Origin of the sequence: Mycobacteroides franklinii (assembly GCF_001853795.1) — a bacterium.
GTDB lineage: Bacteria > Actinomycetota > Actinomycetes > Mycobacteriales > Mycobacteriaceae > Mycobacterium > Mycobacterium franklinii.
The window spans coordinates 1-114,040 of sequence record NZ_MLIK01000019.1 but is presented as its reverse complement, the minus strand read 5'-3'; the positions used below and the strand labels follow the sequence as shown (position 1 = coordinate 114,040).

Below are 114,040 nucleotides of genomic sequence, written 5' to 3'. Positions count from 1 at the left end.
GACGAGCTCGCCGATCTGCAGTTTGAGTTGCCGTCCGTCGGTCCCGAGCTCGATGACATCGAGCTCGATGTCCTGGCTGATCCGGCGCACCAGCTCCAGGCGCTGCGCCACCGTCATGACATCGCGCAGCGTCACGAAGTCCTCGATCTCGGCGGTTGACAGCGACGAGGTCACCTCGTCCAGCCGTGTTGTGTAACGCTCCAGCGTGGAAACCGCCTGGTTGACCCGTGACATGACGGTCGCCGAGTCCATCACCACATGCCGGATCCCGGCGGTGTACACACTCACGATATTCATCGAATGGCTCACCGACACAACGGGATAGTCGGTCTGGATGGCGGTTCGCTCCGCGGAGCGGTGCCGGGTGCCGGATTCGTCGGTCGGAATGGACGGGTCGGGCACCAGCTGCACATTGGCGCGCACGATGCGCGATCCGTCCGTGGACAGCACCACCGCGCCGTCCATCTTCGACAGCTCGCGAAGCCGGGTAGGGGCGAATGCGACATCGAGTGAGAAGCCGCCGTCGCAGATGCTCTCGACCTTGTCGTCGTAGCCGAGGACAATCAGCGCACCGGTGCGACCACGAAGAATGCGCTCCAGGCCGTCACGTAGGGGTGTGCCCGGCGCCAATCGGGCCAGGGTTTCCCGCATTCTTGCGTTGGCTTCCACGTTGTCCATCGCGCACCTCCCTCTCCCGGTTCGATTCGCCGCAGTTAGATTACGTGGTCATGTCGACGTGGACGTTGCCCGAGGGGCTTGAGCCGGTTAGCCGCGGCCCGGAAGCTCCCGCTCCGGGCATGGAGCTGAACCCGGGTTGGCCTCGCAGGTTTAGTTATCCGGGAACCGATGAGGACTTGTGGGGGACACGGTTCTTTGCCGGTGATGGAGCCCGCGTGACCGGTCAGTTCGAGGTGCTGCCCGAACTGGAGGGCGGTCCCGGAGTCATTCACGGCGGTGTGATGGCCGCCATCTTCGACGAGCTACAAGGTGTTCTGGGCATCGTTACGCAATTAGTTGCTGTCACAGCACATTTGGAGGTCGACTACCGCAAGCCCATTCCGGTCGGGGCGACGGTGGATTTGGCCTGCGCCGTGGAGGGGCGAGTCGGCCGCAAGCTGTACACCACGGCGAGCGCGCGGATCGGTGACCAGCTGGTGGCGAGTTCGCAGGGCATCTTTGTGATCATCGATCCTGACGCCCACTACGGCGAGGGTGCCGCGCGGACGTTGGGCATCAGTCCGTAAAACGTTGCGCCAGCCGTAAGTTGGGGCGGGGCTCGGGCTCGGCTCGGCGTGCTTCCGAGAGCACCTCGAGGGCCCGGCCTACCGTCGGGCAGCGCAGTAGATGCATGCCGGCGGGGTGCAGATCGTCGCCTTCGGGTGGAATCACCGCATGCGTGTAGCCGAGGCGGGCAGCCTCGGAGATGCGCTTGCCCACGGCGGCGGTGCGCCGGATATCGCCCGCCAGTCCCACCTCGCCGATGAACACCATGTTGGCGGGCAGGGCGATGTCGGTGTATGCCGAGGCGACCGCCATCAGGACGGCCAAATCCGCCGCGGGGTCGGTCATGCGCATGCCGCCCACCGTTGCCATGTAAATATCGTTGTTGCCCAAGGGAAGTCGCCCGTGCCGCTCCAGCACGGCGGTGACCATCGCCGAGCGTGCGTGATCGAGACCGCTGACCGCCCGCCGCGGCGACGGGTTGGTCGACGTGGTGACGAGGGATTGCACCTCGCCGAGCAGGGGGCGCTTTCCGTCGAGGGTTACGGTCACCGCCGTCCCTGCCGCCGCCTTCTCGCGATGCTCGAGGAACAGCCCGGATGGATCGGATACGCACTCGATTCCCTTGTCACGTAACTCAAAACATCCGACTTCGTCCGCGGAGCCAAAGCGGTTCTTGATGCCACGCACCATGCGCAATGCCGAATGCTTATCGCCCTCGAAGTGCAGCACCACGTCGACGAGGTGTTCCAGTGACCGTGGTCCGGCGATCGCGCCGTCCTTGGTGACATGGCCAACCAACACCATCGCCACCCCCGACGACTTGGCTGCCATGGTCAACGCCGTCGTCACGGCACGCACTTGCGTGACCCCGCCGGTGACACCGTCGGTGTCGGTCGTGGACATGGTCTGCACCGAATCGATAATCGCCAGTGTGGGTTTGACGGCCTCGATGTGCCCGAGCACGCTGTGCAGGTCCGACTCCGCGGCCAGATACACCTCGTCGTGAACGCAGCCGGTGCGTTCGGCCCGTAGCCGGACCTGAGCGGCGGACTCCTCGCCGCTGATGTAGAGGGCCCGTCCGCCGGATGCGGCCCATTGGTGGACCACCTTCAACAGCAGGGTCGACTTGCCGACTCCCGGCTCGCCGGCGAGCAAGTTGACCGAACCCGGGATGACGCCGCCGCCGAGCACCCTGTCGAGTTCGGAGACGCCGGTGGGCTGGTGCCGGGTGGCGTCGGTGGCGATGCTGGTGATGGGTACCGCAGCCGAAGCTGGAGCGACCGCTCGTACCGCGCCCAGTCCGCCGATGGAGGACAGCACCGCGGTTTCGCTCACGCTGCCCCAGGTGCCGCAATCAGGGCAGCGGCCCACCCATTTGGCGGTGGTGTGCTGGCATTCCGAACAGCGGAATTGCGCGCGGGGTTTGGCCACACCGCGACGTTAGCCGTCGGGTCCGACAAAAACGCGCTGTCCTGCGGGCCGGGCGCGTGTTTCTCCCGCGTGCGCTTCCTGCTGCCATGGTGTGTTCACATACAAATGTGCACTTATTCTAAGGAAATCGTATGACTCGATCGCGGCGAACCATTGTCTGGCGAATGCACTGATTACACCCATCGATACATGCTATGAAATGCGGTAATAGCTCAGTGTTGCGAGCGCCACGGTCGCATAGGTTGTGCCTTAAGACGCCCTGCCGTACTGTATTCAGTGTACAAACGTTAACCGAAACGGAGGCAAGTATGTCTCGCAGTCTTCAGGCTTTGACTTCCTCTCGGCTTGCACGTCGGGTGCTGACTTCCTCGTTCGTCAAGGCGGCCACAACTCCACACGGTGTGGACCGCTACTTCGAAATGATTGACCCGTTATGGTCCACGGCTGAGACCCGCGCGGAGGTGACCGACGTCGTCCGGAAGACCAAGGACAGCGTCACTCTGACTCTGCGTCCCAATGCCAACTGGAAGGGCTTCCGGGCGGGACAGTTCGTCAAGCTCTCGGTGGAGATCGACGGCATCCGTCGCACCCGTTGCTACTCGCCGGCGAATTCGCAGTTCCGCCGTGACGGCCGGATCGAACTCACCGTCAAAGTAGACCCGAACGGACTTGTTTCGCCGTGGTTGCTGGCCAACGCCGAGCCAGGTTTGGTCGTACAGATCTCGGCCGCGCAAGGCGAGTTCTGCCTTCCGCTTCCGCATCCGCGAAGCATCCTGTTCATTAGCGGTGGTTCGGGAATCACGCCGGTGATGTCGATGCTGCGCACGCTCACGGACAAGGCGTACATCGGAAAAATCACCTTCCTGCACTACGCGTTCACCAAGGACGACGTGATCTACCAGGCTGAAATCGAGGAGATCAAGGCCAAGTACGAAGGCGTGAAGATCGTTCGGGCATATACCGAAGCGGCCGACGGAGATCTCCAGGGCTACTTCAGCAAGGAGCACCTGGTCGCCGCTGACCGCCACTACGCGGAAGCCGAGACCTATCTGTGTGGCCCGATGCCGCTGATGAACGCGGTCCGAGAGATCTTCGATGCCGAAGGTCTCTCGGACAAGCTCCACCTCGAGCAGTTCGCCGCTCCGATACGCACCGTCAGCACCGACGATGCCGAAGGTGATCTCACCTTCTCCGAGTCGGACCTGACCGTCGCGAACAACGGCCAAACGCTCCTCGAGCAGGCTGAGGCCGCGGGCCTGACGCCGGAGTACGGCTGCCGCATCGGCATTTGCTTCACGTGTGTTCGCAAGAAGGACAGTGGAACGACCCAGAACGTTCTGAACGGCGACCTCTGTAGCGACAGCGACACCAACGTCAAGCTCTGCATCAACAAGCCCGTCGGCGACGTCGCCATTGCCCTCTGATCCATTCCGAGCCAGCCTCTATCAAGCCCTGAAGGAGACCCGAAAATGACTACTTTCGCACCCGCGGTCAAGCAGAAGAACCAGAAGAAGCCGACCATTTACGCACCCCCGGCCAGGCCGAATGACCTGAACAAGCTGCCTTCCGAGCAGATCGAAGAGTTCGGTAAGGAAATGGACGCCCTGCGTGCACGCATCGTCGCCGACCTCGGGGAAAAGGACGCCAACTACATCCGCGACATCGTGAGCAAGCAGAAGAAGCTCGAAGTCGCCGGCCGCGCGCTGCTGTGGGCTGGCTGGTTCCCGCCGGCCTGGCTCGCTGGCGTTGCCGCTCTGTCGTTGTCGAAGATCATCGACAACATGGAGATCGGGCACAACGTCATGCATGGCCAGTACGACTGGATGCAGGACCCGGCTCTCACGTCGAAGAACTTCGACTGGGACAACACGATTCACGCCGACAGCTGGCTGTACACGCACAACTACGTGCACCACACCTTCACCAACATCGTCGGCAAAGACCATGACGCCGAGGGTTACGGCGTCATGCGGATGACCGAGGAGCAGCCGTGGCACCCGATCTGGCTGCTCAACCCCGTCTTCTGTGCCACCCTGCAGATCTTCTTCCAGTGGGGAACCGCGCTCCAGGAGCTCGAGTCGGAGAAGTTCTTCAAGGGTGAGAAGTCGTGGTCCGACATGAAGGACGGACTTGCCAGGTTCCGTGCGAAGGCCGGCAAGCAGGCGCTCAAGGACTACGTCATCTTCCCTCTGCTCTCGGGTCCGGGCGCACCGTTTACCTTCCTCGGAAACATGGCGGCCAACCTGGTCCGCAACCTCTGGGCGTCGTCGGTGATCTGGTGCGGTCACTTCCCCGAGGAGGTTCAGACGTTCTCGATCGAAGAGACCGAGGACGAGAGCCACGCCGCTTGGTACTACCGCCAGATCCTCGGCTCGGCCAACTTCACCGGTTGGAAGGGCATCGACATCCTGTCGGGCAACCTGAGCTATCAGATCGAGCACCACCTGTTCCCCGACCTCCCCGCGTATCGCTATGCGGAGATTGCGGTGGAGGTTCGCGCGATATGCGAAAAGTACGGCATCGCCTATCACGAGGCGTCGATGGCGAAGCAGCTGGGAAGCGTCTACAAAAAAGTGTTCAGGCTTTCGTTCCCGGACAACTTCTTTGAGAAGTCGCCGATCGCCACGGTTGTAGACATCATCGCGTTCCCGGTGCGGATGGTGCGGCGCCGGTTCCAGGCTGCTGTTTGAGCTCTAGCTGAACCTGACGGGCGCGCTAATCAGGGGGCAGCGGAACGATGCGGTCCTGACAGTTCACGGTCTTCTCGCCGTCGTTGGACAGGACGGTCTGTCCGTCCACCAAAATCCGGCAGTAGATGTGGCCCGAACCCCAGATGGCCGTCACCTGCTTGACGGTGTCCTTGTACGGCCAGGCAACCGTCACCGACCAGGGCAACTTGACGTCATTGAGGGCCTGGGGCGTTCCGGAGTAGTCGCCATAGCTGATGGTGCCGGCGTCAGGGGTCTTGCCGGCCGCCCACACCAGATAGGTCACCTTGGGCGGCGCGGCCTGTGCGGTCCCGGGAAGGAGCAGGCCAAGGACTGCGGTCGCTGCAGTTGCCGCCGCCAACGTTCGCTTCACGGTGTCCTCCCGGTTCAGGCTTTGGGCCGGAAGCTATCACGGTGCCGGTGGGCAAATGGGCCGAATCGTCACACCGCGGGGTGTCACGGATTGCGGCTGCACGGGTCGCCATCCACTTGGTCCCGCGTGCCGACCTTGGTACCGGAATTGCCGCGCAGGCAGTGCTGGCGTGGCAGGCCGTCGGTGGCGTAGCTGCAGGTGGCCAGCTCCACACGGTCGTTCTCGTCGACCACCTGTCCGTCGATGAGGATCTGGCAGAAGATGCGCGGGCCGTCTCCGGTGTTGTAGCCGGTGACGTTGATGAGCGGGTGCTTGCTGTCATCGGTCCAGGTGATGTCCTTGCCCCACGGCAGCTGTGGGTTGATCGCGCCCTGGCGGGCGCCGTTGGCGTCGTTGTAGCCGAGGGTTGCCGCGACCAGGGGGCCGTACTCCGCCCAGACTCGGTACGTCACGGTGCGAGGTGTCGCGTGGGCGATCGGCGCGCTGAGTGCCGTGCCGATCATGGCCACAGCCGCCGCGCAGGTGAAGAGCCGTTTCATGGGCGCAAGCTAGCACGAAAAAAGCGAGGGCCCGGGACGGCAGATCGCCGTTCCGGGCCCTCGCGACGCGACTGTGTTAGTGCTCGCCGCCCTCGTGGCCGCCACCGCTGATGGTGTGCTGGCGGGGCGCGCTGGGACCGGCGTCGATGGGTACCGCGACGGTGACCTCGCCGGCCTTCTCGAACGTGAAGGTGAACCGGTAGGTCAGGCCATCGGCCAGATCCTTCGTCAGCGCAAGCTGTGCCTTGCCGTGCGTGATCGTCGAGTCAGAAGAGGCCTGCGGCTTGGCTTCTGGCGCCTTGGTCTCGGGGACCGCGGTCTCCGTGCTGCCTGCTTCCGGAGCGGTGGCCTCGGGCGCCTTGGCCTCGGCCGGCGGCTGCTGCCCCTCGGCGGAGCCGACGAACAGGCGTCCGGTCGCGGGGATGTCGCTGTCTCCGCTCAGCGTCACCTTGCCGACGTCGTCCGGCGAGGTGATCGAGGTGAGCCTGTCGCTGACATCCGCGGATTCATTCGCGATGACCAGAACCAGCTCCGCCTTCTGCCCGGCGCGCTGCTTGACCGGGTCCGAGTTCCCGACGAGGTGAATGTTGCGCAGCGCCAGCTTGCCGAGGTTGGCGCTGCCGCCATTGATCGCCGACGACTGGTTCGCGGTCTGCGAGATCTGTCCGGCACCGCAGCCTGCTAGGGCAGCGGCGAGAACAGTGGCGCCGAGAAGTGTCGTCACGCGAGCGGTGCTGCGCTGGGACCGAGTGCGAAACACAGGCATCTCCCTGATTCGAAAGCGGCTCCGGACGGGTCCGAATCCACCTGCGGCGGATATGTCCTATAGACAGTAGTAGGTCCCTCGCCTGGACTAAAACTGTGGGGCACTCGGGGTAGTCCGGCCGCGCGAAGAGCGTTCAGATCCGGCCGCGCCCGGTGTCCCAGTCTGTGGTCGGAGAACCGATGTGATCTGGATTACCGCTCGTGGGGGCTGGTTTATGGGCGCGCGAGCAGGGGCCGGGAGGGTTGCCGGATGCACGAAAAAGTCACCCTGTCAACCCCGGGGGTTCATCTGCAATGCCCCTGACCTGCACCGTTGGTGGGCACGCCGAGATACGCCGTGTTAGAATTGGGTATCGAAAGGGGCACGAAACAAGATGATATTTAAGGTCGGAGACACCGTTGTGTATCCACACCACGGTGCAGCGCTGATTGAAGCGATCGAGACCCGAACCATCAAAGGCGAGCAGAAAGAGTATCTCGTCCTGAAGGTAGCCCAGGGCGATTTGACTGTTCGCGTGCCTGCTGAGAATGCCGAATATGTCGGTGTCCGTGACGTGGTGGGCCGCGAAGGTCTGGACACGGTCTTTCAGGTGCTGCGTGCACCGCACACCGAAGAGCCCACCAACTGGTCCCGTCGATTCAAGGCGAACCAGGAGAAGCTGGCTTCCGGTGACGTGAAGAAGGTCGCCGAGGTCGTGCGTGACCTGTGGCGTCGTGAGCAGGAGCGTGGCCTGTCCGCAGGCGAGAAGCGGATGCTGGCCAAGGCTCGTCAGATCCTGGTTGGTGAGCTGGCGCTTGCCGAGAACACCAATGCCGCCAGGGCCGACATCATTCTCGACGAGGTGCTCGCAGCTGCCTCGTAGGACGGCGGCGATAGTCCCGGCCGCCGGTCTCGGTGTGCGGCTGGGTGCAGATATTCCGAAAGCCTTCGTCACCGTCGGCGGCCGGACAATGCTCGAACATTGCGTCGACGGTCTGCTGTCCTCGGGGGCCGTCGACGAGGTGATAGTTGTAGTCGGCGCCGATCAGCGTGATAAGGCCGCAGCTCTCGTCGGCCCGACGGTAAAGATTGTGCAAGGCGGTGCCGAGCGCACCGATTCGGTACGAGCCGGTCTGGCTGCCGTGGATGCGGCCGACTGGATTCTGGTTCATGATGCAGCGCGTCCGTTGACCCCTCCGGACATGATCGCCCGCATCGTTGCAGAACTGCGTGAAGGCCGCGGCGCGGTCATCCCGGCGATCGCGGTTACCGACACCATCAAATCCATCGATACGCACGGCGACGTGAGCGGCACCCCGGACCGGGCCAGCCTGCGGGCTGTGCAGACTCCCCAGGGATTCGCGGCCGACGTGCTCAGGCGCGCCTATGCGGCCGCCGGAGACATCGCGACCGACGATGCCGCGCTAGTGGAGAAAATCGGCGAGCGCGTTCATGTGGTGGAGGGTGATCGGCTGGCCTTCAAGATCACCACGGCGCTGGACGTGACATTGGCCGAGGCGATTCTGAATAGGGAGGGGCATCCGCGATGAGCGCATTGCCGCGGGTCGGCATCGGCACCGATGTGCACCCGATTGAGGAAGGCAAGCCCTGCTGGTTGCTGGGGCTGCTGTTTCCTGACGACAACGGATGTGAAGGGCACTCGGATGGGGATGTCGCCGCGCATGCCCTCTGTGATGCCCTGCTTTCGGCGGCCGGCCTGGGCGATGTGGGGGCGGTGTTCGGCACGGGCCGTCCCGAGTGGACGGGCGTCAGTGGCGCGAAGATGCTGACCCACGTGCGGGAGCTACTGCACAACAATGGTTTCCAGATCGGCAATGCCGCGGTGCAGGTCATCGGGAATCGGCCGAAGGTCGGTCCGCGCCGGGCCGAGGCCCAGCAGCTGCTGTCGGGCCTTGTTGGGGCGCCGGTGTCGGTGTCGGCGACCACGACCGACGGCTTGGGCCTGACCGGCCGCGGCGAAGGGTTGGCCGCGGTGGCAACGGCGCTCGTCACAGCGCTGTAAGCTCGCTGGTCGTGACCGGTCACGCTCCGCTTCGGCTGTACGACACCCGTGTGGGTGCCGTGCGTGACTTCGTGCCGCTACAGCCGGGGTCCGTCTCCATCTATCTGTGCGGGGCTACGGTGCAGGGTCTGCCCCATATCGGGCATGTGCGCAGTGGTGTGGCCTTCGATGTGCTGCGCCGCTGGCTCAGCGCCCGCGCCTATGACGTCTTGTTCGTCCGGAACGTCACCGATATCGACGACAAGATCCTCAACAAGGCGGCCGACGCCGGCCGGCCGTGGTGGGAGTGGGCATCGACGTATGAGCGTGCCTTCGATGAGGCCTACGACGCTCTCGGAGTGCTACCGCCGTCGGTTTCCCCCCGCGCGACCGGGCACATCACCCAGATGGTCGAGCTAATCGATCGGCTGATCGATTCCGGGCATGCCTACGCCAGCGGCGGCGACGTCTACTTCGATGTGCTGAGCTACCCCGAGTACGGGCAACTGTCCGGGCACAAGATCGACGATGTCCACCAGGGCGAGGGTGTGGCCACCGGAAAGCGCGATCCGCGCGACTTCACGCTGTGGAAGGGTGCCAAGCCCGGTGAGCCGTCGTGGCCCACTCCGTGGGGACCGGGCCGCCCGGGGTGGCATCTGGAATGCTCCGCCATGGCTCGCACCTATCTCGGGTCCAGTTTCGATATCCACTGCGGTGGAATGGATTTGGTTTTCCCGCACCATGAGAACGAAATTGCGCAGAGCTGTGCCGCCGGTGACGGGTTCGCCCGCTACTGGATGCACAACGGCTGGGTCACCATGGGCGGCGAGAAGATGAGCAAGTCGCTGGGCAACGTGCTTTCCATTCCCGCTGTGCTGCAACGTGTCCGGGCTGTCGAGCTGCGCTACTACCTGGGCAGCGCGCACTACCGTTCGATGCTCGAATACTCCGAGACGGCACTGGCCGATGCGGTGAAGGCCTACTGCGGTATCGAAGACTTCCTGCACCGGGTGCGGGTCCGGGTGGGCGAGGTGCCAGTGGGTACCTGGACGCCAGGATTCGCCGCGGCGTTGGACGACGACCTGTCGGTGCCGATCGCGCTTGCCGAGGTGCATTCCACCCGCGCCGACGGAAACCGGGCGTTGGATGCCGGCGACCACGAGGGTGCGTTATCCGCGGCGGCCAGTATTCGCGCCATGATGGCCATTCTCGGGTGCGACCCACTCAATGAGCGTTGGGAGACGCGCGATGAGACGTCCGCCGCGCTGAACGCTGTGGACGTGTTGGTGACAGCGGAGCTGCAGCGACGCGAAACGGCACGGACAGAAAAGAATTGGGCACTGGCCGATGAGATCAGAGACCGGCTCAAGCGGGCGGGTTTGGAGATCACCGACACCGCCGATGGCCCACAATGGACCCTTATCAGTAGCGACGAAGAGCAGTAGCAATGGCAGGTAATTCTCAGCGCCGAGGCGCTATACGTAAGCCCGGTACCAAGAAGGGTCCCACCGTCGGTTCCGGCGGCGTGCGCCGGCGTGGCCTGGAGGGCAAGGGGGCCACGCCTCCGGCGGAGCAGCGGACCAAGCACCCCGCAGCCAAACGTGCTGCCGTCCAACGGAAAGTCGCGGACGCCAAGCAGCGCCGGATCAAGCAGGGCGACGAGTCCGAGATGGTGTTGGGCCGCAACCCGGTGCTGGAATGCCTGCGCACCGGTGTGCCGGCGACCGCACTGTATGTCGCCGTCGGCGCCGATAACGACGAACGGCTGACCGAGTCGGTGGCTCTTGCCGCCGATGCCGGGATCGCGATCCTGGAGGTGCCGCGCCCCGATCTGGATCGCATGAGCACCAACGGATTGCATCAGGGCCTCGCGTTGCAGGTCCCACCGTACAAGTACGCGCATCCCGATGACCTGCTGGCCCGCGCCCGCGCGGAAGCGCAGCCCGCGCTTCTGGTGGCGCTGGACAACATCTCGGATCCGCGCAATCTGGGTGCGATCGTGCGTTCCGTGGCCGCCTTCGGCGGGCATGGCGTCGTCATTCCGCAGCGTCGTAGTGCATCGGTGACCGCCGTGGCCTGGCGTACCAGTGCGGGTGCGGCAGCACGTCTTCCAGTGGCCCGCGCCACGAATCTGACGCGCACGCTGAAGGATTGGCAGGACAAGGGGATAACCATCGTCGGGCTTGACGCCGGCGGCGACACCGAGCTCGACGATCTCGATGGTGTCGGCGATATCGCGGTTGTCGTCGGGTCGGAGGGCAAGGGACTCTCGCAGCTGGTCCGCAAGACCTGCGATGCGGTGGTCTCGATCCCGATGGCCGGCCCCGTTGAATCGTTGAATGCCTCGGTGGCAGCGGGTGTGGTGCTCGCGGAGATCGCCCGCCAGCGCCGCTGAGCGGCTTGTGCCGAGATGACATTCACGCAGGTGTCTCTCACGTGTCACCCGCATAGACGTCATCTCGGGCACAATGTGCAGCCATGAAGCGCATAGCTACCGTTCTTGCGGTCGCCCTGGCCTTGGCATCGTGCGGCAACAAGGAGACGACATCCTTCGACCTGCAGGCACACCGGGGCGGGCGCGGGGAGACCACCGAAGAATCGTTGCGTGCCTTCACCAAAGCCATTGAGCTCGGGGTGAGCACTCTCGAACTCGATATCGTCATCTCCAAAGACCGCAAGCCCATGGTCTGGCACGACCCGGTGATCGATGCCGCGAAATGCGCCGACACGGGCCCGGTGACGCCCGGCGATCCGCAATTCCCCTATGTCGGAAAACTGGTCAAGGACCTGACCTCCGAGCAGCTACACACCCTGGACTGCGGCAAGCTGCTCAAGGACTTTCCTCAGGCGGAGGTGGTCAAGAATGACAAGATCGCCTTGCTATCAGATGTTTTCGCGCTGGCCGACTCGTATCATGCCGACGTGCGGTACAACGTCGAGACCAAGGTGGAGGCCGCCGAACCTCAGAAGTCCGCGGCACCGCAGGTGTTCGTGGACGTCATCCTCGACACCGTTCGTGCGGCGGGCAAGCTCGACAAGGTCGAGATTCAGAGCTTCGACTGGAGCACGCTGCCGATGACCAAGCGGGCCGAACCGGGTCTCCCGCTGGTCGCGCTGTGGGATGAAACCACCTGGTACCCAGGGTCTCCGTGGTTGGGCGGGGTGGACCCGGCCGTGGTGAAGGATCCGATTGACGGAGCCAAGCAGATAGGTGCCACCATCTTGTCGCCCGGATACACCGTGCCCTATGGCGGCAAAGTCGGTGATCCTGGTTTCACGTTGGTCGCCGACAAGAAGTTCGTCGACAAGGCGCACGGTTTGGGGCTCAAGGTCATCCCCTGGACCATCAACGACGCCGAGACCATGAAGGCGCAGATTGACGCCGGTGCGGACGGGATAATCAGCGATTACCCAACTATGCTGCGGAAAGTCATGGCAGAGAGGGGTTTACCGTTGCCACCGGCGTATCACCGCTAGACGAACGGTGCCAGCTCGATGTCGTTGGCGGTCAATGCCGAGCGAACAGCCTGGGCAATCGTGACCGCACCCGGTGAATCACCGTGCACGCATATCGACTCGGCGGTGCGGCTGAGGGCGGGAATGCGCGCCGCCACCTCAGCGGGATCGTGCAACACCGCGCCGGGTTCGCTGCGCGGCACCAGGGTGCCGTCGTCGCGGTAGGCACGGTCGGCGAACGCTTCGGTGACCACCCGTAGCCCCAATTCGCGTGCACGGTCGCCGAATACACCGTGCGGCAGGGTCAGTACGGGGAAATCGGCATTCAGATCTCGCACCGCACGCGCCACCGCATCTGCCTGTGCTTCGTGATGGATGATCGTGTTATAGAGCGCACCATGCGGTTTCACATAGGTCACCGACGATCCGACGGTGCGGGCCAGCGCGTCGAGCGCGCCGATCTGGTACACCACGTCGGCGTACAGGTCGTCGGGGGAGATGTCGATGAACCGTCGGCCGAATCCGGCGAGATCGCGATAACCCACCTGCGCACCGATGCGGATACCGCGGGTAGCGGCGGCCTGGCAGGTGCGGCGTAACGTCGCGGGATCGCCCGCATGGAAACCGCAGGCAAGGTTGGCGCTGGTGACCACATCCAGCATGGCCTCGTCATCGCCCAGGCGCCAGGCACCGAAACCCTCACCCAGGTCGGCATTCAGGTCGACGCGTGTCACCGGAGCCGTCGTTCTTCCCGCGAGGCCGCTCACCAGGTGAGCGTAACGCCCCTATGCGTGTCGGTACCGCCCGATGACGCGGCACAGCAGATAGATCGCGACGGCGATCATGGTGACGAAGACGGAGATGGGCACTCCGGGCGCCAACGACAGCACGATGCCGCCGATGGCGGCGATCTCCGCGAAGACGATCGACAGTCCGATGGCCCGTGCGGGTGAGGAGGTGATGCGAGCGGCAGCGGCGGCGGGTGTGATGAGCAGTGACATCACCAGCAGGGCGCCGACGATCTGCACACCCTGGGCCGCGGTGAGACCGACGAGGGCGGCGAACACAATTCCCAACGTACGCACCGGGACCCCACGAGCCTCGGCCACATCCGGATCGACGGTGGCGAACAGCATGGGTCGATAGGTGACGGCCAGTACCGCTCCGACGATGATGCTCACCACGACCAGCATGAGCAGTCCGCTGTATCCGACGCCGACGATCTGTCCGGTGAGGAGGGCGAAGTTGGTGCCGGTGCGCCCCGGATAGAGGTGGATGAACAGCACTGCCAGTCCCAGCCCGAAGGCCATGACCACCCCGATCGATGAATCACGATCCTTGGTTCGCTGCCCGAGGACACCGAAAAGTATTGCCGCGACCACGCTCCCGAGTAGCGCTCCGGTCCCCACATTGGCGCCGGCCAGCAGCGCGGCAGCGGCGCCCGTGAGCGACAGCTCGCTGGAGCCGTGGACGGCGAAGGACATCTGTCGCATCACCACGAACGGACCGACGAGGCCGGCCAGCAGTCCGAGCAGTGCCGCCGCGAGGATCGCCTGCTGCACGAAGTCGCGCGCCAGGAGATCAGCGGTGAGGGAGAGATCGAAGAAGTTATTCATGGGCGTGCTCAGCACACTCCTCGGTGATCTGCCGGTCTTCGCCCACTACCACGTATTGTCCACGCACCTTCACTACGTCAATCTGGGCGCGGTACAGCTCCGACAAGGTCTCGGTCGTCATCACCTCGTCGACGGTGCCGATCTGGAAGCGCCCATCCACCAGGTACAGGATTCGGTCCACATACGGCAGGATCGGGTTGATCTCATGTGTCACGAATAGCACGGCCGTGTGCGCACTGCGCCGGCGTTTGTCGATCAGGGCGCAAATCTGTTGCGCGCTTGCCGGATCCAAGTTCAGCAGCGGCTCGTCGCAGAGTAGGAGCGCGGGATCGCCCGCCAGTGCCTGTGCGATGCGCACCCGCTGGAGCTCGCCGCCCGACAAGGACGAGACGGCTTTGGTTGCCAAATGGCTCGCGTCCACCTGATCCAGCGCGAGGTCGATCGCGGCACGATGGCGCGCTCGACGGGCGGGGTTGAAGGCGGTCAAACCCCAACGATGGCCGTCGATCCCGAGCCCCACCAGATCCTCCGCGCGCAGGATCAGCGCGTTGTCCGCGAGTCGGTGCTGAGGTACGTATCCGAGGTCATCGGTGACGTTCATGGTTCCCTGGGTCAGTGGCACCTGCCCCAGCAGCAGGCGCAGCAGGGAGGTCTTTCCGGAACCGTTGGGCCCCAGTACCGCGATGAACTCGCCGGGTTCGACAGTCAGATCCAGATCCTGCCAAAGGGTGCGTCCACCGCGATCCAGTGATGCGTTGCGCAGTGTGGCGGCACTCATGCGGCCATTATCCGACAGTGGTCCGCGCTCATCCCAGCGCCGCGGCGAGTTGCTCGGTGGTGCGTCGCTGCCAGGTGATGTAGTCGGTGCCGTCGGGCAGGGTTTCGGTCACCGTCACGACCGGAACCCCGTGGGATTCGGCGGATTGCTTGAGCTGATTGGTCACCGATCCGGCTGTTTGGGGGTTGAACAGCAGCGCCGCAACCTGTTTGGTGCTGATCAGGTCCAGCGCGGTGGCAACGTCCTTGGGAGAGGGATCCGAGCCCTGCTCGGCCGCCTCGGCGAAGTCATGTGGTGTGCGGTCCACCAGTCCGCAATGGGAGACCAGGTGGCTGGCCACCGGCTCGGTCGCCAGGATTGCCTTGCCCCGGTCTTTGTCGGCGACATTGTCTTGCAGACTTGCGATGGAATCCAGCTGTTGCCCAAACGTTTTGGCGTTTGCGTGATATGAGTCGGCATTGTTCGGGTCGGCCTGGGCGAGATCGTCCGCGACGTGGTTGGCCACTTGCTGGGCGGTTCGCAGGCTGTAGAACACATGCTCATTCTTGTCGGTGGAGTCCGCGGGGAGAAGCTGGTAGGCGTTGACCCGGGCCTGGCCATCCTTGAGCAGTTTGTCGATGAACGGGTCGTATCCGTCGCCGTTGTACACCACCAAGGTGGCGTCCTGGACCTGCGCTGCTGCCGCCGGGGTCACCTCGAACGAGTGGGGGTCGGTGTTGGCGCCGCTGACCAATGCGCTCACTTTGGCGTGGTCACCGGCGACAGCCTGGGCGACCGAGGCCCAGGCGTCGGTCGAGGCCACCACCTTGGGCTCACCGGTCGGCTCGTGAGATTGGCCGCAGCCGACGAGGACGAGCGTTCCGGCGGTGGCGACCGCCACTGACAATCCAGCCACACGAGCGAACATCGCAGACCTCCAGCCTTCCAGTAATGAAAACGGTTTTCATTATGGCGGATGGAGTGCTTGCTGTGCAAAGCCTGGCAGCGTGGCTGAGGTCGGTGGCGACGCGCAGCACTGCGAGCAGCACGGATCGTGCGGTGAATCGCCCCGTGAACGGGTGAGTCAGGACAGCAGCGCGGCGCACCGCAGCAGGCCGATATGGCTGTACGCCTGCGGGTGATTACCCAGTGAGCGTTCGGCCACCGGGTCGTACTCCTCGGACAGCAGACCGGTGGGGCCGGTGGCCTTGACCAGCTGGTCGAACAGCAGCTCGGCCTGTGACCTCGCGCCGATGAGCAGATACGCCTCGACCAGCCAGGCCGCGCACAGATGGAACCCGCCCTCGCCCCCGGGCAGGCCGTCATCGCGGTGGTATCGGTAAACGGTTGCACCACTGCGTAGTTCGGCCTCGGTGGCGATCACCGTCGCGGTGAATCGGGGATCGGTGGGGGCGATCAGTCCGGACAGGCCGATGTACAGGGAGGCGGCATCCAGATCGGTGCCGTCATAGGCGGCTGTGTAGGAGTTGACGGAGTCGTTCCACCCCTTCTCCACTACCTCGGCCGCGATCTCCTCGCGCAACGCGGCCCACGATGCCGGGGCCGCACGCTGGAATTCCTCGGCCAATTTCACCGCGCGGTCCACCGTCACCCAGCACATCACCTTGGAGTAGACGTGATGACGCGGATTGCCGCGGATCTCCCAGATGCCGTGGTCGGGTTCATACCACCGGCGTTCGACGGCAAGAACCATGTCGGACACCAGATTCCAGTCGGCATCGGTCAGCGGATCGGCATGCCCGAGGCGCTTGCGTGCGTGGGTCAGATCATGGATCAGCTCCACGACCGGGCCGAAGACATCCAGCTGTACTTGCGAATTGGCGGCGTTGCCGACGCGGACCGGCCGCGAGCCCGCATACCCGGGCAGCGAGTCGATCACTGCCTCGGGTGGCAGCACGGTGCCGGCCAGCGTGTACAGCGGGTGCAGGCGATCGGGTCCGGGCAGATGCTCCAGCACCCGGTGCAGCCAGCCCAGTAGTCCCTCTGCCTCACTCAGCGATCCGAGTGCCACCAGCGCCGAAGCGGTCATCGACGCATCGCGCAGCCAGCAGTACCGGTAGTCCCAGTTGCGAATGCCGCCAATGTCTTCCGGGAGCGATGTGGTGGCCGCGGCCATGATCGCGCCCGACTCGGCATGCACCAGGCCGCGCAATGTCAGCGCCGAGCGCTTCATCAGGCCGGGTTTACGTTCGGGCAGCGTCAGGGTCTGGGCCCAGTCACGCCAGTACGATTCGGCACGTTCCCGCAGCTCGGGTTCCGGGATTGAGTTCTCGTCGAGATCCTCGGTACCGCAGCGCAGTTCGAGAACCACTGGGCCATTGGCCGGGCTGATGGTGGCGGTGGCGGTCTGATCGTCGGCCCCGATTGTCCAGGTGACGCCGGGTGCGCGCAGCACGATCGGATCGTTGGTGCCCAACACGCGCAGACCGTCCCCCTCGGCGACCAGTTGCACGGGAGCCTGGCCGAACTCGGGGCGTGGAGCGAAGGTCACCACCGCATCGGCTTCTCCGGTGACCACCCGAATCAGGTCGGTGCGTCCCGGAATCTCGTCGTGAGCGAGGTAGTCGGTTACTTGCAGGCTGGCCCAACGTGTTTCGACAGTCATCGTGCTGTCGAGATATTTCTGGCCCAGCGGTAGCGCGGAACGCGCGGGGCCGATCGTGAAGTGCCCGGCCTCATCCCCGCCGAGGAGATGGGCGAAGACCGCCGCGGAGTCGGGTTCGGGGTGACACATCCAGGTGACGCCACCGGTCGGCGTCACCAGCGCAATGGTGCGCGAATTGGCGAGCATGGTGAGACGTTCGATGGGTGTGGCGTGTCCACCGAGTAGCCAGGTGCGGCGCTCCTCGAGCAGGAAAGCCAGTGCGGTGCCTACCGATTCGGTGTCCGGGATGCGATATCCGGCGAGTGTTTCGCCGTCGCCCACCTTGACCCCCAGGTCGGGCCCGTGTAATCGCTTGAAGACCTTTTCGTCGGTGACATCGTCGCCGAAGAACACCGCGGCCGTGGCGCCCTCCTGGTGGCGCAGGATGTCAAGGGCCTGGCCCTTGTCGGTGGGTATGACGGCGAACTCGAGGACCTTCTTGCCCTCGGTGACCTGCGCGCCCCAGCCGTTCGCCACCGCGAGTGCCTGACTCAGCGCGGCATCGGCGTCCTCCTCCGAGGCATTACGCACGTGCAGCGCGACGCTCGCCGGTTTCAGTTCGATGGCCACGCCGGCGTACTCGGCGGCGATGGCCGACAGCTTGTTGGTGATGGTCTTCAACAGCGCCTTGGCGTCTCCGTCGATGGCGTGCACAAATCCGGCGTCGAACTCCGAGCCGTGACTTCCGACCAGATGTACCTCGGAGGGCAGCCGCGACAGGGTCGCCAGATCACGCAACGCGCGTCCGGAGATCAGTGCGGAGGTTGTCGACGGCAGTCCTGCCAAAGCCCGCAGTGCGGTGGTCGATTCGGGATGCGGTCGTGCATCGTCGGGATTGTTGACCAGCGGGGCGATCGTTCCGTCATAGTCGGAAGCCACCAGCAGTCGGGGCGTACGGGCAACCTCGGAAAGAGCCCGACGCAGTTCCACAGGCAGATCTTGGGCACTCACCACGGGTCCCGAGTCTACGTCCGCTACCTGCTCGAGGCAGGTCAGGCCAAGCGTCGCAGGTTAGGTAATACCGAGCAGCAATCGGACCGTGCGATCGAGCCGGTGGCTCACATCGGTTGCCGAGGCTCGCCGCGTCAACCAGGCAATCATGTTGGAGGTCCAGACGTCCGAGATGACGCGGGCAATGTGGAACTGGGCATCGGACGGGTCGTCATCGCCGGCCATCGCTCGCGCGAAGATGCCGTCCATCAACCGGCCCACGTGATCAACCTCACCGGCGGCAGAAGCGTCGGCGAAGACCAGCGCGCGTGTCATCGCCTCGGTGAGCAGTGGATTGCGTTGCATATTGCGGTTCAGTCGGGTGATCGCAGTGTGCAGTCGTTCGTACGCGGTGCCGCCGCTGACGGTGTTGCGATCCGATTTGGCGTCGATCTGCTCGAACTCGCGTTCCAGGGCCGACACCAGCAGGTGCACCTTGGATGGGAAGTACCGATAGAGGGTGCCGACGGCGACATCGGCGCGTTCGGCGACGGTGCGCATCTGCACCGCCTCGTAGCCGCCCTTGGAGGCGATGGCCAAGGTGGCGTCCAGGATGCGCTTGCGGCGCTCACGCTGCGCGGTAGACCCGAGATCGTCGTCAGACAGAGCTGAGACTGCGGCGCTCTGGTTTGTCGCGTCGGTGTCGCCGCTGTCCGACGGCGCGGTTTCCGTTCCGCTGGATGTCCGGGGCGTTGCCATTGCGTCTGTACTCCCTGCCTTCAATCTCGCGTGTGCACGCGGTGGTTTCAGCGCACGACTATACGGATGCCTGTCGTGCGAATCAGGTCTCCCCGGCTCGTCGGTAGCGCTCTGTACAGCCTGAATGCGTTCCTACTACACTGAACCCAATCACGATATTAGAACACGTTCTAGTCTGATTTGTGCCGAAAAACGAGCCAAGGAGAATCTGTGTCCGACGTCCAGGAAGCCGCGCGGGATGCGGTCCGTCAGTGGGCCAAGAGCGCGGCTGTCATCGAGTCGGTCCGGAAGCTGGAATCCGAACCTGACGGGTGGGGTCCCGCCTACGTCGGGCTCGCTGAACTGGGCATTTTCGGTGTTGCGGTGCCGGAGGCCGCCGGCGGGTCGGGGGCCGGATTCGACGACATGATCGCCATGGTCGATGAGGCCGCGGCCGCGTTGGTGCCGGGACCCGTTGCCACCAGTGCGCTGGCGGCCGTGGTCCTCGCGACCGACGGGCACGAGGAATTGGTCGGTGCGTTGGCGGCCGGGGAACGCACGGCGGGCCTGGCCCTCACAGGAAACCTGGTCGTCTCCGACGGGCGGGCGTTGGGCGTGTTGCCGACTGTGCTGGGCGGTACCGCCGACGGCGTGCTGTTGGCCCCGGGGTCCGACGGTTGGGTACTCGTCGACTGCGCCGGTACCGGCATCGCGGTGGCAGCCAAGAAGGCGACCGACTTCTCGCGGCCATGGGCCGCGGCCACCGTGGAGGATGCCGCGGTGCACCCGGTGGGCCTGCCGGCCGCCGTGGTCTCTGATCTGTCGGCCGTGACACTTTCGGCCGAGGCGGTGGGCGTGGCGCGGTGGGCGTTGCAGACGGCTGTCGAGTACGCCAAGGTGCGCGAGCAGTTCGGCAAGCAGATCGGCAGCTTCCAGGCCATCAAGCACATGTGCGCGGAGATGTTGTGCCGTGTCGAGCAGGCCGATGTGGCCGTCTGGGATGCCGCCGAGTGCGCGCGGGACGTCCTCGCGAACAGATCGGCCAACAATGCTGATGCCCAGCAGCTTTCGCTTGCCGCAGCGGTTGCGGCGGCGGTGGCCGTCGACGCGGCGGTGGCCAACACGAAGGACTGCATCCAGATACTCGGTGGTATCGGATTCACCTGGGAGCACGACGCGCATCTGTACCTACGCCGGGCGTACGCCCTGCAGTCCTTCCTGGGCAAGCCCGCGGCATGGCGGCGTAAGGCCGCCGCGCTGACCATCGGCGGTACCCGCCGGTCGCTGACCATCGACCTCGGCGAGGTGGAGACTCAGCGTGCGCAGGTCGCCGCGGCTGCCGCGGAAATCGCCTCGGCGCCAAAGGCCGAGCAGCAGATTCGGCTGGCCGAGACGGGCTATTTGGCCCCGCACTGGCCCGCGCCGTACGGACTGGGTGCGGGCGCCGCGCAGCAGCTGCTCATCGATCAGGAGCTACACGCGGCCGGCGTCACGCGTCCTGATCTGGTCATCGGCTGGTGGGCGGCTCCGACCATTCTTGAGCACGGAACATCCGAGCAGATATCGCAATTCGTCACACCCACCCTGCGTGGCGAGATCGAGTGGTGCCAGCTGTTCTCCGAGCCCGGTGCCGGTAGCGACCTTGCATCGTTGCGTACCAAGGCAACTCGGGTCGAGGGCGGCTGGAAGCTCGACGGGCAGAAGGTATGGAACTCCAAGGCGCAGATCGCGGATTGGGCGATCTGCCTGGCCCGTACCAACCCCGACGTTCCCAAGCACAAGGGCATCACGTATTTCCTGTTGGATATGAAGACCCCCGGGATCACCGTGCGGCCGCTGCGTGAGATCACCGGTGAGGAGATGTTCAACGAGGTCTTCCTCGACGGGGTCATCGTTCCGGACGAGAACGTGGTCGGGTCGGTCGACGACGGATGGCGCCTGGCCCGCACCACGCTGGCCAACGAGCGGGTGGCGATGGCGGGTGGCGGCACCCTCGATGAGGCCATGGAATCGCTGCTGGCGCTTGTTGGGGATGCCGAATTGGATGCGGCACAGCTGGATACGCTCGGGGTGTTCGTCTGCTCGGCGCAGACCGGCGCGCTGCTGGATCTGCGCACCGCGCTGCGCGCCATCGGCGGTCAGGACCCGGGTGCGGCCTCGAGTGTGCGCAAGCTCGTCGGCGTGCGGCATCGCCAGGGGCTTTCTGAGCACATCCTCGACTACGTGGACTCTCACGGTGCGGTGGAGTCGCACGAGATGTGGTTGTTCATGCGGGATCGATGCTTGTCCATCGCCGGGGGCACCACGCAGATCTTGCTCAGCGTGGCGGGCGAGCGGCTACTCGGCTTGCCGCGCTAGCGTCCATCCATCTGACTGTTCGGGTGCGCATGCGGTGTTGGGTGCTGCGCGGCAATGCTCCCGGACCATAGACGCCACGTCCGCGTCGACGGACGCGGTCGAGCTTGACGTCGGTGCGTAGTGCGTCCGAGACGGTCTTTGACGGGCGGCCATCCACGTCAAAACCGATGTCCGCCAACATGGTGACCATCTCGGACACGGCGGTGAGTCCGTGCCGGTGGATGTGCAAGACAAGCAGATAACGCAGTTCGGTGCGCAGCGCGCGAGTCCGGGCGGCCATGCATGCACCATGCCAAAGGGCACCGACATTGACTCGGACGGCGCTTGGGCCACATACAGCTAGTGCCCACGTCTATGCGACAACTTCCGCGCGGCCCGCCGCGGGCCACGAGTTGTCGCATAGAGGCGGGCAGTACGCATATGCGTACCGAAATGCCTAGCTGAATCGGGCCTGCGCGCAGGCATCGGGTGAAATCACGCTACGGCCACCGATACTGGCCTCGACGTGGCTGCACACGATGTAGTCGGCGTCGAGCTTGGGCTGCCCGGTCGCCCAGTCGGTGGGTTGGGTGGTTCCGGTGATACGGAAGCGGTCGGTGTCACCGCCCCCGAAGTAGACGGTGGTGAGCAGCCAGGTGCTACCGCCGTTGTGCTCCACCGTGTTCGGGTTGTCAGCCCACTGCACCCATAGATAGTTCATGCGGTCGGAGGTGCGTAGCTCGGTGGTCTGTTTGGCCCACAAGTCACCGCCGAATCCCTCAATCCCATTGGGGGTCCGCAGATTGAAACTGGCGGTGTAGTAGCACTGCCGCTCGGCCCTGCGGCAGTCGGCGGTGGTGTGAACCTCCAGCTGGCGGCCATCGTCGACGGGAGTGCTGACGTCGACCGTTTTGACCTCGGCGTTGGCGGGCACCGGGGTGATCAGGGTTGTGGCGGTCATCAGCAGTGCGGCGGCACATATGACGCGAGCCATGCGGTCTCTCACTCGTCGAAGGTTACGTTGACATCGTCGGTCTCCGGAACCGCCTGGCACGCCAGGATGTACCCGTCGTCGATGTCATTCTGGGACAACGCGTCGTTGACCAGCATGCGGACCTTGCCGTTCTTGAGAATGCAGGCGCACGTCATGCAGTGGCCCTCGCGGCAGGAGAATGGCGCGTCCAGGCCCTTGGCGAGCAGCACGTCCAGCAGCACGGTGCTGCGCGGCCAACTGACCTCGTGAGTCTCCCCGTCGAGTTCCACGGTGGCCGTGGCCGGTGGTTCGTCGTCGTCGGAGGGCTCGGCGAGGACGACCTCGGCGAAGGGGTCGCTTTCGAGAGAGCGGAAAACCTCGACGTGCACACGATCGTCGGCCATGCCATTGCCCTTGAGCGCGGCCTGAGCGGCATCCATGAACGGCCCGGGACCGCAGATGAAGGCCTCATGACCGGCGAACGGCGCAGCCAGGGTGGCCAGGGACTGTAGTGACGGCAATCCCTGCACCGATTCGAGCCAATGGATGACAGTCAGCCGATCGGGGTGCTTGGCCGCGAGCTCGCGCAGCGCCGCCCCGAAGATCACCGACTGTTCATCGCGGTTGGCGTAGATCAGCACTACCTTGCCGCTGCCCTGGGAGAGTGCGGACTTGCAGATCGCCATCATCGGGGTGATACCGCTGCCGCCGGCCAGCAGCAGGAAATCGCGATCGAGCTCTCGCGGGACGAAAACCCCGGACGGCGCCAGGACATGCATGTGCATACCGGCGTGGGCGTTATCGCAGATCCAGTTGGACCCGTAACCGTCGGCGGTGCGCTTGATCGTGACGGTCAACCGATCATCGATATGCGGGGAACTGGACAGCGAGTAGCAGCGCGCCACGGAACCGGTGCGATCGGACGGAATGCGCAATGTGAGGTACTGGCCGGGTGCGTACGCGAACTTGTCGGCTGCATCCTCGGGAATCTCGAAGACCAGGGACCGGGAGTCGGCGGTCTCATCGATCACCTCGGCGATTCGAACCTCGAGGACGTGCTTCCCCAGCGGAACGTCCGTCACGTGATTCCTCCGTCAGTCGTCGTCGGCGAGCGGCCGAACTAGAACAGGTTACAGAATTGACCTTTGGCCCTACAACACCGTCGTCGCTTCGTTCCAGATGAGCCCGCCTTCCCGGGGTGGGCGAGGCGATGTCGACACAGATCGAAACGTGTTCTAGTCTCAGCAGTGAACACGTGCTGTCACCACGGGTGTGCAGCGAGTGTCGCGAACTACTAGCCCTAGTTTGTGCCGACTGATGCTAACTACAGCAGTGGAGGAAATGCAGTGACGACGACCGAACAGCGGGACGAAGTTCAGGCGGTTCTCGCAGGAATTGACGACCTGCTGCCGACCCTGCGCAAGCGCGCGCAGGAAACCGAGGACCTGCGGCGTCTGCCCGACGCCACGGTCGCCGAACTGCAGGAGATCGGCTTCTTCAGGCTGCTGCAGCCCTCGCAGTGGGGTGGATACGAAACCGCCCCCACCACCTTCTACGAGGCGGTGCGTCGTCTGGGTAGCGCCTGCGGCTCGACCGGTTGGGTCGCTTCGATCATCGGCGTACACAACTGGCACCTGGCCCTGTTCGACCAGAGGGCGCAGGAAGAGGTCTGGGGTGAGGACACCAACGTGCGGGTGTCCTCCTCGTACGCTCCGATGGGAGCTGGTGTGGTGACCGAGGCCGGTGACGGCTATCTCGTCAACGGTTCGTGGAACTGGTCTTCGGGTTGTGACCACGCCACCTGGGCGTTCCTGGGTGGACCCGTGATCAAGGACGGCCGTCCGGTCGACTTCGGCAGCTTCCTGATCCCGCGCACCGAGTACCGCATCGATGACGTGTGGAATGTGGTCGGCCTGCGCGGTACCGGTAGCAACACGGTCGTGGTCAAGGACGTGTTCGTGCCGAAGCACCGGTTCCTGTCGTACAAGAAGATGAACGACCAGACCGCCGGTGGATACGAGACCAACACCGCTGCGGTCTACAAGATGCCTTGGGGCACAATGCACCCCACCACCATCACCGCTCCCATCATGGGCATGGCATATGGCGCGTACGACGCACACGTCGAGGCCCAGGGCAAGCGCGTGCGCGCGGCCTACGCCGGCGAGAAGGCCAAGGATGACCCGTTCACCAAGGTGCGCGTGGCCGAGGCCGCTAGTGACATCGACGCCGGGTGGCGTCAGCTGATCGGGAATGTGGGCGACGAGTTCGCTCTCATCTCGGCGGGCCAGGAGGTTCCCTTCGAGCTGCGTGCTGCCGCGCGCCGCGACCAGGTGCGTGCCACCGGCCGGGCGATCGCGTCGATCGACCTGTTGTTCGAGAACTCCGGCGCCACCGCGCTGTCCAACGATGCTCCGGTACAACGTTTCTGGCGTGACGCGCACGCCGGTCGCGTGCACGCGGCCAATGACGCGGAGCGGGCTTACCAGATCTGGGGCAACCACGCGTTCGAGCTGCCCGCCACCGACACGATGGTTTAGGAGGGCGCTACCCCATGAGCGTTATCAAGGCACTCGGATACATGCGGATCCAGGCCACCGACATGGCGGCCTGGCGCGAGTTCGGGACCAAGGTGCTCGGCATGATGGAAGGCGCGGGAGATGATCCTTCCGCGCTGTATCTGCGGATGGATGATGTCGCAGCGCGTCTGGTGATTGTGCCGGGGGATAGCGACCGATTGCTGGCTTCCGGTTGGGAGGTCGCCGACGCACCGGCGCTGCAGGCCGTGCGGGAACGCCTGGCGAAGGCCGGGGTCGAATTCACCGAGGGCACCAAGGAAGAGATTTCGGACCGCAAGGTCGAGGGTTTCATCCGGTTCAACGATCCCTCGGAGAACGTGCTGGAGGTTTTTCACGGTGCCCAATACCTGGGTCGCCGGTTCGTCAGCCCGTACGGCCACAAGTTCGTCACCGCCGAACAAGGGCTCGGGCATGTGGTGCTCACGTGTACCGATGACGCCGCGGCACAGGCGTTCTATCAGGATGTCCTCGGTTTCCAGCTGCGAGACTCGATGAAGCTGCCACCCCAGCTGGTGGGGCGTCCCGCCGACGGTGATCCGGTCTGGTTGCGGTTCTACGGGTGCAACCCGCGTCACCACGCGTTGGCGTTCATGCCGATGCCGAATCCAACGGGAATCGTGCACCTGATGGTCGAGGTGGAGAACTCCGATGACGTCGGCCTCTGCCTGGACCGTGCGAACCGGAGGAAGGTCAAAATGTCGGCCAGCCTGGGTCGGCACATCAATGACAAGATGTTGTCCTTCTACATGAAGACCCCTGGAGGGTTCGACATGGAATTCGGTTGCGAAGGACTGGAAGTCGATGACGAGAGCTGGATCGCCCGGGAGAGCGTGGGAATCAGCCTGTGGGGTCACGACTTCAGCGTCGGGTTCAAGTAGAGGTTTGCGCGCAGATGTCTGAACCGGCTATCGACCCGCGGGCGTTCCGGAATGTGCTGGGGCAGTTCTGCACCGGCGTCACCATCATCACCACCACGCACGAGGACGCGCCGGTCGGGTTCGCCTGCCAGTCGTTCGCCGCGCTGTCGCTGGAACCGCCACTGGTGCTGTTCTGCCCAACCAAGCAGTCCCGGTCCTGGGCGGCCATCGAGGAGTCGGGCAAGTTCTGTGTGAACGTGCTTGCCGAGGATCAGCGCGAAGTCTCGGCCCGGTTCGGTTCGCGGGAGCCCGATAAGTTCGCCGGAATCGATTGGCGTCCATCGGGTCTCGGATCGCCGATCATCAACGGATCGCTCGCGCACATCGACTGCGAGGTCGCGAACGTCCACGACGGCGGGGACCACTGGGTCGTGTTCGGATCGGTCAATGAACTCTCCGAGATCCCGGAGAAACCAACAGCCACCCGACCGCTGCTGTTCTACCGCGGGCAGTACACCGGTATCGAACCGGACAAGACCACGCCCGCCGATTGGCGCAACGACCTGGAGGCATTCCTGACCGCGACCACCGAGGACACCTGGTTGTAACCGGGCCTACCCCCGTTTCCCCTGCGGGCCTAGCCAATCCGGCGTAACGTCACAGATCCAGGTGCTACCTCGGTGAGGGCGGGTCATGGCGTTGTACGCGTATCGGTGCATGAGCTGTGGCGATACCGCGCGCAACTTTCCGATGGCGACCGCCCCGGATACCGTGCCGTGCCCCGGCTGCCCTGAACCGGCACGCCGGGTATTTGGTATCGCCGGGATGAGCCGTGGCTCCTCGGCGCGTATGCGCCTGCTCGACGCCACCCATCGCAGTGCCAGCGAGCCATCCGTGGTCTCCGCGCTACCCAATGTGCGACGTTCGGCGCCCGTGACATCAAATCCGTTGCATCGCAATTTACCCCGCCCCTGATCGGAAGGAATGCCATGCCCGAGGTGTTGTTCCCGCTGGATTCGAACAAGAAGTTCACCGAGCAACACATCGTCGGGCACAACAGGTGGCACCCTGACATTCCGCCGGCCGCCGTGGTGAAACCGGGCACCTCTTTCCGGGTGCACTGCCGCGAATGGTTCGATGGCGCGATCCACAATGACGACTCCGCCGATGATATCCGCGATGCTCCGCTGACCACGGTGCACGCGTTGTCGGGACCCTTCTCGGTGGAAGGGGCGCAACCCGGAGACCTGCTGATCGTGGACATTCTCGATGTGGGCCCCATTCCGCAGGAAGATTCCGGTCCGCTGGCAGGTCAGGGATGGGGCTACACGGGCATCTTCCCGACCGTGAACGGCGGCGGGTTCCTCACCGAGCAGTTCCCGGACGCGTACAAGGCCATCTGGGACTTCTCGGGGCAGACCGCGACGTCCCGGCATGTCCCCGGGGTCAGTTTCACCGGGATCGTGCACCCCGGCTTGATGGGCACGGCGCCATCCGCGGAATTGCTGGCACGGTGGAATACGCGTGAGGGCGCGCTGATCGCCACTGACCCCAACCGCGTTCCCGCACTGGCACTTCCGCCGGAGCCCAGGGACGCGGTACTGGGTGCCCTCAGTGGGGAATCCTTCGAGAGCGCAGCGGCCGAGGCGGCCCGGACCGCGCCGCCACGCGAGAACGGCGGCAATCAAGACATCAAGAACCTGACCAAGGGCAGCAGGGTCTTTTACCCCGTGTTTGTGCCGGGTGGAAAGCTGTCGGTCGGCGACCTGCACTTCTCCCAGGGGGACGGCGAGATCACCTTCTGCGGGGCCATCGAGATGGGTGGCTTCATCGATCTGCATGTCGATGTGCTCAAGGGCGGCATGGATACCTATGGGGTTGCCGAGAACGCGATCTTCATGCCGGGTAACACCGACCCGCAATACTCACAGTGGTTGGCGTTCTCGGGGACGTCCGTCACCCTCGATGACGAACAGCGTTACCTGGATTCGCATTTGGCGTACCAGCGGGCCTGTCTGCACGCCATCGATTACCTCACCAAGTTTGGCTACAGCCCGGAGCAGGCGTATCTGCTGTTGGGTGCTGCGCCCATCGAGGGCAGGCTGTCTGGGGTCGTCGATATTCCGAATTCCTGTGCCACTGTTTACATTCCGACGGCGATATTCGACTTCCCGGTGACGCCCTCGGCCAGCGGCCCCGTGCGGATCGATGCCGGCCCGGGCGCGCCTCGCTCTGTTGCCCGCTGAGTCGGTGCTATCGGGGTTCCTGCTGTGTGGCGCAGTGGATGCCGCCGCCGCCCGCGGCGATACCGTCGATATCGAGCTGAACCACCCTGCGGTTCGGGAAGACTCGTTCCAGGGTCGACTTGGCCGCCTCGTCGGCGCCGGGGTCTCCGAATTCGGGCGCGATGACGCCACCGTTGCAGATATAGAAGTTGATGTAACCGGCCGCGAAATCCTCTGAGTCGAAGTCATCGCGCCCCTGCCCGGGTGCTTCGAGCACTTCCACGTGCAGAGGGCGTCCGGCCGCGTCCGTCGCCTTTTCGAGGATGTCGAGGCGACGGCGTGTCACGTCGTAGTCAAACGAATCGGGGTCGTTGTCGAGTCCGGCTACGACGACCCCTGGCCCGGCGAACCGTGCGTAGAAATCGGTATGCCCGTCGGTGATGTCCATCCCCGCGATGCCGGGCAGCCAGATGATCTTCTGCAGGCCCAGTAGGCGCCGCAACTCGGCTTCCACATCGCTCTTGGATCGACCCCGATTGCGGTTGCTGTTGAGAACACAGCTTTCGGTGATGATTGCGGTGCCCTGGCCATCGACCTCGATACCGCCGCCCTCCAGGACAAGATTGGTGTGCAGCACGGGAACTCCCGCACGCTGGGCCACCTCGACCGCGACCTTGGCATCCGACTCGTGTTCTTGTTTGTCGCCCCAGCCGTTGAAGTTGAAATCAACAGCGGCTCTGCCGCTTTCGTTGCGGACGAAGACGGGTCCGCTGTCGCGTACCCATAGGTCGTCCAGTGGGGCAGGAACCAACTCCACGTTGGGGCCGGCTAATTGGCGTGCCAGCTCGGTCTCATCGGGTCGCACCAACATCGACACTGGTTCGAATTGCGCGATGGCCTGGGCGATGGCGCCGAGATTCTGTTGCACCTTGCGGTTCAGCCGTCGTCCCCAGATCTCTGGGCTGGCGCCGAAGGCCATCCAGGTTCGCAGATGTGGCTCGCCTTCATCAGGCATGTGCCAGGGTCTGCCGTCGTGCACCACGTCAGTATCGTCGCCCTCAACTGATACGTCGGTGCACGCGGCTAGCAAGATTGCGCCTGCGGTTGCCGCACCGAGCTGAAGCAGCCTTCTTCGACGCATGGACCGATTGTGCCGGGGTTGGGGTCCACGCGCAGCGATCAATCCGTCCGGGTAGGGCTCAGCAATCTAGCCAGCGGGCGTTGCCGGCGATCTTGGCGTCACGTGAAGTCCATGGACGTGCAGTGACTCAGCCGACCCTTCTTGGCTAACCCACCACGCTGAACACGAGCAACACGAGTGACCCCAGGTTTGCGATGACCAGCGCTAGGCCCCATCGGGTTGGTTGTGCGGCTTCGGCTTTCGCTGCACGTAGAGCCACGCAAAGTCCCATGATTCCCGTCATGAACACCCCGACGAGCCCAAGGAGAAAGAAACCGAATCCCTGGTTGAATTGTTGGCAGGCTGGAATGCCCGGGTGGCCAGAGCACTGGCTCACACCGGCTTCGGCCAGGATCGCCTCGAACATACGGCGAACCTAGCAAACCAATGTGAAGAACTTGTGAAAGTCGCTGTGCCCGTCTGTGAACGTGATTAGCGTCCGTACCAGCGCCGGGCGTGTTCGGCGTGCGTCGGCAGATAGGCGCCGGGTCCGAAGTGCGTGTCGTAGAAGCCCAGGTCGATGTTCTGGGCCTGCAGGTACATCAGGACATGGACGGTGGGGACGGTACCGGGAATCTTGCCAAACGTGTCATAGATGTATGAGGCCTGCACGGTGACGATTTCCTGGATCGCCTCGGCGGGTAACGCGGCCGAGCGCACCTTGCGTGAATCGGCCCAGGCGCCGGGGGTGTCAGGGTGGAAAGGGCCACCCGGGCCGTACTTGCGCTCGATGTACTTATCCACACCGGCCGCGATCGTCGGCACGTGCGGCGGGCTGAGAGTCTCGAAGAATCCGGGCAGACCGGTGGCATTCGGGAAAGGCCACCGCTGGTCATTGTCCGAACGGAACCCGATACCCGGAGCTCGCGGATCACCCGATCCGCCGAGCACCGACAGTCGGTCGAGCCCGTCGAACATCCAGCCACCCAGGCCGAGTGCTTGTAATAGCAGCACCCCGTTGTGTGTGGCGGTGGCGAGTTCGGCACTTGCCTCGGTGAGCGTGTATTGCTCGACGAAGGACAGCGGAATCGGATCGCCGTAATGGCGCAGGCTGCCGAATTTTTCGGTGCCCGGGATGCTCTGGTTGTTGATGTCGTCGTAGACGAGGTAGCCATTGGCGGCGAAGAACGACAGGTTCGCGATCAGATGTTCGGCCAGATCGGCCACCGGAAAGGCCAGCAGGCTGCCTGGGTGGTTGCCAATCCAGATGTTGTGGCCCTCCATGTACGGCTCTTCGCGCGGCAGCTCCAGACGTTTGTCCGAGATTCGCACGTACGAGTCGGCGGTGTGGCCTATCCACTCTTCGATGGTCGTGAACCCTTGTGGAGCTTCATCGCGGGTGGGCAGCAGATAGATCCCGGTGTCGTCGGTGAAAAACAGCTGGCTGGTATGGAAGCCGGCGGCGGAGGGAAAGGTGCGGCCAGTGGCGCTGCCGGAGTAGTTCGGGAACGCGGGGGCATATCCGGGGTGGTGAGTGATGCCGTAGTGCCACCCGGTGACGCCGCCGACTACCGAAAGGATCAGTGCCCGTTCGACTTCCGATATCGGCGTGACGGGTTGGCCGCTGGTGTATGCCAGCGGGCCGTCGGGTATGCGACCGCCGGCGGGGAAACGTCGCGAGCGGCGACCGGTGATCGCGGCCAGCAGCGGAAACTGGGTGACCTGCGCCAGAGCTTCGCGTTCTCGGTCGGATATCTGTAGCGGCATGAGTCAACCCGACCACCGCACGGATTTCGGGTCAACCTTTTGGCTTCTCCCTTTCAAAATATGACACGAAGGGGGGCTTGCGGCAAGGCCCCCAAGGTGGCGCACAATCCTGCGACCACGAATTTCGACTGAGGGGAACTGGTATGACGATGCCGGACTTTTTCGAGGCGCACGAGTCGGGCGCCTACTTCCACGGCACCAAGGCCGACCTGGAAGTGGGTGATCTATTGACGCCCGGGCATCTCTCGAACTACGAGGAGGGCCGCGTCATGAACCACGTTTACGTGACGAAGACATTGGTGGGCGCGGGGCTGGCCGCCATCATGGCCAAAGGTGAGGGCAGGGGTCATGTCTACATCGTGGAACCGGAGGGCACCCTGGAAGACGACCCGAATGTGACGGACAAAAAGTTCCCGGGAAATCCGACCCACTCGTACCGCTCCCGGGAACCCGTGCGCATCGTTGGCGAGGTCATGGACTGGGTAGGACCCCCGCCGGAATTCATGGAGACGTTCCGTGCGGGGTTGGCGGATCTGCGGCGCGAGGGAACCGCTGTCATCTATGACTAGACGCGACGAGGACGGCGCTACGACGTACGGCGGACCTTGAGCGCCTCGGTGATCATCGGGATCTGCAGGGGCAGCCGGGCGATGGCGCCGAGCTTCAGGGGCAACGGCTTGTTCCACCACAGCCGCACCATGTTGACGTTGGCGGGAAACACCGCGATGAACAACAGAGCAGCAATTGTGCCGCCGAGCCTGCGTGTCTTCGGGGCCAGCAGCAGCGCACCGGTTCCGAGTTCGGCAACACCCGAGGCATAGGTATAGAACCGCGCGTCGCCGGGTAGTTCGGCCGGAACGATGGCGTCGAAGGGTTTGGGCGCGACGAAATGCACGACACCGACACCGAGGAGTACGGCGGCGAGCCGGTAGGCGGGAAGTCGTGACGGATCGGTGGTGGTGAGGCTATTGCTCATGGGTCCGATCGTATGGCCTGTGGGCAAATGTCGGTACAAATACTTGAGCCAGTATTAATTACGTTCTACTGCAGTAGATTTCAGTATCTTCTCGACTCTTGTCGAGAAGATAATAGTCACGTGCATGCCTAGGCGGATACGGTCGGGCCGAGATTGCCCCCTAATTATGCGGGGGGTCAGAGAGGAAACAATGGCGTTCGAGTATGTGCTGGCGTTGCATCCGATGAGCAACGAGATGCTCAAGGTGCAGATCAGCGATGGTTCGTCGACCGTCTTGGTGAGCGACCTGGATTCCGGCCCCGACGGTATCTGCGTGGACCCGACGCGCACGTACGTGTACTGGACGAACATGGGCAAGCCCCGTCTGCCCGATAGGCGTCCGCCGACATCCGATGCCGATCTGGATTTCTACCGGCAGAACGGATCGCTCGAGCGTGCCGGGCTGGATGGCAGCGGGCGCACCGAGATCCTGCCGGAGGGCTCGTTTGTCACCGGAAAGCAGCTGGCCGGAGCGTGGGGCAGGGAGCGGCTCTATTGGTCGGACCGGGAGGGTGCGGCCGTCAGGAGCGCCCGGGTGGATGGCACTGACATGCGTGACGAGGTAGTTGTTGCGACCACTGCCGTTGGCCGGCGGGATCTGCTCAACCAGTGCGTAGGTGTGGCGGTGGACGAGGTGAACGGCTACCTGTACTGGACCCAGAAGGGACCGCCCAAGGGAGGGATGGGGAGAATCTTCCGCACGCCGCTCGACGGAGTACCGGGCAGCCGTGTCATTGAGGTCTTGTGGTCGAACTTGCCGGAACCGATCGACCTGGAGATCGATGTGGTCGATGGCTTGCTCTACTGGACCGATCGCGGTGCGCCGCCATTGGGAAATACGTTGAACAGAGCGGAAATTCCTGCAGCGGGTAAACCCGGTGGTGATATCACCGTGGTGTCACAGGGGTACCGCGAAGCGATAGGGCTCGCCGTAGACAAGGGCGCCGGTGTCGCATACGTCGGAGACCTATCCGGTGCAATCCGTGCCGTGAAACTGGACGGCACAGGGGAGCATGTCATCTTCACGGCGCCGGGATTTCTCACTGGAATCGCCGGGGTGTAGAACTCGGCCGTTGATGTCTACAGTCCGGCGGCACTCTCCAGACTTGGCAGCAGCTGACGCGGTGTGCCCAGCAGTAGTGCGCTGCCATGTGCGCGCTTGAAATAGAGGTGCGCGTCGTGTTCCCAGGTGATCGCGATACCGCCGTGCAGTTGGATGGAATCGCCGGATACTGTCGAAAGTGCCTCACTGGCTTTGATTCTCGCTACGGTCGCGGCCTCGGGAGTCGGATCCTGGATAGCGTGGTAGACGGCGGCGCGCGCGGATTCGACCAACACATACAGGTCGGCCATCCGGTGCTTGAGAGCCTGGAAGCCGCCGATGGCGCGTCCGAACTGCACTCGAGTCTTGGTGTACTCGACGGTGAGCTCGAGTGCTCGCGCGGCGGCGCCCACCTGCTCGGCGGCCAGCAGTAACCCGGCTTTGTCGAGCAGGCCCGGGGCCGCCCCGATGGGCGTGCTTTCGGTCACCGCGAGGGCGGCGAGTCGACGGGTGGGGTCCATGGTGGACAACGGGGTGGCGGAGACGGTCGCCGCCTGACGCACCTCGTCACCCTCCAGAGTGAGCACCACATCGGCGATATCTCCGTTGACGACATATCCGGGGTCGAAGGCCACCGTGCCGATCGATTCCCCGGCGGCCAGCGATTCCAGCAGCTCACCGGTGCATCCGGTGTCCAGAAGAGCGAGTTCTGCCCACAGCGTGCCCATCAGCGGGCTGGGAACAAGCCCTCGGCCGAGCTCCTCGACCACGACGGCCGCGTCCGCGAGTTCGCCTCCGGCACCGCCCAATTCTTCCGGAACCAAGAGCGCCGCGGCCCCGACCTGCTCGCACAGGACCGTCCACAGGTTTTCGTCGTACCCGTGTTCGGACTCCATCGCGGCGCGGACCGCGCTCGAGTCAGCCCGCTTGGTGACCAAGGAGCGGACGGTGTCACGCAGCATCTGCCGTTCGGCGTTGGCGGAAGGGCTCACAGTGCCTCCAATACCCGGTCCCGATGCCATTCCGGCGTACCCCATGCCGACGTCAGGGCTCGTACCTTGAGGATCCACAGGGAAAGGTCGTATTCGGCGGTGAACCCGATGGCGCCGTGGGTCTGCAGGGAGGAGCGCGCGGCCTGATAGGCGGCCTTGCCCGCGGCGACCTTGGCGGCGCTCACATCGCGTGCCGCAGTGTGGGATTCGTCCGCGAGAGAGAGTGCGGCGCCGTACACCAGCGGGCGCGCCAGCTCCAGCGCGATGTGCACATCGGCCAGCTTGTGCTTGACGGCCTGGTAGGAGCCGATCGGCCGGCCGAACTGGGAGCGCTGCTTGGCGTACTCCACGGCACGGTCCAACAGCGCCTGTCCGGCGCCGATCAGCTGTGCCGAAACGGCAAGTACGCCAAAGTCGATAGCGCGGCTGGTGTCCAGGGAGGCGCCGCCGCCGGTCGGTGTCACATCGAACACCCGCCGGGTGGCGTCGATCGACTCGTGCTGTGCGCCGGCCTGCGCCTCACGGAACCCGATATCGTCGGCGATGAGTACGAGTCCGGCGATGTCCGCGTCGAGAGCCCGCGGGGTATTGGGAGGCGCGGCGACCGTGGCGATGAGTTCACCGGAGGCGAGCTGGGCGCTGCGTTCGTCCTCCGTGAGCAGCGCCGGGGCCACCGCGAGAGATTCGACGACGGGTCCAGGCACGGCCCACTTGCCCAAACCCTCCAGTGCGACAACCAGATCCACCGGGTGAGCGCCGATGCCGTCATATTTCTCGGAGACCGCAAGGGCCGTCACGCCCAGCTCGGCGAGCGTCGACCACACGGCCAGGCCGGATTCGTGACTGCCGGCGGCCCAGGCGCGAGCCGCCGCGGGAACGTCCGCCACCGACAGGGCGGCGTCGATACTGGCGGCGAAGTCTCGCTGCTGAGTGTCCAGATCAAACTTCACTTGGCACCTCCCGTGCGAGCGCTTACGCTGCTTTCTCTGGGTAGGCCCAGGATGCGCTCGGCAATGATATTGCGCTGAATCTCGTTGGTGCCCGCGTATATCGGGCCACCGAGTGAGAACAGATAACCGGAGGTCCAGTCGGCGTCTGGGGGTCCGGTCAGCTCACCGTCGGCACCACGCAGGTCGATCGCCGTCTCGTGCAGAGCGACGTCCAGCTCGGACCAGAACACCTTGGTGATCGAGGATTCAGCACCGAGCTCACCGCCGCCGGACAACCGGGTCACGGTACCGAAGGTGTGAAGTCGGTAGGCCTGCGCTGCTATCCAGGCGTCGGCGACGCGCTCGGATGCGAACCCGTTCTCCGGTACCGATTTCCACAGCTCCACCAGGCGGTCGGCGGTGGCAAGGAAACGGCCGGGGCTGCGCAGCGACATGCCACGCTCATTGCTCGAGGTGCTCATGGCGACGCGCCAACCGTCATGCACCGCGCCGATGACGTCCTCGTCGGGCACGAACACATCGTCCAGGAAGATCTCGGCGAAGCCGGGGTCGCCGTCGAGCTGTGGGATGGGGCGGACCGTGACCCCCTCAGCCTTGAGGTCGAACATGAAGTACGTCAGCCCCTGATGGCGCTGCGCCTCCGGGTCGGAGCGGAACAGCCCGAATGCCCTGTCCGCAAACGGCGCTCGCGAACTCCAGATCTTCTGCCCGGACAGGCGCCAGCCCCCGTCCACCTTGCGGGCGGGGGAGCGCAGCGACGCCAGGTCGCTACCGGACTCCGGCTCCGACCATGCCTGCGCCCAGATCTCCTCGCCGTTGGCCATCTTCGGCAGAATGCGATCCAGCTGGTCCTTGCTGCCGTGCGCGAACAGTGTCGGCCCCAGCAGGAACATGCCGTTCTGGCTGATGCGTGCCGGGGCGCCTGCCTTGAAGTACTCCTCTTCGAAGATCACCCACTGCAGCAGGGTGACATCGCGGCCGCCATATTCCTTGGGCCAGGACACCGCGGAGAATCCCGCGTCGTACAGGGTGCGCTCCCATTGGCGGTGTGCCACCGCGCCTTCCGGTGAGTCATAGGAGGGCAGCGGCGGATTCGGGACATTGGCCGCCAGGAATTCGCGCACCTCGCCCCGGAAGGCCTCGGTCTCATCGTCAAGAAGTAGGTCCACTAGCTGCTCTCCTTCTGTGCCCTCTGCTCTGCGCGCAACTGCTCATCGCGATGCATGGCCCGCAGAGTGGGTTTGACCACCTTGCCGCCCAAATTGCGGGGAAGTCCGTCGAGGAACTCGACAAACCGCGGCTTCTTGAAATTCGCCACATGCTTTGCGCTGTAATCGATTACCGCCTGCGCATCGAGGCTGGCGCCATCGCGCAGCACGAGATACGCCTTGCCGACCTCGCCGAGGCGCTCGTCGGGCACCCCGATCACGGCGGCGTCGGCCACCCCGTCGAGGCGCATCAGCACCTGCTCGATCTCGGCCGGGTACACGTTGAACCCGCCGCAGATGTACATGTCCTTGAGCCGGTCGGTGATGGTCAGATTGCCGCGTTCATCGAGCTTGCCGATGTCACCGGTGTGTAGCCACCCGTCGGTATCGATGGTCTCGGCGGTGGCCTTCGGATCGTCGAGGTAGCCCTTCATCACGTTGGCGCTGCGCAGCAGCACTTCGCCTTCGTCGCCGGGCTTTTCGGCACCGTCGATGCGCAGCTCGTAGCCGATCATCGGGCGCCCACAGGTGGTCGCGACGGTGACGGCGTCGTCATCGGAGCGACAGATCGTGGCGAAGCCCTGGGTTTCGGTGAGGCCGTAGGCGGTGAGCACCAGGTCGAAGTCCAGCTCGGATTGCATGCGTTCGATCAGCACCACCGGCACCACGGCCGCGCCTGTCACCGAATACCGCAGTGAGGTCAGGTCGTAGTTCTTGCGCGCGGGGTGGTCGAGCAGCATCTGGAAGATGGTGGGTGCGCCGGGTAGCACGGTGATCTTGTGCTCCTGCACCGCGGCCATCGCCCTTTCGGGGTCGAAGGTCAGCTGTGGCATGAGCGCGGCGCCGGTCTGCAGGCAGGCCAGAATGCCGGCCTTGTATCCGAAGTTGTGGAAGAACGGGTTAACGCAGAGGTACCTGTCGTTCTCGGTGAACTCGCCGTAGGTGGCCCAGGCCAGGGAGGCGGCCAGCGGCTGGCGGTGCATGCACAGCACACCCTTGCTGCGTCCGGTGGTGCCGGAGGTGAAGAGGATGTCGCTGATGTCTTCCGAACCCACGATGGCCTTGCGCGCGTCGATGTCTTCGTCGCTGACGTCGTCTCCGTGCGCGACGAACGCGTCCCAGGTGGAGTCGTCGCCGGCCTCGACCGCCACCCTCACGATGTGCCGCAGATCGGGCAGGGACGACGTATCGAGCTGTGTGATGCGGTCCGAGCCGAGGAAGACCCCGACCGACACCAGGACCCGAGCCTCGCTGCGCTGCAGGATGTCTGTCGCTTCGTCAACGGTGTAGCGGGTGTTCATCGGGACGACGGCGGCCCCGGCGTACTGCGCGCCAAGGCAGGCGATGGGCCAATGCCACGAGTTGGGAGACCAGATGGCCACCCGATCTCCGTGCGTGATGTCGAGTGCGATCAACGCCGCGGCGAAGCGCCGGGCGTGGGTGCGAAGTTCGGAAAAAGACAGCCAAGAACCGTCGGCATAGAGGGCATCGCGCTCGCCGAAACGGGCGGCTGCCTGGTCCAATGCGGCCGGGATGGTGAGTTCGGGTGTCTGCATCGACTGTCCGTCCACTCTCCTCTAACAAAGCAAGTGCTTGGTAGGTTAGCCTACTGGAGTGGTTGAGTCGCAAGTATCACCGGCGCCGGCCGGACAACCTATGTCGGAGATGTCCGACGACCAGGTGCGCGCCGAGATCCGGGAATGGCTGGCCGAGAACCTTGTCGGTGAGTTCGCCGAGCTGAAGGGCCTCGGTGGCCCCGGCAGTGAGCATGAAGCCTTCGACGAGCGTCTCGCCTGGAACCGTCATCTGGCCGCCGCGGGCTGGACCTGCCTGGGCTGGCCCGTCGAGCACGGCGGGCGTGGGGCCACGGTGAGCCAGCGGGTCATCTTCTACGAGGAGTACGCGCGGGCGGAGGCGCCCCACAAGGTCAATCACCTGGGCGAGGAACTGCTGGGGCCGACGCTCATCGCCTATGGCACTCCACAGCAGCAGCAGCGCTTTCTCCCCACGATCCGCGACGTCACGGAACTGTGGTGCCAGGGCTATTCGGAACCCGGGGCCGGGTCCGATCTCGCCAATGTGTCAACCACCGCGGTGCTTGACGGTGACGAATGGGTGATCAACGGGCAGAAGGTGTGGACCTCCCTGGCCCTGCAGTCCCAGTGGTGCTTTGTTGTCGCACGTACCGAACCCGGATCGTCGCGTCACAAGGGTCTTTCGTATCTGCTTGTGCCCCTTGATCAGCCGGGTGTCGAGATTCGGCCGATCATCCAGCTGACCGGTACCTCGGAGTTCAACGAGGTGTTCTTCGACAACGCGCGTACCTCCGCCGATCTGGTGGTCGGCGAGCCCGGCGACGGCTGGCGGGTCGCCATGGGCACCCTCACCTTCGAACGTGGTGTGTCGACCCTCGGCAACCAGATCACCTATGCCCGTGAGCTTTCCCGACTATCCGAGCTGGCCAAATCCAACGGGTCGGCGGACGATCCGGCCATCCGGGAGCGCCTCGCGCAGGCCTATGTGGGCCTGCGCACCATGCGTGCGTACGCGCTGGCCACCATGGACGAGGAGCGGCCCGGTCAGGACAACGTGTCAAAGCTGTTGTGGGCCAACTGGCATCGTGACCTGGGCGAGCTGGCGATGGAGATCATCGGAAAGTCGACCCTGCTGACCGATGACGGCGAGATGGACGAGTGGCAGCGACTGTTCTTGTTCTCGCGCGCCGACACCATCTACGGCGGCTCCAACGAGATTCAACGAAACATCATCTCCGAGCGGGTGCTCGGTCTACCCAGAGAGGCTCGCTAAATGAACCTGGCAGTGGCGCCGAAAGAGATTGACGGACACGGTCTGCTGAAGGGTAAGGCGGTCGTCGTCACTGCGGCCGCCGGGACCGGGATCGGCTCGTCGACCGCACGTCGTGCACTGGCCGAGGGCGCCGACGTCGTCATCTCGGATTATCACGAGCGTCGTCTCACCGAGACGCGGGACGAGCTCGCCGCGCTCGGGCTGGGCAAGGTTGCCGCGGTGGTGTGCGATGTCACGTCCACCGAGGCCGTGGATGCGCTGATCACTGAATCCGTTGCCGCCCTGGGCCGTATCGACGTGCTGGTGAACAATGCCGGTCTCGGCGGCGAGACCCCGGTCGCGGATATGACCGACGATCAGTGGGACCGGGTGCTCGATGTGACCCTGACCTCCACGTTCCGCGCGACCCGCGCCGCCCTGCGCTACTTCCGCGAAGCCGGCCACGGCGGCGTCATCGTCAACAACGCGAGTGTGTTGGGCTGGCGGGCGCAATATGGGCAGTCGCACTACGCCGCCGCCAAGGCCGGTGTCATGGCGCTGACCCGGTGCAGTGCCATCGAGGCCGTTGAGCACGGGGTGCGTATCAACGCCGTTGCCCCGAGCATCGCCCGGCACAAGTTCCTCGACAAGGTGACCTCATCGGACCTGTTGGACAAGTTGTCCTCCGACGAGGCCTTCGGGCGCGCCGCCGAGCCCTGGGAGGTCGCGGCGACCATCGCCTTCTTGGCCAGTGACTATTCGAGCTATCTGACCGGCGAGGTCATCTCGGTGTCCAGCCAGCGGGCGTGACATCGGATGTGCGGTCGACCAAACAAGCGCTTGGTTGATACAGTGGGGAGGTGGACAAGGTGACCGAGGTGCGAGCGTCGGACGCTCTTCGCGCAAACAGCGCATCGCAGCCGTCCCGCCGCGACGAGCTGCTGAGCCTTGCCGCCGAAATGTTCGCCGAGCGTGGTCTGCGCGCGACCACCGTGCGCGATATCGCCGACGCCGCCGGGATCCTGTCGGGCAGCCTCTATCACCACTTCGATTCCAAAGAGGCGATCGTCGACGAGCTGCTGCGGGACTTTCTCGAGGGACTGTTCGCACGCTATCGCGAGATTGCGGCCGCCAACCTGAATCCGGTGGACACGCTCAAGGGCCTGTTCCTGGCATCGTTCGATGCGATTGAAACCAAACATGCGCAGGTCGCCATCTACCAGGCGGAGGCGCCCCGGCTGCTGACGCAAGAGCGGTTCTCCTACCTCAACGAGCTCAACACCGAGCAGCGCCAACTGTGGCTGGAAGTGCTGCGCGATGGCATAGATCAGGGCTACTTCCGCCCCGATCTCGACGTCGCGGTGGTCTACCGGTTCATCCGCGACGCCACCTGGGTGTCGGTGCGCTGGTTCCGCCCCGGTGGCTCACGCACCGCGCAGGAAGTCGCCGAACAGTACCTCTCGATCGTCCTCGGCGGGATCACCGTCGGGCATCCGTCTGAGAACATCTGAAAAATAAGGAGATTCACCATGTCTGAGGCGTACATCATCGACGCTGTGCGTACCGCTGTCGGCAAGCGCAACGGCTCGCTGTCCAAGGTGCATCCGCTGGATCTGGGTGCGGCCACCTTCAAGGGACTCTTCGACCGCGTCGACGTCGATCCCGACGCCATCGACGACGTGTACATGGGTGTGTTGGACGCCATCGGCGGACAGGCCGGCAATGCCGGACGGTTGGCGTGGCTGGCCGGCGGGTACCCCGAAGAGGTGCCGGGTTGCACCGTCGACCGTCAGTGTGGATCGAGCCAGCAGGCTATTTCCTTTGCCGCGCAGGCTGTTATGTCCGGAACCGCGGACCTGGTGGTGGCCGGTGGTTTCCAGAACATGAGCCAGATTCCGATCTCGGCGGCGATGCTCGTCGGCAAGGAATATGGGTTCACCTCGCCCACCGCAGAATCCGAGGGCTGGCTGCACCGCTATGGCGATCAGGAAATCTCTCAGTTCAGAGGCGCGGAAATGATCGCCGAGAAGTGGGACATCAGCCGTGAGGAGATGGAGCTTTTCGCGCTCTCCAGCCACGAGAAGGCATTCGCCGCAATCCGCAACGGGCACTTCGACAACGAGATCATCCCTGTGGGCGACTTCCGCGTCGACGAGGGCCCCCGCGAATCCACCCTGGAGAAGTTGGCAAGCCTGAAGCCTCTGGTCGAGGGCGGGCGCCTCACCGCGGCGCTCGCCAGCCAGATCTCCGATGGCGGTAGCGCCACGTTGGTGGCCTCCGAGGGCGCGGTGAAGGCGCACGGCCTCAAGCCGCGTGCACGCGTCCACCACATCAGCGCCCGGGGCGACGACCCGGTGTTCATGCTGACGGGACCGATCCCGGCCACCCGGTACGCGCTGGAGAAGACCGGTCTGACCATGGACGATATCGATGTCGTGGAGATCAACGAGGCCTTCGCCCCCGTCGTGCTGGCCTGGGCCAAGGAGCTGGACGTCGACCTGAAGAAGGTCAACCCGAATGGCGGGGCCATGGCTTTGGGGCACCCGTTGGGTGCCACCGGCGCCAAGCTGTTCGCCACCATGCTCAACGAGCTGGAGCGCACCGGCGGCCGCTACGGCCTGCAGACGATGTGCGAGGGCGGCGGCACCGCCAACGTCACCATCATCGAACGCCTCTGAGCTGATCGCGAATGTTGACCCTTCCGCTGCCTTTTCACGGAGGGGCCAACATTCGCGGGCGTAGCCTGAGGGGTATGCGCGCAGGAATCCTGATCGGCACGGCAGCGGCGGCGTTGGGCGTTATGGCAAGCGGTGCCCCGGCATATGCCGAACCGTGCCCTCCGGAGATTTGTTATGTCCCGGGAATCCCCGGGGTACCCAGCGGCGTGCTCAATATGCTGCCGCAGTCGATGGGTGATCTGCCGCCACAGCTTTCGCAATACCCGGGCGGCTGGGGAGACCAGTCCTGGGGCGGTTGGAACCAGCGGGACAGCATCGATATCTACAACACTCCGGCACCCGACGCGCCGGTCCCGGCACCGGGCGGCGTTGTGCCGCAGCCGGATCCGCCGGCTCCGTTACCGGGAGACTAGCTCTGCGCCCAGGTCCCGTAGGGCACATCGGGATCGGTGCCGAGCGGAGTGTCCGGATTGGCCCCACCGATATCGTTCGCGTGGTCCGGCACGTAGGGGTTGGTTCCGTACGGTACGTCGGGATCCGCTCCGCCGACGCCCTGGTCTTGGCGCAGCACATGGCGACGGCCGCGGTCGGTGGGTAGCTCCATAGAGCCCTGTGCAGGGGTGTGAATACCGTGATTCGGGCTGGACGGCTGGTCCGGATCCGCCGCGGCGAGGGGAGAGAAGATGACCGCGGCCGCGGCAGCACAACAACAGGCAGCGGTCGGCAAAGTGAACATTCGGTGAATCACATTTCCAGGATTCTCTCGGAGTCTGTGAATCACCTGGAGTTTTACTTCAGGCTGAGTGGGAATGTGGTGCGTTTCCCGCTCCGTGGCTACATGATCGCGGCGTTGGCCCTCTTGAGGTGCTGGACCGCTTCCGTCACGATCGCGTCTACCAACTCCTGACAGCTCGGCAGGTCATCCAGAATGCCCGCCACCTGCCCGGAGGCGAGCACGCCGGCATTCGTGTTGCCCTCAACCAGGCCTGCCTTCAGCAGCATCGGGGTGTTGGCGGCCATGAGCACCTGCGACCAGGTGAGCTCCTTGCCGTGCCGCATCGCCAGACCGTCTTTGACCATCGACACCCACGACATGCCCGTCATCTTCTTGAACTTGGCGGCGTTGCGTACCGCGGCGGTGAAGCCGCGTACCCGCGAACCGCTCTCCAGCTTCTCGACGAGCTCGGTGCGCAGCACCCGGTGCGGCATACCGTCGACGCGGGTGGACACCACGGTGCTGCCGAGGTCGGAGGCCAGGTAGCGCTGCTTGACGGCATCCGGAACAGTGCTGTCAGAGGTCAGCAGGAATCGGGTGCCCATCGCGACACCGGCGGCCCCGTAGGACAACGCGGCAGCCAGGCCGCGTCCGTCGAAAAAGCCACCGGCGGCGATGACCGGCATCCCGGTGTCTTTCACGGCGTCGAGCACCGAGGGCAGCAGCAGGGTGGTGGCGACCGGACCGGTGTGGCCACCGCCCTCACCGCCCTGCACGATCACCGCGTCGGCGCCCCAGGCCGCGACCTTCTTGGCATGTTTGGCCGCTCCGATGGACGGAACCACCACCACACCATTGTCTTTCAGTTTGGCAATCAGATCCTGCTTGGGTGCCAGCGCGAACGAGGCCACCTTGACCTTCTCGCGGATCAGCAGATCGATGCGCTCGGTGGCATCGCCGGCGTCGGCGCGGATGTTCACACCGAAAGGTTTGTCGGTCAGCGACTTCGTCTTCGCGACGGCGGCGATCAACTCGTCGAGCGTCATGGTCGCCGAGGCCAGGATGCCCAGGCCGCCGGCGTTGGAGGTCGCGGCGACCAGCCGTGGGCCGGCCACCCACCCCATCCCGGTCTGCACGACGGGATGGTCGATACCGACAAGTTCGGTCAGTGCTGTCCTGAGGACCGGTGCGCTCATTGCTTGACTTCCTTGTCCCGGAACGACTTCGGATCGATCACCTCACGAATGATCCGAAGCTCTTCGTCGGTCGGCGTTCGGGTCTCACCGGCGTCGGCCAGCCCATGTACCTCGAAGCCGGTGTTGGTCGCGACGTCCTCGGCCGAGACGCCGGGGTGCAGTGATAGGGCCTGCATCTCGTGGTTGGGGCCGTTGAAGTCGAACACGCCGAGGTTCGAGATCACCCGGAACACGTTGAGGTACTTGAACGCCGGGTTCGTCGGGTCGACCTTGTCGTAGCCGACACCCGAGATGACGTCGACCGAATTGCCGAACACTCGCGCCGAATGGTTGCCCACCCAGTACGAGGTGGCGTGGTTGATGGTGTTGCCGGGAGCACCGCGCACACCGAACATCTGCCGGGTGGGGTGCTGCAGCGGCCCGAACGCCGAGAGGTTCTGATTGCCGTAGCGGTCAATCTGATTGGCGCCCATGACGACATGTCGGCGACCCGAGGCCACCACGTCGAACACCTTGCGGAACGGCATCCAGCCCTCGATCGGCGAGATTCCACCGATGGTCGGTGTTTCTGCCATCAGCACGGCCTCGCCGTCCGAGAGCACCAGGTCGGGGGAGAAGGTGAGGCGCGCCAGCCGGGCACCCACGGTGGACATCGTCGACATCGCAGAGGCCATGATCTCGCCTGCGTCCCTGAACAACTCGGCGCATGCGACAGCGCATACCTCCGCGCGGGTTGCCTCGCTCATGCCTGCGCCTCCTTGAAACGCTTGACGGCTGCCTGGTAATCCTCTTCGGAACCAGACAGATAGGTGTCGACAAACTTCTGCCAGGATTCGGGGTCACCGGCGGCCTCGGCGTAATGCCGCTGGAATTTCTCGTCGCGGCCGTAGTCGGCGGCGCCGATGGTGAAGTGCGCTCCACCCGGGGCCTCGACCACCTTGTCGACCATCATGCGGTTGAGCAGAAGCGACTGCAGAGGAACAGATTTCACCAACTCTTCGGTGGATACCACCTTCTCCACCGACAGGTAGCGACGCTCGGCGGCCATGCAGTACAGGTCGTCGAAGTACGGGTCGACGCCGGTGTACGCGGCATTGCCGGTGGCGTCACCCAGGTTCAGATGCACGAAAGCGGCATCCAGGTTCAGCGCGGGCATCGCGACCAGGGTTTCCGCCTGGCCCGATGAGTCGGCGTACGGAGAGGTGACGGTCTTGAGCTCGTCGCCCCAGAAGTTCATGACGTCGGATCCCAGCCCGGCGCGGATGGGCAGGAACGGCAGCCGGGCGGCGGCGGCCTCCAAGCCGCACTTGACCATGCCCTCGTCCATCTCGCGGGATTCGATGGCGCCGGTCGTGCGCGCCTTGGCGAACCACGGGTCATAGAAGGGCGGCGAGTCCAGGGAGACGAAGCCGTAGTAGGCCCTCTTGACCTTGCCCGCGGAACACAGCAGACCCAAGTCCGGCCCGCCATAGGTGACGACCGTCAGATCCTTGACGTCCGAACGCAGAATCGCGCGCACGAAGGCCATCGGCTTGCGGCGTGAGCCCCAGCCGCCGAGACCGATGGTCATTCCGCTGCGTAGTTCGGCGACGACCTCGTCGAGGGTGCTTGTCTTGTCTGCCATTACTGTGCCTTCTCCTCTTCGCGCGTGCGGCTCATCAGGCCCCCTTCGGCTTTCCGGTCTCGACGAACGCGTCACGGTGTTCGTCGGCGACACCTGCGAGATTGAGTTCGAACGTGAAGCCCTGCTCCATGCGGTAGCTCGACTCGACGTCCTGCGGGTCGATGAAGTTGATGGCCTCCTTGGCGGCCCGGATGACCCGGGTGTCCTTGGCGGCGATGTCACGGGCGACGCGCAGCGCGGCCTCGTCCAGCTCTTCGCGCGGCACCACTTCATGGATGGATCCATAGTGGTGCAACGTCTTTGCGTCGATCTTGGCTGCCGTGTAGAACATCCGGCGCATCACATGCTGGGGGACCAGCCGCTGCAGGTGGGTGGCGGTGCCGAGGGCGCCGCGGTCCACCTCGGGCACGCTGAACACGGCGTCATCGGAGGCGACGATCACATCGGCGTTGCCCACCAAGCCAATTCCTCCGCCAAGGCAAAAGCCGTTGACGGCGGCGATGACGGGCACCTTGCAGCGGTACACCGCACTGAAGGCCTCGAAGCAGCCCCGGTTGGTGTCGATCAGCGCGGTGTAGCCCTTCCCCTCAGCTTGGGTGGCCTGCATCTCCTTGATGTCGGCGCCGGCATTGAACCCACGGCCCTCGGCCCGCAGGATCACGACGTGCGTGGCCGGGTCGTTGCCCGCGGCCAGGATGGCGTCGGCCAACTCGAACCATCCGCGCGACGGGATGGCGTTGACCTTCGGATAGTCGACGGTGACGGTGACGATGCCCGGTTCAACCGTCGCGGTGGTGATGCCCATGAGACTCCTCAAGGTACCGAAACAAGCACTTGCTTGGTACGCTACCATGGCTCGAAAGCGCAGGACAAACGGTGCAGGACCAGGGAAAGGGTGGCCAGGTGAGCGATGAGCTTCGGCGAAGAGCGTCGAATGGCGCCACGTATGACCTCGGCCTGGAGGGCCGCGTCGTCCTGGTGACCGGAGGGGTCCGTGGGGTCGGCGCCGGTATCAGCCAGGTCTTCGCCGATCAGGGCGCCACGGTGGTGACCTGTGCGCGCCGCCCTGGTGAGACCCCCTACGAATTCCACTCCTGCGATGTCCGCGACGAAGAGTCGGTGGACGCGCTCATCAAGACCATCGTCGCCACGCACGGTCGCCTCGACGCCGTCGTGAACAACGCCGGGGGAGCACCCTTTGCCCTCGCTGCCGACGCGAGCCACAACTTCCACCGCAAGATCATCGAGTTGAACCTGCTGTCCGCCCTGCTCGTTTCGCAGCGCGCCAACGCGGTGATGCAGACGCAGGGGGACGGCGGCGCGATCGTCAACATCACCAGCGTGAGCGCGAGCCGCCCGTCTCCGGGTACCGCCGCCTACGGTGCGGCCAAGGCCGGGCTGGAGAGCCTGACCCGGAGCCTGGCCGTCGAGTGGGCCCCCAAGGTGCGGGTGAATGCGCTCGCGGCCGGGATGATCCGCACGGAGCTGTCGGAGCTGCACTATGGCAACGAAGACGGAATCGCGGCGGTGGGTGCCACAGTGCCGTTGGGGCGGCTGGCCGATCCCGATGAGATCGGTTGGACAGCAGCATTTCTCGCTTCACCACTGTCTTCTTATGTGACCGGTTCGGTCCTCACGGTGCACGGCGGAGGGGAACGTCCCGCGTTCCTCGATGCCGCCAATGTCAACAGCAACGAGAACGGCGAAAAGGAATAGAACATGCCAGGTTTACTCGACGGTCGGGTCGTCATCATCACCGGCGCGGGGCGCGGTATCGGCCGGGCGCACGCATTGGCCTTCGCCGCCGAAGGCGCCCGAGTCGTCGTCAATGACATCGGTGTGGGCCTGGATGGATCGGCGGGCACGAGTCCCGCGCAGGAAGTCGTCGAGGAGATCAAGGCCGCGGGTGGCGAGGCCGTTACCAACGGAGACGACGTCGCAGACTGGAACGGTGCCAAGAACCTCATCGACACCGCCGTCAATTCCTTTGGCCGGCTGGATGTTCTGGTAAACAACGCCGGATTCCTGCGCGACCGGATGCTGGCGAACATGGGCGAGGATGAGTGGGACGCGGTGATCCGCGTGCATCTCAAGGGACACTTCGCGCCGCTGCGTCACGCCGCCGCCTACTGGCGTGACGAGTTCAAGGCCGGGAACGCGGTGGATGCCCGCATCATCAACACCAGCTCCGCCGCCGGTCTGCAAGGCAGTGTCGGCCAAGGGAATTACGCTGCCGCCAAGGCGGGTATCGCCACCCTGACCTTGCAGGCCGCCGCCGAGATGGGCCGCTACGGCATCACCGTGAACGCCGTCGCTCCGGCCGCGCGCACCCGCATGACCGAGGCGGTTTTCGCCGAGACCATGGCCAAGCCGGAGGACGGCGCGTTCGACGCGATGGCTCCCGAGAACGTCTCGCCCCTGGTGGTGTGGCTGGGTAGCCCGGAGTCGCGCGAGGTCACCGGAAAGGTGTTCGAGGTCGAAGCCGGCATCATTCGTGTCGCCGAGGGGTGGGCGCACGGCCCGCAGGTGGATAAGGGAGCTCGTTGGGATCCAAGCGAATTGGGCCCGGTTGTGACCGACCTGCTCGACAAGGCGCGCACGCCGGTTCCGGTCTACGGTTCGCAGTCCTAGTTTCGCCGACACGCCGTATCGGGGCGGATTCGTATCGCACGTGTCCGCCACGACGCGGCGTGTCGACGTAGGGGCTAGGGCTCCAGGACGACGACGGGGATCTTGCGGGTCGTATACGACTGGTACTTGTCGAAGTCCGCATACAGCTCGACCAGCTTGGGCCAGTAGTGAGCCCGTTCTTCATCGGTAGCGGTGCGTGCCGTCATGGTCCGGACATCGCCCTTGATCTGAACGGTGACTTCAGAATTCGCCTTCAGATTGAGATACCACGCGGGATGGGAGTCGCGCCCACCCTGCGACGCCACCAGGACCACCTTGTCGCCGTCGGGCAGGTACAACAGCGCGCTGAGTCGCTTCTGCCCGGTTTTGCGACCGGTGGTGGTGAGCAGCAGTACCGGTATGCCCCAGGGGAAAGCCGCACCCACACGCCACTTTCCGCCCAGCCGGCCGTCGGTCCGCTGGTACAGCCAAACGTTGACGGTGGTCATCCACTTGATCAACTTGCCGGCGAATTCGGAGTTCAACTGGGCGGGTGCGTTGGCGGTTGAGCCGCTCGCGGGAAGACCGTCAGGCAGGGATGAGCCGCTCGCGGGAAGACCGTCAGACATGGCCCTATGCTACGAGGGTGTCAACACCCGGAGCCTCAGACGAAGTACGTATTGCCGCGGCGAATGCATACATCGAAGCCCTCGTCACACATCAGGCGGACGCGGTTCCGTTCACTCCGGAATGTGTGCGGATCGAGCAGGGCGTCAAGACCGGATTCTCCGGAGATCACTTGCGGCGCAGCCTGAACAACGGTCCGCAGTTCCGCCTCATCGCCGCCGCTTCCAACCGGCAGTTCCGTGTTGAGGGCGAGAATGTCATCGCGAGCTTTGTCATCGAGACCAAGGCGAAGGTCGCCGGGTGGCGCATCGTCGCCAAAGTGGACGAGACGTTCAAAATTCCGGCTGACGACCCCCGGATCCACCACATCCGGGCGATCTTCGTTCCGAAGCTGTCACGTACCTAGAACACGTTCTAGATCTGCGGCTTTTCTGCCGCGCACCCTTGTCCTGGGGTCGATTTCTGTGCTTCACTGCGACTAGAGCCAGTAGTGAAATGCATCACAGGCCGGGAGGTACAGCGTGGTACAGGCCCAACATCCCCATTTGCCGGACGGTATCGACTTCACCGATCCCGAACTATTCGTGCGTGGGATTCCCGAGCGCGAGCTCGCCGAGCTGCGCCGCGTAGCTCCCGTGTGGTGGAACCGAACACCGCATGGAGTCGCCGGGTTCGATGACGATGGCTTCTGGGTAGTGACAAAACATAAAGATGTCAAAGAGGTTTCGGTACGCAGCGATGTGTTCTCGAGCGAGGCGAATACATCACTCCCGCGCTATCCGGCCACCGCTGCGCGCGAGATGATCGAAGCGTCCTCGCATGTGGTCATGCTCTATATGGACCCGCCACGGCACACCAGGCTGAGGCAGATCATCAGCAAGGGCTTCACCCCTCGTGCGATCGGCAGACTGAGGGAAGAGCTGAACGACCGCGCCCAGGCGATCGCGAAGGCGGCGGCGCGGACACAGCATGGGGATTTCGTCGAACACGTCGCGTGCGAGCTGCCGTTGCAGGCCCTTGCGGGTCTGCTGGGCACGCCTCAAGAGGAGCGGGAGAAGCTCTTTCACTGGTCCAACATGCTCGTGGGGTCGGAGGAATCCGAAGAGGACGCGCAGACCGCACGTGTCGAACTGCTGACGTATGCCATGCGAATGGCGGCGAGCAAAATTGCCGAGCCGGGTGATGACATCTGCACGGCGTTGGTGAATGCCGATGTGGACGGGCAGAAGCTCTCCGAGGACGAGTTCGGGTTCTTTGTCATGATGCTGGCGGTGGCGGGCAATGAGACCACGCGCAACTCGATCACACACGGCATGCGCGCGTTCACGCAGTTCCCGGAGCAGTGGGAGCTGTACAAGAAGGAACGTCCAGAGACGGCCGCCGACGAGATCGTACGGTGGGCCACTCCGGTCACGTCATTTCAGCGGACAGCGTTGCAGGACACCGAACTTGGTGGTGTGCAGATCAAGAAGGGGCAGCGCGTCGTCATGATGTACCGCAGCGCCAACTTCGATGAGGACGTCTTTGCGGATCCGTTCATTTTCGACATCATGCGAACCCCGAATCCGCACGTCGGCTTCGGCGGTACCGGCGAGCACTATTGTGTCGGTGCGAATCTGGCGCGGATGACCGTCAACCTGATGTTCAACGCCATCGCAGACCACCTGCCCGATCTCGCCTCTGCCGGGGAACCAGAGCGGCTGCGGTCGGGATGGCTCAACGGCGTCAAGCACTGGGAGGTCGACTTCTGCCCGGCGGGATTCGGGCGTGCCAGCTGACGAAAAAGCCCCCGACACGGTGATGTCGGGGGCTTTCACGAAGGTACTAGATCCGCTCGATGATGGTGCCGGTGGACAGCGCGCCCCCAGCGCACATGGTGATCAAAGCCGTTGACTTGTCGGTGCGTTCGAGCTCGTACAGCGCCGTGGTGATCAGACGACTGCCGGTGCTGCCCACCGGGTGACCCAGGGCGATGGCACCGCCGTTGACGTTCACGCGATCGAAGTCCGGCTTGTGCACCGCGGCCCATGACAGCACCACGGATGCGAAGGCCTCGTTGATCTCGACGACGTCGATATCGCCGATCTTCATACCGGCGCGATCCAGCACACGTTGCGTCGACTGCACCGGACCGTCCAGGTGGTAGTACGGCTCGGCGCCGACCAAGGCCTGAGACACGATGCGGGCGCGTGGCTTCAGGCCCAGGGCGCGGGCCTTGTCTTCGTCCATGAGCAGTACCGCGGCAGCTCCGTCAGAAATCTGCGAGGACGTGCCTGCGGTGTGAATACCTTCCGGCATAACCGGTTTCAGGTTCCCGAGGGACTCCAGGGTGGTGTCACGCAGGCCCTGATCGCGGCTGACCGTCAAGGTCTCGCCGGTCGGATTGCCCTCCTTGTCCACCCGCGGGGCGGCCAGCGAGGTGATCTCGCGATCGAAGCGACCTTCGGCCCAGGCCTGTTTGGCCAGTGCCTGCGAGCGGACGCCCAGGCCGTCCACGTCGGCGCGGGTGATGCCGCGACGCTTGGCAATGCGCTCGGCTGCCTCGAACTGGTTCGGCATGTCGATATCCCACGAGGCGGGGCGCGGAATGCCAGTGCCGCCGACGTTGGCGCCGAGCGGTACGCGGCTCATCGATTCGATACCGCAGGCGATGCCGGTGTCGATGGCACCCGAGTAGATCAGCCCGGCGATGAGGTGGTTGGCCTGCTGCGCGCTGCCGCACTGGCAGTCGATGGTGGTGGCGCCGGCGGCCTCGGGCAGCCCGGCGTGCAGCCATGCCTGCCGGGTGATGTGCCCGCCCTGCTCGCCGAACTGGGTCACACAGCCGCCGATGACTTGCTCGACCTCGTGGGGATCTAGGCCCGCGCGCGCAATCACCGACTTCTGGATGCTGCCCAGCAGCTCGGCGGGATGTAGGCCCGCGAGCCATCCACCGCGTTTGCCGATGGGGCTGCGCGTCGCTTCGACGATGACCGGATTACCCATGGAGCTGCTCCTTTGCGCTCTGAACGTTGACCTCACGGTAGAACACGTTTCAGTCCGGAAGCAATGAGAACGTGTTCTCACCCCGCGCACCCCGTTTTGTCTGCGCTGATCGTGTGCTTCAATGGGGCTAGAGAGTGTCGTAGCTCACTCGGCTCTCACTAGATGCTCTAACCAGATCGTCCCTGAAAGACGCCCCGAAAGGCCATAGGAGTTCAACGTGGTGCACCCCAGCCTTCCCGCCGGATTCGACTTCACCGACCCGGAGGTTTACGCAGAACGGCTCCCCATCGAGGAGCTCAAGGAGCTTCGGAAGACGGCTCCGATTTGGTGGCAGGAGCAGCCCGACGGCGTCGGCGGCTTCAACGACGGCGGATACTGGGTAATTTCCAAGCACAAGGACGTCAAGGAGGTATCGCTGCGCAGTGATGTCTTCTCGAGCTGGGAAAACACCGCCATCCCGCGGTTCAGCGATGACATGACGCGAGAAGCGATCGAGCTGCAGCGCTACGTCATGCTCAACATGGACGCCCCGCACCACACCCGGCTGCGCAAGATCATTTCCCGCGGTTTCACCCCGCGTGCCATCGGCCGTCTGCGGGACGAGCTGAACGAGCGTGCGCAAGAGATCGCCAAGAACGCAGCGGCGAGCGGCACCGGCGACTTCGTTGAGCAGGTGTCCTGTGAGTTGCCACTGCAGGCCATCGCCGGTCTGCTCGGGGTGCCCATTGAGGATCGCGGCAAGCTGTTCAACTGGTCCAACGAGATGACGTCGTACGACGATCCGGAATACGCCGATATCGACCCGGCGGCCTCGTCGATGGAGATCCTGGCCTACTCGATGGAGATGGCCAAGCAGAAGACCGAGAATCCGGGCGAGGACATCGTGACCACCCTCATCAACGCCGAGATCGAGGGTGAGGGCAAGCTCTCCGATGACGAGTTCGGCTTCTTCGTGATCATGCTCGCGGTGGCCGGCAACGAGACTTCCCGCAACTCGATCACCCAGGGCATGATGGCCTTCACCCAGTTCCCGGAGCAGTGGGAGCTGTACAAGAAGGAGCGCCCGGAGACGGCGGCCGACGAGATCGTGCGCTGGGCCACCCCCGTTACCTCCTTCCAGCGGACGGCGTTGGAGGACACCGAGCTCGATGGCGTGCAGATCAAGAAGGGTCAGCGCGTCGTCATGATGTACCGCTCGGCCAACTTCGACGAAGAGGTCTTCGAGGATCCATTCAGCTTCAACATCATGCGTAACCCCAACCCGCACATGGGCTTCGGCGGCAGCGGTGCGCACTACTGCATCGGCGCCAACCTGGCCCGACTGACCATCAACCTGATGTTCAATGCGATCGCCGATCACATGCCGAACCTGGTTCCGGCGGGTGACCCGAAGCGTCTGCAGTCCGGCTGGCTCAACGGCATCAAGCACTGGCAGGTTGATTTCACCGGCGCCAGCGGCTGCCCGGTTCTGCAGTAGCTTTTCAAAAGGAAACGAGCATAATGGATTTCGCTTTCGCGGAGGAGCAGCAGGCTGTCTCTGACGTGGTCGAAGCGGTGCTTACCGACCGTGAGTTCATCGGTGTGGTGCCCGGGATCGGATACGACGAAGACACCTGGCGCGCACTGTCTGCCAATGGGGTCCTGAATCTGGCGCTGCCTGAACGCTTGGGTGGTGATGGGCTGGGTCTGGCCGAGGTATCGGTGGCACTGAGGGTGCTCGGGAAGCATGGCACCCTGACGCCCGCGCTGGCCACGCTCGGATTCGGCGTAGTTCCGCTGGCGGAGTTGGCCTCCGAGCAGCAGCAGGAAAGGTTCCTCGACGGAGTCGGCTCCGGTGCGATCCTGACGGCGGCTCTGGATGAGCCCGGGTCCGCGTTGCCTTCGTCACCCGCGGTATCCGCCGTGCGTGACGGGTCCTCGTTGGTGTTGAACGGCCGCAAGATCGGCGTTCTGCATGCGGCTGAGGCGAATTGGATACTTGTCACCACCGACAATGGCGTCGTTGTGGTGGCACCTAACACCCCCGGTGTGACGATCACCCGGACACCGACGTCCAGCAAGGCCGCCGAATACGCGGTGACCTTCGCCGATGCGTCGGTGCCTGCCGAGGATGTGCTGGGTGATTCGGTTGAGCGAGTGAATCAGCTGGCGTTGGCGGCAATCGGCTCCTACGCGGACGGATTGGTCTCCGGAGCATTGCGCCTGACGGCTGATCATGTGTCCAACAGGGTGCAGTTCGGCAAGCCGCTGGCCACCTTCCAGGCGGTCTCGCAGCAGCTGGCGGATGTGTATGTGGTCTCGCGGACGCTGAATCTCGGTGTCAAATCTGCTGTTTGGCGCCTGTCTGAGGGGTTGGACGCCACCGAGGACCTGGACATTGTGGCGTTCTGGATGGCCTTGGAGGCTCAGCGGGTTATGCAGATCTGCCATCACCTGCACGGTGGTCTTGGTGTTGACATCACGTACCCGATGAACCGTTACTACTCGACGATCAAGGACCTGAGCCGTCTGGTCGGCGGGTCTTCCGAGCGCCTAGATGTTCTTGCCGCGGCGCAGGGTTAGGAGCCAGCGATGCTGATTGACCTCACGCCGGAACAGGCGAAGTTGCAAAGCGATCTGCGACAGTACTTCTCGAACCTCGTCACCGCCGATGAGACCCGCGACATGATGGTCGACCGTCACAGCTCGTCCTATGAGGCCGTGGTCCGCCGGATGGGGCGGGACGGCTGGCTCGGAGTCGGCTGGCCCAAGGAGTACGGCGGACATGGATTCGGTCCGCTGGAGCAACAGATCTTCATGAATGAGGTCATCCGTGCCGACGTGCCGATGCCCCTGGTGACGCTGCAGACCGTCGGTCCGACCCTGCAGAAGTACGGGACGGAAGAGCAGAAGAAGAAGTTTCTGCCCGGAATCCTCGCCGGTGAGATCCATTTCGCCATTGGGTACACCGAACCGGAGGCAGGGACCGACCTGGCGTCCTTGCGTACCACCGCGGTGCGCGACGGCGACCACTATGTCGTCAACGGGCAGAAGATCTTCACCACCGGTGCGCACCAGGCCCAGTACATTTGGCTGGCCTGCAGGACGGACCCAAGCGCCCCTAAACATAAGGGCATCTCGATTCTGATCGTCGACACCAAGGATCCGGGCTACTCGTGGACGCCGATCATCACCAATGATGGCGCACACCACACCAATGCCACCTACTACTCCGATGTTCGGGTTCCGGTGGAAATGCTGGTGGGCGAGGAGAACCTGGGCTGGAAGCTGATCACCACCCAGCTGAATCATGAGCGGGTGTCACTCGGCCCGTCCGGACGGATCGCGGGCATGTACGACCGCGTGTATGAATGGGCCGCGAAGCCTGGGCCCGACGGTGTGGCACCGCTGTCGCATGAGGACGTGCGACGGGTACTGGGTGAGATGAAGGCGGTCTGGCGGCTCAACGAGTTGCTCAACTGGCAGGTGGCCTCATCGGGCGATGACATCAGCATGGCTGATGCCGCAGCGACGAAGATCCTTGCCACCGAATGGATTCAGAAGCTTGGTCGACTGAGTGAAGGCGTTGTGGGCCGCTATGGCGATCCCGCCGACGCGAACACCGCAGAGACGTTGGAATGGCTTGATGCACAAACCAAGCGCCACCTGGTGATCACCTTTGGTGGCGGCGTGAACGAGGTGATGCGAGAGATGGTGGCAACGGCAGGGCTCGGTACTCCGAGGGCTCCACGATGACCGTGGTGGATATCCAGGAAGGCTTCGCCAAGATCAAGGCGGACGGCCCCAGTGCACCTCGCTTGGCGCGGGATCCGGTGAACCAGGCCATGATCAACAACTGGGTTGAGGCGATGGGGGATCGCAACCCGATCTACGTCGACGAACAAGCCGCCAAGGCCGCCGGGCATCCGGGCATCGTCGCGCCTCCGGCCATGGCTCAGGTGTGGACCATGGCCGGGCTGTACGGCGAGCGTTCCGGGGACGACCCGCTGGGCCTGGTGATGGAGCTGCTTGATTCGGCGGGCTACGAGTCGGTGGTCGCGACCAACTACGAGCAGATCTATCACCGCTACCTGCAGTTGGGTGAGCAGGTCACCACCACCAATGAGGTGACCGAGGTCTTCGGCCCGAAGCAGACTGCTCTGGGCGAGAGCTGGTTCATCAACATCCACGCCGAGTGGCATGTGGGCGACGAGCTCGTCAACGAAATGAACTGGCGCATCATGAAGTTCCGGCCCGGTGCCAAGCAGTCGGCCAACGTACCCGAGGATCTGGATCCGTCGAAACTGATGCGTCCTTCGTGGTCGCGCGACAGTGCGTACTTCTGGGAAGGCGTCGCGGCACACGAGCTGCGGTTGCAGGAGCGCCCGGACGGTTCATTGCAGCATCCGCCGGTTCCCGCGGTATGGCAGGACAAAGACGCCGCGATCGCCTATCAGGTGGCTAGCGGCCGCGGCACGGTGTACAGCTACGTGGTGCATCACGCGCCTCAGGTGCCCGGTCGCACACTGCCTTTCGTGATCGCGCTGGTGGAGCTCGAAGAGGGTGTCAGGATGCTCGGTGAGCTTCGCGGGGTCTCGCCCGATGATGTTCAGATCGGGTTGCCCGTTCAGGTCACCTATCTGGACTTCCCGGCCGAGGGCGAGAGCCCGGCATGGACCCTGTACGCCTGGGAGGCAGTGTGAGTACCAGTGAGCGACTTGAGCAAAGAGTGCGAGCAGAAGTTGGCGACAAGCTGCCGGAGTTGAAACTCGAAGGCACTCCGACGTTCATTGTGTCGACGGCGCTCGCGACCCGCGATTTCCAGGATGTGCACCATGATCGGGATCTGGCGCAGGCCAAGGGATCCAAGGACATTTTCATCAACATCCTGTCCGACACCGGTCTGGTCGAGCGATTCGTCACCGACTGGGCCGGACCTTCCGCCCGCGTGAAATCGATTTCTCTGCGCCTGGGTGTGCCGTGGTATGCCTACGACACCACGGTGTTCACCGGCGAGGTGACGTCCGTCGAAGACGGTGTCGTGGAAGTGGATGTGGTGGGCAACAACAGCCTTGGCGCACACGTCACCGCCAAGGTCAAGCTGGCAATGGGACCTGAGGGGAACGCCGCGTGAGTTTGTCGGGTAAGGCCCATATCGCCGGCATCGGCGCCACCGACTTCTCGAAGAAGTCAGGACGATCAGAGCTGAGACTGGCTGCCGAAGCAGTGCTCGATGCTCTCGACGATGCGGGGCTCTCACCGTCGGATGTCGACGGCTTGGTGACCTTCACCATGGACTCGAATCTCGAGACGGCCGTCGCGCGTGCCACCGGTATCGGCGAGCTGAAATTTTTCAGCCAGATCGGGTACGGCGGCGGGGCCGCAGCCGCGACCGTGCAGCAGGCCGCGTTGGCGGTAGCCGCTGGTGTTGCGGAAGTCGTTGTCGCATACCGGGCCTTCAACGAACGCTCGGAGTTCCGGTTCGGCCAGGTGATGACCGGATTGAGTTCGACCGCCGACTCGCGTGGCGTGGAATACAGCTGGTCGTATCCGCACGGGCTGAGCACGCCGGCAGCCTCGGTGGCGATGATCGCTCGCCGGTACATGCATGAATACGGGGCCACGAGTGCAGATTTCGGCGCCGTATCGGTGGCCGATCGCAAGCATGCCGCGACCAACCCCAAGGCTTTCTTCTACGGCAAGCCGATCACCATCGAGGACCACCAGAATTCGCGGATGATCGCGGATCCGGTGCGGCTGCTGGACTGCTGCCAGGAAAGCGACGGCGGGGTGGCGATCGTGGTGACCACGCCGGAGCGAGCGAAGGACCTCAAGAATCGGCCGGTGGTCATCGAAGCCGCCGCGCAGGGTTCGGGCGAGGACCAGTTCACCATGTACTCGTACTACCGCGACGAGCTTGGCCTGCCTGAGATGGGTCTGGTCGGTCGGCAGCTGTGGGGTCAATCGGGCCTGACACCCAATGACATTCAGACCGCGATCCTGTACGACCACTTCACGCCGTACACGCTGCTGCAGCTAGAAGAGCTGGGCTTCTGCGGTAAGGGCGAGGCCAAGGACTTCATCGCCCACGGCGCCATCGAATTGGGCGGCAAGCTGCCGATCAACACGCACGGTGGTCAGCTCGGTGAGGCCTACATCCACGGTATGAACGGCATCGCCGAGGGTGTGCGTCAGCTGCGCGGTACGTCGGTCAACCAGGTACCCAACGTCGAGCACGTGCTCGTCACCGCGGGCACCGGAGTGCCGACGTCCGGCCTCATCCTGGGGTAACCGACTAACTCAGGAATCTGGCTATGCCCTGTGCGATCGCCGCTGCCAGCCGGGCCTGGCCATCGGAACTGGACAGCATGGCGGCGTCGTCGCTGTTCTTCATGTTCCCGCATTCGATGAGGATTGCCGGGTACTGGGCGAGGTTCAGGCCGGCCAGGTCGGAACGTCCGTAGAGGCCGTCGTTTCCGCGATAGGTCGACGGCTGGAATCCCGAGGCCTTGAGCTGGTCTCGCATCGTGCTGGCCAAGCGCAGCGTCGGAGCCCCCTGCGCCTCGTTGATCGGCGGATTCGAGTAGTTGACGTGAAATCCGCGGCCGTCGCGGGGGCCGCCGTCGGCGTGGATGCTGACAATCGCGTCGGGCTTGAGGGAGTTACCGGTCGCGGCACGCTGATCGATGCATGGTCCGAGTGCGTTGTCGTTACCGCGTGAGAGCGCGGTGCGCACCCCGGCCACGGTAAGTGCCTGGCGGATGTGCAGCACCACATTCCAGTTGAAGGTGTGCTCGGGAAAGCCGGCATCGGTTGCGGTGCCGCTGGTCTGGCAGTCCTTGGTGCGTCCCCGGCCGTCGCTGACCTGCCGGGTGATCGAGCCGTCGTTGGCACCGTTGTGGCCGGGATCGAGGAAGACGATCTTGCCCGCGATGGGGGATGCGTGCGCCAGTGCGGCGGTGGACAGCATGGCGGGCATGCTCAACAGGACGGGCACGCTCGAGGCGTACTTGAGGACATCACGTCGCGAGAGGCAGCGGGACCGCTTGGCGGGACCGCACGGGGAGGTCTGCACGCGGGAAAGGTATGCCCCGAACCTGGGGTACGGGACTCAGACATGTGGCTCGGCTGAACTGTGACCGAGACGAGACCGTATCGCAGTCACAGCTTTCTGACAGAAAGCCGGGTAATGCTTGGCCGATGACGTATCGGGAGGCTGCCACCGCGGCACGCGTACCGACTCGCCTGCTCAGGGACCTCGCCGAGACCTTTCGGCCGCCACGGCGATGGCTCGAGGGGTTGGGACTGAACCTGGCGCTGTCGATCGCCTACCTGATCATCTGGCAGCCCATCGCCCAACACGGGCGCAAGCGCGACTGGGCGCTGCTGGTCGGCACGTACTTCGCGATGTTCATCTTTGCCGATGTGTCCGTGACCAACATGCTGGGTCTGGATGCCGATCGGGTCAGGCACGCGCTGCGAGGGCATCGGTCCCCTCTGTACGTCTTGCTCGTCAAGAACATCGCACTGTTCCTTGTCGCCGGATTGCCGACGCTCATGCTCACGGCTGTGCTGACCGTTCACCGCCAGCAGGCAACCCAGACCGCGATCACGGTGCCCGATGTCGCCGTGCACATCGTGAGCTGGCTGGGCCTGGGCAATCTGGTGTCGGTGCTGCTCCCCATGGTGGCCCGGCCGCTGTGCGAACGGTGGCGGCAACGCGGTGACCTGCTGGCCACCGCACGATGGCTCGTTTATCTGGCCCTGCCGTACGGCGTCTACTACCTCGTGGCGCCGGTGGGCGGTATCCCGCGAGCGATATTCGGGCGCAACGTTTTCCATTCCATGCCACTCACCGAGCGCTCCCTACTGGAGCTCGGCTTGGGCATCGCGGTGTGGACTGTCGGCACCGCACTCGCGCTGGGTGTGCATCGTTACCGCGGTTTACGGTGGTACTAGCCGGGGCCGCTACGTGTGCAGCAGCTCCACGTCGGCCAACGCGGGGGCGTCCTCGCGTTCGGCCACGACCGCCGAGATCAGCAGCTTGCCGTCTTCCTTCCAGATACGGGTCTTGAGCGTCTCGCCTGGGAAGACCACACCCGCGAACTTCGCGGCATAGGACGTCACCCGCGAGGCATCGCCGTCGAGTGCCGCGTCGACCGCCGCCTTGCACACCACGCCGTAGCTGCAGAGGCCATGCAGGATCGGGCGCGGGAAGCCCGCCGCCGCCGCGAAGGCGGGGTCGGAATGAAGCGGGTTGCGGTCGCCGCAGAGTCGGTACAGCAATGCCTGCTGGGGCAGGATGTGCGTCGAGACTTCGAGATCCGGGGTGCGATCGGGGTTTCCGCCTGAGGCGGACGGTCCGCGCTCACCGCCGAAGCCGCCCTCGCCGCGCGCGAAGATGGACCGACGGATGGTCCAGAGCGGGCCCTGGTCATCGGAAGTCGTTGTCTCCGTGACGATGACAGCAGCCTTACCCTTGTCCCAGATCTCCACGACCTTGCCCTCCGAGCGAGCGGAGCCCGATGCGGGCAAGGGCCGGTGTGCGGTCACCTGCTCGGTGCCGTGCAGGATCTTGGCCAGATCGATCTCGATGCCCGGGAACGACACCTTGGGCGGCTCCACCGTGTGGAAACCGGAGGCGACGGTCGCGAAGGTGGGCAGCACCTGTGGGGTCTTGTCCTTCAGGTAGCGCAGCTCGGTTTCGCTCACCGGATCGGCTCCCGCACCGATTGCCAGGTGATAGAGCTGCACATCGGACGCGGTCCACGAGAATTCGGCGGCCGGGGTGGCAGCACCCAGAGCGATATCGACGTTGATCGGCATGAACGGACCCTACTTCCCGGCGATATCGAGCGCGGCGAGGTAACCCCACGTCATGGCCGGGCCGATGGTGGCGCCCGGGCCGGCGTAGGTGTGCCCCATCACCGGGGTGCTGACATTGCCTGCGGCGTAAAGACCTTCGATGACGCTGTTGTCGTCGCGCAGCACACGGCCCTGGATATCGGTGCGCACGCCCCCCTTGGTGCCCAGGTCGCCCGGCACCATCTTGGCCGCGTAGAACGGACCCTTCGCAATCGCTCCCAAGTTGGGGTTGGGCTTGTTGGTGGGGTCGCCGTAGTAACGGTCGTAGGCGCTCTTGCCACGGCCAAAGTCTTCGTCGACACCGCTGCGGGCGAAACCGTTGAACCGCTCGACGGTCTGTACCAACGCGTCGACAGGGAGGTTCGTGAGTTCCGCCAACGCCTCTATGGTGTCGGCCTTGACGATGACGCCGGACTCGATCCACTTGCTCGGAATCTTTTGTCCCGGCTGCAATCCGGCGAAGATGTACCGGTTGCGGTACTCCTGGTCGAAGACGAGCCATGCGGGCAGGTTCTCGCCCGGTCCGGGGCCCTGGCCGTACTGGCCGCCGTACATGCGATGGGTGGCCTCGACATAGGGCAGTGACTCGTTCATGAAGCGCTTGCCCGAAGAGTTGACGATGATGGAACCGGGGGAGTTGCGTTCGGACAGCGCGAACCACGGACGGCCGACCAGCGGCACGGTCGGGCCCCACCACGAGTCCTCCATGAATTCCAGTGCGGCCCCCAGTTTTTCGGCGGCCAAGATGCCGTCACCGGTGTTGGCCTTGGCGCCCACGGTCCATTCGTTGGTGATGGGGGCGCGCTGGTACTTCACCCGCATCTGCTCGTTGTGCTCGAAACCGCCGGAGGCCAGGATGACGCCCTTGCGCGCCTTGATGACCGTCGGTTCGGCGGCCTCGGGAGTGCCTGCTTCACGCACGTAGACGCCCTTGACGGTGCCGTTCTCGATGTAGAGGTCGGTCAGCGCGGTGTTGAGCTTCACCGGGACCCCGGCGTCGCGCAGGCCGATGCGCAGTGCGGCCGACAGTGCCCGCCCCATGCCAACTAGCTTCTTGCCGGTGGCCTGCGCCCAGAAGGTGCGCACACCGACCCGCAAGCTGCGCAGCACACCACGCGGGTGGCGCTTGAGCTGATTCAGGCGCACGTAATCCTGCTGGCGCACGACGACATTCAGCGGAACCTTGCCGTACGGCGGCTCCAGATTGGGCAGTTCGTCGCCAAGCTTCTTGGCGTCGAAAGGCTTTGGTTCCACCGAGCGTCCGGCGGCCCGGCCGCCCGGTGCCTCGGGATAGTAATCGGAGTAGTTGGGTACCCAGTCGAGCTTCAACGGGGAGTTCGCGAGTACGAACGAGAGCATCTCCGGCCCGCGATCGAGGTAGGTGTCGATCTTCTCGCGTGGAACGACGTCGCCAATGATGTTGTAGAGGTACTCGCGGGCAGCCTCCGGGGTATCGGTCTGACGGGCCTTCTTGAGGACCTCGTTGTTGGGGATCCAGACGCCACCCCCGGAACGGGCGGTCGATCCACCGAAGTGAGGGGCCTTTTCGATCAGTACGGTGCTCAGCCCGTTGTGTGCCGCGGTGAGCGCCGCAACCATGCCGGCGCCACCACTCCCGACGACGACGACGTCGTACTCCTGCTCAGTCATGTAGAACACGTTATAGAATTGAGGCGGCCTGGCGCTACCGGCGTTGGCCAGTGGTTTCGCCGCCTGGACACTGTGATGTTGCGGTGAAAACAGAAACATGTTGCTGTTTTTGCTTTATGACGATGAGGGAGGCCCCGTGCCGGGTCGTTCGGACATGCCGTCGGCCGATGTCGTCATTGTCGGATACGGGGTGGCGGGAGCATCAGCCGCGCTCGCTGCCCTGGAGCGTGGGGCGTCGGTGGCGGTCCTGGAGCGATTCGACGGTGGCGGGGCTTCTGCCATCTCAGGGGGTATTTATTACGCCGGTGGTGGCACCAACATCCAGCGTGACGCGGGCGTCGAGGATACCCCGGAGCTGATGCTGGAGTACCTCCAATTGGAGGTCGGAGACGCCGTCAAACCCGAGACGCTGCAGAAGTTCGTCGACGGTAGCGTCGACACCCTGGATTGGCTGCAAGGTTACGGAGTTCCGTTCGAAGGTTCGCTGGCCCCGTTCAAGACTTCGTACCCCACCAACGACTACTACCTCTACTTTTCTGGCAGTGAATCCTCCGGCATGGCGCGTGCTGCCACGCCGCCCCGTCAGCGTGGGCATCGGGCCTTCGGCCGGGGCGTGTCCGGCAAGGCGTTGTTCGCGCCGTTGGCGGCCTCCGCGGAGCGTTTGGGCGCCGATGTGTGGCGGCAGACCCGGGCCACCGACCTGATCGTCGAGGACGGTCGCGTGGTCGGGGTGCGGGGGATGACGCTGAAGGATGCGCCGGGCTGGGTCCGGCGGCTGTATTCGCGGCTCACCGAATACGCGACCAAGCCGGGCATCTATTACCCGCCGATGCGAAAGGCGTTGGAGGGTCCCGCGTACGCGTTGGAACGTCGGTTCGCCAGGCCATTTGAGATCCGCGCCAACGACGGGGTGATTCTGTCCTCGGGTGGGTTCATCGCCAACCGCGAGCTGGTGCGGCGATATGCCCCGGCCTACCTGGACGGGTTGGAGCTGGGCACTGCCGGTGACGACGGAACCGCGCTGAAGCTCGCCGAGCCGTTGAACGCGGCCACCGGGCACCTCGACGAGATCTCGGCGTGGCGATTTATCGTGCCGCCTGCCGCGTTCCTCGGCTCGTTGCTGGTGGATGCCAAGGGGCAGAGGATGGTTGACGAGTCGCGTTATGGTGCCGCGCTGGGTAAGGCGATCGTGCAGAAGGCCGGCGGCGTCGGGTACTTGGTCGCCGACAAGGCGTTGGTGAAACGGGCCCGTCAGCAGTTGGGTTCACAGACACTGTGGTTCCAGCGCATTCAGGCCGAGGCCTTCCTCAACGTGGGCCGCAAGAAGGCCGGATCCATCGAAGAACTGGCGGCCAAGGCGGGCATTGAGCCGGATGCGCTCGCGCGCACCGTATCCGAACACAACCAGGCCGTTGCCGACGGCAGACCGGATCCTTTGGGGAAACCCGACGACATCAGGGTCCCCATCGGGCAGGGGCCGTTCTATCTGTTCAACGTGTCTATCAAGACCAACATGCTGAATCCGTGTCCCATGCTGACTCTTGGCGGGCTGGTGGTGGACGAGGAGACTGGTGCCGTGCAGACCACATCGGGCGCGGCGATCCCGGGGCTCTATGCCGCCGGGCGTGCGGCGGTGGGTATCTGCTCCAATTCGTATGTGAGCGGATTGTCCCTGGCCGACTGCGTCTTCTCCGGGCGCCGGGCCGGGACAGAGTCCCAATTAGACACAGTAAGGCGGTCATAATGCTCAACCCCGAAGTTCGCGATGCCATCGCGGCCGATCTGGCCGAGGCCGAGCGCACCCGGGTGGCGATCGCGCCACCCACCGACACGCATCCGGATTTCGACGTGGTCGACGCCTATGAGATCCAGCTGATGAATATTCGTTCCCGCCTAGCGGACGGAGCCAAGGTCGTCGGGCACAAGGTGGGCCTATCGTCCGAGGCGATGCAGAAGATGATGGGTGTCCACGAGCCGGACTACGGGCACCTGTTGGCCGATATGGAGTTGTTCGAGGACGTCGCGGCGTCGGCGTCCAAGTTCCTGTTCCCGCGGGTAGAGGTGGAGGTCGGATTCATCCTGGCCGCTGACCTGCCCGGCGAAGACTGCACCGAGGACGATGTGCTGGCGGCGACTGCGGCGTACGTACCGTCCATCGAGGTAGTGGACAGCCGGATCACCAACTGGCAGATCAAGATTTGCGACACCATCGCCGACAACGCGTCCTCGGCAGGGTTTGTCATTGGCAAGCAACGGGTTTCGCCAAAAGATATCGACATCAAGTCGATCGATGCGGTGCTGACCTGCAACGGCGAGAAGTTGGCCGAAGGTAGAAGCGATGCGGTGCTGGGCAATCCGGTGACATCGGTGGCATGGCTGGCGCGCAAGGTGGCCTCGTTCGGGGTACGTCTGCGGGCCGGTGACGTGGTGCTGCCGGGTTCGTGCACGCGGGCGTTCGACGCGCATCCGGGGGATGAGTTTATCGCCGAGTTCGCCGGACTTGGTTCGGTCCGACTGGCTTTCGAGTAGAGGAGAGATTGTGGCGTCAAAGGCATCTGTAGCGATTGTCGGTTCGGGAAACATCAGCACCGACCTGCTGTACAAGTTGCAGCGTTCCGAGTGGCTGGAGCCGCGGTGGATGATCGGCATCGACCCCGAGTCCGAAGGTCTCAAGCGTGCGCGCGGTTTCGGTCTGGAAACCTCGCATGAGGGCGTCGACTGGCTGCTGGCGCAGGACGAGAAGCCGGACCTGGTGTTCGAGGCCACGTCCGCGTACGTGCACAGGGCTGCCGCGCCCCGGTACGAGGAAGCGGGTATCCGGGCGATCGACCTGACCCCCGCCGCAGTAGGTCCGGCGGTGGTACCGCCCGCGAATCTCCGTGCGCACCTTGATGCTCCGAACGTCAACATGATCACCTGCGGTGGTCAGGCGACCATTCCGATCGTGTATGCGGTATCCCGTGTCGTCGAGGTGCCCTACGCCGAGATCGTGGCCTCGGTCGCGTCGGTGTCGGCAGGACCGGGCACACGTGCCAACATCGACGAGTTCACCAAGACCACGTCCAAGGGTGTTGAGGTGATCGGCGGCGCCAAGCGCGGCAAGGCGATCATCATCCTGAACCCAGCCGATCCGCCGATGATCATGCGCGACACCATCTTCTGTGCGATCCCCGAGGATGCCGACCGTGATGCAATCACCGCCTCGATTCATGACGTGGTGAGCCAGGTTCAGCAGTACGTGCCCGGATACCGGCTGCTCAACGAGCCGCAGTTCGATGAGCCTTCGGTGGTGAACGGTGGCAATCACGTCGTCACCACCTTCGTTGAGGTGGAGGGCGCGGGCGACTTCCTGCCGCCGTACGCCGGGAACCTGGACATCATGACCGCGGCCGCCACCAAGGTCGGCGAGGAGATCGCCAAAGAACTTCTATCTGCAAAGGTTTCGTGAAATGGGTTCGGATACCAGCACTCAGCTCTTGGGCACCGACGGTATTTTCTTCGATGCCGCCTGGGACGTCAGGATCACCGACACGTCGCTACGCGATGGTTCGCACCACAAGCGGCACCAGTTCACCGCCGACGAGGTGCGTGCGATAGTCGCGGCCCTCGACGGTGCCGGCGTGCCGGTTATCGAGGTGACCCACGGTGACGGGCTCGGCGGGTCCTCGTTCAACTACGGATTCTCGAAAACCCCTGAGCAGGAGCTGATCAAGCTCGCGGCCCAGACCGCTATGAACGCGAAGATCGCCTTCCTGATGCTGCCGGGTGTGGGCACCAAGGAAGACATCATCGAGGCGCAGGGCAACGGTGGGTCGATCTGCCGCATCGCCACTCACTGCACCGAGGCCGACGTTTCGATTCAGCACTTTGGGCTGGCGCGTGAGCGTGGGCTGGAAACTGTTGGCTTCCTGATGATGTCGCACACCATCTCACCGGAGAAGCTTGCCAAGCAGGCGCGGATCATGGCCGACGCCGGATGCCAGTGTGTGTACGTGGTGGACTCCGCGGGCGCGCTGGTTCTGGACGGTGTCGCGGACCGGGTCGCCGCGGTGGTGGCCGAATTGGGGTCGGATGCTCAAGTTGGTTTTCATGGGCACGAAAACCTCGGTCTCGGTGTCGCCAACTCCATCGAGGCGGTGCGCGCCGGTGCTAAGCAGATCGATGGCAGCACAAGGCGTTTCGGCGCGGGTGCGGGCAATGCCCCGGTCGAGGCGCTGATCGGTGTGTTCGACAAGATCGGCGTGAAGACGGGTATCGATTTCTTCGATATCGCCGATGCCGCCGAAGAAGTTGTCGCGCCCGCGATGCCCACTGAGTGCTTGCTGGACCGCAATGCGTTGATCATGGGCTACAGCGGGGTGTACTCGAGCTTCCTCAAGCACGCCATCCGGCAGGGGGAGCGTTACGGGGTGCCCGCGCACCAGCTGCTGCACCGTGCCGGTCAGCGCAAGCTCATCGGTGGTCAAGAGGACCAGCTCATCGATATCGCGCTGGAGATTCAGCGGGAGAACGCCGCGAAGGGGTAGGCGGCGCGCACGGTAGCTGCCGTGTCGCTACGGTGCGCGTCACGCTGGCACCTCCGGTGCCGATGGGATCGACCACTGGCCGAATTGTTCCGGGGTTGGATAGCCGGTGCTGCCGTGGTATCGCCGAACCTTCCGCGACCTCGGCACCCATCGGTGAGATTGAGCACCACGCGCGGGGGTTCGGTGGTCGGCTTTCCTCATCGGCCCCGCTGGTGGCGTCCGCTGTCGGTGCCAACTCGCCCACGGTGGCCGGCTCCGTCATCGCGACGTTTTCGACGTCGTGGGATTCCCGCGGGATGTCCTGAGGCCTGCGAGCTGCGGCCCAGCAGAGAGCCCGCACGGTGCGACGATCTCGCATGCGAGCCTCAGCGTGGCTTAGCCAGTCCTCGCTAATCGAACGTGAGGCCGGCGGGCGGGTCCGGCTCCCGGGACCGTGCGGGTACGGGATCGCACCGAACGCTGCGGGGACATTGCCGTCTCCCTTAAGCTGCTGGTTGAGTGCGGGGGTTTATGCGGTTGGGTAACCGGTCTTGATACCCGTGCGCTAGCTACTGAGTACCATCGAACTCTACGGAGTTTAGGCGATTGAGGAAGGGGAGGGGGACGTTGCCCAAGCAGGATCGTGGAGCACCGGCCCGTCCTCCGTGGTTGCCCGAAGAAGATGAACAACGAGGCTTTCTTCGGTCGTTGAGGCGCAAGAAGCGCAACGCGGATGAGGACGAACCCAACGAGGAATCGTTAACCCACGAGACCGAACGGCCCTCCACGCCCGAGGCTCCTGCGCAGAAGCCGATCGCCGAAGCGGTCGCAGCTCCCGTCGAAGAACGCGCGGCCGTCAGGCCTGGCGAAGAAAAGGCCAACGGCGTCAAGCCGATGCCCGACGTGTCCAAGTACTACACCCCGCCGCGCAAGCCGGAATCCGCCGAGGATCAGCCGCCGACGGACCAGGCGAACGCAGTTGTCCAGGTGCCCGTTTCGGAGCCTGTTGCAGAGGCGCCGCGGATCGTCACGGGCCCGCTGCCGGAGATAAAGCCGGAATCACGGCCAATCGCGCAGGTCGAGCAACTCTCGTCGCCTCCGCCCGCCGAGTCCCCGGCAATCCCCGAGCCGGAGCCCGTGGCCCCTGAGGCCACACCTGCTGTGGAGGCGGCCCAGCGGCCTTCGGTCGAGCCGACGCCGCCCGTCGAGACACCTGCGCCGCGAGAGGTGGCCAGCTCGCCCGCACCCACCCCGGAACCGGCCGTCGTGCAGCCTGGAAATCAGGACCCGTTCTCGCGATTCAGCCTGCTCGAAGCGCAGCTGCGCCAGATGAGCCTTGACGAGAGCATCACCGATGACGAGCTCGAGCGTCACCGGCGCCACGCAATGCCCGAATCCGGGCCTGTGGCAGAGGCTCACACTCCCCTCAGCTTCACGCCACCCGTGGCGGCCGATATCGCCCCCGGCCCCGCCGATGAGGCGCCCGAGGTGGCGCACGCGGCCGATGAGGCGCAGTCGGCAGCGTCGGTGCCCACGTCTACCTTGGGTTTCACGCTGCCCGAGGCCACCAATGACCTGCCGGAAGCAGCCGAGGGGGCTGTTGCCGAATCTGCCGAACCCGAGCCCGTGGTGGTGGCCGCACAGACGGACGGGTCCAAGCCGTTTTCCGGCGAGACGGAACCAGATAGCGGCGGGCAGGAACCAGATACCGGTCTGACCGAGGATTTCGTTCCTCAAGAACCTGAACCGACCGGGGCATCTGAACCGACCGAGCCCGAAGCGACGGGACCCGAACCGAATGCCGAAGTCGCCGGCGAGTTTGTTCCGCAGAATCCGGTTGTCGAACAGTCCGCTCAGCCGGAAGTAGCGCACACGCAGGCGGATGCGCCCGTGGCCGAGCTCGACGACGTCGACGCCAGGGCCGCCGCGCTGTTGCAGCGCATCGAGGCCAAGCGCGCGGAGCTCAACGAAGAATTGGCTGCCCACGATGCCGCCGAGGCGGAAGCATCCACATCTGAGCCGGAGCCCGCCCCGTTCGTACCCATGATGGCGCCGTGGGCTTCGGTGCCCGAGGTGATGGATTCGCCCGAACCCGCGCCCGCCGAATCCGCCGACGAAGGCGAGACGGAATCCGCCGCGGTGGCCGACCCCGAACTTGAGGGGTTTGCACCCCTGGTCGACGAGGACATCGTCATATCCGCTCCAGCGGTGTACGAGGAAACTTCCGCGGTCGACGCTCTCGAGCACGTGGTGTCGGAGGGTGAGATTGCGTCCGCGCCGGAAAGCTCGGCGGCGCATACGATCGATCCGGAGCCGGTCGAGGAAATCGCCGACGCCGCACATGAACAGCCTGCCGAAGCTCCTGTCGCCGACGTGCCGGAGCAATCCGAACCCGAGCCGGTTGCGGCGCCCGAACCTGCCGCGGTGCCCGAGCCGCAATCCGTCGAGCCTTCGCCATTGAGTGCGCCTCCGTCCTGGGAGATCCCCTCGACTCCGCAGGCTCCACCGGCTGCGGAGTCGCCCGCACAGCCCGCGCACTTCGTGCCACCGACAGCGCCGCCCCAGCCCGACCCACAACCACCGGTGCAACAGCAGCCCGCCGCACAGGCCCCGCCGGGATGGAACCCACGCCAGCCCTACCCGGGACAGTGGCCGCAGGGTGCTCCTCAAGCTCCGCAGCCGTATGGTGGGCAACATCTTTCGCCGCAGCCACCGCCACAGCCCACGAGCGTTGAGGGGCAATGGCAGTGGGTGCCGCAGTCGCAACAGGAGCCGCAACCTCCCGTGCAACAGGAGCCCCCCGCGGGCTACGTGCAGCCCCCTCAAGGGGCCGCTCCTCCAGCGAATTATCGTGCGCCGCAGGCCTATCGGATGCCGCCTTCGCTCGATGAGGCCGAGGTCATCAACCGTGGGCGCTATGCGCCGCGATCCGGCTGGCGCAAGGCGGTACACCGGTCTACCGGTGGCCGTGTCAACCCGGGCGACTCGCGGCGGGATCGCGAGCAGGACCAGCTGCTGGCGAGCATTCGCCAGCCGATCCTCGGCGACTACCGCATTGCGGTGCTGTCCATCAAGGGCGGTGTCGGAAAGACAACCACCACACTGGGATTGGGCTCGGCATTCGCGACGATCCGCACCGACCGGATCATCGCTGTGGACGCCAACCCCGACCGTGGAACCCTGGCCGAGCGCGTGCGCGATCATTCGACGCAGTCGACCGTTCGTGATCTGCTCAACGATCGGAACATCAGAAGCTACGCCGACGTGCGCAATCACACCCGAATGGCCACCAGCCGTCTGGAAGTTCTTGCCAGCGAACAGGATCCGGCGGTGTCGGAGGCTTTTGGTGAGATTGACTATCGCAATACGATCGATATCCTGCAGCGGTACTACAACATCATCCTGACCGACTGTGGCACCGGCATCATGCACTCGGCGATGGCCGGTGTGCTCGATCTCGCGCACACCATCGTGCTGGTGAGTTCGCCGGCCATGGACTCCGCCCGTAGTGCCTCGGCCACCCTCGATTGGCTTATGCAGCACGGACATGCGGCGTTGGTGCGCGAAGCCCACGTTGTCCTGAGCGCGTCCCGCCCCGGGTCGGCGGGAATCAAACTGGACAAGGTTTACGAGCACTTCCAGGCGCGTTGCCGGTCCATCCACATGATCCCCTTCGATCCGCATCTCGCCGAGGGAGCCGACGTCGACTTCAATCTGCTCAACGCGGACACCAATGCGGCGTACCTGAAGCTGGCGGGTGCGATCTCGGAGAGTTTCCCACGGCTTCGCATGCGCGGCGACGAGCAGCGATAATACGAAAGAGGCAGGACAGCAAGATGATTGACGCTAGAGACGCCCGGCGGTTCGTTAACGCCGGTGTGTTCTCGCTCGGTATTCCGATCGGCGGTCCGGAGACGGGCCGCGATGCTGTCGATCAGTCCAGGCCGCAGCAATGTGGTGTCGTGATGGCCGGTGATGGGCGTATCGGGGCTTCCGGCATGCGCGCGGCGGCTCTCGAGAACGTGCTCGGAATGATGGCGAAGTGAGCTGGCATGGCTGATTCCAACGACAACGCACCCGACTCGCCGCCGCCTAGCGGTCCGTGGCGTGAGCCCATCGCGGATGGGTTGGGTGGCGGTGACACCAAGGGCAATCCGTTCCGTCGTTCCAAGAATCCCAATCAGGAATTCGTGCCGCCGAGCGCCGACTACTTCCCGCAGCCGACGTTGAAGCCGCCACCCCCACTGCCGAAGTCGCCCAAACTGTCACGGCGTCAGCGGAATCACCAGCGTCCGATGAACCCGATCTGGGAACCGGATCCGTTGAGTTCCTACGGCATGCCGCAGTACCAGAACCCCGCTCCCCCCGCTGCGCCACAGGGATACGGTGCGCCGGGTCAGCAGCCACCGCAGAACTATCAACCACCGCAGAACTACCAACCGCCGCCGAACTATCAGCCGCAGCAGAATTACTACGCACCGCCGCAGAATTATTACGGCCCACCGACTGATCAGCCACCGGCGCCCGCGGCTCCGGTGGAACCCCCTGCACCCAACGTGCCGCCCGCCTCGCAGGAGCCGGCGAGCCAGTTGCCGGCGTGGCCCGCATCGGCGGTGGTACCCGAACCTGCCGCCCCGGAACCTCCCGCGCCGGCGCCGCCCGTGGAGACACCTGCGGCCCAAGAGGAAGAGGTCCACCGGGACGAGGCACCCAAGGAACAAGCGTCCGCCGCGGCACCCCCACCTGCGCCGGTCGCCCCGGAACCCGTGCCACAGATCCGGCCCGACGACGCATCCTCGATGATTCCGGACGGCATGACCCCCTGGGGCGGGCAGGCGCCGCAAATGCCGCCTGTACCAACACCACCCGTGCGGTCATGGGCTCCGCCACCGCCCGCGCCGCAGGCGCCGGCAGGTCCGCCGGTGGCGTTCCCTCAAGCCGACTGGAACGCGCCGGCCGCACCACAGCGGGCCCCCTTTGTTCCGGGCCAGACCCCGTTCACCGCTGCCCGGCCGGAAGCCCCCGTGTATCGGCCGGCACCGCAGCCGCAGCAGCCGCAACGACCGCAGGGGCCGAGTCACGACCAACTCGGTCTCATCAGATCGATCAAGCCGCTACCCAGGAGCGGATGGCGCAAGGCCGTTCACCGCCTCTCGGGTGGCGCGATCAACCCCGGCGAGTCCTCGGAGGAATCGCATCGCAGTGAATTGATCGACCGGATCAACCTGCCTGTCCGCGGCGACTATCGGATCGCGGTGTTGTCCTTGAAGGGCGGTGTCGGCAAGACCACCACCACGTTCTCGCTGGGCGCCACCTTCGCCTCGCTGCGCGGCGATCGTGTGATCGCTGTCGACGCCAACCCGGACTTCGGCACACTTGCCCAGCGCGGACCTGACGAGACCCGTTCAACTGCGCGAGATCTGTTGCGCGATCCGGATATTCACCGGTACTCCGATGTGCGCAGGCACACGTCGCAGAGTGCGAGCCGCCTGGAGGTGCTGGCCTCCGAACGCGACCCGGCGGCATCGGAGTTGTTCTCCGAAGCCGATTACCTGGCGGTGATGCGGATTCTGCAGCGGTTCTACAACATCATCCTGACCGACTGCGGCACCGGTCTCATGCACTCGGCCATGGCCGGCGTGCTGGGTGAAGCGAATGCGATCGTGCTGGTGACTTCTCCGGCCATCGATGGTGCCCGTAGTGCTCTGGCGACTCTGGACTGGCTTGACCACCATGGTTATTCGCATCTGGTGCGGCAGTCTGTGGTGGCCATTAGTTCGTCCAGGCCGGGTGCTTCCTCGATCGACCTTGAACAGCTGAGTCGACACTTCCTGACCCGTGCGAGGGCCGTGCACATCATCCCATTCGACAACCACCTGTCGGAAGGGTCGGAGATCTCACTGGACCTGATGGGCAAGAAGACCCGCATGGCATTCATGGAACTGGCCGGCTCAGTGGCGGACGGTTTCTATGAGGGTGGCAACACCCGGCAGACGAGTTGGGGCTAACGCTCCAGTTCGTCGGTCGTCATGAGGTCGTCACGGACACTGCGCTCGTGGTACGCCAGCCGTGCGACCCGGTGCGCGACAACCGGGGCAGTGATGATGGTGAACAGCCCGGTCAGCACGATCATGCTGACATCGGTATGCCCGCGTAGCCGCAATGCGGCACCGGCCAGAACCAGCAGCAGTCCCAACACCTGCGGTTTGGACGCGGCATGCATGCGGGCCAGGGTGTCGGGGAATCGCACCACGCCAATCGCGGCGGTCAGGGCCAGCGCCGAACCCAATAACACCAGCGCGCCGGAGATCCCGTCGAGGAATGCGTTCATCGCGGCGTTCTCCTTTCATCGCGGGGATTGATCGCGGTATCGGGCACCCGGAATCGGGTCACGCTCACCGAACCCAGGAAGCTGATCAGGGACAGTGCGACCATCCCGTAGAGCACTGTGGAATCCAGGCTGTAGGCCGCCCACGCGGCGAGCCCGCACATGGTGACGGCCACGAGAGTGTCGACGGCCACCAGCCGATCCAGTGTGTTGGGTCCGGCGAGTAGCCGGTAGGTCGTGACGCCGGCCGCCGCAATGAGCAGCACCGCGGCTATATGCCATACGAGGTTCATACGCCCTCCCTCGTCTCGGACTCGTCGACGGTGTCATCTTCGGGATGCCAATCGACGTCTCGTTCGAATGCCGCGATGAAAAGCTTTTCCAGTTGCCGCAACTGGGTGTAGAAGCTCGCCACGGCCTTGGGAGAGCCGACATCCAACACGTGTACGTACGCCAGCCGGCGCTCCTGGTCGATTTCCAGGACCACCGATCCCGGGATGATCGTCAAGGTATTGAGCAGCAGTGCCATCACAAGGTCCGACTTCACCGAAATCTGCGCCCGCAGTACGGCACTCAACGGAGGTGGTCCCGGCCTGATGGCCCACCAGGCGACCTGCAGGCTGGATAGCACCATGTACCAGCCGACGGTGAGTGCCAGCCGGATCGTGGAGACCACGTGCAGCCGGCCTTCGGCCGGCAGCCGAGGCATGGGCAGCAAGACCGTGATGACCAAGGCCACCACCAGCCCGTTGATGGTGTTGGCCACCGAGAAATTGCCCCAGAGCATGGTCCACACCAGCATGAGCCACACCAAAGTCCAGGCCCGCAGCACGATTTCGCGTGGTCCGTACTTTGTCAGCTGCTTGATCGGTGTCGGGTGTCCTTCGCGGGTGCGCTTCATCGCGGGCCACCCCCGAGGACGGCACTGATGTACACCGTGCGATCACGGACCTCCGCGGCGGCACGATCACTGATTCCGATGATGGGCCCCGCGAAGACCGTCAGCGCCACCCCGACCGCGATCAAGCCCAGTGTGGGCGCCAGCATGCCTGCGGGCATCCGACCCACATCGGCGCGGTCCACAAACGCGACATCCTCGGCGTCATCGAGAAGCGCCGTCGGCGTGGCCGCCGCCAGGTCGCCCTCCGGTGCGTCGGCACGTGGCCGCCAGAACGCTTTGGTCCAGACGCGGGCCACCGCGTACAGGGTCAGCAGGCTGGTGATCGTGCCGCCTGCCACGAGGGTCCAGGCCAGTACCGAACCCTGTAGTGATCCGGCCTCCAACAGTGCGACCTTGCCGATGAATCCCGAGAACGGCGGGATGCCCGCCAGATTCAGTGCGGGGACCACGAATGCGAAGGCCAGTAGCGGGCTCGCGGCGGCGAGGCCCCCCAGCCGATTCAGCGACGACGCCCCGGCCTGACGTTCGATGAGACCCACCACGAGGAACAACGTTGTCTGCACGATGATGTGATGTGCCACGTAGTAAATGGCGCCGGACATACCCAGTTCGTTGGACAGTGCGATACCGAAGATCATGTATCCGATATGGCTGACCAGTGTGAAGGACAGCAGCCGCTTGATATCGCTCTGGGCGATGGCACCCAGGATGCCGACGATCATGGTGAGCAGGGCGGCGACCAGTAGCACCGTGTTCAGGCCGCCGCCGGGGAACAGCAGGGAATGCGCGCGAATGATGGCGTAGACACCCACTTTGGTGAGCAAGCCCGCGAAGACCGCGGTGACGGGTGCCGGCGCGGTGGGGTAGGAGTCGGGCAGCCAGGTCGACAACGGGAAGACGGCCGCCTTGATGGCGAAGCCGACCAGCAGCACCGCGAATATCGCCATCCTGGTTCCCGACGGGATAGCGTCTGCACGGACCGCGATTTCGGCCATGTTGAGGGTTCCGGTCGCCGCATAGACGAAGGCGATGCCCAGTAGGAAGACCACCGAGGACATCATCGAGACCATCACATAGGAGATGCCGGCACGTACCCGGTCGGCACTGGCACCGATGGTCAGCAGGACGAAGCTGGCGGCCAGTAGCACCTCGAATCCCACGTAGAGGTTGAACAGGTCACCGGCGAGGAACGCGTTACAGACGCCGGCTGACAGTGCCAGATAGGTGGGCATGAAGATCGACACCGGCTGCCGCTCATCACCGTCGCGGATACCCTGAGCCGCCGCGTACAACACCACCGCCAACAGCACGATGGCCGACACCACCAGCATCAATGCCGAAAGGCGATCTACCACAAGGGTTATTCCGAGAGGTCCCAGCTTCTCGTCGGTCGGGCCCCAGCCGCCGACGGCAAGGGCGAAGGTGCCGTCGCGATCCGCCAGGTACAGCAGCGCGGTGCAGACGCCGAGCACTGTGGTCAATGCCGTCACGGTGATCAACAGCTGCAACCGGGGGCGCCGTCCCGCGATGAGGGTCAGCGCTGCGGCGGTGGTCGGAACCAGCACCGGGAGCGGTGTCAGAACGGCCATGGCGTTCATGACTTCTCCCCCGCGGGTAGCGCGTCGAGCTCGGCGGGGGAGTCCTCGTCGAGCGATTCGGCCCCTTCCCGGTGTTCGTCCCTGCCGTCGGTGACCGGCTCCGGAGGTTCCTGGGCTACGCGCGCATCTTCGGCGTCGTCGTCCACGACATCGTCGGCTTCCAGCGTGAACATGCGATAGATCAGAGCGAGCGTGAATGCCGCGACGCCCATGGTGATGACGATTGCGGTGAGGATCATGCCTTGGGCCAAGGGATCTGCCACGGTGGTCCGGCCGGCGGATTGTCGCCCGATGATCGGTGGATTGCCGGATGGGCCGCCGAGCGTGAGAATCAGCAGATTCACCGCATTACCGACGAGAAGCAGACCCAACACCATGCGTGTCAGGTTGCGTTCGAGCATCAGGTACACGCCGCACGCGGTCAGTGCGCCGATGATGATGAGCAGTCCGAGATTGGTCATGATGCGCGCACCCCTCCCCGGGCACGTGGAGACTCTTCGAGCTCGACGTCCAGGCGCGCACCCAGGCTGCGCAGCACGTCCAGTACCAGGCCGACCACGACCAGGTACACGCCCAGATCAAAGAAGATCGCGGTCACGATTTTGATGTGCCCGAACCCGAGCATGTCGAATTGGATGGTGGCCGAGGACAACACCGGTGCACCGAGCAGCATCGAGGCCAATGCCGTGCCGCCGGAGAATGCCAGCCCGAGGCCCAGGATCTTGCCGGCGTCGAACGGCAGCGTCTCACCCAGTTCGTAGCGCCCACCGGCGAGATAGCGCAGCACCAGCGCCAAGCCGGCGGTCAGCCCGCCCGCGAAACCCCCACCGGGAACGTTGTGACCGGCGAAGAAGAAGTAGAACGACAGCACCATGACTAGCGGGAAGATCAGCCGCGTGGCGACTTCGAGGACCAGCGAGCGATGCTTGGGGTCGCGTAGCTCGCTGCCGCGCAGCCAGATTCCAGATGCCACCACAACGTCCGGTTGACCGGCCGCGTCGCCGACCCGGGGAGCTCTGCCAAAACGCCGGTGCCGGAACATCAGCGAGGCCACACCCGTCGCGGCGACCAGCAGCACCGAGATCTCGCCAAGGGTGTCCCATGCTCGGATGTCCACCAGGAGGACGTTCACGGTGTTGGCTCCGTGTCCGCGCTGATAGGCCGCTTGGGGGAGCAGATCGGCGATCGGGCGATCGCGCCGCGCGGCCATCGCGTACACCCCGAGTGTGGTGACCGTGCAGCCGACAGCGATCGCCAGTGCCGCACGAGGTAACCGGAACCTATTGGCCTGCTTAACATCTGACTCGGCAGGCAGCGCGCGTAGCACCAACACGAAGATCACCAGTGTCAGGGTCTCGACCAGGAACTGCGTCAGCGCCAGGTCTGGTGCGCCGTGCAGGGCGAAGATGGTTCCCGTTCCATAGCCGGTGATGCCGACCAGCAGCACCGCGGCGAGGCGGTTGCGCATGATGGTCGCACCGATGGCGGCCGCGAGCATCAAGAGGCCGATCACCCCCTGCAACGGGGAATCCCAGAGTTTCAGATGTGCCTGGTCGCGGGCGCCGAGCGCCAGGACGATTGTCGGCAGAGTCACCAGGGTCACCAGAATGGTGGCCTGAGTGAACGGGATTGAGCCGCGTTGGGTCAGTGCGGTCAGTCGCTGTGACAGCACGTCGGCGCCACGCAGCACTGCGTCGTAGCCGCGATCGGCATTGCCCAGTGGGTTGACGGCAAGCCGTGCCCGGCGCAGGCGTCCGCGCGAGAAGAACGCGAGGATGCCGACGGCGAAGGCAATTGCGGTGAGCAGAAGCGGAACTCCGAATCCTTCCCAGATCGCGATATGTGCGTCAACGGGATTGGCGTAACTACCCAGCGCCCAGTTGAGCCAATCGGGCAATACCCCGGCCGCGATGCTTGTCACCGCGAGCAGCGCGGGCGCCACCAGGAACGCGGGTGCAGGGGCGTGCATGTCCCGCACGCGGGCGCTGGGCTCGGGTAAACCCTTGCGCGCGAACGCCCCCCACATGAACCGCATGCTGTAGGTGATGGTGAACATCGAACCGATGACGATGCCGGCCAGCACCCAGGGGGCGGCCGAGCCGAGTACCTGACTGTGCAGCACCGTGGCGAAGGCCAACTCCTTGCCGACAAATCCAAGGGTCAGCGGCACGCCCGCCATGCTGGCCGCGGCAATTCCGGCGATCACGGCCAGCGCCTGTTGGCGATTTCCCAGCCAGGCCAGCTTGCGAATATCACGGGTTCCGACGGTGTGGTCGACGATTCCCACGACCATGAACAGCGCGGCCTTGAACAGGGCGTGCGCGCACAGCATGACCAGACCGGCCAGCAGGATGTCCGGATCGCCGGTCCCGGTGAGCACCACCAGGAATCCCAGCTGGCTGACCGTGCCGAATGCCAGGATCAGCTTGAGGTCGTACTCGCGTAGCGCCCGCCAACCCGCAAGGATCATCGTCGCGATGCCCAGGACCAGTACGACGGGTCGCCACGGCGCCGCTTCGGCGAACCCCGGTGACATGCGGGCCAGCAGATAGATACCGGCCTTGACCATGGCCGCGGCATGCAGGTAGGCGCTGACCGGGGTGGGCGCCGCCATGGCGCCCGGAAGCCAAAAGTGCAGGGGCACAATGGCGGACTTGCTCAACGCGCCGATCAACACCAGTACCAGGCCCACGTTGGCGGCCATACCCGACGGCGGATTCGCGACGAGGTCGGACAGCAGGAAGCTGCCACCCACATGACCGAGCACGATGACCCCGACGAGCATGGCCAAACCACCCGCGGTGGTGACCAACAGCGCTTGGACCGCCGCCCGCCGACTTGCCAGGCGTTCCGCATAGTGCCCGACCAGCAGGAAGGACAGCACCGTCGTCAGTTCCCAGAAGATGTAGAGCAGCAACAGATTGTCGCTGACCACCAGGCCGAACATGGCGCCGGAGAATGCCACCAGCTCCGCAGCGAAGCTCGGTAGGCGTGGTTCGGTATGCCCGTCGCGGTGCCGGAAGTAGCTTGCGCAATAGATCAGCACCAGTGCACCGATGCCGAGCACGAGCACACTCATGATCGCGGCCAGCGAATCGAAATGCAGAGCGATGTCCATGGCCAGCTCGGGCACCCACGGGATGTCGACTCGAATGCCCGGACCGTTGCCCGGCCATCTTGCCAATACCCAGATCAGCGAACCTAAGGGGACCAGTGCGAGGGGATAGAACGCCAGTCGGCCGATGCGCGCCACGAGTAGCGGCGCCACCGCGGCCGCCAGAGCATGGGCAAGCAGAATCGCAAGCAAAGGCACTCCCGTCTATCTGTTGTTGGGCGGGGTGTCGTGATGCCTAGTTTACGGGGCGCTCCACGATTGGCGCGACGCAACCCTTTTCAGCGGTTGTCAGCAAACGCACGCAGTGAAGCCACCTGCACGGGATCCAACGACGGACGCACAGCGGCCCGCGCCGTTTCGATATCGGCGACGGTGACATCTGCCGCGTCGATGGATCGCCGCATCGCTGCCATCGCGGCCTCGCGCAACAATGCCGCGCAATCGGCGGCCGAGAAGCCGTCGAGTTCGTCGGCGAGGGCATCCAGATTCACATCGGCGTCCAGCGGAACCGAGCGTGCCGCCGTCTTGAGGATGTCTTTGCGTGCCTGGGCGTCCGGGGGTTCGACGAACACCAGACGCTCCATCCGGCCGGGGCGCAGCAGGGCGGGATCGATGAGTTCCGGCCGGTTGGTGGCGCCGAGCACCACGACATCGCGTAGTGGCTCCACCCCATCCAGCTCGGTGAGTAGGGCGGCCACCACACGGTCGGTGACACCAGAGTCGAAGCTCTGTCCGCGCCGCGGTGCCAGCGCATCCACCTCATCGAGGAATACCAGCGAGGGCGCCGAATCGCGCGCTCGCCGAAATAGGTCGCGGACCGCCTGTTCGGAGGCTCCGACCCATTTGTCCATCAGCTCGGCGCCCTTGACGGCATGCACCGACAGTCGTCCAGAGCTGGCCAGTGCCCGCACCACGAACGTCTTCCCGCAGCCGGGCGGTCCGTAGAGCAGAACACCGCGGGGAGGGTCGACGCCCAACCGCTGGAAGGTGTCGGGGTGCTGCAGTGGCCACAAAACGGCCTCTGTCAGAGCCTGTTTGGTAGCCACCATGTCGCCGACATCGTCGAGAGTGATCGACCCGATGGCCACCTCCTCGGTGGTAGATCGGGAGAGCGGGCGGATCACCGACAGCGCGCCCACCAGATCTTCCTGGCCGAGTGCCGGGGGGCTGGCTTTCTCGCTGGCGCGTGCGGCCGCGCGCAGTGCGGCCTCACGCACCAGCGCGGCCAGGTCGGCCACGACGAAACCGGGTGTCCGTGCGGCAATCTCGTCGAGCTGCAGGTCACGCGAGGGCACCTTCGCCAGCAGAACCTCGAGCAGCGATTTACGGGTGGCGGCATCCGGCAGGCTCAGACCGAGCTCGCGATCGCAGAGCTCGGGGGCGCGCAAGCGTGCGTCGATCGCATCGGGATGTGCGGTGGTAGCGATGAACGCCACTCCGGAAGTGGATACCGCGGAGCGCAATTCGGCGAGGATGAGTGTCGCCACGGGTTCGGCGGCCGCGGGCAGCAGCGCATCGATATCCGATATCAGCAGGACTCCGCCCGACTGCCTGACCCGGCTCACCGCTTCGCGGATCGTGTTGAGGCGTCCGTCCGCGGTGGTGGCTCCCACTTCCGGCCCGTCCAACTCGACGAGCATGCGCGATGCACAGACTGCGCGTGCCAGTGCCGTCTTGCCGACGCCAGCCGGGCCCGATATCAGCACGCCTAGATTGGGTTGGGCACCCAGTGTTTTCAGCAGATCCGGTTCATCGAGGGCGAGCTTGAGCCATTCGGTGAGGCGGGTGGCCTGCGCCTGGGAGCCCTTGAGGTCTTCCACGGATATCGTCGGTGGCGGTACCGGAGGCGTCGTCGCTGCGGTGGTCATGACCGTGGGTTGTGCGACCGCCGATGGCGTGCTGGGGCTCAGGGGAGCTGAACCCTGCCAGCTGACAAGCGAATTGGGTTGCACACTGACGGGGCCGCCCGGATCGACCGCGGTCACCGTGAGCAGCTCGGACGTCCAGGTGATGCCCACCGATCGGGCCAGCGCCGTCGTCGCCTCCGAGGTGGACGTACCGGGCCCAAGGTCACGCGGCAGCAGTGAAACGGTGTCTCCCACAGTCATCACCTTGCCCAACAGGGCCAGCCGAAGCGTCGCCGAGGAAACAGACTGGGTAGTAAGGGAAGAACCACTTACCGTGACGGACCGCGCGCCGTACACCGTTACCGCCGCGACGATGACCGACGCATCCTCGCGTAGCCCCGCATTCGACAGCGTGACATCGTCGAGCAGGGCGGTCCCGGCCGGAACCGTGCGCGGGGCGACTCCGACCACCGCGGCCGTCGTTCGCGACCCGGTGAGAGATATCGCATCCCACTCCCGGATACCCAGGGCAGCAATCGCTTCCGGATGAAGCCGGACCACGCCACGCCGCGAGTCGACCGCTGATGTATTGAGCCGGACGGTCAGGGTGAGCGATGAGCCGCCTGCGCGAGGAGCCTCCGGATACGCGCTCATACGGACCTAGCGGGGCCGGCCGGGACGGCGCAGCCCCAGGCGTTCGGCGGTGCGCCGTTTGGGCAGCGCGGCCTGCCGGAAGGCGCGCCGCTGATCCCGGCGCTGGTCGCGCCGCAGGTCCCGGCGCTCCTTGGGCTTGGCATCCCATGATTCGGGCCGGGCGGCTACCCAGCGCTGACTGCGCCAGGCGAACGGGATATGCGCTAGGTACACGACGATCAGAACGAGCAAAAGCACGTACGGGTACTGCAGCAGCAGGGCGGCGGCCACAGTGACCAACGCGAGTAGCAACACCACCATGCGCGGCGGCACCGACACGGACTTCATGGCTGCGGTGGGTATCTGGCTGACGATGAGAACGGACACGAACACCATCCATCCGCATATCGCCCATACGGACGACCACCATCCATCGCCAAACTGCAGGTAAGCGGCCAGCGGGGCCAACACCATCAAGGCTCCTGCGGGGGAGGGGACCCCGACGAAGTATTCCTTGGTGAACGCGGGTGCGGAGTCGTCGTCGAGCAGCGTGTTGAAGCGGGCCAGTCGAAGCACGATGCAGACCGCGTAGAGAAGCGAAAAGACCCATGCCGTAGGGGTATCCGACAGCAGTGAGATATACAGCACCACCGCGGGGGCAACACCGAAGTTCACCGCGTCGGCGAGCGAGTCGATTTCCGCGCCCATGCGGGACGTCGCGTCCAACAGCCTGGCGATCCTGCCGTCCAGACCGTCGAGGATCGCCGCCGCGGCGATCAACGTCAGCGAGATGTACGGCTTTCCGTCGAACGCGAACTTGATCGACGACAGGCCACCACAGATCGCCAGTACCGTCATCACACTGGGCAGGATCCGGATGTGAACCGGACGTCGTGGGGCGGCGCTATTGGTCATGGCTGCGTTGCTTACGCGTTATCCGCAGAGGATGGCAGCTCGGCCAGCACGGTCTCCGCACCGACGGCCCGCTGCCCCTGCTGGACAAGGATTTTCGAACCCTCGGGCAGGTAGGTGTCCACTCGGGAACCGAATCGGATCAGGCCGTACGTGTCGCCGATGGACAGCTGGTCACCCACCTTGGCGTGGCAGATGATGCGGCGCGCGATGAGCCCGGCGATTTGCACCACGATCACATCGTGCCCGGTGCGGGTGCGGATCTGCACGCTATTGCGTTCGTTGGCGACGCTTGCCTCGGCACGATCGGCAGACAGGAACTGCCCGCCGCGATGGATGACGGCGGTCGCCTCACCCGCGACCGGCACCCGCTGGACGTGAACGTCGAAAACGGACAGGAAGATGCTGATACGCGGAAGCGGTTCGGCAGGCAACCCCAATTCCGGCGGCGGCACCGCACGGTCGACGAGGCAGACCTGGCCGTCAGCGGCGGCCACCACCACGTCGGAGCGGTTGGGTGGAACGCGCGGCGGATGCCGGAAGAACCCGGCACACGCGCCCGCGAGCGCCAGCCCGGTACCGCGAACCCAACGGTTCTTGAAGCCCAGGCCCGCCAATCCCAGTCCGCCGGCGATAAACGGAAGACCTGCCGGATGGATCGGCGGGATCGTCGAGCGGAAGAGCTCGACGATATGCGGAATGCCGGAATCCGGCTCTGAACCTACGGGGCGGGGGCGTCTTGCCACCGGACCATCCTAGTGATGTGGCCGGTGCACTGGGGACGCAGTTGCTGGGATGGCGTTGACCGCCGGGTTCTCGCTTCGCGCGCCGACCGCGCTCGTTGGGCGGTGATCAGCCGAGATCCCACACGCTGACGGTCGTTCCCGCGGCGAGGTCGGTGACGTTCTCGGGGATGTCCAGCAGGCAGTTCGATACCGCCAGCCAGCGCAGGTGGTGCGAAGCGGGAGGTCCGACCGCGGTCACGGTGCCCTGGTCCGCGTCCCAGCAACCGCGTCGGAACTGCCGCTTGCCGGCAGGTGCGGAGATCGGATCGGTGAGGACCGCTTCATGACGTGTCCGTGCCGGATCCAGCCCCATGGCGGCGCGCAGCGGTTCGCGAATGAACACCTCGAACGACACCAACGCGCTCACCGGATTGCCGGGCAGCGTGAGCACCGGAACACCGTTGACGTGTCCGGACCCCTGGGGTTTACCGGGTTGCATGGCCACCGAGACGAACTGGACGCCGGCGTCGGTGAGCGCGTCCTTGACCACCTCGTAGGCCCCGGCACTCACTCCGCCGGTTGTGATCACCAAATCGGCCTGCGCGCCGAATTCTTCAAGTACAGAAAGGAATTGGTCGACGTCATCGGCGACGGTCGGTGCCACCACGGCGTCGGCTCCGGCCTCCTGGACGGCGGCCGCGAGCATGACGGCGTTCGACTCGTAGATCTGTCCCGGTTTGAGGGGCGTACCCGGAGGTACCAGCTCGCTGCCGGTCGATGCGATCACCACCCGCAGGCGGGGATGCACGGTCAACGCCTCAAGACCGAGCGCCGCGGCAAGGCCCAGCGCCGGTGCGGTGAGGCGGGTGCCGGCGGTCAACACGGTGTCGCCGGCGCGCACATCCTCACCGGCACTTCGGACATGTTGTCCGGCACGGGGTTCCTCGGTGATGGTCACTGTTTCGGTACCGCCGTCGGTGGCCTCGACAGGCACCACCGCGGTGGCCTCCGCGGGAATCGGTGCCCCCGTCATGATCCGATGTGCGGTGCCCGGCGTGAGAGTCAACTCGTCGGTGCGCCCAGCCGGGATGTCCTCGGTGACCGGCAGGGTTATCGGATTGGCCGGGCCGGCCCCGGCCAGGTCCTCATATCGAACCGCGTAACCGTCCATCGCCGAGTTGTCGAACACCGGCAGATTCAGGGGTGCGACGACATCGGCGGCCAGAACCAGCCGGTCGGCCGCGCCGACCGGTATTCGTGCGGGCGCGGGCGCCGGGATCAGTCCGGCGACGACTTGCTGGTGTTCTGCGACGGAACGCATCGGCTCATTATTGCCCGCGCCCCGCGCGCATACCGCACGCAGGGGTTTTCGCTCGGCCATGTCGCCCCGTGTGCCCTCGACGTGCGGTACCCGCGCCGTGGCAGGAAAATAGCGCCATGACGGTCGGCGGAGTGCTCTTCGATATCGACGGGGTCCTGGTGACCTCGTGGGAGCCGATCGACGGCGCCGCGCACGCCCTCAAAGCGCTCGAGAGCGACGATGTGCGACGGTGCTTCCTGACCAACACCACGTCACGGACCCGGGTGCAGATCGCGGAGCTGCTCACCGCCGCCGGGCTCTCGGTGCCTGCCGATGAGGTGATCACCGCGGCCATGCTGACCGCCGATCATGTGATCACCCAACATCCCGGTGCTCGATGTTATCTGCTGAACGACGGTGACATCACCGCCGATATGCCGGGGGTCGACTTCGTCGAATCCCTCTCCGATGACCCCGATGTGATCATTCTGGGCGGGGCCGGTCCGCAGTTCGATCACGCCACGCTGAGCCGGGTGTATGAGTTTATGGCCCAAGGGATTCCGGTGGTCGCGATGCATCGCAACACGGTGTGGAGCACCCGCGAGGGACTGAGGGTCGACACCGGCGTGTACCTGGCGGGAATGGAACAGGTTTCGGGGCGCAAGGCTGTGGCCGTCGGGAAGCCGGCCCCGGCCGGATTTCAGCTCGCGGCCGAGCGGATGGGCTGCGAGCCCGATCAGGTGGTGATGGTGGGCGATGACCTGCACGTCGATGTGCTGGCCGCCCAGGTCGTGGGAATGACCGGAGTGCTGGTGCGTACCGGGAAGTTTCGGCAGGACACCCTGGACAGGTGGGCCGCCGATCAGTACTCCATGCAGCCGGCGTATGTCGTCGACTCGGTCGCGGATTTACCGAGACTGCTGTCGGACCTGTAGGCCAGAATCGCGTCATGATCGATCACTTCGGTATCAACTGTGCGGATCTGCCGGGGGCAGCCGCGTTCTACGACAAGGTGCTGGGCGTTCTCGGATTCACGCGGCAGATGGATTTCGGTGTCGCCATCGGATACGGCACCGATGGGCACGCGCAGTTCTGGATTGGTGGTGACGGGCGTGACATGGGGCCCAACCGGGAAGTCCACGTGGCTTTTTCGGCTGCGAGCGCCGAGAAGGTCGACGAGTTCTTCGCGACGGCGACCAGCGAAGGCGCCGAGGTGCTGCACGCGCCGCGGCTATGGCCCGAGTACCACCCCGGGTATTACGGAGCGTTTGTGCGTGACCCCGACGGGAACAACATTGAAGCGGTGTTCCACGGGTGAGCCGCTCGCGCGAAGACCGACAACTGGGGGCCGCGCCCGCCTAAGTGCCAGGGGTGACGATCGCCGCCGGGGCCGACTTCGCCGAGGCGGAACCCACCGGAACGATCGGGGTCGGCGCGGTTGTCGTCTGTCCGGTCGATCGTGAGGGGGTCGCCGGCGTCGCACCGTTGGGCATCACGATCGGCGCCGCGGCGGTGCCTTGACTCGACTTATCTGAGTCAGCGTCGACATCCGCATCGGGCGGCCAGTCAATGCCAGTGGGAGGCCAACTTTCGGCCTTGTCGCCGCCCGCCGCAGCCGGAGGAGCGCACCCCGCAGCCGCACCGAAATCACCGGGGCTGCAGTTGTCGGCCTGTGCGATGGGCGTCTGTGAAATGACGACGTACGCCAGCAACGCGGCAGCGGTGAGGCACCGCGCGAGTATGTGGCGTCTCTGCAGGGCGCTCATAGCGAGAGGATGTCCCCGTACACGTTCACACTGTCGTCGGACTTGTCGGTGTCGATCATCGCCGTCGTGAAGAAACGAATGGAGACCGGCCCTCCGCAGGCGTCCACTTTGACGTGCGCATCGTGAACCACGATTTCGCCGGTCCGGCCCTTGAGAGCCTTCTTGCCCAAGACGATGTTCTTGATCGTCCCAGGAAGCAGGTTGACCGAGATGCTGCCGTTCACCTCCGCGTACGGGCCGATCATTCCCAGAATGTTGCTGCTACCCGAGAAGCCCGGGTTGATGCCCGCATCTGCGCCGACGTCCACGCTTCCGCCCTCGCTGAGGTCGATTTGGCAGCCCAGCTGCAAGCCCATGACGAGGGTGCCCGAGTTGACCGGGACCGCGCCGTTGCCGTCGATGCTGGCAGCGGCCTTGCCGGTGACGAAACCCTCGCGCGTGAACGCCGTCGCGGCCATGTTCGGCACCGAATTGATCGTCATCCGGCTGAGCGAGTCACTCAGATGCCAGCCGTCGTCGGTTACCGCGGATTGGGTCACATCCGCGATCGGCAACGGATCTGCCGCAGCCACCCCAGTGCCCGCGCAGAAGAGCGAAACAACAAGTGTGGCAACAGAAGTAGGTTTGTGCACGTACCCGCCTTATGTGGAGTGGGTGGCCTGGCTCAGCTATTCCGCGCTGAGCGTATTGACCCCGGCTGTGGGATTCCTGGCACCGAACACCGGGAGAACTGTGAATCACGGGTGGGCAGCGCGCTGGATCTGGGGCAGGATGCGAACGTGACCGCACATTGGACGACTGCCGATATCCCTGACCAGACCGGGCGCATCGCCGTCATCACCGGTGCCAATACCGGCCTGGGCCTGGAGACGGCCCGCGCGCTGGCGGCCGCGGGCGCACGGGTGGTTCTTGCGGTCCGCGACATCGACAAGGGCTCCGCTGCCATTGCTGAGATCAAGACGACCGCGCCCGAGAGCAACCTCGCACTGCAGCGACTGGACTTGTCTTCCCTGTCGGATATCAGAGCCGCCGCGGGACAGCTCAGTGGCGACTATCCGCAGATCGATCTTCTCATCAACAACGCAGGTGTGATGTATCCGCCGAAGAGCACCACGGCCGACGGGTTTGAGCTGCAGTTCGGCACCAACCACCTGGGACATTTCGCGCTCACCGGCTTGCTGCTGGAGAACCTCACCGCCGTGCGTGACTCGCGCGTCGTCACCGTCAGTAGCAACGGCCATAAATTCAGGGCCGCAATACATTTCGACGATCTGCAATGGGACCGTACGTACAGTCGAGTGGGTGCATACGCGCAGTCCAAGCTCGCGAATTTGCTGTTCACTTATGAACTGCAGCGACGGCTTGCGGTAGCGGGGGCGGAGACGACGGCGCTGGCCGCCCACCCGGGCGCCTCGGGTACTGAGCTGATGCGCCACATCACCCTCGGTCCCGAGGCCTTCAGTGCGGCGGCCCTGAAACTTGCGCAGAGCCCGGCGATGGGCGCATTGCCCAGTCTGCGTGCCGCCACGGACCCGGCAGCCTCGGGCGGTCAGTACTACGGGCCTTCAGGTTTCGGGGAGTTCCGCGGGTATCCCAAGGTCGTCAGGTCGACCAAGCAGTCACATGATGAGGCTCTGCAACAACGACTTTGGTCCGTTTCCGAGGAGTTGACCGGAGTGCGGTTCCCGGTCTAGACGAAGAAGTTGTCGTGGTCGATGAACCACTGGGTGCGCTGTTCATCGGTCATATCGGCGAGCTCACCGAAACCTTCGAAGTATCTCTGCCGGGGTGCGCCCGGAGCGAACAGCATGAGCATGGAAGCTGCTTGACCCGAGTCGTTTTGGAACGCGTGCAGGCCACCGGGCGGTACGAACAAGAAGTCGCCCGCGGTCGCATCGACCCAGTTTTCACCGTTGTAGAGCCGCCAGGTGCCCGAGAGTACGAAGAACGCCTCGGACATCGCCTTGTGGAAATGCGTCGCAGCACCAAAGCCCTTCACCGGCCCGGCATCGATTCGGTACAGCCCGTAGTCGCCCGCCGTGGACTGCTGGGTGGCCAGGTACCTGTACTGGACGTTGCCGCCGTCGGGTGCGTAATCGGGCGGATCGGTGGCCGGTTTGAATGTCGCGCTGATCTCTCCGGTGCCGCCGTGATACCGAGGTTCGGGGTATCCAGACACAACCAGTGACATGCGATCCACGCTACGCGCGTTACAGCTCCCGGTGAAGGGTGCGGACCGCGACGATGCGTTCCTTGAGCTGATCGCGAGTGGCCGCCGCCACCGGCGGGCCGCCACAGCGGCGGCGCAGCTCGTTGTGAATCCAGCCGTGCGGCTTGCCCGATTTGAAATGCGTGGCCGATACCAGCGCATTGAGTTCGCGCCGCAGCTCGCGTAGCTGGCCGTGTGTCGAGGTGATCTCCGGTGGCACCTCACCCGATGCGGTGCGCTTGGTGAGCTGTTCTTCTTGCCTGCGCCGCAACAGATCTCGCATCTGATTCGGATCTAGCAGGCCGGGAATGCCGAGATACTCGGCCTCCTCCTCGCTGCCCGCCGGTGTCGCGGTGCCGAAGGATGCGCCGTCGAAGATCACCTGATCCAGCTCGGCACTGGCACTGAGTGACTCGAAGCCCTTCTCTTCCTCGCCGGGCTCGGTGCGCTTGCGTTCCACCGGCTCCTCATCGCCCATCGGTTCGCGATGCGGCTTGCCGAGCACGTGATTGCGCTGTTCTTCCAGCAGGCTGGCGAGTTCGAGCAGTGTGGGCACCGAGGGCAGGAAGATGCTGGCCGTCTCGCCCGGCGCCCGCGAGCGCACATACCGCCCGATCGCCTGGGCGAAGAACAGCGGGGTCGAGGCGCTTGTCGCGTACACACCGACGGCCAACCGTGGTACGTCCACGCCCTCGGACACCATGCGCACGGCCACCAGCCACTCGCTGCCGTCGGAGGCGAACTGGGCGATGCGGTCCGAGGATTTCGGATCGTCGGACAACACCACGGTGGGCTCGGTGCCGGTGATCGTGGTCAGCAGCTTCGCGTAGGCGCGTGCGGCCTTCTGATCGGAGGCGATGATCATGGCTCCGGCATCGGTCATGCCGCCGTTGCGCTTCTGCTGCAGCCGCGCGTGGGCGGCCCGCAACACCGCGGGTATCCAGTCGCCGTTCGGATCCAGGGTGGTGCGCCATGCGCGTGCGGTCTGCTCGGCGCTCAACGGCTCGCCGAGACGTGCGGCATGTTCCTCGCCGGCGCTGTCGCGCCAGCGGGCCTCGCCCGAGTACGCCATGAAGACCACGGGGCGCACCACGCCGTCGGCGAGGGCCTCGGAGTAGCCATAGGTGTGGTCGGCCTGTGAACGCTGGTATCCGGCGCCGTCGGGTTCGTAGTTGATGAACGGGATGGGACTGTCGTCGCTACGGAACGGCGTCCCGGTCAACGAGAGGCGCCGGGTGGCGTCGTCGAATGCCTCGCGGACCGCCTCGCCCCAGCTCTTGGCATCTCCGGCGTGGTGGATCTCATCGAAGATCACCAGGGTGCGGTGGTTCTCGGTGCGCACCCGGTGCCGGGTGGGGTGGCTGGCTATCTGGGCGTAGGTGACGACGACGCCGTGATACTCCGAGGAGGTTTGTGAATCGGAATTGCTGAACCGCGGGTCCAGGGACAGGCCGAAGGAGGTTGCCGACTGCGCCCACTGCACCTTGAGGTGTTCGGTGGGCACCACGACGGTGATCTTGTCCACGGTGCCGTCGGCCAGCAGCTCGGTAGCAATCCGCAGGGCAAATCTTGTTTTGCCTGATCCGGGGGTTGCGACCGCGAGGAAGTCCCGGGGTTTGGCGGCCAGATAGCGCACCAATGCCCTGCGTTGCCAGCCCCGTAAGGTGTGGGTGCTGGGCGCCTCTACAGCCCGCACCCGATGGTCTCCGCTCTGACTCGATGATTGAGTCGCAGACTAACGCAACGGATTACGTGAGTGCATCCCGGCGGCGTGGCGGGCGCCGCGTGTCGTGTCACCAAGGGGCAGGTCGGTGACGGTCAGCACAGTGCCCGCCGTCCTTCCGCTCTTCTACTTGACCGGGAAGATCACGTCGGTGAGTTCCTCAGATACCGACCACAACCGACGCTGCAAATCGAGGTCATAGGACTGCTCGCTCGACGCGACGACCTTGGGATTACCGCCTTGTTCCATAAATCCATCAGGGCCGTAGTACTGGCCACCCAGGGCCGCGGGGTCCGTGGCGGCCCGCAATGTAGGCAGAGCGCCCATATCCGCGCCCTGGACCAGCAGTGGTGCCACGGCGTCGAACACGGCCCGGACCCACAGCGGAGAGTTGCGCGCCAGCTCGGTGTTGGACCCGCCCGGATGCGCGGCCAAGGCGACCGTATTGGTGCCCGCCAGGCGCCGCTGTAGCTCGTAGGTGAACAAAAGGTTGGCCAGCTTCGACTGGCCGTATGCCGCCACCCGGTTGTAGTTACGTTCCCACTGCAAGTCGTCGAAGTGGATCGCGGCGCGAATGCGGTGTCCGATGCTGGACACGGTCACCACGCGTGAGCCCTCTACCGGCAGCAGGTGGTCCAAGAGCAGGCCGGTGAATGCGTAATGGCCCAGGTGATTGGTGCCGAACTGCAGCTCGAAGCCGTCGGCGGTGGTGGACTTCTCGGTCCACATGACACCGGCGTTGTTGATCAGCAGGTCGATTTTGTCGTAGCGCGACTTGAGCTCGTCACTGGCGCGGCGGATGGACTCCAGCGATGACAGGTCCAAGGACTGCAGGGTGATGTCGGCGTTCGAGTGGGCGGCGGTGATCGCGTCGGCCGCGGCCTTGCCCTTTTCGGTGTTACGCACTGCCAATACGACGTGGGCGCCGTGTGCGGCGAGTGCCTTGGCGGTCTCCAGACCTAGTCCGGTGTTGGCGCCGGTGACGATGGCGACGCGGCCGGTCTGGTCGGGGATGTCGGTGGTGCTCCATGCGGTCATGGGAACTCCTTGAGTAGTATCTTCAGTAACCGGGGCGGTTACTCCGCTTATGAATATACGGAACGAGCGCCCCGTTTTGTCAAGGCGTCGAGGAGTGTGAGATGGATCAACCCGCCCGGCCGTTGCGTGCCGACGCTGCCCGCAACCGTGCGCGCGTGCTGGAGGTCGCCTACCAAACCTTCGCCGAGGAGGGGCTTGGCGTCCCGATCGACGAGATCGCGCGGCGTGCGGGGGTGGGCGCCGGGACCGTGTACCGGCACTTTCCCGCCAAGGAGGACCTGTACCGCGCAGTCGCGGAGGACCGGATGGGCAGCGTGATCGGCAAGGGACGCGAGCTGTTGGAAGCCGTCGATCCCGGTGAGGCGTTGTTCGAATTCCTCCGCTCGATGATGGCCTGGGGTGGGACCGACCAAGGGTTGGTCGACGCATTATCGGGCGCGGGTATTGACGTCGAGGCTCTCATTCCGCGTATCGAGGAGTCCTTCTATGCGGTCCTCGGGGACCTGTTGCGCGCGGCGCAGCAGGCGGGGACCGTGCGATCCGATGTCGGCGTGCACGAGGTCAAGGCACTTCTGGTCGGTTGTCAGGCCATGCAGAGCTATAACCAGGAAGTCTCGCAGCAGGTGACCGATGTCGTGTTCGATGGGCTGCGACCGCGTCGGTAGGGGAGGTGGCACGTGTCCGCAGGTCGTTGGCCGGTGCTGGCGGCGGTGCTGCTGCTGGCCGCAGGATGTTCGTTTTTCGACTCCCGACAGCGGGACGACTGGCGTACCCACACCGCTGCTGATTCCGCCCAGCTGACGGTCGATGCGGCGCTCCGCGATGTCGATCCGTGCGGTTTTGTCGATGCCACATCGATCAAGTCCACGATTCCGCGGGCGATCTCATACGGATACACCGAAGGCTTTGATCGGTGCACTCTGAGGCTCGGACAGTTCGACAACGACTTTGTTAGTGATGTCTCGGCGACCATCGGCTTCGACATTGCTCCGGAGCGCGTAGAACCTCCCGCTGACTCTATGGAGATCAACGGGATAGCAGTGACGCACGAGTTGGGGCCGACGAGTAATCGCGGATGGTGCCGGTATGTGTTCAACCTGGGTGGGAGCGACCTGCCCGGGGTGTCGTCTCGTGGTGACGTTGCCGACCTGATGAGGCGTGTTCGGGTGAGTGTGGTCGCTTCCCTTTCTCGAGATCCCGGTGCCGGATTGCCGATTTCTCCGTGTCATGAGGCGGTCACGATCGCCACCGGAGCGGCACGAATCAGATCACGGCATCTACCGCGCCGCTCGGACCCGGGTCCAGTCGGGCAGGATCCGTGCTCGGTGTTCCCTGATTTGGATGGATTCTCCAGTTATCTTCGTAGCAATCCGGGATTGGGGCTGGATCTGTATGCCTGTTGGTTCAGCTCCGGCCCGCCCGCCGATCAGAAGGCTTCCGGCGTTGAACTGACCCTGCGGCCGCTGGACCCGCATGAGCCGGACAGTTCCTCCTACGGAGAGCAGCGGCATTCGGTCGTCGAGCAGCGCGGTGGTGTCGAACTGCACGTCAGCACCGTCACCAGGACTTACGACAAGCCGTTCTGTGAGGTCTATGTGTTTCTGGGGAAGGACTATCCGCCGACCTACTTCGCTCCCGGGACATCCCGCCCGGACGATGTCCGCGTGCCCGCCGCCGTGTTGCGTGGGACCTCGCCCTGTGGCGACATCAAGGCGGTGGCGGTGGCGGCGAGTAAGAAGTTCGGTCAGCCGTAGGTGGGTAGCACGAACGACCGGCCCACCTTGAGCGCCTGGAGGGCAACCAGCTGACGGACGCCGGGCAGCCGCAGCGACCACAGACCAAGTTTGCGCAGCTGTTTCGCCCAGGGCGACGTGGCGCCGTCCATCTTCAAGGTGCTGAGTGCCAGCTGTTGGCAACGCGCGACGTACGGAGCCATCAGGGCGTGAAATCGGGCGAAGGCAGTCTGGAAATCGCCCTGTGCGGAACGTAATTCGTGGGCGAGCACGTATGCGCCGACGATCGCCAGACTCGTACCCATGCCCGACCGAGGCGAGGCACACCAGGCCGCGTCCCCGATGAGGCACACCCGACCACGGGAGTACTCGTTCAGATGCACCTGGCACAACGAGTCGAAATAGGGTTCGTCGGTGCCCGATAGGGCATCCAGCACAGCCGCAGTCTCCCAGCCGAAGCCGGTGAACCTTTCGCGAAACAGCCGCTTGTTGCCGTCGATGTCGCGGTAGTCGAATTTCAGGTCGTCGTCAGAGAACGCGAGTGAACCCCGGGCCGGGGCGTCGGGAGCGTTCACCTGGATGCCAACGCCCCGTGTACCTTCCCGGAAGCTCACCGTCTGATGGTCGAGACCGAGGTGGTTGTCCATCGCGAAAAACGTGAAGTACTGGCCCAACTGGGTCACGAATTCGTTTTCGGGCCCAAATGTCAGCGCGCGAAGACCGGAATGCACGCCATCGGCGCCGATCACGAGATCGAAGCTCTCCGGAGCAGCTCCCGCGAACGAGACGGCGACCTCGGCGCCGTCATCACGCACATCGGTGATCCAATCGCCGAAGCGAAATGTCACATGGTCGCGCACCGCGTCGTGCAAGATGCGGGCGAGATCTCCCCAGAGGATCTCCAATTCCCCGCTGATGACCTCCGGCGGCAGCCGGGCGATTTCGTTGCCCCCGGCATCGACCATCACCAAGGACCCCATGTGTGTGGCCTGTGCTCGCACCGCGTGGAGCACACCCATCTTGTCCAGTACCTCGATCGACGGCCCGCGGAAGTCGACGGCCTGACCGCCACTCCTCAAGGCACCGGCTCGCTCGACGATCGTGACGGAGTGTCCTTCTCGCGCAAGCCAGTACGCCAACGCGGGACCTGCGATACCACCACCACTGATGAGGATGTTGAGCGACATGCCCAGCACCCTAGACCCCGTTCCTGAATGTCCGGGCGCCACGACCACGGCGGGTTTTTCAGGATACTGCGCTCAGCTCAGCCCGAGCCGAGATCGGTGCGGGCACGTTCGGCAAGTTGATCGATGCTGTTGTCCGAGACGAATTTGTCGATCGCCGCTACCGCCGGCGTGCTGACGGAGGCCCAGTGCGCGTCATCCACGAGTTGGTCACGCTCGTGCGCATATTGAATCGCGGGCCCGATCGATTCGGGTCCCTGGAACAACGCGAGCTCCGCGGCGTCCAAATTGGCAAGTATCGGATCCATCGCACTGCCGACGATCTTGACCGCTGCCTCTGCCTTGGCCATCGCGGTCATGCTGGCCTGTGTATCGCCGACCGCGGTGAAGAGATTCTGTCTGTCCGGTGGGTGTGCCGCCAGCGCGGCGCGCACGAGGCCCAGGTGTGAAACGAAGTCGAGATGGTCGGTGACGAGCTCGGTGTACACCTTCTCTCGATCGCTTCGGATGGCTTGTTCCCGGGCGAGTTGTTCCTGCCTGTCCATCTGTGTGCCGCTGACATGGACCGATGCCCATGCCGAAACGCCGGCCGACACCATCGCCGCGGCGACGGCAGTCGCCAACGCATAGCGACTGCTGCGGGTGGCAAGCCGAATTTCATGCTGGAGTGCGTCGAAACGTTGCTCCGGCAGCTGCTCGTCGGATTCGGCGGCCGGCTCGGCCGCCGTGGTGTCCTTATCCATTGGGCGCCAACCCTTCCCGTTCGTAGCAAGGAGGCCTTGCCTAATCTTTGCACTTGACGAGGGGTAACCCACCCGATTTCCGGGATCGGCGCGATGTTGCGGCTCGGGTGCTCTGGTGTCACTGCATAAATAACTACCCCGGTACCCCGGCTGCGGCGCATAATCCACACGGCGCTCAATAACCGCGACATCGCGGTTCGTGAGCTCGAGCAGATAGCGACTCCCATCGGGCATCACTGATTCGTGCTGGAGGGCCATGGCAGCGATGAGAGCTCATGCGGTTGCGGCGACCGTCGCAGCTGTCTCGGCCGCAATCCTTCCGGTGGTCTATGCGGGCGCAGATCCCAGTCATACCAATGAGTTCCGGACACCGTCGCACAACATCATCTGCTTGCTGTCGACCGGCGACAATCCGGATTACAACCACGTGCGGTGTGAGATCGCGCAGATCGCCTACCTGCCGCCGCCACCGCTGCCGGACTGCGGCTCGTTCGCCAAATCGATGGGGCACATGGTCTTTCTCTATCAGGGGCGACCGGCCGGTTTCCAATGCGCACACGATTCGATATCTGCGGATATCGACGTGCCAGTGCTGGCGTATGGCCAATCGATACAGGCCGGGAGTTTCCACTGTGACAGCACCGAGCAGGGCGTCGATTGCGCTGACACCGGCTCCGGGCACGGGTTCAGAATTTCTCGAGGTGGTTATGACTTCACGTAGGCAGATCATCCTGCGTCCCTGGACAATTCTGGCGGTGGCCGTGGTGCTGGCCGTCGTGGTGCTCGGGGCCGTGATCGGTGCGCGCCAGTGGACACACACCGCCGCTGGCGCCTGTCGACTGGACGACCAATCCCGACGTCACGCGGAGATCTTTGCCACCAACAACACCGCGGTGATCAACGACCCCAACGATGCACGCCTGCGAGATGGGTTGGAGACCTTCGAGGAACAGGCGGAAGACACCATGGCGCGCAACAATGCCCACGCCGTCGGGTCGACGCTCCTCGACGGGGTGTACTGGTCCGACGAGCTGCAGCAGACCACCTATGAGCGATCCCGTGAGTTCCACCTGTGCGATGTGGGTGAGCCGCACCTGCACGCCGTCGCCGAGCAGGTGCGGCGTCAATTCCATCAGGAGTCGGTGTTGACGTTTGAGTATCTGCCGCAGGGGCAGCCCGGCGCCGACGCCGCAATAGTGACGGTGCCGGATATCGAGGTGCACAGATTCCACGACGCGTTAGTCGCCGACCGCCCGGCGCGAGATCGTCTGGACGGCGGCTCGGTCACGGTTGATCGGACTCTGCTTTTGGTCGCGGGTGCAACGGATATCGATGTCGCCCGCAACCTCGTCACCGAATCGGGAGGCGATTGGTCCGTTGCGTCGGTTCGCTACGGAAAGCGGGAGTTCGTTGGTTAACAACGTTGTTGACAGGTTGGGTGGGTGGCCAACAGGCCTCGTCATCGCCGCCGCCGGGGCGTCCCTCTTGGCTGCCCCCTCGGTTCGGGCCGATGAACCGTTCGTCTTCCAACTCCCGTCAGGGAACATCGTCTGCTACCTGGGTCCGGCCGCCGAGGGTGGAACGAACGGAGCCGTCGGGTGTGAGATCGGTGAGCACACCTACGCGCCGCCGCCGCGCCCGCAGACTTGTCATCTGGGGTGGGGCGATCGGTTTTACCTTGCCCAGGGCAGCCCGGTGACGGTGTCGTGCCACGGCGACACCTTGCGCACCGGCAACCCGCCCACTCTCGACTACGGCGAGACCGCGTTCTCGGGCGCGATTCGTTGCGGCATCGAGGAGACCGGAGTCACCTGCACCGACAACTCCACCGGGCATTTCTTTCGGCTGTCCACCGGTTCCTATCAGCTCGGGTGACCTGCATGGATACCTACGAAGTCCAGGTCGAGCCCCCTGTTGGCGACAGAGTGGCCGGGGTATTGGGCCGCGACGTCGTATTTATTGGTCTAAGGAGTCTCCGACCGCCCTTGCACTCGCCATGCTCGAGTGCTAAACATGGCATTGGCACTCACGACCGGTGAGTGCTAGGCCGGGACGGTGAGGCCGCAGCCCACACAGCTGCGTCCGTCCGTCGCGGGCACTGCGCCCGGCCCAGAACGTGCAACCCCCTATACGGAGGAATCACTTCGCAATGGCCAAGACAATTGCGTATGACGAAGAGGCCCGCCGCGGCCTGGAGCGGGGCCTCAACGCCCTCGCTGACGCGGTCAAGGTGACGCTGGGCCCCAAGGGTCGCAACGTCGTCTTGGAGAAGAAGTGGGGCGCCCCCACGATCACCAACGATGGTGTTTCCATCGCCAAGGAGATCGAGCTGGAGGATCCGTACGAGAAGATCGGCGCCGAGCTGGTCAAGGAAGTTGCCAAGAAGACCGATGACGTCGCGGGTGACGGCACTACTACCGCCACCGTGCTCGCTCAGGCTCTGGTCAAGGAAGGTCTGCGTAACGTCGCCGCCGGCGCCAACCCGCTCGGCCTGAAGCGCGGCATCGAGAAGGCCGTGGAGGCTGTTACCAGCGCCCTGCTGGCTTCCGCCAAGGAGATCGACACCAAGGAGCAGATCGCGGCCACCGCGGGCATCTCCGCTGGTGACCAGTCCATCGGCGATCTGATCGCCGAGGCCATGGACAAGGTTGGCAACGAGGGTGTCATCACCGTCGAGGAGTCCAACACCTTCGGCCTGCAGCTGGAGCTCACCGAAGGCATGCGCTTCGACAAGGGCTACATCTCGGGTTACTTCGTGACCGACGCCGAGCGTCAGGAAGCCGTCCTGGAGGATCCCTACATCCTGCTGGTCAGCTCCAAGGTGTCGACCGTCAAGGACCTGCTGCCCTTGCTGGAGAAGGTCATCCAGGCCGGCAAGCCGCTGCTGATCATCGCTGAAGACGTTGAGGGCGAAGCACTTTCGACCCTGGTCGTCAACAAGATTCGTGGCACCTTCAAGTCCGTCGCCGTCAAGGCTCCGGGCTTCGGCGACCGCCGCAAGGCCATGCTGCAGGACATCGCGATCCTCACCGGCGGACAGGTCATCAGCGAAGAGGTCGGCCTCTCCCTGGAGACCGCTGGCGTCGAGCTGCTCGGCACTGCCCGCAAGGTCGTCGTCACCAAGGACGAGACCACCGTCATCGAGGGTGCAGGCGATGCCGACGCGATCCAGGGCCGTGTCGCCCAGATTCGTGCCGAGATCGAGAACAGCGACTCCGACTACGACCGCGAGAAGCTGCAGGAGCGCCTGGCCAAGCTGGCCGGCGGCGTTGCGGTGATCAAGGCCGGAGCTGCCACCGAGGTGGAGCTCAAGGAGCGCAAGCACCGCATCGAGGACGCCGTTCGCAACGCGAAGGCCGCCGTCGAAGAGGGCATCGTCGCCGGTGGGGGCGTCGCCCTGCTGCAGGCTGCCCCCGCGCTGGACTCGCTCTCGCTCGAGGGTGACGAGGCCACTGGTGCGAACATCGTGCGTGTGGCGCTGTCGGCTCCGCTCAAGCAGATCGCCTTCAACGGTGGTCTGGAGCCGGGTGTCGTCGCAGAGAAGGTCGCGAACCTTCCTGCGGGTCACGGCCTGAACGCGGCGACCAACGTGTACGAGGACCTGCTCGCGGCCGGCGTTGCCGACCCCGTGAAGGTGACCCGCTCGGCGCTGCAGAACGCGGCGTCCATCGCGGCGCTGTTCCTCACCACTGAGGCCGTCGTTGCCGACAAGCCGGAGAAGGCCGCCGCACCTGCGGGCGACCCGACCGGTGGCATGGGCGGTATGGACTTCTAAGTCCCTAACGAAAGGGCCCGGTCTGCCTGGAGAAATCCAGTGCAGGCCGGGCCCTTTTCGTTGTTACGGTACGGATTACGCCGGTGCGGGTGCGATGACGCCTCCGGTGAGACGGCGATAGGTGTAGACGTGGATCAGACCGCTGAGGGCCGCGATCACCGGGTAGCTGATGATTCCGCCGAGACCGCAGGTGATGACTGCCACCGCGACGCCGGCGAGAGCGACGCCCAAGGTGATCAGGAAAACCACCAGCGCCTGCCCCAGATTGTCCTTGACGATTTGGAAGCTCGCCTTGAGGGCGTCGACTGGGCCGAGGCCGCGGTCAATGGCGAAGAAGACGGCGTACTGGGCGAAGAACCCGAAGATGAAACCGCCGACGATGACGAGACTTCCGATCAGAACTCCGAGCCCCACCAGCAGCGCGGTCCCCACGTACAGGCCGAAGCTGCGGGCGCGGAAGAAGGTCCCGAAAGTCACTGGCTTACCGTCCGCGACATCAAGGTTGGCACTGACGATACAGGCGCCTATGTAGAGGCTGACTGCGAAAATCGCTGCGTAGAGCAGGATCATGATTGCCACGGCGCCGCCCGAGAGTTCCGGGCCCTCATAGGAATACGAGTATGAGGAGCTCGAATCTCCGCCGTAACCGCTCGTGCTGGTCTGGGGGAGGCTGGCCATGAGGATGGCGTAGACGATCCCTACGGGCACGCCGATCGCGAGGAACCACACCAGATACGGAGGAATGAAGGTTCCAAAGCGTTTGGTGACCTGCGCCCAAGACCAAGTCCAAGATTCACCGGCGCTGAACGGGCCGCGTGGCGGCCACGGTGCCTGCTGCGGGTAGCCATATCCGGCGGGCGGATAACCGGGAGGCGGCGGGAACTGTCCGCCGGGGTACTGGGGGGCTCCTGGGGGAGGACCGGGCTGATACCCGGGTTGGTACCCGGGTGGTGGAGGCGGCTGATATCCCGGAGGTGGCTGGTTCGCATATCCCGGTGGCGGCTGATTCGGGTCGTACGCTGACGGATCGCCCGATGCCGGCGGCTCCTGTGGTGGGTAGGTCACTGGGCAAGATTAGCAACAGAGAAGTTTGCTAAGCGCCGAATGCGAGAAGTGTCGCCGGGGCGAGGAGTCACGGGGTGTCGCAGCGCAACGTCTGGCGGCGATGCCCTGCATAATGCGGTGATAGTCTCGGTTCGCCTGGGCGGATCTTGCTTGCTGGAGAGGGGGGCGGTTGGTGTTCGGCTATCGCGAAGATGGGGCACGAGGGTGACGCAGCCGCCGTCGCAATTTGGCGGTCCCAACCCCATTGACGGACCGGCCAACCCGGCGCCGCAATATGGCACTCCGCAATTCGGGGGACCGGCACCGGTGGGTGTGCCGCAACCAGACCCTTCGGCCTACGGGCCGCCGCCGAACTTCGGGCCGCCTCCCCAGCAGCCGGGGTGGCCCAATCAGTTCGGCGGGCAGCCGCCTCAGTACCAGCAGTTTGGGCAGCCGCCGGGCCCGCCGCAGAAGAACCGAAAGGCTCTGATTGTCACCGGAGTGGCCACCGGCGTAGTGCTGCTGGTTGTGGCCATCGTGGTGGGAATCGTGTCGTTCTCCGGTGGAAGCGATGGGGAGACAAATCCCGCCGCGGGCGCGGCGACCGCCGAGGCGGCGGTCAAGGGTTATCTGGAGGCGTTGTCCAAGGGCGATGCCGAAGCGGCCCTTGCATATTCGTCGGATCAGCCGGCGTCCAAGGAATTTCTCACCGACGACATTCTGAAGAAGCAGATCGCGAAATGGCCGATAGGGAACATTCGCATCCTCAATTCCGAGGACGTCGGCGGTGTGATGGCCCGGGTACATGTGGCCGCGAACTTCGGCGATCAGACCTCCGACGAGACAATTCTCGTCAAGAAGACCGACGGATCCTGGAAGCTCAGTACCGCGGCGGTCAAGCTGTCGCTGGACCAGAACGGCATCCTGGCCGGCGCCCTTCGCACCCTGTCGCTGTTCGGTAAGCCGGCCTCGAATATGTCTGTCGCGTATGTCTTTCCGGGATGGCTGGACATCGGATCCTCTAACAAGAATCTGACGGCGGTCTCGGCTCGCCCGGTTCTGCTCAACGGAATCCTGGTGCAGGGAGCGCCGGTATTCCCCGGGGTCGAGATGCGGATGAGCGAAGAGGGAGCCGCGGCGGTGAAGAAGGCCGTGGCGGACAACATCGCCGAATGCGCGAAATCGACGTCACTTGCTCCGCCGTCCTGCCCTCAGGCACTGCGCAATCCGGGATATGTCGACGGGACAGCGCACTGGGAGCCGCCATCGGATGTGGACAAGGTGCAGTACACCTTCACCGCGTTCGATCTGAATGTGCGGACCACTGGCGTCACCACGTGGATGCTGACAGTGCAGTCCACCAACGGCAGCACCGTGCAAGGGAGGGCGATCGTGCCGACTATGGGACAAATCGACATGACACAGGATCCGCTGGTAGTGAAGTGGTTCGGACGGTGACCGCCGCCACCCAGGTGCAGCCCTCGCGGCAGGAACTGGACCAGGCCCGTGCGGTCATCCAGGCTGTCGCCCAGGCATTCTCCGTCAAGGTGGTCGGGCAAGCCGGACTGCAGCAGTCGCTGTTGATCGGCCTGCTCACCGGCGGCCACGTGCTGCTCGAGAGCGTCCCGGGATTGGCCAAAACCACTGCGGCTCGAGCGATCGCGGATGCCATTCAGGCACAGTTTCGCCGCATCCAGTGCACCCCCGACCTGCTGCCCAGCGACATCATCGGCACGCAGATCTTCGATGCGTCCAAGGGCACGTTCAAGACGCAACTAGGCCCGGTGCACGCCAATATCGTGCTGCTGGACGAGATCAACCGATCCAGCGCGAAGACGCAGAGCGCCATGCTGGAGGCGATGGAGGAGCGACAGACCAGTATCGCCGGAGAGATCTACAAGATCCCGGAACCGTTTCTGGTTCTCGCCACGCAGAATCCGGTGGACCAAGAAGGAACCTATCCGCTGCCGGAGGCGCAGATGGACCGGTTCATGTTCAAGGAGATCCTCACCTACCCGAACCCCGCCGAGGAAGCGGAGGTCGTTTTCCGAATCGATGCCGGGGTGTACACGAATCACCAAGGCGCGCCGGTCGCTTCGATCCAAGACATCCTGTACATCCAGGACGTGGTTCGGCGTATCTACGTCGACCCCGCGATCGTGCACTACGTGACTCAGATTGTGAATGTCACCCGTAATCCCAAGCAATACCTGCCGCCAAACCTGGCCCGGCTGATCGAATACGGTGCCAGCCCGCGCGCCACCATCGCGTTCTGCAAGGCGGCACGCGCACTGGCGCTGTTGGCCGATCGCAATCACGTGCTTCCCGATGACATCAAGACGCTGGCGCACCGGATCCTGCGGCACCGGCTGATTCTTGGGTTCGAGGCGGTGGCCGAGAACGTGACGGCGGAAGTGCTGATAGACAACATCATCCAGGCCGTACGAACCCCTTAACCTGCCATGGGAGTACTACTTCAGCAGGTCAAAGCGGAGACGCTGACCAACAATCGGCTGACGGGCCCCACCGGGTTGTCACGTGGGCTGCTCGAAGGTGAGCACCGCTCGATGTTCCATGGCCGCAGCCTGGAATTCGACGACCTGCGTCCCTACATCCTCGGCGACGACGTGCGCGATATCGATTGGCGGGCCTCCGCCCGGTCGTCGTCGGTGCTGGTGAAGCGTTTTGTGTCCTATCGCCAGCAGCGGATTCTCGTGGTCGCCGATATCGGGCGAAACATGCTTGCCCTGGCGGCCAGCGGTGAACCCAAACAGCGGGTCGCGGTGAATGCGGTTGGTGTAGTGGGTCTCATCGCCAACAGCAAGGGCGACGAAATGGGACTGGTCTATGGCGATGAGCATGCCTCAGGGCGGATGCCAAACCGCCGCGGCGAGCCGCATTTGGAGCACATGCTCGAACGGATCAACAGCCGCGATATCACCACCAGTGGGCGCAGCAGCATTGCGGCGCAACTGCGCTTCGTTGAGCGGAACTACCGACATCGCCACATCGTGTTCGTCATATCCGACGAACCCGATCTATCCGATGAGCTCGACAGCGAATTCCGCCGGCTGGCGGCGCGTCACAATGTCTACTGGATCACCATCAAAGACGCTCCCCTAGTGGGGATTCCGGAATTCGGTGGTGAGGGATACGATGTCGACTCCGGCCGCTCGATCCTTCGGGAGGAGATACTCGGCGGCAGGGTGATCGAGGCCTATCGACGCGCCGAGGCACAGCGCGAGGCGGCCTTCGACGAATACGTGAATTCATCGGCCATTCCCTGTGCGCGAGTCGCGGGCAGTCGCGACCTGGTCAAGGCGATCACCACGATGCTGAAGAAGGCCAGCCGTGCCAAATGACTATCTGAGATGGATAGTGGCGCCACTGCCGTACTCGGTGCTGTGGCTGGTCTTCGGGATCATCCTGGTGCTGTTGGTAATCGGTTGGTGCGTAGGTGTTTTCGTGTGGACACTGCCGGTGGAGAAGCTGCGCACCATTCCGGTGATCCGGGACATCACCGCGCGCGTACTACGCCGCAAGTTCAGTGCGGCCATCGACAACGTGCGCAAGGAGCACGATGCCGGAGCGTTGAATTCGCGGCAGGCGCACGGTGCGATGAGCCGCGTGCTGCGTACCTTCATCTATATGCGTACCGGTGTGCGCGCGCCGTACATGTCGTTGGGAGAAGTAGCGCACAGCGGCGCGGCAGGGGCGGCTCCGGTGGTAGCGCAGCTGTACTCGGGTCAGTTCGAGATCGGCGATGACACCAATGTCGCGGTGACGGCGGCAGCGGTTCGGGGTGTGATCCAGTCATGGAACTGAGATGGTGGTTCGTTGTCATCGGTGGGTTGGTTCTGCTGGTGGCAATTGCGCTGCTCGCCTACTTCTGGCCTATGCGCCAGCTGCCACGCAGCCTGCGTCCGCTGGCTTGGGTGCAGCGGCTTACCCGGCTCCCCGAATATGTACGCGCATACCGTAGATATCGGATCATGCTGGCAGCCATCTCGATTGCGGCCACGGCATTCCTGATCGCCGCGATCTTCGCCACGGCGCGGCCGGTAAGTAGCGAGGCGACGGCCGCCCAAATCAACCGGGCACACCCGGAGGACATCAACCTGTGCGTGGCGTACGACCCTGCTGCCCATGATGTTTCGGAACTGCTGAACTACTTCCGCGATCAAACAAAGGGCTTCGACACCCAACGACTGGCCTTGACCTCGGCCACACTGCGGGTCATCCCCATGACGGGAGACAACTCCTACCTGCAAGACCGGCTCGGCTATTTCGGCGGACTGGGCGCCTTGGCAGCTAAGGACAAACCTGGGCCCGACGACAGCAAGGCGCTGCAGCGCGGTCGGCAGGAATTCTCCCGCGGGGTGGCCTACACGGACTATGCCCGCACGGTCAACGATGCTCTTGCCTTATGTATGACCGGATTTCCCGGTTTCACCAAGCCCAGCGAGCATCGCCGTTCTGTCATCTTCCTGGGGCCCACCGCCGAGCAGCGACAAGCGCGCCCGATTTACACCGATGACAAGCTGGCGGAGCTGACCAGAACAGCGCAAATCCAGCTGAATGTTCTTACCCCCACCGCCGCCGAAGAAGGTGGCGCGGTGAAGCGGCTGGCCGAGGGCAGCGGTGGCCGATTCATCACGTATCTGCAGGGCACGAAGACCAGCAGCGCGGCCGAGCAGGCCGGTATCGACAGGACCTTCCGGGGTCATCTCGATGAGATCCGCTCCAACCCTCCGGTGATCACCCAGTCCGACGGAACAATTTACGTCCAGAAGGTGCAGGATCGACCGAACGTCATTCTGGTGATCGCGCTGGCGATCGCGGTGGTCTTCGCCACTGCCCTGGCGGGGGTGCGCCGATGACCTTCCAGCCCGTGCTGCCGTGGTGGATCTTCATCGTGTTGGCGGTCGTGATCGTCGCACTACGCATGTACACGCTGTATCGAGTTTTGGTGGTGGTGGGTGGCGGTAGCCAGCGCAAGGTGGTTCTGCGCTGGAGTCTGTTGACGCTGGCCATCGTCTGTGTGTTCGCCGCCGCGGCCCGGCCCGGGATCGAGCCCACCGCGCATGTCCTCACCGAATCGAATGCCGTTGCGGCAGCTAACAGCAACGTCAATGTCTTCTTTGTTGTCGATCGGTCCATCAATTCCCGGGCCGAAGACTATGGCAACGGGCAGTTCCGGATGGCCGGCATTCGTTCGGATATGGATGCCATCGTCAACCAGTACGCGCAAGGCCGGTTCTCCATCACCTCGTTCGCGACGAGTGCTCGGGTGGATTGGCCACTTTCTGAAGATATGTGGAGCCTCAAGGCGCTACTCACGGGTTACTCGGCGTATGTCTCCGAACCGGACTCGGTATACCGCGTCGGCGTCGCGGCCGCCGACGGCGAGCTCAAGAGGCAACTCGAGTTGGCGCGCCGACAGTACCCGGGTTCAAGCAACGTCGTGTTCTACCTCGGGGAGGGCGCGGGTGCATCGCGTGAGCCCGCCAAGAAGTTCGACATCCCCGCCGACCTTGTCGACGGGGGCGCGGTACTTGGCTATGGGACGCCCGAAGGCGGCAAGGTGGCCAGCCAGCTTGCGGCCAACGGAGACAAGACTTACTTCCAGAACGTCGCAGGCACAGGCCCGTTCCTGTCCGTTCTCGACGAGCAGTCTCTCAAAGGCATCGCGGACCAGCTTCACGTGCGATATGTCCATCGGTTGCAGGGTGATTCGATCGCCCCGGTGATTCCGGGACTGGATCCGTCCGCCACTACGAGCGAGCAGCGGTCGGTGTCACTTCCCGGAAACAGGATTGAGTTCTACTGGGTCTTCACCGGCATCGCGATGGCGCTGATGTTCTACGAGCTGTTCGCGATGGTCCGTGAATACCGCACGTCGCGCATCACGAAGGTGGGGCCGACGTGACCCCCCGGGTGATTCTTGACGCGGTGCGACGGTTCTTTAGCGACGGGCCGCGCCGGAAGGTGCTGCGACGCAGACTGGTGGCTCTCTCGGTTTTGCCCGCATTGTTGTTGTTGGCGCTCGCGGTGAAGCTCATTGTCATGGTGAGCACGGGGTACGCCGCACAGTCGCACTACCTTGGTTATGACTCGTACTCGCTGCGCGACGATGTCCGAATTCTCAAGTCGTGGAACATCATCGATTCGTACAAGGCCTACTTCACCGAAGGCGACCGGTACGTCCTGGAGGGCAAGCTCGGGGAAGCGGAGACCGAATTCAAGGAGTCGCTCACGCGGGTGGATCCCGCCCGGTCCTGTCCGGTACGGATCAACCTGGAAGTTGTCCTGGAGACGCGGGGTGACCTCAAGTCCGCCGACCGGAAGCGAGACGAAGCCAAGAGGTTTTGGCAGGAAGCCCTCGTCATCACCAGGGAGGCTCCGGCGGGCTGCTTCGACACCACGAACGAACCCGACGAAGAGGTTCGCAAGCATCTCAACGGAACCGAACAACGATTACTGGACAAGCTGAAGGATCCGCCGGCGACCCCGCCGACCCCTACGACATCACCATCACCGTCGCCCTCTCCCTCGCCGTCTGACGGTGGTGGCGGCGGTGGTGGTCAAGGAGGAGACAACGGCCAGGGCGGCGGCAATGACCAGGGTGGCAGTGGTGGCCAGGGCGGCGACAACGGCCAAAGTGGAGGTGACCAGAACACTCAGCCCGGTCAGCAATCGGGCCAGCCGACCCAGGAGGGGCAGAGCCCCGGCCAACCCACCCAGGCGCCGAATCCGATCGGACCTGATCGGATTCCTACCAGCGGCGGCACCGGCGGGAACGAGCTTCATCCCCATCAGGGCGATCCGTCAGACGTGCTCAAGCGGTCGCTTGAGAACTCGACAGCATCGGGTACCGACGCCGAATGACGCTCGTCGTCTGGCCGGCCGGTCCGTCGACGACCTGACTGGTACCTCGCCGCCGGCGGCGTGACGTCGACCACTAATCGCATTGTTTTCCAACGATTTACCCACCGCGCGAAACCGCCCCTCATTTCGGTGGGAACTTTTCGCACTCCCGGATCGACTGCTCCCTTAGTCGCATTAGTTAGTCATATCCGCGAGAAGGTTAGGGAGTCGATGACGCTCAACGTGAAGGGCGAGGGACTGGGGGCGCAGGTCACCGGAATTGATCCGGGGAACCTGGACGGCATCACCACCGAGGAGATCCGCGAACTCGTCTACCGGCACAAGCTCGTCGTCCTCAAGGACGTGCACCCATCCCCCGAGCAATTCATCCAGCTCGGGCGGTTGATCGGCGAGATCGTGCCCTACTACGAGCCCGTCTATCACCACCAGGACCATCCCGAGATCTTCGTGTCTTCCACCGAAGAAGGCCAAGGCGTTCCGCGGACTGGTGCGTTCTGGCACGTCGACTACATGTTCATGCCGAAGCCTTTTGCCTTCTCGATGGTGTTGCCCTTAGCAGTTCCTGGGCTGGACCGCGGCACCTACTTCATCGACCTCAACAAGGTGTGGGAATCGCTGCCCGTACAGACAAAGGAAGCAGCGTTGGGGACATTCAGCACACATACCCCGCGCCGCTACATCAAGATTCGTCCGAGTGACGTGTACCGGCCTATCGGGGAAATCCTGGCCGAGATCGAGCGCACCACGCCTCCGCAGAAGTGGCCGACGGTGATCCAGCACCCGAAGACCGGGAAAGAGATCCTCTACATCTGTGAGGCGGGCACGGAGACCATCGAGGACGGGACCGGAAAGCTTCTGGACGCGGAGTTGCTTCAGCAGCTCCTCGAGGCTTCGGGGCAGCTCGATTCCGATTATGCGTCCCCGTTCATCCACGCGCAGCACTATGAGGTTGGGGATATTGTTCTGTGGGACAACCGATCTCTGGTACATCGCGCAAAGCATGGGACGGCATCGGGTACGTTGACGACCTACCGCCTCACCATGCTGGACGGTCTCGAGACGCCGGGATTCGCGGCGTGAGTGCGGTCGCGGCGACGCTGTCGGTCCAGACCGGCCTGCCTTCGGCGGGTATGGCCCCGATGTCCGAGGCGCTGCTCAGCAGAGTCCTCGAGCCGTATTCGTACAAGGGATGCCGCTACCTGAACGACGCTCAATACGGAATCACCTCTGACGCAGTGCACGCGCAGGGCAATTTCGCGATCGACGAGTCCGCCTACATCCGAAGCACAGGGCACTTCAATGCCGTGGAGTTGGTGCTGTGCTTCAACCAGCTGGCGTACTGCGCGTTCGCGCAAGGTGTTGTCAACGAAGACATCTGGGCATTCCGGGGCTGGTCCATCGACGACTATTGCCAGAACCAGCTCGCCAGCATGCTGATCAAGAGCACGTCGTCGCGGTTTCGGCGGTTGGTCAACGCGCAGCAGTTCTCCGCACGCCTGCAGGCCCGTGACTTCCACATCGTCGACCGGTCATGGCGCTATCTCCAGTTCCACAGCACCATCGAATTCTGGGATCAGGATGGAGGATCCGCGACCGGAGAGTTCGATATCGCGGTCCTCAACATCCCGTAACCCCCTGACAGGAAGCGCATCGCCACCGTCATGTCTCAGTCACCGCCGCCCACTGCGCTGGAACGGATCCTCGAGCAGGCCCGTATACGACCGGAGTCAATTGCGCTGCGCCGCACCGACGGTACCGATGCCGTTAGTTACGGTGAGCTCGTCGGCACGGTTGAGCGCCTCGCCGTGACACTTCGCGCCGAGTCGGTCACGCGGGGTTCTCGTGTCGTGGTCCTCTCCGACAATGGGCCACAGACATACCTTTGGGTACTGGCCTGCGCACGGCTGGGAGCCATCGCGGTCATGGTCGACAATGCCCTGCCGCAGGCGACCATCGCGCGGTTCTGCGAGATAACCCAGCCGGCCGCGATCGTTCCGAGTGCAGCCGACAACGACACCACCCGTCATCACGCGAGCGGTGACTCGGATTTCTCCGCGGACGACGCGGAAAGCGGAGCCGACGATGCCCTTGCCATGATCTTCACCAGCGGCACAACGGGTGAACCGAAGGCCGTGCTGCTTGCCAATCGCACGTTCTTCGCCATCCCGGACATCCTGCATGACGAGGGACTGAGCTGGATCGACTGGGTGGCAGGAGAAACGACGTACTCGCCGTTGCCCGCTACGCACATTGGCGGGCTGTGGTGGATTCTCAACGGGTTGATGCACGGTGCCGCATGCGTCACCGGTGGTGAACGCGGTGCCTCATTGCGGGAGTTGCTTGTCGACAACGAAGTGGCCACCGCGTGTCTGGTGCCCACTCTCCTGACCAGATTGGTGTCGGAGCTCAAGCTCACCGGCACCGACCTTCCCGCGTTGCGCTTCATCGCCTACGGTGGTTCGCGCGCTATCCCTGCCGATATTCGATTTATCGAGGCGACCGGTGTGCGGACGGCACAGGTCTACGGACTGAGTGAAACAGGCTGTACCGCATTGTGTCTGCCGACCGATGGCGAGTCGATTGCCAGGATCGAAGAAGGTGCGGTCGGGCGCCCGTATCCGGGTGTGCAGACCTATCTTTCGGGCGAAGGGTCCGGCGGGCCGGCGGCAGGCGCCGCCTCTGCATCTTTCGGCACGTTGTGGATCAAATCGCCCGCCAACATGCTGGGGTATTGGGGAGATTCCGATCGCACCCGTGAGGTACTGGCCGACGGATGGGTGAACACCGGTGATTTGGTGGAGCGCCGCGATGACGGATTCTTTTACATCAGGGGTCGCTCCTCGGAGATGATCATCTCCGGTGGCGTCAACGTGGTACCGGACGAGGTCGACCGAATCGCCGAAGATGTTGCGGGCGTTCGTGAAGCGGCGTGCTACGAGATACCGGATGAGGAATTCGGCGCACTGGTCGGGTTGGCTGTGGTGTCCGACGGGCACCTCGACGGACAGGGTACGGCCGAGTTGAAGCGACGGATCGCGGCTAGATATCGGCATGAGTCGGAGTCGATGGCCAGGCCGTCGACCATCGTCGTTGTCGAGGACATCCCTCGGACAAAGTCCGGCAAGGTGATGCGCTCGTCGTTGTCTGCCTCGCTGATCGGGGCACAGGCACGTGTCTGAAACCACGCGAGACCGGATTCTGGCTGCGGTGTGCGAGGTGCTGTACATCTCGGAATCTGAACTCTTCGAAGGCGACTCGACCGATCTGCGGGAGCTGGGTCTGGACTCGGTCCGATTCGTGCTGTTGATGAAGCAGCTGGGCGTGACCCGCGGCTCGGAGCTGCAGAAGCGTTTGGTTTCAGATCTTTCCATCGCAGGGTGGGCCGAGGTCCTGGAGCACGCTCAGCCGGAGGGCGTCACATGACCGTGGCCGTCGAACCCCGCGTGGACCGCGTACCGATGAGCCGTTCACAGCAGAACATGTACAACGGCGCGGTACAGGCCGATGATCCCGGGTTGTACCTGATTGGGAAGAGTTTTCGGCTTCACCCGATCGAACTACCGGTGTTTCTGTCCGCGCTGGAAGGGGCGATAGCCGCCAACCCGGTGCAGTTGTGTGTCCTAGAACCAGTGTCAGCCGATCTGCACCATCCGGAACTGGTGCAACGGTTAGAGTTCGGCGACATTGTCTCGGTTACTGCGGACGCAGAGGGCCTGACCGCACGGACCGCGGACGAGCTGGTGAGCCGGTGGTCCACCGGCCTCGCGGTCAAGCCGCTCGTGCATTACACCGTGCGCACCGGCGCTGACGCGCGGGTGGTGGGCCTCGATATCCAGGCACACCATCTCCTGCTCGACGGCGGCGCCATTGGTGTCATCGAAGCAGACCTCGGCAGATTCCTCGCGACAAGCGAAGAAGTCAAACCCCCCAGCGCCAGTGACGGACTGGCGAATCTTGTGGCAGCGCACCGCCGTGAGGCTGCCAAGGCAGACGAGTCCCTGCAACGTTTCGGTGCGGCGATCCAACACGAACTCGCCGACGCGGCGCAATACACCGCGCACGGACAAGACCTCGGCACCGGGCCATCCGGCGCCGCCAAGGGTGTGCTGCAGGAGTCGGTGACCCTGTCCGGCAAGGAATTCGATGCACTCGATGCGCTGGCCGAGGCTAAACGGGTGCCGTTGAACATCCTGGTGGCCGCGGCTTCGGTCGCAGTGAACGCCAGTTTGCGGCAGGGCACACAGACTCTGCTGGTCCACGCGGTGGACAACAGGTTCGGGGAGTGCGACCTCAGTGTGGCAACCTGCCTGGTCAACTCCATCGCGCATCCGGTCCGCTTCCCCGCCTTTGCATCGGTGCAGGATGTTGTGCGCGCTCTTGATCGTGACTATGTCAAGGCTTCGCGGCGCCGGTGGCTCCGTGAGGAGCAGTACCGCCGAATGTATCTGGCCATCAACAGGACATCACATGTCGAGGCGCTGACCGTCAATTTCATCCGGGAGACCTGCGCACCACAGCTACGCCCATTCCTCGCCGCTGCACCCTATGTGACCGATATCGGTCCGGTGGAGGGCATGACCGTGTCGTGCGTCGCGGATGAAGATCGACGCACGCTGACCCTGTCCATCTGGCATCGCAGCGACCTGCCGAGCACTAGCGCTCATCAGTGGGTCGCCGAGAGAATCGCGGCGGCGCTGGGCTCGATGGAAGCGATGTGGCACCTGCCGATCGCGATGACGGTGAATGAATGGTTCGGGATCGGCGCAGACGGCGCCCGCCGCAGAGGTGATGATCGCGCACACGCCACGGGGCTACCCGCCTGGTTCCTGGACCCCGGCGGTGAGGTGGCGCGGTTCTTGCGGCGGCGGGCATTTGTCGAGCCGTGGATCGCATGGCTGATCGCCGCGGGCGTCGTGCCCGGGGACATTGTGGTGTGCGTCGACGACGACACCGATAAGACTGTGGACCTGCTGATCGCCTGCCACCTCATCGGCTGCGGATACAGTGTGTGCGAGAGCACGGAAGAGCTTGCGGCGCGGTCTGATTCGATTGCGGAGCACGGGAATGGCGTTACGGTGCGTGTCGTCGACACGGCTATCTCGGTCCCTGTCGCTCTGGACGCATCGCTGCGTGAACTCGTGACAGAGCGGATGGAGCAGGTGGCTCGGGATGATGCGCTGGCGGACAGCACGGCGTACATCATGGCCACCTCGGGGTCGACCGGTGAGCCCAAACTGGTGCCGGTTTCCCATGGTGCCCTTGCGCTGTTTGCCCGCGCCGCCAGTAGTGCCTACGGCTGGCGGACGCAGGACAGCATTCTGCAATGTGCCCCGCTGACGTCGGATATCAGCGTCGAGGAAATCTTCGGGGCCGCGGCATGCGGAGCGCGGGTGGTCCGTTCTCGAGGCATGAAATCCGGAGATCTGCGCGCATTGGTGTCCGATATCCGCGAGCTCCGGCCCACCCTCCTCGATCTGCCGACGGCTGTGTGGCACCTGTTGTGCGAGGACCCTGAGGCCCTCGCCGCGGTCGGTGCTTCTGATCTGCGTCAGGTGGTCGTCGGCGGCGAGGCCATTCGCCCAGGCGCGGTAGATATGTGGGTGAAGTCCACTGATACCAGCGGTATCGCACTCATCTCGAGCTATGGTCCCACCGAAACCACGGTGGTCGTCACGTACCTGCCTGTCGCGGATGGGGACGATATCGACCGGCTTCGAGTGGGCCTACCGGTCGTACCGAACACGGTCTTTGTCGCCTTCGGTGAAATCGTCGTGGTAGGCGCACCCGTCTCGGTGGGGTATCTGGGTATACAGAGCGAGAGCTTCGGTGTGGTCAACGCCCCCGGTGGTGAAGCCAGGCGGGCCTTTGCTACCGCCGATCGCGTGGTGTTCGACGACGATGGATTCCCCACCTTCGCCGGACGCCGCGATGCGATCGTGAAGATCTCCGGCAAGAGAGTCGACACGGCCGCGATCATCGGCCGCATATCCGAAGACCCGGCGGTCGCCGATGCCTACGCGGCCGCCCACAATGGTGCGCTGGCCGTGTGGTTCCAGACCTGTAATGGGCTGCAGCACAATGAGTTGGCCGGTCGAATCAGGCGTCTGTTGGTGAGCTTGGGTGTCTCCTCGTTCTTCGTCATCTGTGTGCCGAGCATCCCGCGACAGCCGAACGGCAAGGTCGATAGGGACGTCCTGCGGACCATGGCCGAGTTTGTGGACGCGGTACCGGATGAGGCGGAGGCGGCAGAGGCAGCCGCTGGTCTTGCACGAATCTGGAGTGAGCACCTCGGGCGGCAGATCCGTGCGGGCTCCTCGCTCCTGGCGGAGGGGATCGGCTCGCTCGATCTGATCAGAATTCTGCCGGCCACTCGCCAGTATCTCGGTCGTGAACTGTCCGTGCTGGACCTGATCAGTGCGGACAGCGCCACCTACCTCGTTGCGGCGGGTACGGAGGTGGACGAGCTCGCAGCCTTGGACACCGCCGCCGATATCGGTGCGGACCTGGACCGGATCGCAATCGCTCGAGATGCTAAGGCGTTGCGCGGTAATGATTCGCGGTCCACGGACGGTGGGCCGATCGTGGTGCTCGGGGCTTCCGGAATCGTCGGCACCGGGTTCGCGCGGGCCACGCTCGACCTGAAACGAGAAGGCGCGCTGCGCCCCGAGGTCATCTTGGTGACCAGGTCGGAGCTACCCGATTGCGAACCCTGGTCGGCCCTGAAGGACGTCGTCGGTGTCAAGGTTCTGCATGTCGGATCCGAGTTTCACCCGGGGATGTTGGACGAGTTGATTCACCATACCGGTGCCCACACTCTGATCAATTGCATCGGGAACACCAATGTGCTGGCTCCCTACCGCGACATTCGAGACGCCAATGTGGAGTGGGTATCTGGGGCCGTGGCCGCCTGTACGGCCAGGGGAGTTCGACTGATTCACATGTCGACCTTTGTGGTGAATGCCGATCCCGCGGTGGCCGAGGTGACCGATCCGCGCGAGGCCGTCTATCCCTACGCGGCGTCCAAGGCGCTGGCGGAACTGGTTGTCGCGGCAGCGCCGGGCGAGCTTGACTTCACGCTCGTTCGGCTGCCTCGGGTGCTTGGCGAGGTCAGTCAACTGGGTGATGGCGCCGATATTCTGGTGTCGTTCGTTGATGCATGTATTGCGTTGCGGGCCTGTCCTTCTGTCGCGTTGACCGAGGAAGTGACCACCGGTGATGTCGCAGCCAGGTCCATCCTCGGGATGGCGGACGAATCATCGACGCTGGGCCGGGGAGTGACCGTGCTGCGTGGCATGTCCGTTTCGTATGCCGAGTTCCTCGGCGGGTTCGGCCTGGAGGAGCTCGGCCTGAGCGAATGGAAACGGCTGCTGGACCGCAGCGATTGGGCCACGCAGAACCCGGGGCGATGGTCGGTGCTCGACGCCTGGGCAGGCTTGGGGATGCAGCTCGGATCACGCAGTTACGCAGACTATCTGGCGGGGTTTCGGACCATCTCGCTTGACGCGGCGCCCGTGACCGAGCTTTCCGCGTTACCGGAATCGATCCGCAATCTGCTCACACAGGAGTTTTCTCGATGACCGTAGCCCAGCCGAAGGAGGAGAATTCGCAATGATTCTGAACGTAGTTCCCGAGGGGTTGACCGCGGCCGGCGCCGCGGTGGAAGCCCTGACCGCGCGACTCGCCGCAGTGCATGCGGCTGCCGCACCGGTGATCGGTGCGGTGGTGCCGCCGGCGGCTGATCCGGTGTCGATCCAGAGCGCGGCGTTGTTCAGCGCCCACGGGATTGAGCGCATCGGCGCCGGTACCGGTGCCGCGTACCAGCTTGGGCGGGCCGGAATCGGAACCGCCGAGGCCGCGACAAGTTACACAGTCGGCGATATGCACGCTGCCGCAACCTATATGCCGGGATTCGCGTAGTTCCGGTAACAACCCATCACGATCCGAGAAAGGAAATTTCATGAGTTTGCTTGATGCGCATATTCCGGCTTTGGTGGCTGCGGAGGGCACTTTTGGTGCTAAGACCGCGTTGATGCGTTCGACGATTTCGCAGGCCGAGCAGGCCGCGATGTCGGCCCAGGCCTTCCATGTCGGGGAATCCTCGGTGGCAT

General features: G+C 64.4%; 112 protein-coding genes and 2 pseudogenes (1 of these 114 cut by a window edge). 64 read left to right on the top strand and 50 right to left on the bottom strand.

Annotated elements, in window-relative coordinates:
• Window positions 1–678, bottom strand: partial view of a DNA integrity scanning diadenylate cyclase DisA gene (disA, locus tag BKG76_RS08390; RefSeq protein WP_070937255.1) — the 5' portion only. 408 nt of this gene lie to the left of the window's left edge; the window shows 678 of its 1,086 coding nt (coding positions 1–678); its start codon is at window positions 676–678; its stop codon lies beyond the left edge, outside the window.
• A gap of 50 nt (window positions 679–728) precedes the next feature.
• Between disA and BKG76_RS08385 the strand changes: the two genes are divergently transcribed.
• The gene (locus tag BKG76_RS08385; RefSeq protein WP_109420661.1) at window positions 729–1,244 is read left to right on the top strand and encodes a PaaI family thioesterase; all 516 of its coding nucleotides are present in this window, start codon (window positions 729–731) and stop codon (window positions 1,242–1,244) included.
• Here BKG76_RS08385 and radA read toward each other — a convergent pair.
• A complete protein-coding gene (gene radA / locus BKG76_RS08380) occupies window positions 1,234–2,655 on the bottom strand; it encodes a DNA repair protein RadA (RefSeq protein ID WP_070937253.1) in 1,422 nt (473 codons plus the stop codon). The genes BKG76_RS08385 and radA overlap by 11 nt on opposite strands.
• Window positions 2,656–2,963: 308 nt before the next feature.
• Here radA and BKG76_RS08375 point away from each other — a divergent pair, with 308 nt between their 5' ends.
• Together BKG76_RS08375 and BKG76_RS08370 are read left to right on the top strand one after the other, a co-directional pair.
• Window positions 2,964–4,079, top strand: coding sequence for a ferredoxin reductase (locus BKG76_RS08375; RefSeq protein WP_070937252.1), 1,116 nt, complete (start codon window positions 2,964–2,966; stop codon window positions 4,077–4,079).
• 171 nt (window positions 4,080–4,250) lie between these two features.
• Window positions 4,251–5,345: a fatty acid desaturase family protein gene (locus BKG76_RS08370; protein ID WP_070939051.1), complete on the top strand. Its 1,095-nt coding sequence runs from the start codon at window positions 4,251–4,253 to the stop codon at window positions 5,343–5,345.
• Between the two features lie 25 nt (window positions 5,346–5,370).
• Here BKG76_RS08370 and BKG76_RS08365 read toward each other — a convergent pair whose 3' ends face one another.
• From BKG76_RS08365 to BKG76_RS08355, 3 genes are all read right to left on the bottom strand, one after another.
• The gene (locus BKG76_RS08365) at window positions 5,371–5,736 is read right to left on the bottom strand and encodes an MmpS family transport accessory protein (protein WP_070937251.1); all 366 of its coding nucleotides are present in this window, start codon (window positions 5,734–5,736) and stop codon (window positions 5,371–5,373) included.
• Window positions 5,737–5,819: 83 nt separating this feature from the next.
• Window positions 5,820–6,275, bottom strand: a complete 456-nt coding sequence (locus BKG76_RS08360) for an MmpS family transport accessory protein (RefSeq protein WP_070937250.1) — start codon at window positions 6,273–6,275, stop codon at window positions 5,820–5,822.
• Between the two features lie 76 nt (window positions 6,276–6,351).
• Window positions 6,352–7,035, bottom strand: a complete 684-nt coding sequence (locus BKG76_RS08355; protein WP_070939050.1) for a hypothetical protein — start codon at window positions 7,033–7,035, stop codon at window positions 6,352–6,354.
• A 379-nt stretch (window positions 7,036–7,414) separates the two neighbouring features.
• On the opposite strand from BKG76_RS08355, the gene BKG76_RS08350 reads away from it, so the two are divergent.
• The 6 genes from BKG76_RS08350 to BKG76_RS08325 all read left to right on the top strand — a co-directional run bounded on the left by BKG76_RS08350 (window position 7,415) and on the right by BKG76_RS08325 (window position 12,499).
• Entirely contained in the window at window positions 7,415–7,903 is a 489-nt protein-coding gene (locus tag BKG76_RS08350; RefSeq protein WP_070937249.1) for a CarD family transcriptional regulator, read from the top strand.
• Window positions 7,851–8,570, top strand: coding sequence for a 2-C-methyl-D-erythritol 4-phosphate cytidylyltransferase (ispD, locus tag BKG76_RS08345; RefSeq protein ID WP_083337975.1), 720 nt, complete (start codon window positions 7,851–7,853; stop codon window positions 8,568–8,570). The genes BKG76_RS08350 and ispD overlap by 53 nt, the downstream gene beginning before the upstream one ends.
• Window positions 8,567–9,043 (top strand): 2-C-methyl-D-erythritol 2,4-cyclodiphosphate synthase, encoded by a 477-nt coding sequence (gene ispF, locus BKG76_RS08340; RefSeq protein ID WP_070937247.1) that lies wholly within the window; start codon window positions 8,567–8,569, stop codon window positions 9,041–9,043. The genes ispD and ispF overlap by 4 nt, the downstream gene beginning before the upstream one ends.
• 11 nt (window positions 9,044–9,054) lie before the next feature.
• Entirely contained in the window at window positions 9,055–10,467 is a 1,413-nt protein-coding gene (cysS, locus tag BKG76_RS08335) for a cysteine--tRNA ligase (RefSeq protein ID WP_070937246.1), read from the top strand.
• Between the two features lie 2 nt (window positions 10,468–10,469).
• Window positions 10,470–11,417 carry a 23S rRNA (guanosine(2251)-2'-O)-methyltransferase RlmB gene (rlmB, locus tag BKG76_RS08330; RefSeq protein WP_070937245.1) on the top strand — a complete coding sequence of 316 codons (948 nt, stop codon included), beginning with the start codon at window positions 10,470–10,472 and terminating at the stop codon, window positions 11,415–11,417.
• A gap of 83 nt (window positions 11,418–11,500) precedes the next feature.
• Complete coding sequence (locus tag BKG76_RS08325; RefSeq protein ID WP_070937244.1) at window positions 11,501–12,499, top strand: glycerophosphodiester phosphodiesterase family protein; 999 nt, start codon at window positions 11,501–11,503, stop codon at window positions 12,497–12,499.
• On the opposite strand, the gene BKG76_RS08320 is transcribed toward BKG76_RS08325, so the two are convergent.
• From BKG76_RS08320 to kstR, 6 genes are all read right to left on the bottom strand, one after another.
• Window positions 12,496–13,212: a LamB/YcsF family protein gene (locus BKG76_RS08320; RefSeq protein ID WP_070937243.1), complete on the bottom strand. Its 717-nt coding sequence runs from the start codon at window positions 13,210–13,212 to the stop codon at window positions 12,496–12,498. The two genes, BKG76_RS08325 and BKG76_RS08320, sit on opposite strands and share 4 nt — an antisense overlap.
• 51 nt (window positions 13,213–13,263) lie before the next feature.
• Complete coding sequence (locus BKG76_RS08315; RefSeq protein WP_070937242.1) at window positions 13,264–14,094, bottom strand: metal ABC transporter permease; 831 nt, start codon at window positions 14,092–14,094, stop codon at window positions 13,264–13,266.
• On the bottom strand, window positions 14,087–14,872 hold the full coding sequence (locus BKG76_RS08310; protein WP_070937241.1) for a metal ABC transporter ATP-binding protein: 786 nt from the start codon (window positions 14,870–14,872) through the stop codon (window positions 14,087–14,089). The genes BKG76_RS08315 and BKG76_RS08310 overlap by 8 nt, the downstream gene beginning before the upstream one ends.
• A gap of 28 nt (window positions 14,873–14,900) precedes the next feature.
• Complete coding sequence (locus tag BKG76_RS08305; protein WP_070937240.1) at window positions 14,901–15,779, bottom strand: metal ABC transporter solute-binding protein, Zn/Mn family; 879 nt, start codon at window positions 15,777–15,779, stop codon at window positions 14,901–14,903.
• Window positions 15,780–15,935: 156 nt separating this feature from the next.
• Window positions 15,936–18,467 (bottom strand): trehalose-phosphatase, encoded by a 2,532-nt coding sequence (otsB, locus tag BKG76_RS08300; RefSeq protein ID WP_070939049.1) that lies wholly within the window; start codon window positions 18,465–18,467, stop codon window positions 15,936–15,938.
• Window positions 18,468–18,527: 60 nt separating this feature from the next.
• The gene (gene kstR / locus BKG76_RS08295) at window positions 18,528–19,205 is read right to left on the bottom strand and encodes a cholesterol catabolism transcriptional regulator KstR (RefSeq protein ID WP_070937239.1); all 678 of its coding nucleotides are present in this window, start codon (window positions 19,203–19,205) and stop codon (window positions 18,528–18,530) included.
• A gap of 180 nt (window positions 19,206–19,385) precedes the next feature.
• Between kstR and BKG76_RS08290 the strand changes: the two genes are divergently transcribed.
• Complete coding sequence (locus BKG76_RS08290) at window positions 19,386–21,542, top strand: acyl-CoA dehydrogenase (RefSeq protein ID WP_070937238.1); 2,157 nt, start codon at window positions 19,386–19,388, stop codon at window positions 21,540–21,542.
• On the opposite strand, the pseudogene BKG76_RS08285 reads toward BKG76_RS08290, so the two are convergent.
• The 3 genes and pseudogenes from BKG76_RS08285 to BKG76_RS08275 all read right to left on the bottom strand — a co-directional run bounded on the left by BKG76_RS08285 (window position 21,522) and on the right by BKG76_RS08275 (window position 23,576).
• Window positions 21,522–21,822, bottom strand: a pseudogene (locus BKG76_RS08285) (hypothetical protein). The gene BKG76_RS08290 and the pseudogene BKG76_RS08285 overlap by 21 nt on opposite strands.
• 156 nt (window positions 21,823–21,978) lie before the next feature.
• Window positions 21,979–22,515 carry a hypothetical protein gene (locus tag BKG76_RS08280; RefSeq protein WP_070937236.1) on the bottom strand — a complete coding sequence of 179 codons (537 nt, stop codon included), beginning with the start codon at window positions 22,513–22,515 and terminating at the stop codon, window positions 21,979–21,981.
• A gap of 8 nt (window positions 22,516–22,523) precedes the next feature.
• Complete coding sequence (locus BKG76_RS08275) at window positions 22,524–23,576, bottom strand: ferredoxin--NADP reductase (protein ID WP_070937235.1); 1,053 nt, start codon at window positions 23,574–23,576, stop codon at window positions 22,524–22,526.
• Window positions 23,577–23,840: 264 nt separating this feature from the next.
• Between BKG76_RS08275 and hsaA the strand changes: the two genes are divergently transcribed.
• The 5 genes from hsaA to fmdA all read left to right on the top strand — a co-directional run bounded on the left by hsaA (window position 23,841) and on the right by fmdA (window position 28,176).
• Window positions 23,841–25,034: a 3-hydroxy-9,10-secoandrosta-1,3,5(10)-triene-9,17-dione monooxygenase oxygenase subunit gene (hsaA, locus tag BKG76_RS08270; protein WP_070937234.1), complete on the top strand. Its 1,194-nt coding sequence runs from the start codon at window positions 23,841–23,843 to the stop codon at window positions 25,032–25,034.
• A 14-nt stretch (window positions 25,035–25,048) separates the two neighbouring features.
• Window positions 25,049–25,951 carry an iron-dependent extradiol dioxygenase HsaC gene (gene hsaC / locus BKG76_RS08265; protein ID WP_070937233.1) on the top strand — a complete coding sequence of 301 codons (903 nt, stop codon included), beginning with the start codon at window positions 25,049–25,051 and terminating at the stop codon, window positions 25,949–25,951.
• Between the two features lie 14 nt (window positions 25,952–25,965).
• Window positions 25,966–26,538, top strand: a complete 573-nt coding sequence (gene hsaB / locus BKG76_RS08260) for a 3-hydroxy-9,10-secoandrosta-1,3,5(10)-triene-9,17-dione monooxygenase reductase subunit (RefSeq protein WP_070937232.1) — start codon at window positions 25,966–25,968, stop codon at window positions 26,536–26,538.
• A gap of 85 nt (window positions 26,539–26,623) precedes the next feature.
• Window positions 26,624–26,905, top strand: a complete 282-nt coding sequence (locus BKG76_RS24800) for an FmdB family zinc ribbon protein (RefSeq protein ID WP_109420658.1) — start codon at window positions 26,624–26,626, stop codon at window positions 26,903–26,905.
• A gap of 14 nt (window positions 26,906–26,919) precedes the next feature.
• Entirely contained in the window at window positions 26,920–28,176 is a 1,257-nt protein-coding gene (gene fmdA, locus BKG76_RS08255; RefSeq protein ID WP_070937231.1) for a formamidase, read from the top strand.
• Window positions 28,177–28,183: 7 nt separating this feature from the next.
• Here fmdA and BKG76_RS08250 read toward each other — a convergent pair whose 3' ends face one another.
• The 3 genes from BKG76_RS08250 to BKG76_RS08240 form a co-directional block, all read right to left on the bottom strand.
• Entirely contained in the window at window positions 28,184–29,296 is a 1,113-nt protein-coding gene (locus tag BKG76_RS08250) for an agmatine deiminase family protein (protein ID WP_070937230.1), read from the bottom strand.
• A 145-nt stretch (window positions 29,297–29,441) separates the two neighbouring features.
• On the bottom strand, window positions 29,442–29,702 hold the full coding sequence (locus BKG76_RS08245; protein ID WP_070937229.1) for a hypothetical protein: 261 nt from the start codon (window positions 29,700–29,702) through the stop codon (window positions 29,442–29,444).
• 65 nt (window positions 29,703–29,767) lie between these two features.
• Window positions 29,768–31,042: a hypothetical protein gene (locus BKG76_RS08240; RefSeq protein ID WP_070937228.1), complete on the bottom strand. Its 1,275-nt coding sequence runs from the start codon at window positions 31,040–31,042 to the stop codon at window positions 29,768–29,770.
• Between the two features lie 143 nt (window positions 31,043–31,185).
• Here BKG76_RS08240 and arr point away from each other — a divergent pair, with 143 nt between their 5' ends.
• Window positions 31,186–31,611, top strand: a complete 426-nt coding sequence (arr, locus tag BKG76_RS08235) for an NAD(+)--rifampin ADP-ribosyltransferase (RefSeq protein ID WP_070937227.1) — start codon at window positions 31,186–31,188, stop codon at window positions 31,609–31,611.
• 17 nt (window positions 31,612–31,628) lie between these two features.
• Here the strand turns inward: arr and BKG76_RS08230 are convergent, their stop codons facing one another.
• Complete coding sequence (locus BKG76_RS08230; RefSeq protein ID WP_070937226.1) at window positions 31,629–32,018, bottom strand: DoxX family protein; 390 nt, start codon at window positions 32,016–32,018, stop codon at window positions 31,629–31,631.
• A gap of 190 nt (window positions 32,019–32,208) precedes the next feature.
• Here BKG76_RS08230 and BKG76_RS08225 point away from each other — a divergent pair, with 190 nt between their 5' ends.
• Window positions 32,209–33,120, top strand: a complete 912-nt coding sequence (locus BKG76_RS08225; RefSeq protein WP_236737548.1) for a hypothetical protein — start codon at window positions 32,209–32,211, stop codon at window positions 33,118–33,120.
• Window positions 33,121–33,137: 17 nt separating this feature from the next.
• Here the strand turns inward: BKG76_RS08225 and ipdE2 are convergent, their stop codons facing one another.
• Genes ipdE2 through BKG76_RS08205 form a run of 4 tightly spaced genes read right to left on the bottom strand, consistent with a single transcriptional unit; the run spans window position 33,138 to window position 37,805 of the window.
• Entirely contained in the window at window positions 33,138–34,091 is a 954-nt protein-coding gene (gene ipdE2, locus BKG76_RS08220) for an acyl-CoA dehydrogenase IpdE2 (RefSeq protein WP_083337973.1), read from the bottom strand.
• On the bottom strand, window positions 34,088–35,041 hold the full coding sequence (locus BKG76_RS08215) for an acyl-CoA dehydrogenase family protein (RefSeq protein WP_070937223.1): 954 nt from the start codon (window positions 35,039–35,041) through the stop codon (window positions 34,088–34,090). Before BKG76_RS08215 ends, ipdE2 begins: the two co-directional genes overlap by 4 nt.
• Window positions 35,038–36,210, bottom strand: a complete 1,173-nt coding sequence (locus BKG76_RS08210; RefSeq protein WP_070937222.1) for an acyl-CoA dehydrogenase family protein — start codon at window positions 36,208–36,210, stop codon at window positions 35,038–35,040. The genes BKG76_RS08215 and BKG76_RS08210 overlap by 4 nt, the downstream gene beginning before the upstream one ends.
• Window positions 36,210–37,805 carry a FadD3 family acyl-CoA ligase gene (locus BKG76_RS08205; protein ID WP_070939048.1) on the bottom strand — a complete coding sequence of 532 codons (1,596 nt, stop codon included), beginning with the start codon at window positions 37,803–37,805 and terminating at the stop codon, window positions 36,210–36,212. Before BKG76_RS08205 ends, BKG76_RS08210 begins: the two co-directional genes overlap by 1 nt.
• A 109-nt stretch (window positions 37,806–37,914) precedes the next feature.
• Here BKG76_RS08205 and ipdE1 point away from each other — a divergent pair, with 109 nt between their 5' ends.
• From ipdE1 to BKG76_RS08180, 5 genes are all read left to right on the top strand, one after another.
• Window positions 37,915–39,057 carry an acyl-CoA dehydrogenase IpdE1 gene (gene ipdE1, locus BKG76_RS08200; RefSeq protein WP_083338098.1) on the top strand — a complete coding sequence of 381 codons (1,143 nt, stop codon included), beginning with the start codon at window positions 37,915–37,917 and terminating at the stop codon, window positions 39,055–39,057.
• Complete coding sequence (gene ipdF, locus BKG76_RS08195) at window positions 39,058–39,846, top strand: (5R,7aS)-5-hydroxy-7a-methyl-1-oxo-2,3,5,6,7,7a-hexahydro-1H-indene-carboxyl-CoA reductase (RefSeq protein WP_070937220.1); 789 nt, start codon at window positions 39,058–39,060, stop codon at window positions 39,844–39,846.
• Between the two features lie 59 nt (window positions 39,847–39,905).
• On the top strand, window positions 39,906–40,547 hold the full coding sequence (locus BKG76_RS08190) for a TetR/AcrR family transcriptional regulator (protein ID WP_165611529.1): 642 nt from the start codon (window positions 39,906–39,908) through the stop codon (window positions 40,545–40,547).
• A gap of 18 nt (window positions 40,548–40,565) precedes the next feature.
• A complete protein-coding gene (locus tag BKG76_RS08185) occupies window positions 40,566–41,714 on the top strand; it encodes an acetyl-CoA C-acetyltransferase (RefSeq protein ID WP_070937218.1) in 1,149 nt (382 codons plus the stop codon).
• A gap of 74 nt (window positions 41,715–41,788) precedes the next feature.
• On the top strand, window positions 41,789–42,127 hold the full coding sequence (locus tag BKG76_RS08180; RefSeq protein WP_070937217.1) for a hypothetical protein: 339 nt from the start codon (window positions 41,789–41,791) through the stop codon (window positions 42,125–42,127).
• On the opposite strand, the gene BKG76_RS08175 is transcribed toward BKG76_RS08180, so the two are convergent.
• From BKG76_RS08175 to BKG76_RS08155, 5 genes are all read right to left on the bottom strand, one after another.
• Window positions 42,124–42,462: a hypothetical protein gene (locus BKG76_RS08175; protein ID WP_070937216.1), complete on the bottom strand. Its 339-nt coding sequence runs from the start codon at window positions 42,460–42,462 to the stop codon at window positions 42,124–42,126. The two genes, BKG76_RS08180 and BKG76_RS08175, sit on opposite strands and share 4 nt — an antisense overlap.
• Before the next feature lie 86 nt (window positions 42,463–42,548).
• Window positions 42,549–43,625, bottom strand: a complete 1,077-nt coding sequence (gene ipdC, locus BKG76_RS08170; RefSeq protein WP_070937215.1) for a (3aS,4S,5R,7aS)-5-hydroxy-7a-methyl-1-oxo-octahydro-1H-indene-4-carboxyl-CoA dehydrogenase — start codon at window positions 43,623–43,625, stop codon at window positions 42,549–42,551.
• Window positions 43,622–44,371: a CoA-transferase subunit beta gene (locus BKG76_RS08165; RefSeq protein WP_070937214.1), complete on the bottom strand. Its 750-nt coding sequence runs from the start codon at window positions 44,369–44,371 to the stop codon at window positions 43,622–43,624. Before BKG76_RS08165 ends, ipdC begins: the two co-directional genes overlap by 4 nt.
• Window positions 44,368–45,249, bottom strand: coding sequence for a cholesterol ring-cleaving hydrolase subunit IpdA (ipdA, locus tag BKG76_RS08160; protein ID WP_070937213.1), 882 nt, complete (start codon window positions 45,247–45,249; stop codon window positions 44,368–44,370). The genes BKG76_RS08165 and ipdA overlap by 4 nt, the downstream gene beginning before the upstream one ends.
• A gap of 34 nt (window positions 45,250–45,283) precedes the next feature.
• Window positions 45,284–46,054 (bottom strand): enoyl-CoA hydratase family protein, encoded by a 771-nt coding sequence (locus BKG76_RS08155; RefSeq protein ID WP_070937212.1) that lies wholly within the window; start codon window positions 46,052–46,054, stop codon window positions 45,284–45,286.
• A 98-nt stretch (window positions 46,055–46,152) separates the two neighbouring features.
• Here BKG76_RS08155 and BKG76_RS08150 point away from each other — a divergent pair, with 98 nt between their 5' ends.
• Both BKG76_RS08150 and BKG76_RS08145 read left to right on the top strand, forming a co-directional pair.
• Window positions 46,153–46,965 carry an SDR family oxidoreductase gene (locus tag BKG76_RS08150; protein WP_070939047.1) on the top strand — a complete coding sequence of 271 codons (813 nt, stop codon included), beginning with the start codon at window positions 46,153–46,155 and terminating at the stop codon, window positions 46,963–46,965.
• Window positions 46,966–46,968: 3 nt separating this feature from the next.
• The gene (locus BKG76_RS08145; RefSeq protein ID WP_070937211.1) at window positions 46,969–47,880 is read left to right on the top strand and encodes an SDR family oxidoreductase; all 912 of its coding nucleotides are present in this window, start codon (window positions 46,969–46,971) and stop codon (window positions 47,878–47,880) included.
• A 74-nt stretch (window positions 47,881–47,954) separates the two neighbouring features.
• On the opposite strand, the gene BKG76_RS08140 is transcribed toward BKG76_RS08145, so the two are convergent.
• Complete coding sequence (locus tag BKG76_RS08140) at window positions 47,955–48,488, bottom strand: nitroreductase family deazaflavin-dependent oxidoreductase (protein WP_070937210.1); 534 nt, start codon at window positions 48,486–48,488, stop codon at window positions 47,955–47,957.
• Window positions 48,489–48,505: 17 nt separating this feature from the next.
• Here BKG76_RS08140 and BKG76_RS08135 point away from each other — a divergent pair, with 17 nt between their 5' ends.
• Both BKG76_RS08135 and BKG76_RS08130 read left to right on the top strand, forming a co-directional pair.
• Complete coding sequence (locus tag BKG76_RS08135; RefSeq protein WP_070937209.1) at window positions 48,506–48,892, top strand: hypothetical protein; 387 nt, start codon at window positions 48,506–48,508, stop codon at window positions 48,890–48,892.
• A gap of 115 nt (window positions 48,893–49,007) precedes the next feature.
• Window positions 49,008–50,264 (top strand): cytochrome P450, encoded by a 1,257-nt coding sequence (locus BKG76_RS08130; protein ID WP_070937208.1) that lies wholly within the window; start codon window positions 49,008–49,010, stop codon window positions 50,262–50,264.
• 46 nt (window positions 50,265–50,310) lie between these two features.
• Here BKG76_RS08130 and BKG76_RS08125 read toward each other — a convergent pair whose 3' ends face one another.
• Complete coding sequence (locus tag BKG76_RS08125) at window positions 50,311–51,471, bottom strand: steroid 3-ketoacyl-CoA thiolase (RefSeq protein ID WP_070937207.1); 1,161 nt, start codon at window positions 51,469–51,471, stop codon at window positions 50,311–50,313.
• Between the two features lie 217 nt (window positions 51,472–51,688).
• Here BKG76_RS08125 and BKG76_RS08120 point away from each other — a divergent pair, with 217 nt between their 5' ends.
• Genes BKG76_RS08120 through BKG76_RS08095 form a run of 6 tightly spaced genes read left to right on the top strand, consistent with a single transcriptional unit; the run spans window position 51,689 to window position 57,741 of the window.
• Entirely contained in the window at window positions 51,689–52,948 is a 1,260-nt protein-coding gene (locus tag BKG76_RS08120) for a cytochrome P450 (RefSeq protein WP_070937206.1), read from the top strand.
• A gap of 23 nt (window positions 52,949–52,971) precedes the next feature.
• The gene (locus BKG76_RS08115; RefSeq protein ID WP_070937205.1) at window positions 52,972–54,033 is read left to right on the top strand and encodes an acyl-CoA dehydrogenase family protein; all 1,062 of its coding nucleotides are present in this window, start codon (window positions 52,972–52,974) and stop codon (window positions 54,031–54,033) included.
• A 9-nt stretch (window positions 54,034–54,042) separates the two neighbouring features.
• Window positions 54,043–55,206 carry an acyl-CoA dehydrogenase FadE29 gene (gene fadE29, locus BKG76_RS08110; RefSeq protein WP_070937204.1) on the top strand — a complete coding sequence of 388 codons (1,164 nt, stop codon included), beginning with the start codon at window positions 54,043–54,045 and terminating at the stop codon, window positions 55,204–55,206.
• 2 nt (window positions 55,207–55,208) lie between these two features.
• Window positions 55,209–56,153: a bifunctional MaoC family dehydratase N-terminal/OB-fold nucleic acid binding domain-containing protein gene (locus BKG76_RS08105; protein WP_330220045.1), complete on the top strand. Its 945-nt coding sequence runs from the start codon at window positions 55,209–55,211 to the stop codon at window positions 56,151–56,153.
• Between the two features lie 26 nt (window positions 56,154–56,179).
• A complete protein-coding gene (locus BKG76_RS08100) occupies window positions 56,180–56,584 on the top strand; it encodes a MaoC family dehydratase (RefSeq protein ID WP_070937202.1) in 405 nt (134 codons plus the stop codon).
• 2 nt (window positions 56,585–56,586) lie between these two features.
• Window positions 56,587–57,741 carry a lipid-transfer protein gene (locus tag BKG76_RS08095; protein WP_206676211.1) on the top strand — a complete coding sequence of 385 codons (1,155 nt, stop codon included), beginning with the start codon at window positions 56,587–56,589 and terminating at the stop codon, window positions 57,739–57,741.
• 4 nt (window positions 57,742–57,745) lie between these two features.
• On the opposite strand, the gene BKG76_RS08090 is transcribed toward BKG76_RS08095, so the two are convergent.
• Window positions 57,746–58,429, bottom strand: coding sequence for an Rv3717 family N-acetylmuramoyl-L-alanine amidase (locus BKG76_RS08090; RefSeq protein ID WP_070937200.1), 684 nt, complete (start codon window positions 58,427–58,429; stop codon window positions 57,746–57,748).
• A 221-nt stretch (window positions 58,430–58,650) separates the two neighbouring features.
• On the opposite strand from BKG76_RS08090, the gene BKG76_RS08085 reads away from it, so the two are divergent.
• Window positions 58,651–59,409 carry a hypothetical protein gene (locus BKG76_RS08085; RefSeq protein ID WP_070937199.1) on the top strand — a complete coding sequence of 253 codons (759 nt, stop codon included), beginning with the start codon at window positions 58,651–58,653 and terminating at the stop codon, window positions 59,407–59,409.
• A gap of 9 nt (window positions 59,410–59,418) precedes the next feature.
• Here the strand turns inward: BKG76_RS08085 and BKG76_RS08080 are convergent, their stop codons facing one another.
• A complete protein-coding gene (locus tag BKG76_RS08080; RefSeq protein WP_070937198.1) occupies window positions 59,419–60,276 on the bottom strand; it encodes a MaoC/PaaZ C-terminal domain-containing protein in 858 nt (285 codons plus the stop codon).
• A gap of 9 nt (window positions 60,277–60,285) precedes the next feature.
• Entirely contained in the window at window positions 60,286–61,974 is a 1,689-nt protein-coding gene (gene kstD / locus BKG76_RS08075; RefSeq protein ID WP_070939046.1) for a 3-oxosteroid 1-dehydrogenase, read from the bottom strand.
• An 88-nt stretch (window positions 61,975–62,062) separates the two neighbouring features.
• On the opposite strand from kstD, the gene BKG76_RS08070 reads away from it, so the two are divergent.
• From BKG76_RS08070 to BKG76_RS08040, 8 genes are all read left to right on the top strand, one after another.
• Window positions 62,063–63,709, top strand: a complete 1,647-nt coding sequence (locus BKG76_RS08070; RefSeq protein ID WP_070937197.1) for an FAD-binding protein — start codon at window positions 62,063–62,065, stop codon at window positions 63,707–63,709.
• The gene (locus BKG76_RS08065) at window positions 63,709–64,494 is read left to right on the top strand and encodes a 2-keto-4-pentenoate hydratase (protein ID WP_070937196.1); all 786 of its coding nucleotides are present in this window, start codon (window positions 63,709–63,711) and stop codon (window positions 64,492–64,494) included. The genes BKG76_RS08070 and BKG76_RS08065 overlap by 1 nt, the downstream gene beginning before the upstream one ends.
• A gap of 10 nt (window positions 64,495–64,504) precedes the next feature.
• Window positions 64,505–65,413 (top strand): acetaldehyde dehydrogenase (acetylating), encoded by a 909-nt coding sequence (locus BKG76_RS08060; RefSeq protein WP_070937195.1) that lies wholly within the window; start codon window positions 64,505–64,507, stop codon window positions 65,411–65,413.
• Between the two features lies 1 nt (window position 65,414).
• Window positions 65,415–66,491 (top strand): 4-hydroxy-2-oxovalerate aldolase, encoded by a 1,077-nt coding sequence (dmpG, locus tag BKG76_RS08055; RefSeq protein ID WP_109420657.1) that lies wholly within the window; start codon window positions 65,415–65,417, stop codon window positions 66,489–66,491.
• 32 nt (window positions 66,492–66,523) lie between these two features.
• Complete coding sequence (locus BKG76_RS08050; protein WP_070937194.1) at window positions 66,524–66,796, top strand: hypothetical protein; 273 nt, start codon at window positions 66,524–66,526, stop codon at window positions 66,794–66,796.
• Window positions 66,797–67,097: 301 nt separating this feature from the next.
• Window positions 67,098–70,283, top strand: a complete 3,186-nt coding sequence (locus tag BKG76_RS25115) for a MinD/ParA family ATP-binding protein (RefSeq protein ID WP_070937193.1) — start codon at window positions 67,098–67,100, stop codon at window positions 70,281–70,283.
• A 23-nt stretch (window positions 70,284–70,306) separates the two neighbouring features.
• The gene (locus BKG76_RS24790; protein WP_109420656.1) at window positions 70,307–70,516 is read left to right on the top strand and encodes a hypothetical protein; all 210 of its coding nucleotides are present in this window, start codon (window positions 70,307–70,309) and stop codon (window positions 70,514–70,516) included.
• A 6-nt stretch (window positions 70,517–70,522) separates the two neighbouring features.
• Entirely contained in the window at window positions 70,523–72,478 is a 1,956-nt protein-coding gene (locus tag BKG76_RS08040) for a MinD/ParA family ATP-binding protein (protein WP_070937192.1), read from the top strand.
• On the opposite strand, the gene mnhG is transcribed toward BKG76_RS08040, so the two are convergent.
• The 10 genes from mnhG to moeA all read right to left on the bottom strand — a co-directional run bounded on the left by mnhG (window position 72,475) and on the right by moeA (window position 83,850).
• The gene (gene mnhG, locus BKG76_RS08035) at window positions 72,475–72,801 is read right to left on the bottom strand and encodes a monovalent cation/H(+) antiporter subunit G (RefSeq protein ID WP_070937191.1); all 327 of its coding nucleotides are present in this window, start codon (window positions 72,799–72,801) and stop codon (window positions 72,475–72,477) included. The two genes, BKG76_RS08040 and mnhG, sit on opposite strands and share 4 nt — an antisense overlap.
• Complete coding sequence (locus BKG76_RS08030) at window positions 72,798–73,091, bottom strand: monovalent cation/H+ antiporter complex subunit F (protein ID WP_070937190.1); 294 nt, start codon at window positions 73,089–73,091, stop codon at window positions 72,798–72,800. The genes mnhG and BKG76_RS08030 overlap by 4 nt, the downstream gene beginning before the upstream one ends.
• On the bottom strand, window positions 73,088–73,666 hold the full coding sequence (locus tag BKG76_RS08025; protein WP_070939044.1) for a Na+/H+ antiporter subunit E: 579 nt from the start codon (window positions 73,664–73,666) through the stop codon (window positions 73,088–73,090). Before BKG76_RS08025 ends, BKG76_RS08030 begins: the two co-directional genes overlap by 4 nt.
• Before the next feature lie 29 nt (window positions 73,667–73,695).
• Window positions 73,696–75,288, bottom strand: a complete 1,593-nt coding sequence (locus tag BKG76_RS08020) for a Na+/H+ antiporter subunit D (protein WP_070939043.1) — start codon at window positions 75,286–75,288, stop codon at window positions 73,696–73,698.
• A gap of 5 nt (window positions 75,289–75,293) precedes the next feature.
• A complete protein-coding gene (locus BKG76_RS08015) occupies window positions 75,294–75,758 on the bottom strand; it encodes a Na(+)/H(+) antiporter subunit C (RefSeq protein ID WP_078281938.1) in 465 nt (154 codons plus the stop codon).
• Complete coding sequence (locus BKG76_RS08010; protein WP_070939042.1) at window positions 75,755–78,604, bottom strand: Na+/H+ antiporter subunit A; 2,850 nt, start codon at window positions 78,602–78,604, stop codon at window positions 75,755–75,757. The genes BKG76_RS08015 and BKG76_RS08010 overlap by 4 nt, the downstream gene beginning before the upstream one ends.
• A gap of 86 nt (window positions 78,605–78,690) precedes the next feature.
• Window positions 78,691–80,913, bottom strand: a complete 2,223-nt coding sequence (locus BKG76_RS08005; RefSeq protein WP_070937188.1) for an AAA family ATPase — start codon at window positions 80,911–80,913, stop codon at window positions 78,691–78,693.
• 6 nt (window positions 80,914–80,919) lie between these two features.
• Window positions 80,920–81,807: a CDP-diacylglycerol--serine O-phosphatidyltransferase gene (pssA, locus tag BKG76_RS08000; RefSeq protein ID WP_070937187.1), complete on the bottom strand. Its 888-nt coding sequence runs from the start codon at window positions 81,805–81,807 to the stop codon at window positions 80,920–80,922.
• Window positions 81,808–81,818: 11 nt separating this feature from the next.
• Complete coding sequence (locus BKG76_RS07995) at window positions 81,819–82,550, bottom strand: phosphatidylserine decarboxylase (protein WP_070937186.1); 732 nt, start codon at window positions 82,548–82,550, stop codon at window positions 81,819–81,821.
• 106 nt (window positions 82,551–82,656) lie between these two features.
• Window positions 82,657–83,850 (bottom strand): molybdopterin molybdotransferase MoeA, encoded by a 1,194-nt coding sequence (moeA, locus tag BKG76_RS07990; protein WP_070939041.1) that lies wholly within the window; start codon window positions 83,848–83,850, stop codon window positions 82,657–82,659.
• A 116-nt stretch (window positions 83,851–83,966) separates the two neighbouring features.
• Here moeA and BKG76_RS07985 point away from each other — a divergent pair, with 116 nt between their 5' ends.
• Together BKG76_RS07985 and BKG76_RS07980 are read left to right on the top strand one after the other, a co-directional pair.
• A complete protein-coding gene (locus BKG76_RS07985; RefSeq protein ID WP_070937185.1) occupies window positions 83,967–84,764 on the top strand; it encodes an HAD-IIA family hydrolase in 798 nt (265 codons plus the stop codon).
• Between the two features lie 14 nt (window positions 84,765–84,778).
• Window positions 84,779–85,147 (top strand): VOC family protein, encoded by a 369-nt coding sequence (locus BKG76_RS07980; RefSeq protein ID WP_070937184.1) that lies wholly within the window; start codon window positions 84,779–84,781, stop codon window positions 85,145–85,147.
• 40 nt (window positions 85,148–85,187) lie between these two features.
• Here the strand turns inward: BKG76_RS07980 and BKG76_RS24305 are convergent, their stop codons facing one another.
• Window positions 85,188–85,595, bottom strand: coding sequence for a hypothetical protein (locus BKG76_RS24305; RefSeq protein WP_083337972.1), 408 nt, complete (start codon window positions 85,593–85,595; stop codon window positions 85,188–85,190).
• Complete coding sequence (locus BKG76_RS07975; RefSeq protein WP_070937183.1) at window positions 85,592–86,227, bottom strand: MspA family porin; 636 nt, start codon at window positions 86,225–86,227, stop codon at window positions 85,592–85,594. Before BKG76_RS07975 ends, BKG76_RS24305 begins: the two co-directional genes overlap by 4 nt.
• A gap of 147 nt (window positions 86,228–86,374) precedes the next feature.
• On the opposite strand from BKG76_RS07975, the gene BKG76_RS07970 reads away from it, so the two are divergent.
• The gene (locus BKG76_RS07970; RefSeq protein ID WP_070939040.1) at window positions 86,375–87,289 is read left to right on the top strand and encodes an SDR family NAD(P)-dependent oxidoreductase; all 915 of its coding nucleotides are present in this window, start codon (window positions 86,375–86,377) and stop codon (window positions 87,287–87,289) included.
• On the opposite strand, the gene BKG76_RS07965 is transcribed toward BKG76_RS07970, so the two are convergent.
• From BKG76_RS07965 to BKG76_RS07955, 3 genes are all read right to left on the bottom strand, one after another.
• Window positions 87,286–87,786 (bottom strand): cupin domain-containing protein, encoded by a 501-nt coding sequence (locus BKG76_RS07965; RefSeq protein WP_070937182.1) that lies wholly within the window; start codon window positions 87,784–87,786, stop codon window positions 87,286–87,288. The two genes, BKG76_RS07970 and BKG76_RS07965, sit on opposite strands and share 4 nt — an antisense overlap.
• Before the next feature lie 19 nt (window positions 87,787–87,805).
• Window positions 87,806–89,500 (bottom strand): DEAD/DEAH box helicase, encoded by a 1,695-nt coding sequence (locus tag BKG76_RS07960; RefSeq protein ID WP_070937181.1) that lies wholly within the window; start codon window positions 89,498–89,500, stop codon window positions 87,806–87,808.
• A 153-nt stretch (window positions 89,501–89,653) separates the two neighbouring features.
• Window positions 89,654–90,565: an SDR family NAD(P)-dependent oxidoreductase gene (locus tag BKG76_RS07955; protein WP_070937180.1), complete on the bottom strand. Its 912-nt coding sequence runs from the start codon at window positions 90,563–90,565 to the stop codon at window positions 89,654–89,656.
• Between the two features lie 101 nt (window positions 90,566–90,666).
• On the opposite strand from BKG76_RS07955, the gene BKG76_RS07950 reads away from it, so the two are divergent.
• Together BKG76_RS07950 and BKG76_RS07945 are read left to right on the top strand one after the other, a co-directional pair.
• Complete coding sequence (locus BKG76_RS07950) at window positions 90,667–91,230, top strand: TetR/AcrR family transcriptional regulator (RefSeq protein ID WP_070937179.1); 564 nt, start codon at window positions 90,667–90,669, stop codon at window positions 91,228–91,230.
• Window positions 91,231–91,242: 12 nt separating this feature from the next.
• Entirely contained in the window at window positions 91,243–92,319 is a 1,077-nt protein-coding gene (locus BKG76_RS07945) for a hypothetical protein (RefSeq protein WP_070937178.1), read from the top strand.
• Here BKG76_RS07945 and BKG76_RS07940 read toward each other — a convergent pair.
• The gene (locus BKG76_RS07940; RefSeq protein ID WP_070939039.1) at window positions 92,310–93,485 is read right to left on the bottom strand and encodes an FAD-dependent monooxygenase; all 1,176 of its coding nucleotides are present in this window, start codon (window positions 93,483–93,485) and stop codon (window positions 92,310–92,312) included. The two genes, BKG76_RS07945 and BKG76_RS07940, sit on opposite strands and share 10 nt — an antisense overlap.
• A 77-nt stretch (window positions 93,486–93,562) precedes the next feature.
• Window positions 93,563–94,225 carry a hypothetical protein gene (locus tag BKG76_RS07935; protein WP_070937177.1) on the bottom strand — a complete coding sequence of 221 codons (663 nt, stop codon included), beginning with the start codon at window positions 94,223–94,225 and terminating at the stop codon, window positions 93,563–93,565.
• Between the two features lie 256 nt (window positions 94,226–94,481).
• Here BKG76_RS07935 and BKG76_RS07930 point away from each other — a divergent pair, with 256 nt between their 5' ends.
• From BKG76_RS07930 to groL, 4 genes are all read left to right on the top strand, one after another.
• Window positions 94,482–94,946: a DUF6636 domain-containing protein gene (locus BKG76_RS07930; RefSeq protein WP_083337971.1), complete on the top strand. Its 465-nt coding sequence runs from the start codon at window positions 94,482–94,484 to the stop codon at window positions 94,944–94,946.
• Complete coding sequence (locus tag BKG76_RS07925) at window positions 94,933–95,643, top strand: hypothetical protein (protein ID WP_070937176.1); 711 nt, start codon at window positions 94,933–94,935, stop codon at window positions 95,641–95,643. Before BKG76_RS07930 ends, BKG76_RS07925 begins: the two co-directional genes overlap by 14 nt.
• 67 nt (window positions 95,644–95,710) lie before the next feature.
• Window positions 95,711–96,100 (top strand): DUF6636 domain-containing protein, encoded by a 390-nt coding sequence (locus tag BKG76_RS07920; protein ID WP_207543759.1) that lies wholly within the window; start codon window positions 95,711–95,713, stop codon window positions 96,098–96,100.
• A 274-nt stretch (window positions 96,101–96,374) separates the two neighbouring features.
• Window positions 96,375–98,000 (top strand): chaperonin GroEL, encoded by a 1,626-nt coding sequence (gene groL, locus BKG76_RS07915; RefSeq protein WP_070937174.1) that lies wholly within the window; start codon window positions 96,375–96,377, stop codon window positions 97,998–98,000.
• Window positions 98,001–98,075: 75 nt separating this feature from the next.
• Here groL and BKG76_RS07910 read toward each other — a convergent pair whose 3' ends face one another.
• Complete coding sequence (locus tag BKG76_RS07910; RefSeq protein WP_070937173.1) at window positions 98,076–99,065, bottom strand: hypothetical protein; 990 nt, start codon at window positions 99,063–99,065, stop codon at window positions 98,076–98,078.
• A 204-nt stretch (window positions 99,066–99,269) separates the two neighbouring features.
• Between BKG76_RS07910 and BKG76_RS07905 the strand changes: the two genes are divergently transcribed.
• The 14 genes and pseudogenes from BKG76_RS07905 to BKG76_RS07840 form a co-directional block, all read left to right on the top strand.
• Window positions 99,270–100,502, top strand: a complete 1,233-nt coding sequence (locus tag BKG76_RS07905; RefSeq protein WP_070937172.1) for a DUF4878 domain-containing protein — start codon at window positions 99,270–99,272, stop codon at window positions 100,500–100,502.
• Complete coding sequence (locus tag BKG76_RS07900; protein WP_070939037.1) at window positions 100,499–101,500, top strand: AAA family ATPase; 1,002 nt, start codon at window positions 100,499–100,501, stop codon at window positions 101,498–101,500. The genes BKG76_RS07905 and BKG76_RS07900 overlap by 4 nt, the downstream gene beginning before the upstream one ends.
• A gap of 6 nt (window positions 101,501–101,506) precedes the next feature.
• Entirely contained in the window at window positions 101,507–102,406 is a 900-nt protein-coding gene (locus BKG76_RS07895) for a DUF58 domain-containing protein (protein WP_070937171.1), read from the top strand.
• Window positions 102,396–102,869, top strand: a complete 474-nt coding sequence (locus BKG76_RS07890) for a hypothetical protein (RefSeq protein WP_070937170.1) — start codon at window positions 102,396–102,398, stop codon at window positions 102,867–102,869. The genes BKG76_RS07895 and BKG76_RS07890 overlap by 11 nt, the downstream gene beginning before the upstream one ends.
• The gene (locus BKG76_RS07885; RefSeq protein WP_070937169.1) at window positions 102,860–103,924 is read left to right on the top strand and encodes a hypothetical protein; all 1,065 of its coding nucleotides are present in this window, start codon (window positions 102,860–102,862) and stop codon (window positions 103,922–103,924) included. Before BKG76_RS07890 ends, BKG76_RS07885 begins: the two co-directional genes overlap by 10 nt.
• The gene (locus BKG76_RS07880; protein WP_070937168.1) at window positions 103,921–104,973 is read left to right on the top strand and encodes a vWA domain-containing protein; all 1,053 of its coding nucleotides are present in this window, start codon (window positions 103,921–103,923) and stop codon (window positions 104,971–104,973) included. Before BKG76_RS07885 ends, BKG76_RS07880 begins: the two co-directional genes overlap by 4 nt.
• The gene (locus BKG76_RS07875) at window positions 104,970–105,932 is read left to right on the top strand and encodes a hypothetical protein (RefSeq protein ID WP_070937167.1); all 963 of its coding nucleotides are present in this window, start codon (window positions 104,970–104,972) and stop codon (window positions 105,930–105,932) included. The genes BKG76_RS07880 and BKG76_RS07875 overlap by 4 nt, the downstream gene beginning before the upstream one ends.
• A 210-nt stretch (window positions 105,933–106,142) precedes the next feature.
• Window positions 106,143–107,012, top strand: coding sequence for a (3R)-3-[(carboxymethyl)amino]fatty acid oxygenase/decarboxylase (gene scoE, locus BKG76_RS07870; RefSeq protein WP_070937166.1), 870 nt, complete (start codon window positions 106,143–106,145; stop codon window positions 107,010–107,012).
• Complete coding sequence (locus BKG76_RS07865; RefSeq protein WP_070937165.1) at window positions 107,009–107,563, top strand: FcoT family thioesterase; 555 nt, start codon at window positions 107,009–107,011, stop codon at window positions 107,561–107,563. Before scoE ends, BKG76_RS07865 begins: the two co-directional genes overlap by 4 nt.
• A 30-nt stretch (window positions 107,564–107,593) precedes the next feature.
• The gene (fadD10, locus tag BKG76_RS07860) at window positions 107,594–109,111 is read left to right on the top strand and encodes a fatty acid--CoA ligase FadD10 (protein WP_070937164.1); all 1,518 of its coding nucleotides are present in this window, start codon (window positions 107,594–107,596) and stop codon (window positions 109,109–109,111) included.
• A complete protein-coding gene (locus BKG76_RS07855; RefSeq protein WP_070937163.1) occupies window positions 109,104–109,355 on the top strand; it encodes an acyl carrier protein in 252 nt (83 codons plus the stop codon). The genes fadD10 and BKG76_RS07855 overlap by 8 nt, the downstream gene beginning before the upstream one ends.
• Window positions 109,352–113,509, top strand: coding sequence for an AMP-binding protein (locus BKG76_RS07850; protein WP_070937162.1), 4,158 nt, complete (start codon window positions 109,352–109,354; stop codon window positions 113,507–113,509). The genes BKG76_RS07855 and BKG76_RS07850 overlap by 4 nt, the downstream gene beginning before the upstream one ends.
• A 31-nt stretch (window positions 113,510–113,540) precedes the next feature.
• Complete coding sequence (locus BKG76_RS07845) at window positions 113,541–113,849, top strand: PE family protein (RefSeq protein WP_070937161.1); 309 nt, start codon at window positions 113,541–113,543, stop codon at window positions 113,847–113,849.
• Window positions 113,850–113,889: 40 nt separating this feature from the next.
• Window positions 113,890–114,040 (top strand): annotated as a pseudogene (locus BKG76_RS07840) (type VII secretion protein EsxS); the annotation flags it as partial.

Excerpts from the sequence above, each read along its gene's own strand:
- BKG76_RS08080 (WP_070937198.1), bottom strand. The coding sequence starts at position 60,276 with ATGCCGATCAACGTCGATATCGCTCTGGGTGCTGCCACCCCGGCCGCC.
- BKG76_RS08020 (WP_070939043.1), bottom strand. The coding sequence starts at position 75,288 with ATGGCCGTTCTGACACCGCTCCCGGTGCTGGTTCCGACCACCGCCGCA.
- BKG76_RS08070 (WP_070937197.1), top strand. The coding sequence starts at position 62,063 with ATGTTGCTGTTTTTGCTTTATGACGATGAGGGAGGCCCCGTGCCGGGT.
- BKG76_RS24305 (WP_083337972.1), bottom strand. The coding sequence starts at position 85,595 with ATGAGCGCCCTGCAGAGACGCCACATACTCGCGCGGTGCCTCACCGCT.
- BKG76_RS08370 (WP_070939051.1), top strand. The coding sequence starts at position 4,251 with ATGGACGCCCTGCGTGCACGCATCGTCGCCGACCTCGGGGAAAAGGAC.
- BKG76_RS08305 (WP_070937240.1), bottom strand. The coding sequence starts at position 15,779 with ATGTTCGCTCGTGTGGCTGGATTGTCAGTGGCGGTCGCCACCGCCGGA.
- fmdA (WP_070937231.1), top strand. The coding sequence starts at position 26,920 with ATGCCCGAGGTGTTGTTCCCGCTGGATTCGAACAAGAAGTTCACCGAG.
- pssA (WP_070937187.1), bottom strand. The coding sequence starts at position 81,807 with ATGACCAATAGCGCCGCCCCACGACGTCCGGTTCACATCCGGATCCTG.
- BKG76_RS08325 (WP_070937244.1), top strand. The coding sequence starts at position 11,501 with ATGAAGCGCATAGCTACCGTTCTTGCGGTCGCCCTGGCCTTGGCATCG.
- BKG76_RS08375 (WP_070937252.1), top strand. The coding sequence starts at position 2,964 with ATGTCTCGCAGTCTTCAGGCTTTGACTTCCTCTCGGCTTGCACGTCGG.
- BKG76_RS08350 (WP_070937249.1), top strand. The coding sequence starts at position 7,415 with ATGATATTTAAGGTCGGAGACACCGTTGTGTATCCACACCACGGTGCA.
- BKG76_RS08240 (WP_070937228.1), bottom strand. The coding sequence starts at position 31,042 with ATGCCGCTACAGATATCCGACCGAGAACGCGAAGCTCTGGCGCAGGTC.
- BKG76_RS08250 (WP_070937230.1), bottom strand. The coding sequence starts at position 29,296 with ATGCGTCGAAGAAGGCTGCTTCAGCTCGGTGCGGCAACCGCAGGCGCA.
- moeA (WP_070939041.1), bottom strand. The coding sequence starts at position 83,850 with ATGCGTTCCGTCGCAGAACACCAGCAAGTCGTCGCCGGACTGATCCCG.
- hsaB (WP_070937232.1), top strand. The coding sequence starts at position 25,966 with ATGTCTGAACCGGCTATCGACCCGCGGGCGTTCCGGAATGTGCTGGGG.
- mnhG (WP_070937191.1), bottom strand. The coding sequence starts at position 72,801 with ATGAACGCATTCCTCGACGGGATCTCCGGCGCGCTGGTGTTATTGGGT.
- hsaC (WP_070937233.1), top strand. The coding sequence starts at position 25,049 with ATGAGCGTTATCAAGGCACTCGGATACATGCGGATCCAGGCCACCGAC.
- BKG76_RS08085 (WP_070937199.1), top strand. The coding sequence starts at position 58,651 with ATGACGTATCGGGAGGCTGCCACCGCGGCACGCGTACCGACTCGCCTG.
- BKG76_RS08230 (WP_070937226.1), bottom strand. The coding sequence starts at position 32,018 with ATGAGCAATAGCCTCACCACCACCGATCCGTCACGACTTCCCGCCTAC.
- BKG76_RS08225 (WP_236737548.1), top strand. The coding sequence starts at position 32,209 with ATGGCGTTCGAGTATGTGCTGGCGTTGCATCCGATGAGCAACGAGATG.
- BKG76_RS07980 (WP_070937184.1), top strand. The coding sequence starts at position 84,779 with ATGATCGATCACTTCGGTATCAACTGTGCGGATCTGCCGGGGGCAGCC.
- BKG76_RS24800 (WP_109420658.1), top strand. The coding sequence starts at position 26,624 with ATGGCGTTGTACGCGTATCGGTGCATGAGCTGTGGCGATACCGCGCGC.
- BKG76_RS07940 (WP_070939039.1), bottom strand. The coding sequence starts at position 93,485 with ATGTCGCTCAACATCCTCATCAGTGGTGGTGGTATCGCAGGTCCCGCG.
- BKG76_RS07955 (WP_070937180.1), bottom strand. The coding sequence starts at position 90,565 with ATGACCGCATGGAGCACCACCGACATCCCCGACCAGACCGGCCGCGTC.
- BKG76_RS07845 (WP_070937161.1), top strand. The coding sequence starts at position 113,541 with ATGATTCTGAACGTAGTTCCCGAGGGGTTGACCGCGGCCGGCGCCGCG.
- kstR (WP_070937239.1), bottom strand. The coding sequence starts at position 19,205 with ATGGCAACGCCCCGGACATCCAGCGGAACGGAAACCGCGCCGTCGGAC.
- BKG76_RS07880 (WP_070937168.1), top strand. The coding sequence starts at position 103,921 with ATGACCTTCCAGCCCGTGCTGCCGTGGTGGATCTTCATCGTGTTGGCG.
- BKG76_RS07885 (WP_070937169.1), top strand. The coding sequence starts at position 102,860 with ATGGAACTGAGATGGTGGTTCGTTGTCATCGGTGGGTTGGTTCTGCTG.
- BKG76_RS08090 (WP_070937200.1), bottom strand. The coding sequence starts at position 58,429 with ATGCCCGCCATGCTGTCCACCGCCGCACTGGCGCACGCATCCCCCATC.
- BKG76_RS08310 (WP_070937241.1), bottom strand. The coding sequence starts at position 14,872 with ATGAGTGCCGCCACACTGCGCAACGCATCACTGGATCGCGGTGGACGC.
- rlmB (WP_070937245.1), top strand. The coding sequence starts at position 10,470 with ATGGCAGGTAATTCTCAGCGCCGAGGCGCTATACGTAAGCCCGGTACC.
- BKG76_RS07935 (WP_070937177.1), bottom strand. The coding sequence starts at position 94,225 with ATGGATAAGGACACCACGGCGGCCGAGCCGGCCGCCGAATCCGACGAG.
- BKG76_RS08385 (WP_109420661.1), top strand. The coding sequence starts at position 729 with ATGTCGACGTGGACGTTGCCCGAGGGGCTTGAGCCGGTTAGCCGCGGC.
- dmpG (WP_109420657.1), top strand. The coding sequence starts at position 65,415 with ATGGGTTCGGATACCAGCACTCAGCTCTTGGGCACCGACGGTATTTTC.
- BKG76_RS08165 (WP_070937214.1), bottom strand. The coding sequence starts at position 44,371 with ATGAGCGAGGCAACCCGCGCGGAGGTATGCGCTGTCGCATGCGCCGAG.
- ipdF (WP_070937220.1), top strand. The coding sequence starts at position 39,058 with ATGAACCTGGCAGTGGCGCCGAAAGAGATTGACGGACACGGTCTGCTG.
- BKG76_RS08065 (WP_070937196.1), top strand. The coding sequence starts at position 63,709 with ATGCTCAACCCCGAAGTTCGCGATGCCATCGCGGCCGATCTGGCCGAG.
- BKG76_RS08040 (WP_070937192.1), top strand. The coding sequence starts at position 70,523 with ATGGCTGATTCCAACGACAACGCACCCGACTCGCCGCCGCCTAGCGGT.
- ispF (WP_070937247.1), top strand. The coding sequence starts at position 8,567 with ATGAGCGCATTGCCGCGGGTCGGCATCGGCACCGATGTGCACCCGATT.
- BKG76_RS08005 (WP_070937188.1), bottom strand. The coding sequence starts at position 80,913 with ATGAGCGCGTATCCGGAGGCTCCTCGCGCAGGCGGCTCATCGCTCACC.
- BKG76_RS08030 (WP_070937190.1), bottom strand. The coding sequence starts at position 73,091 with ATGAACCTCGTATGGCATATAGCCGCGGTGCTGCTCATTGCGGCGGCC.
- BKG76_RS08205 (WP_070939048.1), bottom strand. The coding sequence starts at position 37,805 with ATGCAGACACCCGAACTCACCATCCCGGCCGCATTGGACCAGGCAGCC.
- arr (WP_070937227.1), top strand. The coding sequence starts at position 31,186 with ATGACGATGCCGGACTTTTTCGAGGCGCACGAGTCGGGCGCCTACTTC.
- BKG76_RS07965 (WP_070937182.1), bottom strand. The coding sequence starts at position 87,786 with ATGTCACTGGTTGTGTCTGGATACCCCGAACCTCGGTATCACGGCGGC.
- BKG76_RS07950 (WP_070937179.1), top strand. The coding sequence starts at position 90,667 with ATGGATCAACCCGCCCGGCCGTTGCGTGCCGACGCTGCCCGCAACCGT.
- fadD10 (WP_070937164.1), top strand. The coding sequence starts at position 107,594 with ATGTCTCAGTCACCGCCGCCCACTGCGCTGGAACGGATCCTCGAGCAG.
- BKG76_RS08155 (WP_070937212.1), bottom strand. The coding sequence starts at position 46,054 with ATGGGCATCACCACCGCGACGGTTGAACCGGGCATCGTCACCGTCACC.
- fadE29 (WP_070937204.1), top strand. The coding sequence starts at position 54,043 with ATGCTGATTGACCTCACGCCGGAACAGGCGAAGTTGCAAAGCGATCTG.
- BKG76_RS08145 (WP_070937211.1), top strand. The coding sequence starts at position 46,969 with ATGCCAGGTTTACTCGACGGTCGGGTCGTCATCATCACCGGCGCGGGG.
- BKG76_RS07985 (WP_070937185.1), top strand. The coding sequence starts at position 83,967 with ATGACGGTCGGCGGAGTGCTCTTCGATATCGACGGGGTCCTGGTGACC.
- ipdA (WP_070937213.1), bottom strand. The coding sequence starts at position 45,249 with ATGGCAGACAAGACAAGCACCCTCGACGAGGTCGTCGCCGAACTACGC.
- BKG76_RS08115 (WP_070937205.1), top strand. The coding sequence starts at position 52,972 with ATGGATTTCGCTTTCGCGGAGGAGCAGCAGGCTGTCTCTGACGTGGTC.
- ispD (WP_083337975.1), top strand. The coding sequence starts at position 7,851 with ATGCCGCCAGGGCCGACATCATTCTCGACGAGGTGCTCGCAGCTGCCT.
- BKG76_RS08245 (WP_070937229.1), bottom strand. The coding sequence starts at position 29,702 with ATGTTCGAGGCGATCCTGGCCGAAGCCGGTGTGAGCCAGTGCTCTGGC.
- BKG76_RS07850 (WP_070937162.1), top strand. The coding sequence starts at position 109,352 with ATGACCGTGGCCGTCGAACCCCGCGTGGACCGCGTACCGATGAGCCGT.
- BKG76_RS08185 (WP_070937218.1), top strand. The coding sequence starts at position 40,566 with ATGTCTGAGGCGTACATCATCGACGCTGTGCGTACCGCTGTCGGCAAG.
- BKG76_RS24790 (WP_109420656.1), top strand. The coding sequence starts at position 70,307 with ATGATTGACGCTAGAGACGCCCGGCGGTTCGTTAACGCCGGTGTGTTC.
- BKG76_RS08360 (WP_070937250.1), bottom strand. The coding sequence starts at position 6,275 with ATGAAACGGCTCTTCACCTGCGCGGCGGCTGTGGCCATGATCGGCACG.
- groL (WP_070937174.1), top strand. The coding sequence starts at position 96,375 with ATGGCCAAGACAATTGCGTATGACGAAGAGGCCCGCCGCGGCCTGGAG.
- ipdC (WP_070937215.1), bottom strand. The coding sequence starts at position 43,625 with ATGAGCGCACCGGTCCTCAGGACAGCACTGACCGAACTTGTCGGTATC.
- BKG76_RS08140 (WP_070937210.1), bottom strand. The coding sequence starts at position 48,488 with ATGTCTGACGGTCTTCCCGCGAGCGGCTCATCCCTGCCTGACGGTCTT.
- BKG76_RS08125 (WP_070937207.1), bottom strand. The coding sequence starts at position 51,471 with ATGGGTAATCCGGTCATCGTCGAAGCGACGCGCAGCCCCATCGGCAAA.
- scoE (WP_070937166.1), top strand. The coding sequence starts at position 106,143 with ATGACGCTCAACGTGAAGGGCGAGGGACTGGGGGCGCAGGTCACCGGA.
- BKG76_RS08315 (WP_070937242.1), bottom strand. The coding sequence starts at position 14,094 with ATGAATAACTTCTTCGATCTCTCCCTCACCGCTGATCTCCTGGCGCGC.
- BKG76_RS08015 (WP_078281938.1), bottom strand. The coding sequence starts at position 75,758 with ATGACCAATCTCGGACTGCTCATCATCATCGGCGCACTGACCGCGTGC.
- ipdE1 (WP_083338098.1), top strand. The coding sequence starts at position 37,915 with ATGTCCGACGACCAGGTGCGCGCCGAGATCCGGGAATGGCTGGCCGAG.
- BKG76_RS07895 (WP_070937171.1), top strand. The coding sequence starts at position 101,507 with ATGGGAGTACTACTTCAGCAGGTCAAAGCGGAGACGCTGACCAACAAT.
- BKG76_RS07930 (WP_083337971.1), top strand. The coding sequence starts at position 94,482 with ATGGCAGCGATGAGAGCTCATGCGGTTGCGGCGACCGTCGCAGCTGTC.
- BKG76_RS07925 (WP_070937176.1), top strand. The coding sequence starts at position 94,933 with ATGACTTCACGTAGGCAGATCATCCTGCGTCCCTGGACAATTCTGGCG.
- BKG76_RS08280 (WP_070937236.1), bottom strand. The coding sequence starts at position 22,515 with ATGGCTCGCGTCATATGTGCCGCCGCACTGCTGATGACCGCCACAACC.
- BKG76_RS08180 (WP_070937217.1), top strand. The coding sequence starts at position 41,789 with ATGCGCGCAGGAATCCTGATCGGCACGGCAGCGGCGGCGTTGGGCGTT.